Source organism: Mesobacillus maritimus (assembly GCF_019749255.1).
GTDB lineage: Bacteria > Bacillota > Bacilli > Bacillales > Cytobacillaceae > Mesobacillus_B > Mesobacillus_B maritimus_A.
Genome location: NZ_JACWFH010000013.1, coordinates 1 through 105479, shown reverse-complemented (window position 1 = coordinate 105479; position 105479 = coordinate 1). Strand labels below are relative to the sequence as shown.

Annotated in this window: 96 protein-coding genes; 94 read left to right on the top strand and 2 right to left on the bottom strand. The window is 40.6% G+C overall.

The window, feature by feature from the left end; translation table 11 throughout:
• Positions 1–619: 619 nt before the first annotated feature.
• The 37 genes from H0185_RS12820 to pyrE all read left to right on the top strand — a co-directional run bounded on the left by H0185_RS12820 (position 620) and on the right by pyrE (position 41052).
• Positions 620–2536, top strand: coding sequence for a stage V sporulation protein D (locus H0185_RS12820; RefSeq protein ID WP_221873895.1), 1917 nt, complete (start codon positions 620–622; stop codon positions 2534–2536).
• Positions 2537–2965: 429 nt separating this feature from the next.
• Positions 2966–4435, top strand: coding sequence for a UDP-N-acetylmuramoyl-L-alanyl-D-glutamate--2,6-diaminopimelate ligase (locus tag H0185_RS12815; RefSeq protein ID WP_221873894.1), 1470 nt, complete (start codon positions 2966–2968; stop codon positions 4433–4435).
• A gap of 151 nt (positions 4436–4586) precedes the next feature.
• A complete protein-coding gene (mraY, locus tag H0185_RS12810; protein WP_221873893.1) occupies positions 4587–5561 on the top strand; it encodes a phospho-N-acetylmuramoyl-pentapeptide-transferase in 975 nt (324 codons plus the stop codon).
• The gene (murD, locus tag H0185_RS12805) at positions 5562–6914 is read left to right on the top strand and encodes a UDP-N-acetylmuramoyl-L-alanine--D-glutamate ligase (protein ID WP_221873892.1); all 1353 of its coding nucleotides are present in this window, start codon (positions 5562–5564) and stop codon (positions 6912–6914) included. It begins immediately after the preceding gene.
• Positions 6915–7009: 95 nt separating this feature from the next.
• Positions 7010–8110 carry a stage V sporulation protein E gene (gene spoVE / locus H0185_RS12800; RefSeq protein WP_221873891.1) on the top strand — a complete coding sequence of 367 codons (1101 nt, stop codon included), beginning with the start codon at positions 7010–7012 and terminating at the stop codon, positions 8108–8110.
• A gap of 297 nt (positions 8111–8407) precedes the next feature.
• Entirely contained in the window at positions 8408–9499 is a 1092-nt protein-coding gene (gene murG / locus H0185_RS12795) for an undecaprenyldiphospho-muramoylpentapeptide beta-N-acetylglucosaminyltransferase (RefSeq protein ID WP_221873890.1), read from the top strand.
• A 61-nt stretch (positions 9500–9560) separates the two neighbouring features.
• Positions 9561–10469: a UDP-N-acetylmuramate dehydrogenase gene (murB, locus tag H0185_RS12790; RefSeq protein WP_221873889.1), complete on the top strand. Its 909-nt coding sequence runs from the start codon at positions 9561–9563 to the stop codon at positions 10467–10469.
• A gap of 196 nt (positions 10470–10665) precedes the next feature.
• Positions 10666–11457, top strand: a complete 792-nt coding sequence (locus tag H0185_RS12785) for a cell division protein FtsQ/DivIB (RefSeq protein WP_221873888.1) — start codon at positions 10666–10668, stop codon at positions 11455–11457.
• Positions 11435–12139, top strand: coding sequence for a DUF881 domain-containing protein (locus tag H0185_RS12780; protein ID WP_246629173.1), 705 nt, complete (start codon positions 11435–11437; stop codon positions 12137–12139). The genes H0185_RS12785 and H0185_RS12780 overlap by 23 nt, the downstream gene beginning before the upstream one ends.
• 44 nt (positions 12140–12183) lie before the next feature.
• Positions 12184–12897, top strand: coding sequence for a DUF881 domain-containing protein (locus H0185_RS12775; RefSeq protein ID WP_221873887.1), 714 nt, complete (start codon positions 12184–12186; stop codon positions 12895–12897).
• Between the two features lie 21 nt (positions 12898–12918).
• Positions 12919–13269, top strand: coding sequence for a small basic family protein (locus H0185_RS12770; RefSeq protein ID WP_221873886.1), 351 nt, complete (start codon positions 12919–12921; stop codon positions 13267–13269).
• Between the two features lie 109 nt (positions 13270–13378).
• A complete protein-coding gene (gene ftsA, locus H0185_RS12765; protein WP_221873885.1) occupies positions 13379–14662 on the top strand; it encodes a cell division protein FtsA in 1284 nt (427 codons plus the stop codon).
• 41 nt (positions 14663–14703) lie between these two features.
• Positions 14704–15846, top strand: a complete 1143-nt coding sequence (gene ftsZ, locus H0185_RS12760) for a cell division protein FtsZ (protein WP_221873884.1) — start codon at positions 14704–14706, stop codon at positions 15844–15846.
• A 436-nt stretch (positions 15847–16282) separates the two neighbouring features.
• Positions 16283–17218 carry a sigma-E processing peptidase SpoIIGA gene (gene spoIIGA, locus H0185_RS12755; protein ID WP_221873883.1) on the top strand — a complete coding sequence of 312 codons (936 nt, stop codon included), beginning with the start codon at positions 16283–16285 and terminating at the stop codon, positions 17216–17218.
• A gap of 44 nt (positions 17219–17262) precedes the next feature.
• Positions 17263–17982: an RNA polymerase sporulation sigma factor SigE gene (gene sigE, locus H0185_RS12750; protein ID WP_221873882.1), complete on the top strand. Its 720-nt coding sequence runs from the start codon at positions 17263–17265 to the stop codon at positions 17980–17982.
• 153 nt (positions 17983–18135) lie between these two features.
• A complete protein-coding gene (gene sigG / locus H0185_RS12745; RefSeq protein ID WP_221873881.1) occupies positions 18136–18915 on the top strand; it encodes an RNA polymerase sporulation sigma factor SigG in 780 nt (259 codons plus the stop codon).
• Between the two features lie 209 nt (positions 18916–19124).
• Positions 19125–19397 (top strand): YlmC/YmxH family sporulation protein, encoded by a 273-nt coding sequence (locus tag H0185_RS12740; protein WP_221873880.1) that lies wholly within the window; start codon positions 19125–19127, stop codon positions 19395–19397.
• Between the two features lie 101 nt (positions 19398–19498).
• The gene (gene pgeF, locus H0185_RS12735; RefSeq protein WP_221873879.1) at positions 19499–20326 is read left to right on the top strand and encodes a peptidoglycan editing factor PgeF; all 828 of its coding nucleotides are present in this window, start codon (positions 19499–19501) and stop codon (positions 20324–20326) included.
• The gene (locus tag H0185_RS12730; protein WP_221873878.1) at positions 20327–21010 is read left to right on the top strand and encodes a YggS family pyridoxal phosphate-dependent enzyme; all 684 of its coding nucleotides are present in this window, start codon (positions 20327–20329) and stop codon (positions 21008–21010) included.
• A 4-nt stretch (positions 21011–21014) separates the two neighbouring features.
• On the top strand, positions 21015–21473 hold the full coding sequence (locus H0185_RS12725) for a cell division protein SepF (protein WP_221873877.1): 459 nt from the start codon (positions 21015–21017) through the stop codon (positions 21471–21473).
• Positions 21474–21479: 6 nt separating this feature from the next.
• Positions 21480–21740: a YggT family protein gene (locus H0185_RS12720; RefSeq protein WP_221873876.1), complete on the top strand. Its 261-nt coding sequence runs from the start codon at positions 21480–21482 to the stop codon at positions 21738–21740.
• A gap of 167 nt (positions 21741–21907) precedes the next feature.
• Entirely contained in the window at positions 21908–22678 is a 771-nt protein-coding gene (locus tag H0185_RS12715) for a YlmH family RNA-binding protein (RefSeq protein WP_221873875.1), read from the top strand.
• An 89-nt stretch (positions 22679–22767) separates the two neighbouring features.
• A complete protein-coding gene (locus H0185_RS12710) occupies positions 22768–23289 on the top strand; it encodes a DivIVA domain-containing protein (protein ID WP_221873874.1) in 522 nt (173 codons plus the stop codon).
• Positions 23290–23635: 346 nt separating this feature from the next.
• A complete protein-coding gene (gene ileS / locus H0185_RS12705; RefSeq protein WP_221873873.1) occupies positions 23636–26404 on the top strand; it encodes an isoleucine--tRNA ligase in 2769 nt (922 codons plus the stop codon).
• A 960-nt stretch (positions 26405–27364) separates the two neighbouring features.
• Positions 27365–27649 (top strand): hypothetical protein, encoded by a 285-nt coding sequence (locus H0185_RS12700; RefSeq protein WP_221873872.1) that lies wholly within the window; start codon positions 27365–27367, stop codon positions 27647–27649.
• Positions 27650–27733: 84 nt separating this feature from the next.
• The gene (gene lspA / locus H0185_RS12695) at positions 27734–28222 is read left to right on the top strand and encodes a signal peptidase II (RefSeq protein ID WP_221873871.1); all 489 of its coding nucleotides are present in this window, start codon (positions 27734–27736) and stop codon (positions 28220–28222) included.
• Positions 28197–29108, top strand: a complete 912-nt coding sequence (locus H0185_RS12690) for an RluA family pseudouridine synthase (RefSeq protein WP_221873870.1) — start codon at positions 28197–28199, stop codon at positions 29106–29108. The genes lspA and H0185_RS12690 overlap by 26 nt, the downstream gene beginning before the upstream one ends.
• Positions 29109–29316: 208 nt before the next feature.
• Positions 29317–29859 carry a bifunctional pyr operon transcriptional regulator/uracil phosphoribosyltransferase PyrR gene (pyrR, locus tag H0185_RS12685; protein ID WP_221873869.1) on the top strand — a complete coding sequence of 181 codons (543 nt, stop codon included), beginning with the start codon at positions 29317–29319 and terminating at the stop codon, positions 29857–29859.
• Positions 29860–29984: 125 nt separating this feature from the next.
• Positions 29985–31271, top strand: coding sequence for a uracil-xanthine permease family protein (locus tag H0185_RS12680; RefSeq protein ID WP_221873868.1), 1287 nt, complete (start codon positions 29985–29987; stop codon positions 31269–31271).
• 275 nt (positions 31272–31546) lie between these two features.
• Positions 31547–32479 carry an aspartate carbamoyltransferase catalytic subunit gene (locus H0185_RS12675; protein WP_221873867.1) on the top strand — a complete coding sequence of 311 codons (933 nt, stop codon included), beginning with the start codon at positions 31547–31549 and terminating at the stop codon, positions 32477–32479.
• Positions 32442–33728 carry a dihydroorotase gene (locus H0185_RS12670; protein ID WP_221873866.1) on the top strand — a complete coding sequence of 429 codons (1287 nt, stop codon included), beginning with the start codon at positions 32442–32444 and terminating at the stop codon, positions 33726–33728. Before H0185_RS12675 ends, H0185_RS12670 begins: the two co-directional genes overlap by 38 nt.
• Entirely contained in the window at positions 33725–34822 is a 1098-nt protein-coding gene (locus H0185_RS12665) for a carbamoyl phosphate synthase small subunit (RefSeq protein WP_221873865.1), read from the top strand. Before H0185_RS12670 ends, H0185_RS12665 begins: the two co-directional genes overlap by 4 nt.
• Positions 34809–38021: a carbamoyl-phosphate synthase large subunit gene (carB, locus tag H0185_RS12660; RefSeq protein ID WP_221873864.1), complete on the top strand. Its 3213-nt coding sequence runs from the start codon at positions 34809–34811 to the stop codon at positions 38019–38021. Before H0185_RS12665 ends, carB begins: the two co-directional genes overlap by 14 nt.
• Positions 38018–38791: a dihydroorotate dehydrogenase electron transfer subunit gene (locus H0185_RS12655; RefSeq protein WP_221873863.1), complete on the top strand. Its 774-nt coding sequence runs from the start codon at positions 38018–38020 to the stop codon at positions 38789–38791. Before carB ends, H0185_RS12655 begins: the two co-directional genes overlap by 4 nt.
• On the top strand, positions 38788–39729 hold the full coding sequence (locus tag H0185_RS12650) for a dihydroorotate dehydrogenase (RefSeq protein ID WP_221873862.1): 942 nt from the start codon (positions 38788–38790) through the stop codon (positions 39727–39729). Before H0185_RS12655 ends, H0185_RS12650 begins: the two co-directional genes overlap by 4 nt.
• The gene (pyrF, locus tag H0185_RS12645; RefSeq protein WP_221873861.1) at positions 39701–40417 is read left to right on the top strand and encodes an orotidine-5'-phosphate decarboxylase; all 717 of its coding nucleotides are present in this window, start codon (positions 39701–39703) and stop codon (positions 40415–40417) included. Before H0185_RS12650 ends, pyrF begins: the two co-directional genes overlap by 29 nt.
• A complete protein-coding gene (gene pyrE, locus H0185_RS12640; RefSeq protein WP_221873860.1) occupies positions 40414–41052 on the top strand; it encodes an orotate phosphoribosyltransferase in 639 nt (212 codons plus the stop codon). Before pyrF ends, pyrE begins: the two co-directional genes overlap by 4 nt.
• Before the next feature lie 522 nt (positions 41053–41574).
• Here pyrE and H0185_RS12635 read toward each other — a convergent pair.
• Complete coding sequence (locus tag H0185_RS12635) at positions 41575–43284, bottom strand: Rqc2 family fibronectin-binding protein (RefSeq protein ID WP_221873859.1); 1710 nt, start codon at positions 43282–43284, stop codon at positions 41575–41577.
• Positions 43285–43410: 126 nt separating this feature from the next.
• On the opposite strand from H0185_RS12635, the gene H0185_RS12630 reads away from it, so the two are divergent.
• From H0185_RS12630 to spoVM, 17 genes are all read left to right on the top strand, one after another.
• Positions 43411–46104, top strand: a complete 2694-nt coding sequence (locus H0185_RS12630; protein WP_221873858.1) for a calcium-translocating P-type ATPase, SERCA-type — start codon at positions 43411–43413, stop codon at positions 46102–46104.
• Positions 46105–46218: 114 nt separating this feature from the next.
• Complete coding sequence (locus tag H0185_RS12625) at positions 46219–47094, top strand: YicC/YloC family endoribonuclease (protein ID WP_221873857.1); 876 nt, start codon at positions 46219–46221, stop codon at positions 47092–47094.
• 56 nt (positions 47095–47150) lie between these two features.
• Positions 47151–47414: an extracellular matrix/biofilm regulator RemA gene (gene remA, locus H0185_RS12620; RefSeq protein ID WP_221873856.1), complete on the top strand. Its 264-nt coding sequence runs from the start codon at positions 47151–47153 to the stop codon at positions 47412–47414.
• 10 nt (positions 47415–47424) lie between these two features.
• A complete protein-coding gene (gmk, locus tag H0185_RS12615; protein WP_221873855.1) occupies positions 47425–48039 on the top strand; it encodes a guanylate kinase in 615 nt (204 codons plus the stop codon).
• 1 nt (position 48040) lies between these two features.
• On the top strand, positions 48041–48265 hold the full coding sequence (gene rpoZ / locus H0185_RS12610; protein ID WP_221873854.1) for a DNA-directed RNA polymerase subunit omega: 225 nt from the start codon (positions 48041–48043) through the stop codon (positions 48263–48265).
• Between the two features lie 365 nt (positions 48266–48630).
• Complete coding sequence (gene coaBC / locus H0185_RS12605; RefSeq protein WP_221873853.1) at positions 48631–49842, top strand: bifunctional phosphopantothenoylcysteine decarboxylase/phosphopantothenate--cysteine ligase CoaBC; 1212 nt, start codon at positions 48631–48633, stop codon at positions 49840–49842.
• A complete protein-coding gene (priA, locus tag H0185_RS12600) occupies positions 49839–52253 on the top strand; it encodes a primosomal protein N' (protein ID WP_221873852.1) in 2415 nt (804 codons plus the stop codon). Before coaBC ends, priA begins: the two co-directional genes overlap by 4 nt.
• A gap of 245 nt (positions 52254–52498) precedes the next feature.
• The gene (def, locus tag H0185_RS12595; protein WP_221873851.1) at positions 52499–52984 is read left to right on the top strand and encodes a peptide deformylase; all 486 of its coding nucleotides are present in this window, start codon (positions 52499–52501) and stop codon (positions 52982–52984) included.
• Positions 52981–53937 (top strand): methionyl-tRNA formyltransferase, encoded by a 957-nt coding sequence (fmt, locus tag H0185_RS12590; protein ID WP_221873850.1) that lies wholly within the window; start codon positions 52981–52983, stop codon positions 53935–53937. The genes def and fmt overlap by 4 nt, the downstream gene beginning before the upstream one ends.
• Positions 53927–55276 carry a 16S rRNA (cytosine(967)-C(5))-methyltransferase RsmB gene (gene rsmB / locus H0185_RS12585; protein ID WP_221873849.1) on the top strand — a complete coding sequence of 450 codons (1350 nt, stop codon included), beginning with the start codon at positions 53927–53929 and terminating at the stop codon, positions 55274–55276. The genes fmt and rsmB overlap by 11 nt, the downstream gene beginning before the upstream one ends.
• Positions 55277–55278: 2 nt before the next feature.
• Complete coding sequence (rlmN, locus tag H0185_RS12580; protein ID WP_221873848.1) at positions 55279–56373, top strand: dual-specificity RNA methyltransferase RlmN; 1095 nt, start codon at positions 55279–55281, stop codon at positions 56371–56373.
• Positions 56374–56377: 4 nt separating this feature from the next.
• Complete coding sequence (locus tag H0185_RS12575) at positions 56378–57130, top strand: Stp1/IreP family PP2C-type Ser/Thr phosphatase (protein ID WP_221873847.1); 753 nt, start codon at positions 56378–56380, stop codon at positions 57128–57130.
• Positions 57131–57134: 4 nt separating this feature from the next.
• Positions 57135–59141 carry a Stk1 family PASTA domain-containing Ser/Thr kinase gene (pknB, locus tag H0185_RS12570; RefSeq protein WP_221873846.1) on the top strand — a complete coding sequence of 669 codons (2007 nt, stop codon included), beginning with the start codon at positions 57135–57137 and terminating at the stop codon, positions 59139–59141.
• Positions 59142–59354: 213 nt separating this feature from the next.
• Positions 59355–60236: a ribosome small subunit-dependent GTPase A gene (gene rsgA / locus H0185_RS12565; protein ID WP_221873845.1), complete on the top strand. Its 882-nt coding sequence runs from the start codon at positions 59355–59357 to the stop codon at positions 60234–60236.
• A gap of 2 nt (positions 60237–60238) precedes the next feature.
• Positions 60239–60883 (top strand): ribulose-phosphate 3-epimerase, encoded by a 645-nt coding sequence (gene rpe / locus H0185_RS12560; protein WP_221873844.1) that lies wholly within the window; start codon positions 60239–60241, stop codon positions 60881–60883.
• A gap of 93 nt (positions 60884–60976) precedes the next feature.
• Positions 60977–61627: a thiamine diphosphokinase gene (locus tag H0185_RS12555; RefSeq protein WP_221873900.1), complete on the top strand. Its 651-nt coding sequence runs from the start codon at positions 60977–60979 to the stop codon at positions 61625–61627.
• A gap of 101 nt (positions 61628–61728) precedes the next feature.
• Positions 61729–61809, top strand: coding sequence for a stage V sporulation protein SpoVM (gene spoVM, locus H0185_RS12550; RefSeq protein WP_221873899.1), 81 nt, complete (start codon positions 61729–61731; stop codon positions 61807–61809).
• 158 nt (positions 61810–61967) lie between these two features.
• On the opposite strand, the gene rpmB is transcribed toward spoVM, so the two are convergent.
• Positions 61968–62156 carry a 50S ribosomal protein L28 gene (gene rpmB, locus H0185_RS12545; RefSeq protein ID WP_121609299.1) on the bottom strand — a complete coding sequence of 63 codons (189 nt, stop codon included), beginning with the start codon at positions 62154–62156 and terminating at the stop codon, positions 61968–61970.
• Between the two features lie 302 nt (positions 62157–62458).
• Between rpmB and H0185_RS12540 the strand changes: the two genes are divergently transcribed.
• The 40 genes from H0185_RS12540 to H0185_RS12345 all read left to right on the top strand — a co-directional run bounded on the left by H0185_RS12540 (position 62459) and on the right by H0185_RS12345 (position 105264).
• Positions 62459–62821, top strand: a complete 363-nt coding sequence (locus tag H0185_RS12540; protein ID WP_221873843.1) for an Asp23/Gls24 family envelope stress response protein — start codon at positions 62459–62461, stop codon at positions 62819–62821.
• Positions 62822–62855: 34 nt separating this feature from the next.
• Complete coding sequence (locus H0185_RS12535) at positions 62856–64514, top strand: DAK2 domain-containing protein (protein WP_221873842.1); 1659 nt, start codon at positions 62856–62858, stop codon at positions 64512–64514.
• A gap of 152 nt (positions 64515–64666) precedes the next feature.
• Positions 64667–66715 carry an ATP-dependent DNA helicase RecG gene (gene recG, locus H0185_RS12530; RefSeq protein ID WP_221873898.1) on the top strand — a complete coding sequence of 683 codons (2049 nt, stop codon included), beginning with the start codon at positions 64667–64669 and terminating at the stop codon, positions 66713–66715.
• 421 nt (positions 66716–67136) lie between these two features.
• Positions 67137–67700, top strand: coding sequence for a transcription factor FapR (gene fapR, locus H0185_RS12525; RefSeq protein ID WP_221873841.1), 564 nt, complete (start codon positions 67137–67139; stop codon positions 67698–67700).
• 18 nt (positions 67701–67718) lie between these two features.
• On the top strand, positions 67719–68726 hold the full coding sequence (plsX, locus tag H0185_RS12520; protein WP_221873840.1) for a phosphate acyltransferase PlsX: 1008 nt from the start codon (positions 67719–67721) through the stop codon (positions 68724–68726).
• Positions 68727–68738: 12 nt separating this feature from the next.
• Positions 68739–69677, top strand: coding sequence for an ACP S-malonyltransferase (gene fabD, locus H0185_RS12515; RefSeq protein WP_221873839.1), 939 nt, complete (start codon positions 68739–68741; stop codon positions 69675–69677).
• A gap of 7 nt (positions 69678–69684) precedes the next feature.
• On the top strand, positions 69685–70428 hold the full coding sequence (gene fabG / locus H0185_RS12510) for a 3-oxoacyl-[acyl-carrier-protein] reductase (RefSeq protein WP_221873838.1): 744 nt from the start codon (positions 69685–69687) through the stop codon (positions 70426–70428).
• A 187-nt stretch (positions 70429–70615) separates the two neighbouring features.
• Complete coding sequence (gene acpP, locus H0185_RS12505) at positions 70616–70849, top strand: acyl carrier protein (RefSeq protein WP_221873837.1); 234 nt, start codon at positions 70616–70618, stop codon at positions 70847–70849.
• A gap of 180 nt (positions 70850–71029) precedes the next feature.
• The gene (gene rnc / locus H0185_RS12500) at positions 71030–71809 is read left to right on the top strand and encodes a ribonuclease III (RefSeq protein WP_221873836.1); all 780 of its coding nucleotides are present in this window, start codon (positions 71030–71032) and stop codon (positions 71807–71809) included.
• A 20-nt stretch (positions 71810–71829) separates the two neighbouring features.
• The gene (gene smc, locus H0185_RS12495; RefSeq protein WP_221873835.1) at positions 71830–75399 is read left to right on the top strand and encodes a chromosome segregation protein SMC; all 3570 of its coding nucleotides are present in this window, start codon (positions 71830–71832) and stop codon (positions 75397–75399) included.
• 11 nt (positions 75400–75410) lie between these two features.
• Entirely contained in the window at positions 75411–76403 is a 993-nt protein-coding gene (gene ftsY, locus H0185_RS12490; RefSeq protein WP_221873834.1) for a signal recognition particle-docking protein FtsY, read from the top strand.
• Between the two features lie 184 nt (positions 76404–76587).
• The gene (locus H0185_RS12485) at positions 76588–76917 is read left to right on the top strand and encodes a putative DNA-binding protein (RefSeq protein WP_221873833.1); all 330 of its coding nucleotides are present in this window, start codon (positions 76588–76590) and stop codon (positions 76915–76917) included.
• Between the two features lie 13 nt (positions 76918–76930).
• Positions 76931–78283, top strand: coding sequence for a signal recognition particle protein (ffh, locus tag H0185_RS12480; protein WP_221873832.1), 1353 nt, complete (start codon positions 76931–76933; stop codon positions 78281–78283).
• A gap of 224 nt (positions 78284–78507) precedes the next feature.
• Positions 78508–78780, top strand: a complete 273-nt coding sequence (gene rpsP, locus H0185_RS12475) for a 30S ribosomal protein S16 (protein WP_221873831.1) — start codon at positions 78508–78510, stop codon at positions 78778–78780.
• 2 nt (positions 78781–78782) lie between these two features.
• Positions 78783–79013 (top strand): KH domain-containing protein, encoded by a 231-nt coding sequence (locus H0185_RS12470; protein WP_221873830.1) that lies wholly within the window; start codon positions 78783–78785, stop codon positions 79011–79013.
• Positions 79014–79177: 164 nt separating this feature from the next.
• Positions 79178–79570 carry a YlqD family protein gene (locus tag H0185_RS12465; RefSeq protein ID WP_221873829.1) on the top strand — a complete coding sequence of 131 codons (393 nt, stop codon included), beginning with the start codon at positions 79178–79180 and terminating at the stop codon, positions 79568–79570.
• A gap of 6 nt (positions 79571–79576) precedes the next feature.
• Complete coding sequence (gene rimM / locus H0185_RS12460; RefSeq protein WP_221873897.1) at positions 79577–80095, top strand: ribosome maturation factor RimM; 519 nt, start codon at positions 79577–79579, stop codon at positions 80093–80095.
• Positions 80095–80835, top strand: a complete 741-nt coding sequence (trmD, locus tag H0185_RS12455) for a tRNA (guanosine(37)-N1)-methyltransferase TrmD (RefSeq protein ID WP_221873896.1) — start codon at positions 80095–80097, stop codon at positions 80833–80835. The genes rimM and trmD overlap by 1 nt, the downstream gene beginning before the upstream one ends.
• Positions 80836–80963: 128 nt before the next feature.
• Entirely contained in the window at positions 80964–81308 is a 345-nt protein-coding gene (rplS, locus tag H0185_RS12450; RefSeq protein ID WP_221873828.1) for a 50S ribosomal protein L19, read from the top strand.
• Positions 81309–81563: 255 nt separating this feature from the next.
• The gene (gene lepB, locus H0185_RS12445; protein WP_221873827.1) at positions 81564–82115 is read left to right on the top strand and encodes a signal peptidase I; all 552 of its coding nucleotides are present in this window, start codon (positions 81564–81566) and stop codon (positions 82113–82115) included.
• 82 nt (positions 82116–82197) lie between these two features.
• Positions 82198–83070, top strand: coding sequence for a ribosome biogenesis GTPase YlqF (ylqF, locus tag H0185_RS12440; protein WP_221873826.1), 873 nt, complete (start codon positions 82198–82200; stop codon positions 83068–83070).
• Positions 83071–83366: 296 nt separating this feature from the next.
• Positions 83367–84134: a ribonuclease HII gene (locus tag H0185_RS12435; RefSeq protein WP_221873825.1), complete on the top strand. Its 768-nt coding sequence runs from the start codon at positions 83367–83369 to the stop codon at positions 84132–84134.
• A gap of 284 nt (positions 84135–84418) precedes the next feature.
• Positions 84419–85579 carry an ADP-forming succinate--CoA ligase subunit beta gene (gene sucC, locus H0185_RS12430; protein ID WP_221873824.1) on the top strand — a complete coding sequence of 387 codons (1161 nt, stop codon included), beginning with the start codon at positions 84419–84421 and terminating at the stop codon, positions 85577–85579.
• Between the two features lie 22 nt (positions 85580–85601).
• A complete protein-coding gene (gene sucD, locus H0185_RS12425; RefSeq protein ID WP_221873823.1) occupies positions 85602–86504 on the top strand; it encodes a succinate--CoA ligase subunit alpha in 903 nt (300 codons plus the stop codon).
• A 115-nt stretch (positions 86505–86619) separates the two neighbouring features.
• Positions 86620–87468 carry a DNA-processing protein DprA gene (gene dprA / locus H0185_RS12420; protein ID WP_221873822.1) on the top strand — a complete coding sequence of 283 codons (849 nt, stop codon included), beginning with the start codon at positions 86620–86622 and terminating at the stop codon, positions 87466–87468.
• 336 nt (positions 87469–87804) lie between these two features.
• On the top strand, positions 87805–89880 hold the full coding sequence (gene topA, locus H0185_RS12415; RefSeq protein WP_221873821.1) for a type I DNA topoisomerase: 2076 nt from the start codon (positions 87805–87807) through the stop codon (positions 89878–89880).
• Positions 89881–90109: 229 nt separating this feature from the next.
• Complete coding sequence (trmFO, locus tag H0185_RS12410; protein WP_221873820.1) at positions 90110–91417, top strand: FADH(2)-oxidizing methylenetetrahydrofolate--tRNA-(uracil(54)-C(5))-methyltransferase TrmFO; 1308 nt, start codon at positions 90110–90112, stop codon at positions 91415–91417.
• Between the two features lie 63 nt (positions 91418–91480).
• Positions 91481–92383 carry a tyrosine recombinase XerC gene (xerC, locus tag H0185_RS12405; RefSeq protein ID WP_221873819.1) on the top strand — a complete coding sequence of 301 codons (903 nt, stop codon included), beginning with the start codon at positions 91481–91483 and terminating at the stop codon, positions 92381–92383.
• 23 nt (positions 92384–92406) lie between these two features.
• Positions 92407–92949: an ATP-dependent protease subunit HslV gene (hslV, locus tag H0185_RS12400; RefSeq protein ID WP_221873818.1), complete on the top strand. Its 543-nt coding sequence runs from the start codon at positions 92407–92409 to the stop codon at positions 92947–92949.
• Positions 92950–92966: 17 nt separating this feature from the next.
• Positions 92967–94376 carry an ATP-dependent protease ATPase subunit HslU gene (gene hslU, locus H0185_RS12395; RefSeq protein ID WP_221873817.1) on the top strand — a complete coding sequence of 470 codons (1410 nt, stop codon included), beginning with the start codon at positions 92967–92969 and terminating at the stop codon, positions 94374–94376.
• A gap of 115 nt (positions 94377–94491) precedes the next feature.
• Entirely contained in the window at positions 94492–95271 is a 780-nt protein-coding gene (gene codY, locus H0185_RS12390) for a GTP-sensing pleiotropic transcriptional regulator CodY (RefSeq protein WP_221873816.1), read from the top strand.
• A gap of 470 nt (positions 95272–95741) precedes the next feature.
• The gene (gene rpsB, locus H0185_RS12385) at positions 95742–96452 is read left to right on the top strand and encodes a 30S ribosomal protein S2 (protein ID WP_221873815.1); all 711 of its coding nucleotides are present in this window, start codon (positions 95742–95744) and stop codon (positions 96450–96452) included.
• Between the two features lie 161 nt (positions 96453–96613).
• Positions 96614–97498 carry a translation elongation factor Ts gene (tsf, locus tag H0185_RS12380; protein WP_221873814.1) on the top strand — a complete coding sequence of 295 codons (885 nt, stop codon included), beginning with the start codon at positions 96614–96616 and terminating at the stop codon, positions 97496–97498.
• A gap of 252 nt (positions 97499–97750) precedes the next feature.
• Positions 97751–98473 carry a UMP kinase gene (gene pyrH, locus H0185_RS12375; RefSeq protein WP_221873813.1) on the top strand — a complete coding sequence of 241 codons (723 nt, stop codon included), beginning with the start codon at positions 97751–97753 and terminating at the stop codon, positions 98471–98473.
• A gap of 2 nt (positions 98474–98475) precedes the next feature.
• Positions 98476–99033: a ribosome recycling factor gene (gene frr, locus H0185_RS12370; protein ID WP_221873812.1), complete on the top strand. Its 558-nt coding sequence runs from the start codon at positions 98476–98478 to the stop codon at positions 99031–99033.
• Between the two features lie 239 nt (positions 99034–99272).
• Positions 99273–100049, top strand: coding sequence for an undecaprenyl pyrophosphate synthase (uppS, locus tag H0185_RS12365; protein WP_221873811.1), 777 nt, complete (start codon positions 99273–99275; stop codon positions 100047–100049).
• A 16-nt stretch (positions 100050–100065) separates the two neighbouring features.
• A complete protein-coding gene (locus H0185_RS12360; protein WP_221873810.1) occupies positions 100066–100860 on the top strand; it encodes a phosphatidate cytidylyltransferase in 795 nt (264 codons plus the stop codon).
• Between the two features lie 101 nt (positions 100861–100961).
• Positions 100962–102104 (top strand): 1-deoxy-D-xylulose-5-phosphate reductoisomerase, encoded by a 1143-nt coding sequence (gene dxr / locus H0185_RS12355; protein ID WP_221873809.1) that lies wholly within the window; start codon positions 100962–100964, stop codon positions 102102–102104.
• Between the two features lie 18 nt (positions 102105–102122).
• Positions 102123–103397, top strand: a complete 1275-nt coding sequence (gene rseP / locus H0185_RS12350) for an RIP metalloprotease RseP (RefSeq protein ID WP_221873808.1) — start codon at positions 102123–102125, stop codon at positions 103395–103397.
• A gap of 163 nt (positions 103398–103560) precedes the next feature.
• A complete protein-coding gene (locus H0185_RS12345; RefSeq protein WP_221873807.1) occupies positions 103561–105264 on the top strand; it encodes a proline--tRNA ligase in 1704 nt (567 codons plus the stop codon).
• The last annotated feature ends 215 nt before the right edge of the window (positions 105265–105479 follow it).

Below are 105479 nucleotides of genomic sequence, written 5' to 3'. Positions count from 1 at the left end.
CTTATTTTGGGCACGCTGGAATCTCCACCGTTCCCTTTTGCATGATGCTCTCCTTATTTTGGGCACGCTGGAATCTCTAACAATCCTTTTTCCCATCCTCTCCTAATACCGGCACCTAATTCAATACTAAGACCTAGCATTGGGGTATGGGAATAGAGAGGTCAACTCAGTGCCCAAAGTAATGAAAAAGGTTGAAGTATGGAAATCGAAAGTGTGTCTCAGTGACGATAGTAATGAAAAAGGTTGGAGTAAGGGAAACGAGAAGGCGGCTCAGTGCCGATAGTAGTGATGAAATAGGAGTATGGTAACCGAGGAAAAGCCTTGATGCCCAACGTTGTGAATGTCTTTTAAGTCGGGAATCATGACGCCGCGGTGTTATATCAATGAGCTCCAGCTCAGCTTCTAACCCCTCTGCTCGTCATATGCCATTCCTGAATTGAAGGCAAAGAACGCCTTCTATTCAGGCTCGTCTCATGCCAGTCGGGTTTAATCAAGCCGCTTCCGCTTTAGTGGTTATATTGGTTTTTGTACAAGCATATATTTGAACAAGCAGTTTACCTAGGATGGTCGTGGCTTACGGGCTGTTTGTTAGGGGGTATTGAAGGAGGATGTTTGTTAAATGCGTGTATCTAATGTGACGGTTAGGAAGAGGCTAGCCTTTACTCTTGTTGTAGGGATTCTCGTTTTTTTCATTATTGATGTGAGGCTTGGATATGTACAGTTTTTTATGGGGGATTGGCTAACGGATAAAGCGAAAAGTTCTTGGAGTCGGAATATTCCTTTTGAGCCCAAGCGTGGAGAAATCGTTGACCGAAATGGTGTGGCTTTAGCAACGAATATTAGTGCACCGACGGTTTGGGTGGTACCAAGACAAATCGAAAATCCGGACGAGACAGCAAAAAAACTTGCGCCTGTATTAAACATTAAGACAGAAAAAGTTTATCAATACATCACCAAAGGTGAATCCATCGTAAGGATCAATGAGGCGAGAAAAATCTCTCATGAAAAAGCAAAAGAAGTCAGGGCCCTAAACTTGAAAGGAATCTATATTGGCGAGGATTCTAAGCGGCATTATCCGTTTGGTGACTATTTATCACACGTCCTTGGGTTTGCTGGCATTGACAATCAAGGCTTAATGGGACTTGAATTATATTATGACGAAGAACTAAAAGGCGAGCAAGGCTCTGTCCAATTTTACGCGAATGCAAAAGGACAGCGGATGGAAGATATGGCAGATGACTATGAACCGCCAAAAGATGGGCTTGACTTAAAACTAACAATTGATAGTAAGGTCCAAACGATTATCGAGCGTGAATTAGATATTGCCGAGGCAAAGTATAATCCTGATGGAATCGTTGCGATTGCGATGAATCCAAATAACGGTGAAATTCTTGGCATGTCGAGTAGACCTAATTTTGATCCAGCCAATTTTCAGACAGTTTCACCAGATGTATATAATCGGAACTTACCAATATGGAGTACGTATGAACCTGGTTCAACTTTCAAAATTATTACCTTGGCAGCGGCTTTAGAAGAAGGCAAAGTTGATTTGGATAAGGACAATTTTCATGACCCGGGGCATATTGAAGTAGCAGGAACGAGAATTCATTGTTGGAAATCTGGAGGACATGGAAGTCAAACCTTCCTAGAAGTGGTTCAGAACTCTTGTAACCCGGGCTTTGTTGAGCTCGGAGAGAGACTAGGGAAAGAAACGTTATTCAAATATGTTCATGGGTTTGGATTTGGAGAAAAGACGGGAATAGATCTTCAAGGAGAGTCGGCGGGAATTCTTTTTAATCTAGCTAGAGTAGGCCCGCTTGAGCAGGCAACCACTGCGTTTGGGCAGGGTGTTTCGGTTACACCAATTCAGCAGGTGGCTGCTGTTTCTGCAGCCGTGAATGGCGGGACACTGTATACTCCATATATTGCGAAGGAGCTTGTTAACCCAACGACAGGAGAAGTGGTTATGCAAAAGTCTCCAGAGGCAAAAAGAAAAGTCATTTCCGAGGAAACTTCTAAAGAAATTAGACGTGCTCTGGAGACCGTAGTAGCGCAAGGCTCCGGAAAAGGTGCTTTCGTTGAATCATATCGTGTTGGAGGAAAGACGGGTACAGCGCAAAAGGCACAAGGGGGAAGGTACTTAGAAAATAACTATATTGTCTCATTTATTGGGTTTGCTCCCGCGGATGATCCAGAGTTAGTTATTTATGTTGCGGTCGATAATCCAAAAGGTACTGTTCAATTTGGAGGTGTGGTTGCAGCTCCAATTGTAGGGAATATCATGGAAAGTAGTCTGCATGCCTTGGAGGTTGAACCAAGGAAAGAGCAGGTCGAAAAAGAACTTACCTGGCTAGACACCCCGATGATTGAAGTGCCAGACCTAGTGGGACAATCTAAAAAGGAAATTCGTGAGATGCTCGTAAATTTAAAAATTGATACTAGTGGTGAGGGAGATACAGTGGTCAAACAATCTCCGTCTGCAGGTGTAAAGGTGAAAGAAGGCTCCACGATAAGAATCTATCTAGGAGAGGAATAAGGTCTACCCAACAAAAACTAAACGAACTAAGAAAATAAAGGAATGGGCGGCGAATATCTTCATACTTCGCGGCCTATTTTTTATACAAGACTATTTTCGAAAAAATGTTATTAAAATCATCCAATCTTAAGCAGAACACCTAATGTTACTGCTCGTGAATACTTTTTTCTCATTTCTATACCTGATATTGTAAAGAAAGATAGACTTACTAGACCTATTTTCCTATAAAACAACCGAGGCTGAGGATCAAAGGTACTTATAATGAGATGATAGCTAAATTTAACCTAATCATGTAAAATAAAGTGATGCTTCCATCAGAGGTGAAAAGAGATACGTGTGGCCAAATTGCCACCTTATCCCCTTGAGTTATAAAAGGAAAAACTGATGTATGGAGAGAAAATTGCATGTTGTTTGAGAGGATTTGATAGTATGAAACTACATAAGCTACTGGATTCATTGGGTACATTCGGTAACTTTACTGAAGAAAACCCTGAAATTACTTCCGTTGAAAATGATAATAGGAAAGTAATACAAGGAAGCTTATTTATCTGTGTTAAAGGGTATACAGTCGATGGCCATGACTTTGCGAAGTCTGCAGTCGAAAACGGTGCAGTTGCCGTCCTTGCAGAAAGAAACTTAGACATAAATGTGCCTGTCATTGTTGTGAAAGATACATCAAGGGCAATGGCTATTCTTGCGGATGCTTTCTATGAACAACCGAGTCATAAGCTTCACATGATTGGGATAACGGGAACAAACGGTAAAACAACAACAAGTCATCTGGTAGAGAAGATTTTTGCTGATGCAGGACAAAAAACGGGTTTAATTGGAACTATGTATACAAAAGTTGGCGACCAAACCTTTGAGGTTAAAAATACAACACCTGAAAGTTTAACTTTGCAAAAAACACTTAAAAAGATGGTTGATGAAAAAGTAGAGACAACGGTAATGGAAGTGTCTTCGCATGCCCTTGTCCATGGGAGGGTTCATGGGACAGATTATGATGTTGCTGTGTTTACAAATCTAACCCAGGACCACCTTGATTACCATAAAACAATGGAAGAATATAAAAAGGCAAAGGGGCTCCTTTTTTCTCAATTAGGGAACAGCTTTAACCTCAAAAAGCCCAAATATGCCGTCCTTAATGCGGATGATCCAACTAGTGCTGAGTACGAGCGTAGTACGGCTGCAATTCCCTTCACTTATGGAATTGATAATAAGGCTGATCTACAAGCGAAAAATGTGCAAATGTCAGCAAGTGGAACTTCGTTTGACCTTGTTAGCCCATTTGGAGTTCACAAAGTGAACATCCAACTAATTGGAAAATTTAGTGTGTATAACGTTCTTGCAGCGATTGGTGCAGCGTTGGTTTCAGGGTTACCACTTGCTAGCATTATTTTATCGGTAGAAAAGGTAAAAGGTGTGTCAGGCCGATTTGAACCAGTAGATGCAGGTCAAGGCTTTTCGGTAATCGTAGATTATGCTCATACTCCAGACAGTCTTGAGAATGTATTAAACACAGTTCGCCAATTTGCTCAAAAACGCATTTTTGTTGTTGTTGGTTGTGGGGGTGACCGTGATCGTACTAAACGTCCTCTGATGGCGAAGATAGCTTGTGAACATGCGACTGATGCTATTTTTACTTCAGATAACCCACGAAGTGAAGACCCTGAACGAATCCTTGAAGATATGGAAGAAGGGGTCAAAGGGGAAAACTATACCAAAATTACAGACCGAGAAGAAGCGATTCGCTATGCTGTTGAGCAAGCTAAAGATGGGGATGTTATTTTAATTGCCGGAAAAGGGCATGAGACGTATCAGCAAATCGGCAAGGAAATTTTTGATTTTGATGATAGAGAAATTGCATTTAAAGCAATAAAGCAGAGAAAGGAACAATAGAATAAAGTGATGGACAATAAAATGATACAAAGCACGCTATATACAACTAATTTTGTGTTTCAAAAGAGGAACGGTATGAAGGAAACAGGCTCTTTGCCGTGTATGAAGAACAGGTCTGCTATCAGCAGCCCAGAAGAAAGGGGGGAATAAAATGCTGGAGCAGGTCATTTTATTTACCATTTTATTGAGCTTTTTAATAACGGTTATCCTTTCTCCAGTGTTTATTCCGTTCTTAAGAAGATTAAAATTTGGTCAGAGCATCCGTGAGGAAGGACCGAAGTCTCATCAAAAAAAGACTGGGACTCCAACTATGGGTGGATTAATGATTCTATTGTCTATCGTTGTAACAACGATTGTCATGACTCAGAAGTTTTCAAGTCTGACTGTAGAAACTTTTCTTTTGTTATTTGTAACACTTGGATTTGGTTTGTTAGGGTTTTTAGATGATTTTATTAAGGTTGTCATGAAGCGTAATCTTGGATTAACCTCCAAACAAAAATTACTTGGACAAATCGTGGTTTCGGTCATTTTTTATGTGATTTTTCAACAGAGTAATTTCTCAACGGTGATTTCGATTCCGCTCACAGATATATCGTTTGATCTTGGGTGGGGTTATGTATTACTTGTCATTTTTTGGATGGTTGGTTTTTCGAATGCAGTCAATCTTACAGATGGTCTAGATGGTCTTGTTTCAGGTACTGCCGCAATTGCTTTTGGTGCTTTTGCTGTCCTTGCGTGGAACCAGTCCCTATTTGAAGTATCAATCTTTTCTGTTGCCGTTGTGGGAGCGGTCTTAGGTTTTCTAGTTTTTAATGCTCACCCAGCCAAGGTATTCATGGGTGATACAGGTTCCTTGGCACTTGGAGGAGCGATTGCCACAATCGCGATATTAACAAAGTTAGAGTTTTTATTAATTATTATTGGTGGGGTATTCGTCGTCGAAACTCTCTCGGTTATTCTTCAGGTCATTTCTTTTAAAACGACAGGGAAGAGAATTTTCAGAATGAGTCCGCTCCATCACCATTATGAGCTTCTCGGTTGGTCCGAATGGCGTGTTGTTGTCACGTTTTGGACTGTAGGTCTCCTATTCGCCATTATTGGTATCTATATTGAGGTGTGGATATAAGTGAAACAGGTTCGTTTTTACAAACATAAGAAGATACTCGTTCTCGGACTAGCGAAAAGCGGTGTCAGTGCAGCTGCACTGTTGCATAAGCTGGGTGCATTTGTGACAGTTAACGATAGTAAACCTTTATCAGAAAATCCAGAGGCCCAAAGTCTGCTTGAGCAGGGGATAAAGGTTGTTTGCGGTGGCCACCCTGTTGAACTTATGGAAGATGGGTTTGAATTAGTCGTAAAGAACCCAGGTATCCCATATCAAAATCCCATGATTATGAAGGCAGTCGAGAAGCAAATCCCGATTATTACAGAAGTGGAACTTGCTTATCAAATTTCTGAAGCACCGTTTATCGGAATCACAGGGACAAATGGAAAGACAACAACCACTACATTGATATTTGAAATGTTAAAAGGAGGAGGAAGAAATCCACTAATTGCTGGGAATATCGGAACGGTAGCTTCCAGTGTTGCTCAGGAGGCAAGCAAAGACGATAATATTGTCATTGAATTATCCTCCTTTCAGCTAATGGGGATTTCTTCTTTCCGCCCTAAAATTGCAATTATTACGAATTTATATAGTGCCCATCTCGATTACCATGGCACACTCGAGGAATATCATCAAGCAAAGGCCAGAATTACTGAAAATCAGCAAGAAGATGATTACTTTATCTGCAATGCGGACCAAGAAGGAATTATGGAGATTGCACGCGGATCAAAGGCAAAAATTATCCCATTTTCTACAAAGAAACCTCTTGAAAATGGGGTCTTTGTGGAAGATAGGTGGATATTTTTCAATCAGGAAAAAATTATTTCTTTAGATGATATTGCCCTTCCAGGTGAGCATAATTTAGAAAATATTTTATCGGCTGTGGGGGCTGCTAGATTGGCAGGCGCCGATAAGGAAGCGATTATTCATGTTCTAAAAACATTTACTGGAGTGCGCCATCGTCTGCAATTCGTTGATGAGGTTTCAGGACGAAAATTTTATAATGATTCAAAAGCCACTAACATCTTAGCGACTCAAAAGGCACTTTCCGCTTTCAACGCACCAGTTATCTTGCTTGCTGGTGGGCTTGATAGAGGCAATAGCTTTGACGAGCTCATTCCATCCCTTGAAGGGGTTAAAGGAATCGTTACCTTTGGGCAAACAGCTCAAAAGATTGAGGACGCAGGAAAGCAGGCAGGGATAAAAACAATTATTCGCGTCGATAATGTTGAAAAAGCCGTTCCTGAAGCTTTCAACCTATCTGATGCTGGTGACGTCATTTTGCTTTCCCCTGCCTGTGCAAGTTGGGACCAATATAAAACTTTTGAGGTCAGGGGAGACATGTTCATCAAAGCCGTGCATAAGCTTAAGTAGGGCTTGTCTTTGATCTCACTCGATTACCCGCTTTGTGCTGGATAGATTGGCAAGCATCGTACAGGCCCGAATCTAATCAGCCGAGGTGTTTTAAGTTGCCAACGAAAAAAACAACCCCTGACTTTATTTTGCTAATTGTTACTTTTTCGCTACTCGCTGTAGGAATGACGATGGTCTACAGCGCTAGTGCAATTTGGGCAGAGTATAAATTTGACGATTCCTTTTTCTTTGCTAAGAGACAGATGTTATTTGCTGTTGTCGGCATCATTGCGATGTTCTTTATTATGAATGTTGATTATTGGACATGGAGAACATGGGCAAAAGTTATTCTCATTGTTTGCTTTGTCCTTTTAGTCCTCGTCTTAATTCCAGGCGTCGGAAATGTGCGGAATGGTTCTAGAAGTTGGATTGGAGTGGGCGCCTTTTCTGTCCAACCATCAGAGTTTATGAAATTGGCGATGATTGCGTTCCTTGCAAAGTTTTTATCTGAGAAACAAAAGCAAATAACGTCGTTCAAGGCAGGGTTAATGCCTTCCTTAGGTCTTGTGTTTACAGCTTTTGCACTTATTATGCTGCAACCTGATTTGGGTACAGGGACCGTAATGGTAGGGACTTGTGTCGTCATGATTTTTATCTCTGGTGCGAAGATCATGCATTTTGTTTACTTAGGTCTTGTGGGGGTCGCTGGCTTTGTCGGCTTAATAGCCTCTGCCCCTTATCGAATGGATCGGATTACCTCGTTTTTAGATCCTTGGAAAGACCCGCTAGGCACTGGTTTTCAAATGATCCAATCTCTTTATGCAATAGGTCCAGGTGGGCTGTTTGGCTTAGGGTTAGGTGAGAGTAGACAAAAATTCTTTTATCTACCTGAGCCGCAGACAGACTTTATATTTGCCATTATCGCAGAGGAGTTAGGTTTTATCGGAGGTTCCTTTGTCCTGCTTCTATTTTCTCTCCTGCTATGGAGAGGGGTAAGAATTGCCTTAGGTGCGCCTGATTTATACGGTAGTTTGCTCGCAACGGGAATTATTGCGATGATTGCTATCCAAGTGATGATCAATATTGGAGTGGTTACGGGCTTAATGCCAGTTACGGGGATTACGTTACCGTTTTTAAGTTACGGTGGTTCTTCTCTGACCTTGATGTTAATGGCGGTAGGTGTCCTCTTAAATGTAAGCAGATATTCGAGATATTAATCTAACCCTGTGATACAGGGTTCTTTTTGTTCATCAAGTATATTTACTTTGTGTGTTCATATTATTTTTATAATGTACATACGCTCTATATGGTGTTAATCTGTCGTAAAGAAATGCTTTACCACTAGGTAATGGGTACCCTAGGCGTATGTTACAATTCATTAACAATCATTTTAAAATCCATTTAGGAGTTTAGAATGTAGTAGAATAGGGTATAGCCTGAGAAGCTTTGCTATTCCTTTGCAAATTTTCTTGGCTTGTTTCCTGTATTTAATTGCTCTTCAATGAGGTGAGAAAATGAAAATAGTCGTAAGCGGTGGAGGAACCGGAGGTCATATTTATCCGGCACTAGCTTTAATAAGAGAGATAAAAAAGAAAGATCCGAACGCTGAATTTCTATATATAGGAACAGAAAAGGGCCTAGAAAGCACAATTGTACCGAGGGAAAATATTCCTTTTAAATCGATACATATTACAGGATTTAGACGGAAGCTGAGTTTTGAAAATATTAAAACGGTTCTCAGGTTCTTAAAAGGAGTTACGGATAGTAAAAGAATTCTAAAAGAATTTAATGCTGATGTTGTGATTGGCACGGGTGGGTATGTATGCGGCCCGGTTGTCTATGCAGCAGCTAAATTAGGCATTCCGACCATTATTCATGAACAAAATAGTATTCCAGGATTAACGAACAAGTTCTTAAGTAGATATGTTGATCGGATTGGAATCTGTTTTGAAGAAGCAAGACAGTATTTCCCAGCAGATAAGGTTGTAATGACTGGTAACCCTAGAGCATCTGAGGTGTTAGGTCAAGATGGGAAAAAGGGAAGGCAGTCTGTCGGATTGAAAGACAATCAACCTGCTGTTTTAATTTTTGGAGGCAGTAGAGGGGCAAAGCCTTTAAATGAAGCAGTCTTAAAAAGCCTGACAGAAATGGGAAGTAAACCGTATCAGGTTTTATATATTACTGGGGATGTTCATTATGAAGAAGTAAAGAAAGAAGTAGAGTTAATTGGGAATCCAGAAAATGTGATCATAAAGCCATTTATCCACAATATGCCTGAAGTGCTGGCGGGGATTGATTTAACTGTTGCACGTGCAGGAGCAACTACGCTTGCTGAGTTGACTTCACTAGGGATCCCAAGTATCCTCATTCCAAGTCCGTATGTTACCGATAATCATCAAGAAAAAAATGCGCTAGCTTTAAGCACACATCAGGCTGCCGAGCTATTACTTGAGAAGGACTTAACAGGACCTAAACTTATTGAGAAAATAGATGGAATTTTAACTAACAGAGAAAAATTAATAGAAATGAAATCTGCTTCGAAAAGATTAGGCATACAAGATGCTGCGAACAGGATGCACCAGCTGATTAAAGAACTTGTTAAGTAGCCCAGTGATAATTCTGTGCATAGGATAGATAAATGGATTTTGCTGAAAGGAAGATTTTTTAATGAAGGAATTGGCAAAACAACTTCAAGAGATGAAAATTGGCACCGTAAAAGAGAATGAGCCATTAGCTAGTCATACAACCATTAAGATTGGTGGACCAGCAGATTTATTTATTGAGCCTTCTACAATTGATAATCTGGAGAAAGCGATGAAAGTGATTCGTGAAGCTGGAGTTAAATGGACGGCAATTGGTCGCGGATCTAATTTACTTGTATCGGATAAGGGGATAGAAGGGGTTGTCATCAAGCTGGGAGCGGGTCTTGATCATGTTGAAGTAGTCGGAAATACGGTTACGGTTGGGGCAGGGGCTTCCGTAGTCGCTTTAGCGATGACTTTGAGTAGGAAGGGCCTTTCTGGTTTAGAATTTGCCAGTGGCATTCCAGGTTCTGTAGGTGGAGCCGTTTACATGAACGCTGGTGCCCATGGGTCGGATATTTCCAAAATCCTAGAAAAAGCCCATATCCTATTTGAAGATGGAACAATGGAATGGTTGAACGTAGAACAAATGACGTTTTCCTATAGAACATCTGTATTGCAAAAAGAAAGACCCGGTATTGTCTTAGAGGCAGTCTTCAATCTCCAAAACGGGGAGGTTGATACCATTAAGGGTGTTATCAAGAAAAACAAAGATTATCGTAAGGATACTCAGCCTTGGAGCTCTCCGTGTGCTGGGAGTATTTTTAGGAACCCCTTACCCAACTATGCTGGTCAGTTGGTGGAAAAAGCAGGTTTAAAAGGATATTCAATAGGGGGAGCACAAATATCTGAAATGCATGGAAATTTCATCGTGAACACCGGAAACGCAACAGCAGCTGATGTTTTAGCATTAATTGACTATGTCAAAAAACAGATATGGGATCTGTATGGTATAAGGATGGAAACAGAGGTTGAAATCATCGGTAAAATTTAAGCGAAAACCCTCTGTAATTGGTAAAAATGTGGTATAATAATTCATCAGATTATGTAGAGAAATTGTGGACTTGAGCGATTAACGGCATGAACTTCGTGCCGTTGTTTTCACTTACCCCTTGTACAAGCATACTGATTATAGTAATAGCTGCTAGAAACCAAAAGTTTAGATATGGCTGTAAAAGAGGTGATTGGGGATGGAGAATGGAAAAATAGTATCAATAGAGGACCGTATTCCAAAATTGAAACATCAAAGAAAGAAAAAAGCAAACAGGCGCTTAATATTGATGCTCTTTCTCTTTTTTACTTTAATTCTATGTATTATTTATTTCCAATCACCACTTAGTAAGGTCCATACTATTGTTATCAATGGCAACGAATCCGTTGCGATTGAGGAGGTACAGCAGAAGAGTGGGATTACCAAAGGAACAAATATATGGAAAATTAATCGAAAAGATACGGAAGCATTAATTGAAAAGCTACCTGAAATTGAGACAGCAAAAGTATCCGTCCAGTTTCCCAATACCGTTACGATCAATTTAAAAGAGTTTGAGAAGCTCGCCTATCTTTCACAAGGAAGGGATTTCATCCCGGTTCTAAGTAATGGAGAGATTCTGCAGAATGGATTAACACAAGAAATACCAGTAAATGCTCCTATTCTCGTCTCATTTAAAGAAGGGGAAGTATTGAATGAGATGATTTCTTCGTTGAAGCTTCTTCCAGAAGAGATTCTTAGCACGATTTCTGAAATCCATCACAATCCTTCTGATACCGATTCCTACCGTATTCTCCTTTACATGAATAACGGATTTGAAGTGAATGCTACATTGAGAAACTTTACTGAGAAAATGGTTCATTACCCATCCATAATAAGCCAGCTTGACCCGTCACAAAAAGGGGTTATAGATATCGAAGTTGGTTCTTATTTCAAAGCGTATAAAGCAGAGGAAGCTGAAGAAGTTGAACTTGAAGAAGAAAGTGAAGACTAAGCGTGTTGTCATATCCATTGTATGTCTTGTTTTAGGGTTTATGATTGCTTATTCTTATCGGGTTACCCAAGGTACGAAAAGTAAACAACAGTTTACGGATAGTCAATGGGAGCGGAATTTAAGTCTTCGTAACGAGTTGAATGAGCAAAAAGAAAAAAATCGAGAGTTACAAAAAGAATTGAACAATAAGCACGAAATGGTACGGGAATATGAGTCTCAATTGGCGGACGAAGCTCAGGTGTATTTTAACTTAGCGGAGGATGCTGAAAAATACCGAATGTTCCTCGGGAAAGTAAAGGTGAAAGGGGAAGGGGTCAAGGTCACCCTCTCCGATGGTGAGTACGATCCTAATGATCCTAACATCAATAACTATCTCGTACACGAACACCATGTGTTTAAAGTAATCACTGAGTTGTATATTTCTGGAGCCTCAGCGATTGCCATTAATGGACAGAGATTAACCCATAATTCATATATACTTTGTGATGGACCTGTCATTACAGTAGACGGTTATCAATATCCAGCTCCATTTGAAATTACGGCAATTGGTGAACCTGAGGTGCTTTCATCTGCGCTTAATATTACTGGTGGAATAAAAGATCAGCTTGTAAATGACCAAATTATTTTCTCCCTGCAGGAACAAAATGAAATTATTATCGATCCAATTGTTGGAAGAAAGTGATTTAGGTTTGCAATGAAGATATTTGTGTAAGTAAGAAGGTGAGTATGGTGGGCGCCCAAAAGAATTTGTATTTCTCTGTTACGGCTTCAATCATCGGGTTCATGGTTGCCATCCAGTTTCAGACAGTCAGTGAGCCTGTCAACCGAGATACACGAGATACTTGGGAACTTCGTAATGATTTAATGGGTGAAAAGGAACTCCAATCTGAGTTACTCCAAGAAATTCGAATGGTTGAGGACACGCTTACAAAATATGAAAGTGAACGGGAAATGAGCAAAGGGGAGCTTTTAAAAGAAACGTTAGAAGAGCTTAAAATCGAGGCAGGGATGTCCGATGTTTCGGGGCCAGGTATCATTCTTACACTTCAACCAGTTATGAATGAATTAGGTCATGAAGTTCCAATGAGCTATGTTTCACCAAGTTTACTTCAAAGACTAATAAATGAATTGAATATGTATGGAGCCCTTCATATTTCTATTGATGGACAACGGGTGATCAATACGACGGTTATTCGGGATATTGGGACTGTAACGAAAATTGATGGTCATTCACTAAATAATCTCCCTTTTAAAATTAAAGTGATTACGAAAGGCTCTGAGGAAGCTGAGAAGTTATTTAAAAGAATTGAAATATCTGATATTGTAGAGGATTTCTTTGTCGACAATTTGCAGATGATGATCAAGAAACCAGAAGAGGACATTGAAATTCCAGGTTATCAGGATACAATCAGAATTAGATACATGGAGCCTGTTGAATAGGTGTAGGGGAGACTGATAAAAATGTGGCTTCCGTTAATGGGACTTGTCATCGGAGTCATTATTGGTCTTTTGACCGATATAAGGATACCGCCAGAATATTCAAATTATCTTTCGATTGCAATTCTTGCAGCACTAGATACACTTTTTGGAGGAATTCGGGCACAATTGCAAAATATCTATGATGAAAAAGTTTTTGTGTCAGGTTTCTTTTTTAATATCTTACTGGCCGCAAGTTTAGCTTTTCTAGGTGTACATCTTGGTGTAGACTTGTACTTAGCAGCAGTTTTTGCATTTGGTGTAAGGCTGTTTCAAAATATCGCCGTAATTAGAAGGATTCTCTTGACAAAATGGACTTCAAATGGTGAAAAATAGAAAAAAAAATGATATTTTAAAAGGGAATCATTTAATTTTGACGAATAGGATAATGTAAATAAACAGGAAAATAACGCTGGTTGTTCGAATTTAAAGGAGGTGCCAGAGAATGAACAGCAATGATATATATGTCAGTCTTGACATCGGTACATCCAGTGTGAAGGTGATCATTGGAGAAATGACCAATGACTCTTTGAATATAATCGGTGTAGGCAATGTAAAATCAGAGGGCCTAAGAAAGGGTTCAATCGTTGATATAGATGAAACCGTTCATTCTATTAAACAAGCAGTAGAACAGGCTGAAAGAATGATAGGGATGGATATTCGCCAGGTAATTGTAGGCGTTACTGGCAACCATGTCACACTTCAGCCATGCCACGGTGTTGTGGCCGTTTCTAGTCCGAATAGAGAAATTGCAAATGAAGATGTAGCAAGAGTAATGGATGCTGCCCAAGTCGTTTCCATTCCTCCAGAGCGTGAAATCATTGATGTCATCCCAAGACAATTTATTGTTGATGGATTGGATGAAATTAGTGACCCACGTGGTATGATTGGCGTGAGACTTGAAATGGAAGGGACAATTATTACAGGTTCTAAAACCATTTTACATAATACCCTTCGCTGTGTAGAACGTGCTGGCCTCGAAGTGTTAGACATTGTACTCCAACCTTTGGCTGCAGGAGCGTTTGCCCTTTCAAAAGATGAGAAGAATATGGGTGTAGTTCTTATTGATATGGGTGGTGGTTCGACTACACTTGGATGGTTCGTAGAGGGACAACTTGCCGGTAGTGCTGTTATTCCAGTAGGTGGGGAACATGTTACAAAGGATTTATCAGTAGGTTTGAGAACCTCCACAGAAGATGCCGAAAAGATTAAGGTTAAACATGGACATGCATTTTATGACCATGCTTCTGAGGATGAAGTTTTTACGGTTGGAATCATAGGGAGTGACCAACAACAGCAGTTTAATCAGTTAGAGGTTGCAGATATCATTGAAGCTCGTCTTGAAGAAATATTTGAATTAGTTCAGAATGAACTAAGAAAAATGAATGTCCGTGATTTGCCGGGTGGATTCGTTCTTACAGGTGGAATGGCAAACATGCAGGGTGTTCTAGAGCTTGCCCAAGATATGTTTCAAAGCAGAGTAAGACTAGCTGTCCCAGATTACATCGGGGTGCGTGAACCACAGTTCACAACTGCTGTAGGTTTAATTAAATTCGCCTATAAAAATGCTAAGCTGCAAGGTAGACAAGTTGAAGCTACGATTGCTGAACAGGAATATAAGGAAAATCGAGTCCAAAAACAGCCGCATCCAAAACCAAAGCCGGAAAAAAAACCGGAAGAAAAAGGACCATCTAGAGTAAAGAAGTTTCTCGGCTACTTTTTTGAGTAAACTATGCTAACCGGAATCTCGACGATTTAGGAGGATTTGTCATGTTGGAGTTTGATACAAATTTAGATTCACTTGCAACGATAAAAGTTATCGGTGTTGGTGGCGGCGGAAATAATGCAGTTAATCGGATGATTGAACATGGCGTGCAAGGTGTTGAATTCATTGCAGTTAACACAGATGCACAGGCCTTAAATCTTTCAAAGGCTGAAATTAAGATGCAAATTGGTGGTAAATTAACCCGTGGACTAGGAGCAGGTGCAAATCCTGAAGTCGGGAAAAAAGCCGCAGAAGAAAGCAAAGAACAGATTGAAGAAGCACTAAAAGGTGCGGATATGGTATTCGTTACTGCGGGTATGGGGGGCGGTACAGGTACTGGTGCAGCTCCAGTTATCGCTCAAATTGCACGAGATCTAGGAGCTTTAACGGTTGGAGTGGTAACACGACCATTTACGTTCGAGGGACGGAAACGTGCAACTCAAGCGGCTGGTGGAATTGGCTCAATGAAGGAAGCAGTTGATACCTTAATTGTAATTCCAAACGATAGATTGCTCGAGATTGTAGATAAAAGTACCCCTATGCTAGAAGCATTCCGCGAGGCAGATAATGTATTGCGTCAAGGTGTTCAAGGTATTTCTGATTTAATTGCAGTTCCTGGTCTAATCAACCTTGACTTTGCCGATGTAAAAACAATTATGTCCAATAAAGGTTCTGCTCTAATGGGGATCGGTGTTGCAGCAGGAGAAAACCGTGCCGCTGAGGCTGCTAAAAAAGCAATTTCTTCTCCATTGCTTGAGACATCGATTGACGGAGCACAAGGTGTTCTAATGAACATTACAGGTGGTTCAAACCTTAGCTTGTATGAAGTTCAGGAAGCTGCTGATATTGTTGCTACTGCATCAGATCAGGAAGTAAATATGATTTTTGGTTCTGTCATTAATGATAACCTTAAAGACGAGATTGTCGTAACGGTTATCGCTACTGGTTTTAATGACATACCAGCACCACCTAAACCAACACGACCTGTCTTTGGTGGGCAAACAAAACCAAGCCCTAGCCCTGTTAAACGCGAACAGAAGAGGGAAGAACCTCAACAGGAGCAACAAAGATCCACTCCTGCTCAACAACAAGTGGAGGATACTTTGGATATTCCAACATTCCTTCGTAACCGAAACCGTAGAAGATAATCATTAAAGTTCAAAGCGATCTGCTCAGGCAACGCATGCAATGAGCCCTAGTAGAAGAGCTTGATCATACTATCTTTTCTTTTAGAAATGTCCCACAGCTTGTGGGGCATTTTTTTTTGCTTTATTTACCATCTTTCTTATGTTTACCATCATATAAAACTTTTTAAACCCGCTTTAGAAAGAGTTCTGACCCTCTCTATTTTTCTAAGATATTCTCATTGATAATGTGACAAAATCCGAATGGATAAGTGAAAATTTCTGAAGTTTTGTTTACAGAAAGTGACACACTTCAATAAGGGATGTACGTTATACTTTGTCGTAAGCATAAAGTAGATAGCGAGGCGATTGTGAAACGATAGAGTGATATATATATCTAAGTTGCTTTTTAGCTAAGTAGTTAGCCATGGAAAGTTCGGGTGTCCTAGGAGGGTAGAATTTGATTGTCTATCTCGATGTGATTTGGGCCTTAAATTTGTGTTTTGATGCCCTTCTCCTTTATTTAACTGCTCTCATATTGAAGCGAAGGGTGAATCTTTGGAGGGTTTTTCTTGGAGGCTTGACGGGATCATTATTAATATTACTTATGCTAACTCCGTTCGAGTATACCGGACATCCAGTTGTCAAACTTGTTTTTTCAATCTTGATGGTTCTAATTGTATTCGGTTTTAAAAAGCTTCGTTCGTTTCTAAAATGTCTAATGGCATTTTATATGATGACCTTTTTAATCGGTGGTGCCTTGATTGGGACCCATTATTTTATCCAGTTTGATTTTGATTTGTCTACTTCTGTCGCTCTAGCAAGCATTAAAGGGTTCGGGGACCCACTAAGTTGGTTATTTGTCCTTTTGGGTTTTCCACTAGCATGGCATTTTTCTAAATCCAATCTGGAAGGAATTGAGATGGCTAAAATTCAATATGATCAGATTGTTGATGTATTTATTGAGTTTCATGGAGTAAATATTCAGCTTAGAGGGCTAGTTGATAGTGGGAACCAATTATATGATCCCATTTCACGAAGACCTGTCATGATTATTTCAATTGATTCCTTACCTGATGAATTTCCAGAAGAGATTAAAAGAGTGGCTGAGAACCCAGATTTAATTTTAACAGGGGAAGTAACCATGCCGGTAGAGTTTGAAAGTAGGATGAAAATTATCCCTTACAAGGTTGTTGGCCAAGAACACCAGCTGATTATTGCACTTAAACCAGAGCTACTTAAGATTCAGAGTGAGAAAGAAACATTTATCGTGGAGAAAGCGCTCATTAGTTTCACGGCCCAAAAGCTATCCTCTGACGACAACTTTGATTGTATTGTTCACCCGAAAATGCTTACGGGAGCCGCAACTCAGGAAACTGGTGTAATGGTAAGTTAATATTACTATACTCAAAAAAACAAAAATTAGAAGGAGGACAATTCATGAAAAGTTTACGGCTGCGCTTATCCTATTACTGGTATAAGTTCTTACACAAATTAGGGCTAAAAACAGATGAAGTATATTATATCGGCGGTAGTGAAGCCCTGCCTCCTCCTTTGAACAAAGATGAAGAAGAGTTGTTATTAAAAAAATTGCCTAATGGAGATAAAGCGGCGAGGTCAATTCTGATTGAAAGAAATCTACGACTTGTAGTTTATATTGCCAGGAAATTTGAAAACACGGGCATTAATATTGAGGATTTGATTTCCATAGGAACGATTGGTCTTATTAAGGCTGTAAATACTTTCAACCCTGAGAAGAAGATTAAACTCGCTACATATGCTTCTCGTTGTATCGAGAATGAAATTCTAATGTACCTTCGGAGAAACAACAAAATCCGTTCAGAGGTTTCCTTCGACGAACCTTTGAATATTGACTGGGATGGGAATGAATTGTTGTTATCTGATGTTCTTGGAACGGATGATGATATTATCACGAAGGACTTAGAATCGAATGTGGATAAAAAGTTATTATTAAAAGCATTGGAGCAACTATCAGACCGAGAAAAACAAATCATGGAACTGCGTTTTGGGCTTGGAAGTGGTGAGGAAAAGACCCAAAAAGATGTTGCCGATATGTTAGGAATATCTCAGTCCTATATTTCTAGATTAGAAAAAAGAATAATTAAAAGGCTACGAAAGGAATTTAATAAAATGGTGTAAAAATTTTTATAGTGCTCTGAGTCCATGACTGTAAAGGTTTTCAGGAGATATTTTCCTTTTTAGGGAAAGTTAGTCCAATTGTCATGTGCATATTTTTCCTTCCTGCGGAGATACTGAATTTTGTACAGCAGCTCCTGTAAGGAGGGAAAAAGATTGACTCGAAACAAAGTAGAAATTTGCGGTGTGGATACTTCAAAGTTGCCAGTTTTGAAAAACGATGAAATGCGTAAACTTTTCAAACAGATGCAAAGTGGTGATTTAACAGCAAGGGAGAAGCTTGTAAATGGAAACCTACGGCTAGTGTTGAGTGTCATACAGCGCTTTAACAACCGTGGAGAATTTGTAGACGATCTATTCCAGGTGGGCTGTATTGGACTTATGAAATCAATAGATAATTTTGATTTAGGCCAAAATGTTAAGTTTTCAACGTATGCTGTTCCAATGATTATCGGGGAAATTAGGAGATATCTACGTGATAATAATCCAATTCGAGTATCACGCTCGCTCCGAGATATCGCCTATAAAGCACTACAGGTTAGAGAAAAGCTTATGAGTGAAAGGTTAAGAGAGCCTACAGCTGAGGAAATTTCCAAAGTACTAGATGTCCCACACGAGGAAATAGTCTTTGCTTTGGATGCAATTCAGGACCCTGTATCATTATTTGAGCCCATCTATAATGACGGTGGCGACCCAATTTATGTTATGGATCAGCTAAGCGATGAGCGGAACAAAGATATTAATTGGATCGAAGAAATTGCCCTTAAAGAAGGGATGCGCCGTTTGAATGAACGTGAAAAATTGATTTTGAGAAAACGATTCTTCCAAGGCAAAACCCAGATGGAAGTGGCTGAGGAGATTGGGATATCTCAGGCACAGGTTTCAAGGCTCGAGAAAGCCGCTATTAAACAAATGAATAAAAATATCCAAAACTAAATAACTGTTTTGGATATGAAACAAAGGCTGCCGTTTTAGGCGGCTTTTTATTTTGGTTTTATTAATCCTGACTATTGAACTTCGCCTCATTTACCATTGAAAAAAGAACAAAGTAACAAAGTCTCTACTTTAAAATGGAAAGGCTAGGCATGAATAGCCTCCTTGCCTTCATATATTTTAATAAGTGAGGGTAGTAGGGAGGAATAAGAATGTTAAAGGTTTCAGATTTTCAAATAAAAGATGTGGTCAATGTCTCTGATGGGAAACGGTTAGGAAATATAGATGATATTGATATCAACCTTGATACTGGGAAAATTGAATCGGTTATCATTGGGGGCGTAGGCAGGGTGATGGGTTTTTTTGGGAAAGATGAAGAGGTAGTGATCCCATGGCAGAACATATTAAAAATAGGTGAGGATGTTATTCTTGTACGATATAAGGGCTATGGTGAAATAAAAGACGTCAAAGAAGAGGCGGAATAACCGTATCGCTTCAAGCTAACGTGTCCTTATGCTAAACTATTAGTAAAACATCCATCAGAGGGGGAATTCCTCCTTGATGGTTGTTTATGGTGAGGGGAAAAATGGAACCATTTAAGATAAAAACACCAAAATATTTTGCCGTTGAGTCATGGATGAAGGAAAGTCCTGGATTGGTTGCTGGTTTTTCTACGAAAAGTGGTGGTGTTAGTCAAGGTGCCTTCTCAGGATTAAACTTTGGCTTTCATGTTGGTGATCATTCTTTGTCTGTCCTAAAAAACCGTGAGTTACTTTCACAGGATGTGGAATTTCCACTAGAATGTTGGATAGGCGCTGAACAGACTCATGAAGTTAGTGTGCAAACAGTAACAAAGGCGGACAAGGGAAAAGGTTCGGATCGGTATGAAACATCTTTTCCAAGAACAGACGGTCTTTTTACGGTTGAAAAAGGGATCATGCTAACACTCTGCTTTGCTGATTGCGTTCCGCTCTTTTTTATTGATAAGGATAAGGGCTTTATTGGGGTGGCACATGCTGGTTGGAAAGGGAGCGTTGGTGGAATCGCAAAAGAAATGGTGTCTGTTTTTGTCCAGAACGGCAGCCATCCATCGGCAATTTCTGTGATAATTGGTCCTTCTATATGCAAAAAATGTTATATTGTAGATGAGCGAGTTATCAAATTAGTAGAAAAAGTACTAGAAGGTGTCGAAAAAAAACCATATAATCAAATTAACACTGTTCAATACTCACTTGACCTAAAGGAACTTAATAAACAAATTCTTTTGAGAGCCGGTGTACAGCAAGCAAATATAACCCTAACTTCCTATTGTACTAGCTGTAATAGTGAATATTTCTATTCACATCGTGGAGACAAAGGCAATACGGGGCGGATGCTTGCTTTTATTGGATGGAAGGAGGAGCTTCATTCCTAAATGAAAGTCTTAGAAAATCTTAAACATATTCGCTCAAACATAGAAGAGGCATGTAAACAATCTGGTCGTAGCCCAGAAGAGGTAACCGTTATTGCTGTTACTAAATATGTTAGTGTAGAAAGAGCCCAAGAAGCAGTGGAAGCAGGTATTCTTCATCTAGGGGAGAATCGTGATGAAGGTCTCTTAAGTAAGTGGGATCATTTAGGAGACAAGCCTACCTGGCATTACATTGGGACCATGCAAACTCGTAAAGTAAAAAATGTCATTGATAAAATTACTTATCTTCACTCATTGGACAGGTTATCCTTGGCGAAAGAGGTCAATAAACGTTCAAATCAGAAGGTTAAATGTTTTGTACAGGTAAATGTTTCTGGTGAAGAATCGAAACATGGGATAGACCCTGAAGCAGTGCTTGATTTTATCAAGGACTTGGAGCAGTTTGAACATATTCAGGTAGAAGGCTTAATGACGATGGCTCCCTATACAAATGATGAGTCTCAGTTACGCCAGTGTTTTCGTCAATTGAAAGCACTTCAGCAGGAAGTTCAACAACTACACCTAGAATTTGCGCCATGCCGAGAACTTTCAATGGGGATGTCGAATGATTATCGGATTGCAGTTGAAGAAGGAGCTACTATGGTGAGGATTGGCTCAGCACTAGTTGGCGAGGAAGCGGAGGTGTAAGAGAATGAGTCTGAAGTCAAAATTTAAAACCTTTTTCTTGTTAGAAGATGAGGAGTATGACTATAAGGAAGAGGAAATGGTTGAGGAAAATTATGAACAACCAAAACAACAACATCAACAACAACATGTAAAGCAACCTGCACAGAAACAAAATGTTGTTAGTCTTCAAAGTGTACAAAAGTCCTCCAAAGTGATCTTAATGGAGCCAAGAGTTTATGCAGAGGCACAGGATATTGCCGACCATTTAAAAAACAGACGAGCCGTTGTTGTTAATCTTCAACGTATTGAATCAGATCAAGCAAGAAGGATTGTTGATTTTCTAAGTGGTACTGTTTATGCGATTGGTGGAGATATTCAAAAAATAGGATCGAACATAATATTGTGTACACCGGACAATGTGGAAGTATCAGGGAATATTTCGGAGCTTTTGCAGGAACGGGATATGCAAGAATCGAGGTGGTAGGGTTTAATGGATTTTCTACTTAGTATCATTCTTCAATTACTCCAGCTTTATCAATGGGCGTTAATTATTTATATCTTTATGTCATGGTTCCCAAATGCGCGTGAGTCGGCAATCGGACAATTTCTATCACGTATATGTGAACCATATTTAGAACCTTTTCGAAAGTTTATTCCGCCGCTTGGCATGATTGACATCTCGCCAATTGTTGCTTTCTTAGTGTTACGTTTTGCTTCAAATGGACTAATACAACTTTTTGGTTGGTTCTAATTCAAGGGTCTCTTGTAGACCCTTTTTGTTTTAATTTGGCTTGTTAATCTGGGCTGTGGATTCCTTCCCGGAGTAGCAGTCCGCGTGCTTTCTACTCTAATCAACGGCTTTTAGTATTAACAAGGTACTTTAACTAACAGATCCTTTAGTATAAAAGGAGTAATAGGATGAATATTTATCAACATTTCCGACCAGAAGAACGGGAATTCATTGACCAAGTGATTGGTTGGCGAGAATATGTGGAACAAACATACGCCCCAAAATTAACAGATTTTCTCGATCCTAGAGAACAACAGATTGTAAAGACAATTATCGGAGCAAGAGAGGTAAAATGCTCTTTTTTCGGGGGAGCAGAAACGACCGAGCGTCAGAGAGCATTGCTTTATCCAGATTATTTTGAAGCTAATCAAGGTGAGTTTCATATTAGCTTATTCGAGCTCGAATATGCGAAGAAATTTGTCACAATTGAACATCGCCAGGTATTAGGAAGTCTTATGGGATTAGGCCTAAAACGAGGGAAGTTCGGTGACATTTTGTTAAAAGACGATCAAGTGCAATTTTTTGCTGCTGCAGAGGTTTCTGATTACGTCCGTCTTCAACTTGATAGTGTAGGGAGGGCTGGTGTTTCCCTTAAAGAAGTACCGCTAGAGAATGCCATACAACCGGAAATGAATTGGCGTGAAGTCTCTACAACTGCTTCTTCATTACGCCTCGATACCCTTATGTCGGCAATATACAATATTTCTAGGCAAAAGTCTCAAATCTACATTCAACAGGGTGTAGTAAAAGTAAATTGGACGGCCATTGAAAACCCAGCGTTTGAATGTGGTGAAGGAGATGTCATATCTGTTCGTGGATTAGGGCGGACGAAGATTGTAACAATTGAAGGAAAAACAAAAAAAGATAAATGGCGGGTTATTGCCGGCAGACAAAAATAAGGATATAGTAGAAATTAGCAGGAATTTTTGGTATCCTGTCGAATTATCCTCTATACATACTAGTTTTATACAAAATAGGAGGTGGCGTCATGCCTTTAACGCCGTTAGATATACACAATAAAGAGTTTAGCAAAGGTTTCCGAGGATATGATGAAGATGAAGTCAATGAATTCCTCGATCAAGTGATAAAAGATTATGAAATGATTATTCGTGAGAAAAAAGAGCTTGAGGAAAAGCTAAACGATATGAATTCACGTCTGGGCCACTTTACGACAATTGAGGAAACATTGAACAAGTCGATTGTCATCGCCCAAGAAGCCGGCGAAGAAGTTAAACGAAATGCCCAAAAAGAAGCGAAATTGATTATTAAGGAAGCTGAAAAGAATGCGGACCGAATCATTAATGAATCGCTATCTAAGGCACGTAAGATTGCCCTCGAAATTGAAGAATTGAAAAAGCAATCTAAAGTCTTTAGGAACCGTTTTAAAATGTTAATTGAGGCACAGCTAGATATGCTTAATAACGATGATTGGGATCATCTGCTTGAATACGAGCTTGATTCGACAGAATTAAAGTCCGCAGTTAAGGAAGAAGAAGATTCACTAGCTTGACGCTCCCGGATTAGTTCTATATAATTTCTTAAAAGTACATTTCATGATCGAAACAATGACAGGGACAGTACGAGTTCTTCATTACTCAATAATCAGCGAATCAGGGATGGTGGAAGCCTGATATGAGGGAGGATTCGGAAAATCACCCGATAGTTCCAAGCTGAACGTTCTTAAGTGGGCTATTAAGTGCAGGCGAATCATTCACGTTAAGAATGCTTAAGTGGACAGTTCTGTATATCAGTCTGTCTAGTAGGGTGGTACCGCGGGAAAACCTTCTCGTCCCTTTTTAGGGATGAGAAGGTTTTTTGTCATTGTCGGAATATGGAAAATAGTAGGAGGAAGAAAGATGGATTTTAAAGATACACTGTTGATGCCGAAGACTGAGTTTCCAATGCGTGGGAACTTACCGAAGCGTGAGCCAGATTTACAAGCAAAATGGGAAGAAATGAACATTTATGAAAAGGTACAGAAACGGACAGAAGGACGCCCGCATTTTATCTTGCATGATGGACCTCCATACGCAAATGGAGATATTCACATCGGTCATGCCTTAAATAAAATTTTAAAGGACATGATTGTACGCTATAAGTCCATGAGTGGCTTCTCATCTCCATATGTACCTGGCTGGGATACTCACGGACTCCCGATTGAACAGGCGCTTACAAACAAAGGGGTAAAAAGAAAAGAAATGACGGTTGCCGAGTTCCGTAAGCTTTGTGAAAAATATGCTTATGAACAGATTGACAGTCAACGTACCCAATTCAAGAGACTTGGAGTCCGTGGTGATTGGGAAAATCCATATATTACGTTAAAGCCTGCCTATGAAGCACAGCAAATCAAGGTGTTTGGCGAAATGGCGAAAAAAGGCTATATCTACAAAGGTTTGAAGCCAGTATACTGGTCTCCATCTAGTGAATCAGCATTAGCTGAAGCGGAAATTGAATATCAAGATAAAAAGTCACCTTCCATTTATGTAGGCTTCAAGGTTAAACAAGGAAATAATGTCGTGGCTGAGGATGTTGAGATTGTTATCTGGACAACAACTCCATGGACCATCCCTGCGAACCTAGGAATTTCCGTTCACCCTGATTTAACCTATGTTGTTGTAGCGGTTGGCGAAAAGAAATATTTAGTTGCGGAAGCTTTATTAGAAACCGTTACTCAAGAAATTGGTTGGGAAAACCCTTCTGTTGTTCAAAAGGTTCAAGGAAAAGACCTCGAGAAAGTTGTCGCAGAGCATCCGCTTTACGGTAGAGATTCTCTTGTTATGCTTGGGGAACATGTTACAACAGATGCGGGTACTGGTTGCGTACACACAGCTCCTGGCCATGGGGAAGATGACTTCTTGGTTGGGCAAAAATATGGTCTCGATGTATTAAGCCCAGTGGATGATAAAGGTTGCATGACTGCAGAGGCTGAAGGGTTTGAAGGTTTATTTTATGATCAAGCCAACAAGCCAATCACAGAAAAGCTTCAAGAAGCTGGTAAATTACTCAAGCTTTCTTTCATGACTCACTCTTATCCACATGACTGGAGAACGAAAAAACCGGTTATTTTCAGAGCGACAGCGCAATGGTTTGCGTCAATTAAAGATTTCCGTGGAGATCTTCTGCAGGCAATTAATGATACAAAATTTGTTCCGGCTTGGGGCGAAACAAGACTTTATAACATGGTTCGTGACCGTGGTGATTGGTGTATCTCTAGACAGCGAGCTTGGGGTGTGCCAATTCCAGTGTTTTATGCGGAAAACGGTGAGCCAATCATCACCGATGAAACAATCAATCATATTTCTGACCTATTTAGAGAACAAGGTTCAAATATTTGGTTTGAGAAGGAAGCAAAAGATTTATTGCCTGAAGGATTTACTCATCCAGGAAGCCCGAATGGTGAATTTACGAAAGAAACAGATATCATGGATGTATGGTTTGACTCTGGGTCTTCTCATCAAGCGGTCCTACTTGAGCGCGATGATCTAGATCGCCCAGCAGACCTTTATCTCGAAGGTTCTGACCAATATCGTGGTTGGTTTAACTCCTCTTTATCAACAGGAGTAGCAGTAACTGGAAAAGCACCTTATAAAGGCATTTTGAGCCATGGATTCGTTCTTGATGGGGACGGAAGAAAAATGAGTAAATCACTAGGGAACGTTGTTGTTCCTGCGAAGGTAATGAATCAGCTTGGTGCTGATATTCTTCGTCTTTGGGTTGCTTCTGTTGATTATCAAGCCGATGTCCGCGTATCAGACCCAATCTTAAAACAGGTTGCGGAAGTTTACCGGAAGATTCGTAATACGTTTAGATTCCTACTCGGAAATCTTGCTGATTTCAACCCAGAAACTGATGCAGTAGCTTATGAAGATTTGCGAGAAGTGGATCAGTTTATGCTTGTAAAATTAAATAAGCTAATTAAGCATACTCATCAATCATATGAAAGATATGAATTTGCTGGTGTATATCACGCTGTAAACAATTTCTGTACACTTGATTTAAGTTCGTTCTACCTTGATTTTGCAAAGGATATTCTATATATTGAATCAGCAAATCATCCAGACCGTCGTGCAATTCAGACTGTACTTCATGAAAGTCTCTTGACTCTTGTGAAACTTGTTGCGCCAATTCTTCCACATACAGCAGATGAAGTTTGGTCATTTATCCCAGCTGTTTCAGAAGAAAGTGTTCAATTAACCGATTTACCTGAAGCAAAAGATATCCACAATGCCGATCAGTTGGAAACAAAGTGGAATGCTTTCTTAAAACTTCGCGATGAAGTTCTTAAAGCCCTAGAGGAAGCAAGAAATGAAAAGGTAATTGGTAAATCATTAACAGCTAAAGTGACACTATATGTGAATAGCAAGACACAAGACCTTCTCAATTCGATTGAAGAAGACCTAGCACAGCTCTTCATTGTCTCTGATTTTGAAGTTGCGGGAACTTACGATCAGGCACCAGAAAGTGCCATTAAGCTTGAGCAAGCAGCAATCGTAGTTACAAAAGCTGAAGGTGAAACTTGTGAACGCTGCTGGGTTGTCACACCAGATGTTGGCAAAGTTGAAGAATTCCCTACTGTTTGTCCAAGATGTGCCAGTGTTGTAAAAGAACATAATGGAAATAGCTAAAAAAAAGGAAGTGTCCCGAATAGGGACACTTTTTTTGTTGTTTGCCAAAACAGCAAATGGAATCATCCAACCGTCACATAGAAGGGTCCAATGTGCCCAAACAGCAAATGAAATCATCGAACCGGTCACATAGAAGAGTTCAAAGTGCCCAAACAGTAAATGAAATCATCGAACCAGTCACTTAGAAGGCTTCAACGTGCCCAAATAGTAAATGAAATCATCGAACCGGTCACATAGAAGAGTTCAAAGTGCCCAAACAGTAAAGGGAATCTTTGAAACGGTCACATAGAAAGGTTTAATGTGCCCAAACAGCAAATGAAATCATTGAACCGGTCACTTAGAAGAGTCCAATGTGACTAAACAACAAATGAAATCATCGAACCGGTCACATAGAAGAGCTCAACGTGCCCAAACAGCAAATGAAATCATCCAACCGGTCACATAGAAGAGTTCAAAGTGCCCAAACAGCAAATGAAATCATCGAACCGGTCACTTAGAAGGCTTCAATGTGCCCAAACAGTAAAGAAAATCCTTGAACCGGTCACATAGAAGGGTCCAATGTGCCCAAACAGCAAATGAAATCATCGAACCGGTCACATAGAAGGGTTCAAAGTGCCCAAACAGTAAAGGGAATCTTTGAACCGGTCACATAGAAGGGTTTAATGTGCCCAAACAGCAAATAAAATCATTGAGACGGTCAATTTGGATCTTTCAATTCCTTTATGGGAAAAATCTTCTATCACAGATACCCCAATTGTGCTTACTATATTAATAAAAAGAGTATTAAAACGTCGGAAAAAAGAGGCTACACCGGAATTATTATATTAATACGGGATATTGTTAGTTTTTAAAATTTTCCTTCTCCGACAATTCTTGTTCTGCTTGTCAAAAGTTTATCCGAGTCATTGGAATAGAACGGGTAATAATAGCTTGTAAACAGGAACGGAGGCAGTGATATATATGAAGCGATATCATTTTATCTATGAAGAGCTCCGTCGCACGAAGGAGGAACTGCTGAATCGTTTACAAAACGCTGATAAAAACAGCCAAATCCTTCTCTATATTAAAGCGGAGCTTGATGATGTAGAACGAGCGTTAGCGAAGATGGAAGCTGGAGATTTTGGACGATGTGAAATGTCTGGGGAGTTACTCCCTGATGGACTAATTGGAATGGTTCCGACGGCAAGGACTGAAGAAGATATTAAAATGATGGAGGCTTACCTCCGAAAACCGCTCTATTCATAGTATCAAGAAAAGTATCACTGTAGTTTTTACGCGCGTTGTGCTAAAATGCAAAAGTAATCCATTTTTAAGTTGGAGGTTACTTTTGTGTTTTATTACATAATCGCTTTATTGATCATATTATTGGACCAGCTGACAAAGTGGATGGTTGTGCATTATATGAAGCTGGGTGAAAGTATCCAAGTAATCGAAAATTTTCTGTACATTACATCTCATCGCAATCGTGGTGCTGCTTGGGGAATTTTACAAGGACAGATGTGGTTTTTCTATATCATTACTGTCGTTGTTATGATAGGCCTTGTCTATTACCTTGAAAGAGAAGCCAAGCACAACAAATTATTTGGAATTTCGATAGCCCTTATGCTGGGTGGGGCAATGGGAAACTTTATCGACCGTGTCTTCCGAAAAGAAGTGGTTGATTTTGTGAATACGTATATTTTCACATATGATTTCCCGATTTTCAATGTCGCTGACTCTGCTCTGGTAATCGGCGTTGGATTGGTCATGCTTCATATGCTAAGGGAAGAGAGAGAGGCGAAAAAGAACCAAGATGGAAAAACTAGAAATAATCATTGAGGAAAGTTTGGTAGGGGACCGGATAGATAAAGCTGTGTCGACAAAGAACGCAGAATGGTCTCGCAGTCAGGTTCAGCAATGGATAAAGGATGGCTTAGTGCTCGTAAACGGCAAGCCTGTAAAACCAAATTATAAATGTAGTTTAAACGATGTTATTGGAATCGAGATTCCTGAACCCGAAGAACTGAATGTAATCCCAGAAGAAATGGATCTCGATATTTATTATGAAGATGCAGATGTTTTAGTGGTGAATAAACCTAAGGGTATGGTTGTTCATCCTGCGCCGGGACATCTTACGGGTACACTTGTAAATGGCTTAATGGCTCATTGCAAGGATTTATCGGGTATAAACGGTGTGTTAAGACCTGGAATTGTCCATCGGATTGATATGGATACATCAGGGCTATTAATGGTTGCAAAAAACGATTTGGCACACGAAAGCCTTGTGAATCAACTTGTTGCAAAAACAGTAACGCGTAAGTATCGTGCCATTGTTCATGGCGTTATCCCGCATGATTATGGCACCATTGAGGCACCTTTAGGAAGAGACCAAAAAGATAGGCAGAGCATGGCCGTTGTTGATAATGGGAAGCATGCGGTTACTCATTTTAATGTTCTTGAACGGTTTAAAGATTTTACATTTATTGAATGTAAGCTTGAGACTGGGAGAACTCATCAAATTCGTGTCCATATGAAATATATTGGATACCCACTTGTTGGCGATCCGAAATATGGACCAAGGAAGACGCTTGATCTTGGTGGACAGGCTCTTCATGCTGGAATCTTAGGATTTGAGCATCCCCGAACTGGACAATACCTGGAATTTGAAGCTCCGTTACCGGAATACTTTGAGAAGCTGCTTGATGATTTGAGAAATAATCGTTGACAATTAGTAGAGCTTCTAATAAGATTAGCTTAGTTGAATAAGACCTTTAAAGACAGTCCCGTGAGGCTGAGAAGGAACGGATCGTAAGCTGGGTAGAACCCGCTTGCACATTTAATGCATTCGTCTATCCTCTCACCTTAGGTGAGAGGATTTTTTGTTTTAGAACGTTATAAAAATTCTAACAAAAGGTTGAAAGGGGCGTAGTGATTTGTCACAAAAAGCAGTAGTTCTGGATGAACAAGCAATTCGCAGAGCCTTAACAAGAATTGCGCATGAAATTATTGAGAGAAATAAAGGAATTGAAGGCTGTATATTAGTAGGAATTCGCACTAGAGGAATTTATCTAGCAAATCGCTTGGCTGAGCGAATTCAACAAATAGAAGGCAAGAAAATTGCAGTAGGGGAGTTAGACATCACCCTTTATCGTGATGATTTGACGACGAAAACTGCTAATCAAGAACCTCTAGTAAAGGGGTCCGATATCCCATATGTAATAACGAATCAAAAAGTTATTTTGGTCGATGACGTTCTTTATACAGGGAGAACGGTTAGGGCAGCACTAGATGCACTAGTAGACATTGGTAGACCTTCCTCGGTGCAGTTAGCAGTGTTAGTAGACCGTGGACATCGCGAATTGCCAGTTAGGGCAGATTATGTAGGGAAAAACATCCCAACTTCAAGCTCAGAAAAGATTGTTGTTGAGTTAACAGAGGTCGATCAAAATGACAGAGTCAGTATTCATGAAAAGTGATACCTTTTAAGAAAGTCCAGAGAGGCTTGTAAGGGGATATAGTAAAATAACCATTTTACAATTTCCTTAACCCTCTTTGTGTATCCAAAGAGGGTCTTTTACTACACTAAGGAGATGTGAAACCAATGACGAGACCAGTTTTAGATATTCAGGATAAACCAACGATCCCACAATGGATCACCTTAAGCTTTCAGCATATGTTTGCTATGTTTGGGGCTACGATACTAGTACCAAAATTGGTCGGATTAAGTCCTGCGATTGCGCTATTAACAAGCGGGATTGCCACGATCATTTTTCTCCTAATTACCCAATTTAAGGTACCAGCCTATCTCGGATCATCCTTTGCCTTTATCGCACCGATTATCATTGCATCAAATGGGGGAGAAAATCCTGGAAATGCAATGATTGGGGCAATTGCAGTAGGAATCACGTATGCAATCGTTTCGTTAATCATTTGGAAAGCAGGTTATAAATGGTTAATGAGACTTTTACCACCAATCGTTGTTGCACCAGTCATCATGGTTATTGGTTTAGGCCTAGCTGGAACAGCTGTTGACATGGCCATGAATGTAAACGGGGAATATAACTTCTTACATTTTTCCGCAGCGCTTGTTACCTTATTCGCAGCCATTATCTTTACCGTATATTTTAAAAACATTTTAAGTGCCATGCCTGTTCTTTTAGGACTAATTGTAGGATATCTTTACTCGAGTTTGGTCGGAATTGTCGATTTTACTGCTGTAAAAGATGCAAAATGGTTTGCTATGCCAGAGTTCTTATTTCCAGGCATCCATTATGAGTTTAATGTTACCTCAACGATTTTGCTAGCTATGGTGCCAATTGTGTTTGTAACGATATCTGAACATATTGGTCACCAATTAGTACTAGGAAGAATTGTAAATCGAAATTATATCAAAGACCCTGGGCTTCACCGTTCGATTTTAGCAGATGGGTTAGGGACCTTTATTAGCGCATTTATTGGTGGACCACCAAAGACAACATACGGTGAAAATATTGGTGTTCTAGCGATTACCCGGGTTTATTCAGTATATGTCATCTTAGGTGCAGCTGTGATCGCGATTCTCTTCTCCTTTATGGGTAAGGCGATGGCGCTGATTCAAACCATCCCAACAGCTGTCCTTGGAGGAATTTCCATTCTTTTATTTGGGATTATTGCCTCTAGTGGGTTACGGATGCTGGTTGAGCAAAACATCGATTTTGGGAACAACCGAAACTTGGTGATTTCATCTGTTATCTTAGTTATTGGAATTGGTGGGGCCGCGCTAAAAGTAACCGAAGCGTTTGCGATTGAAGGAATGGCACTTGCAGCCATTATCGGCGTCATTTTAAATCTTGTGTTACCGGGAAGAGAAAAAGTTACCGACGAGAGTCTTGAAAAAAATATAGGATAAAAAATATATCACCTTTTAATGAAGTCCAGAGAGATTTGCAAGGGTGGGAAATGAGGTTAGCTCTATTCAATTGTAGAAGAGTGCGTCTTTTACATGGCTAACAAACCTTAAAACACCCTGACCTTGTTCAGGGTGTTTTTTTATAAGGCTATGGTAAAGGTGCATTGTTGATTGGAGTGGGAGGGACGAAGGCTCCTGCGGGCGTGCCGAGAGCGGAACTTAGTCACAAGCAATAAGGAATGAGATCAGTTTTTTAATCAAAGGGGGATTTACATATGAACCATTTGTTAACGACGACAGCCTTAACCATTGAGGAAATCAGTAACATCCTAGAGGATGCACAGAAATTTGCTGAAGGCGAGTTATGGCAACCAAAGAAACAAACATTTGTAGCCAATTTATTCTTTGAGCCGAGTACTCGTACAAAGTCCAGTTTTTATATGGCTGAAAGAAAGCTAGGCTTAGATGTGATACCCTTTGAAACCGGCACTTCAAGTGTTCAGAAGGGCGAAACCCTTTATGATACTGTGCGAACATTAGAGGCGATTGGGCTTGATGCCGTGGTCATTCGACATCATGAGAACCACTATTTTGATGAATTAGTGGGGAAAATCAAGATTCCAATTCTTAATGCAGGAGATGGATGCGGACATCACCCAACCCAATCGCTTCTAGATTTATTTACGATAAAAACAGAGTTCGGACACTTTCGTGGACTAAAAGTTGCTATCATCGGCGATCTTCGCCATAGCCGGGTAGCAAGATCAAATGCTGATGTTTTACAAAGATTTGGAGCGGAAGTAGTATTTTCTGGACCAGAAGAATGGTTTGATGAGGATTTACTGAAATATGGGCGTTATCAGCCTGTTGATGAGGCAATGGAAACAGCAGATGTTGTGATGTTATTACGCATCCAACATGAGCGTCACGAAGACGGTGGAAGCAATTTTTCTGGTCATTACCACCAATCCTATGGCTTAACGCTTAACCGAGAAAGAAAAATGAAACCTAGAAGTATCATCATGCATCCTGCTCCAGTCAATCGGGGAGTTGAGATTGCCGATAGTTTAGTAGAGTGTGAGCGGTCTCGCATCTTTCAACAAATGAAAAACGGTGTGTATGTTCGGATGGCAGTATTAAAAAGATCAATCATTCAAGGGGGAGTCGAAAATGTCAATCATCATCAAAAATGGTCAGTTGCTAACTAGTGAAGGGGAACTAATGAAAGCTGAGCTTTATATAGAGGATGGAATCATAAAAGAGATTCATGACGAAATTACAAGACCTGCAGATGAAATCATTGATGCAAACGGAAAAGTCATTGCACCAGGCTTTGTAGACCTTCATGTACACCTTCGTGAACCAGGTGGCGAAAAGAAGGAAACAATTGCTACAGGAACACAGGCAGCAGCAAGAGGTGGGTTCACAACCGTTGCCGCAATGCCAAATACTAGACCTGTACCTGATTCAAAAGAACAGCTTGAAAAAATTCAGGAGAGAATCAAAGAAACGGCGGAAGTAAGAGTTTTACCTTATGCTTCCATTACAGTTAGAGAATTAGGGCAGGAGTTAACCGATTTTGAAGGGTTGAAAGAGGCAGGAGCTTTTGCTTTCACCGATGATGGTGTAGGAATCCAAGAAGCTGGAATGATGCTTAAAGCGATGAAAAAAGCAGCAGCATTAGATATGGCCATCGTGGCACATTGTGAAGATAACACTTTAATTAATCAAGGTTCTCTCCATGAAGGAAAGAAATCAGCGGAATTAGGGATGAATGGTATTCCTTCCGCATGCGAAGCCGTACATATTGCTCGGGACGTACTACTTGCTGAAGCAGCAGATTGTCATTACCATGTTTGCCATATCAGTACAAAAGAATCGGTTCGCACGGTTCGAGATGCGAAACGTCATGGCATTCGAGTAACAGCAGAGGTTACGCCGCATCATCTATTACTTAATGAAGAACATATTACAGGAAATGACGCTAATTTTAAAATGAACCCTCCATTACGAAGCAAGCAAGATCATTTAGCCTTAATTGAAGGCCTATTAGATGGAACAATCGATTTCATCGCAACTGACCATGCCCCTCACACAAGTGAGGAAAAGGCGGAAGGGATTGAGTTAGCTCCATTTGGGATTGTCGGTCTTGAGACAGCTTTTCCACTTTTATATACAGAAATGGTTGAAAAAGGCATTTTGACGCTAAAACAATTAATTGATTTCTTAACGGTTAAACCAGCTGAAGCGTTTGGATTATCGTATGGAAGACTAGCTGTTGGTGGAGTTGCCGACATCGTTCTACTAGACCTTCTTCACGAAGAAAAGATTGACCCGACTACATTTTTATCAAAAGGAAAAAACACACCATTTGCAGGATGGAATTGTAAGGGATGGCCAGTCTTGACGATTGCATCAGGAAAAATTGTGTGGAGTAAAGAGGGGGTAACAGCATGAAGAGACAGTTAGTTCTTGAAGATGGCACAGTATTTAACGGGGAAGGCTTTGGAAGTGAAAAACAGGTAACGGGAGAAGTGGTATTTAACACCGGAATGACAGGTTATCAAGAAATCCTTTCCGACCCTTCTTATTGTGGGCAGATTGTAACGCTTACCTATCCTCTAGTTGGGAACTATGGAATCAACAGAGATGACTTTGAATCAATTAATCCAGCTTTTGCTGCTTTTGTTGTAAAAGAAGTAGCAGACTTTCCTTCAAACTGGAGAAGTGAATTAAGTCTTGACGAATATATGAAAATGAAGAATATCCCTGGCATTGCAGGGGTCGATACGAGAAAGTTAACCAAAATCATTCGTCAACATGGTACCTTAAGAGGCGCCATCTGCAGCGGAGATGAAAATCCATTGGAAATCATTGAAAAATTACGGGCAACTAAGCTACGTAATGACCAAGTAAAGCAAGTTTCAACCAAGAGTGCCTTTCCGTGCCCTGGGAGAGGTTATCGAATTGTTTTGGTTGACTTTGGCATGAAGCATGGGATTCTCCGGGAATTGAATGACCGTGGCTGTGATGTGGTCGTTGTTCCTTATCATACAACTGCAGAGGAAATTTTGGCTTTGAGTCCAGATGGAATCATGCTTTCAAACGGACCTGGAGATCCAAAGGATGTTCCGGAAGCAATTGAAATGGTCGAGCGAGTACTCGGAAAAGTCCCAATGTTTGGGATTTGCCTAGGGCACCAACTATTTGCTTTAGCTTGTGGAGCAGATACAGAAAAAATGAAGTTTGGACACCGCGGTTCAAACCACCCGGTAAAAGATTTAAAGACAGGGAAAGTTGCCTTAACTTCACAAAACCACGGGTATACAGTTAAAGAAAGCTCGATTGTTGGAACGGAATTAGAAATCACACATATCGCCTTAAATGATGGAACCATTGAAGGACTTAAACATAGATCAGCAAGTGCGTTTACTGTTCAATACCATCCAGAGGCTTCACCGGGTCCAGAAGATGCAAATGAATTATTTGATGAGTTTCTAAGTTTAGTAGAATCAGCGAAACAGGAGGATACAAAATATGCCAAAGCGTAAAGACGTCAAAAGTATTTTAGTCATCGGGTCTGGCCCAATTGTCATTGGTCAGGCAGCAGAATTTGATTATGCAGGAACGCAAGCTTGTATCGCCCTTAGAGAAGAAGGCTACAAAGTGATTCTAGTAAACTCAAACCCAGCAACGATTATGACAGACACGGAAGTTGCCGATGTTGTGTATATCGAACCCATTACACTGGAATTTGTTAGTCGCATTATTCGCAAAGAGCGTCCAGATGCCCTTTTGCCAACGCTTGGGGGTCAAACTGGGTTGAATATGGCAGTAGAACTAGCGAAGTCAGGGATCTTGGAAGAATGCGAAGTTGAAATCCTAGGTACGAAACTTGAAGCGATTGAGCAAGCTGAGGATCGCGAACTATTCCGTAACCTGATGAATGAATTAGGACAGCCAGTCCCAGAGAGTGAAATTATTCATAATCTTGAAGAGGCCCATCAATTTGTAGAACAAGTAGGCTATCCAGTAATTGTACGCCCAGCGTATACGCTTGGTGGTACAGGAGGCGGAATCTGTAGCAATGAGGAAGAACTTATTGAAATCGTAACAAGTGGGTTGAAATACAGTCCGGTTACTCAATGCTTGCTCGAAAAGAGTATTGCTGGATTTAAAGAAATCGAATATGAAGTTATGCGTGATGCAAATGACAATGCGATTGTCGTATGTAATATGGAAAACTTTGACCCGGTTGGGATTCATACAGGGGACTCGATTGTTGTCGCGCCAAGTCAGACGCTAAGCGACCGCGAATATCAACTACTACGTAATGCATCTTTAAAAATCATTCGTGCACTTAAGATTGAAGGCGGCTGTAATGTGCAGCTAGCACTCGATCCAGATAGCTATAACTATTACGTAATTGAAGTAAACCCGAGAGTAAGTCGTTCCTCAGCGCTTGCTTCAAAGGCAACTGGATATCCGATTGCGAAGTTAGCAGCAAAAATTGCAGTGGGGCTAACACTTGATGAAATGATTAACCCTGTGACTGGAAGTTCTTATGCTTGCTTTGAACCGGCGCTTGATTATATCGTGACAAAAATTCCCCGCTGGCCGTTTGACAAGTTTGAATCTGCGAACCGAAAGCTTGGCACGCAAATGAAAGCAACAGGGGAAGTAATGGCAATTGGGCGGACATTTGAAGAATCGCTATTAAAAGCAATCCGCTCTCTCGAGGCAGGAATCTACCACTTTGAGTTAAAGGATCATGAGGATTTTGACGATGCATTAATTGAAAAAAGAATCCGTAAAGCTGGTGACGAGCGCTTGTTTTACATCAGTGAAGCCCTTCGTCGTGGCATAACGATTGAAACAATTCATGTATGGAGCAAGATTGATTTCTGGTTCCTTCATAAATTAAATAAATTGATCCAATTTGAAGAGAGGTTGAAGCAGCAACCATTTGAGGCTGAAATTGGAAGAAAAGCGAAACAATTAGGTTTCTCTGATAAGGCTCTTGCTTCTATATGGAGTTCTGATGAAAAAACGGTATACCAGTGGAGAAAAGGTGCAGGGATCATCCCAGTGTTTAAAATGGTTGATACGTGTGCGGCAGAGTTTGAATCACAAACCCCTTATTTTTATAGCACGTATGAAGAGGAAAATGAGTCGGTTAAAACAGAGCGTGAAAGTGTAGTTGTTCTTGGGTCAGGACCAATTCGAATTGGTCAAGGAGTAGAGTTTGACTACGCAACGGTCCATTGTGTAAAAGCAATCAAAGAAGCGGGTTATGAAGCCATCATTATCAATAATAATCCAGAGACCGTTTCAACGGATTTCAGTATTTCTGACAAGCTATACTTTGAACCATTGACTGTAGAGGACGTCATGAACATTGTCGACCTCGAACAGCCAAAGGGAGTTGTTGTTCAGTTTGGCGGACAAACTGCGATTAATCTTGCAGAGGGTCTATCAGACTTAGGGGTACAAATTTTAGGGACATCACTAGAAGCAGTAGATCGTGCCGAAAACCGTGATAAGTTTGAGCAGGCAATGCTTGAGCTAGCTATCCCGCAACCGAAGGGGAAAACGGCGATGTCTGTAGAGCAGGCAGTCTCGATTGCGACAGAGATTGGTTATCCAGTTCTTGTACGTCCATCCTATGTGTTAGGTGGTCGTGCTATGGAAATTGTTTATAAGGAAGAAGAGCTTCTTCACTATATGGAAAATGCCGTAAAAGTGAACCCTGAACATCCTGTTCTCGTGGACCGCTATTTAACTGGTAAAGAAATTGAAGTTGATGCAATTTGTGATGGAGAAACAGTGGTCATTCCAGGAATCATGGAGCATATCGAGCGCGCGGGCGTTCACTCTGGGGACTCCATCGCGGTGTACCCACCACAAAGTTTAACAACTGAAATAAAAACTAAGTTAATTGAATACACCAAAAGGTTAGCAAAAGGATTGAATATTGTCGGGCTCCTGAACATTCAGTTTGTGGTATCAAAAGGGGAAGTATTTGTTCTTGAAGTAAATCCGCGTTCAAGCAGAACGGTTCCTTTCTTGAGCAAGATTACCCATGTACCAATGGCCAGCATTGCCACCAAAGTCATCTTAGGTCAAACGCTAAAGCAACAAGGATATGAAACAGGTCTTGTCCCTGAACAAGAAGGAGTCTATGTTAAGGTACCTGTGTTTTCGTTCGAAAAACTAAGAAGAGTGGATATTACCTTAGGACCTGAAATGAAATCTACAGGAGAAGTAATGGGAAAAGACATCACCCTCGAAAAGGCTCTTTATAAGGGGATGATTGCGGCTGGCATGAAGTTTAAAGAATATGGCACAGTGCTTTTAACCATTGCGGATAAAGATAAGGAAGAAGCGTTATCTTTGGCGAAACGCTTTGCAGATATCGGCTATCAGCTAGTCGCGACAAGCGGTACAGCTGGATACCTAGAATCAGCCGGGGTTAAAGTGAAAACTGTAGGGAAAATTGGTGCAGAAGGACCCAATCTGATTGACCAAATTCGCGGAGGAAAAGCACAACTTGTTATCAATACGTTAACGAGAGGGAAGCAGCCTGAACGAGACGGCTTCAAAATTCGCCGTGAATCCGTTGAAAATGGTGTACCATGCTTAACCTCGCTAGATACGGCTGAGGCGATTTTAAGAGTGTTAGAATCAATGACCTTCTCAGCAGGAGCTATGATCCATCCAACATCCCGTCATGAAGGTGTTTTAGTATGAAAAAGGAACTCTGCCAAGTAGTCAGCAATCAATCTATTGCTGACTCCATCTATGAACTTACCTTATCAGGTTCCATGGTTGAGGAAATGAAGCCAGGTCAATTCGTGCATGTAAAGGTCTCAAGTGGACTTGATCCAATGCTTAGAAGACCAATCTCAATCGCGTCTATTCATAAAGAAAAGAGTGAATTCACGATTATTTATCGTAAGCAGGGGAGGGGAACCTCCCTTCTTGCTGAAAAAAAACCGGGGGAGTTCGTTGATATTTTAGGACCGCTAGGAAACGGTTTTCCCGTTGAAGAGGCAAGTGTTGGCAGCACCGCGATTCTAGTTGGCGGAGGGATTGGAGTTCCGCCGCTTTATGAATTAGCGAAACAGCTTGTGAAAAAAGGGATAAAGGTCATTACTATACTTGGGTTTCAAAATGAAAGTGCTGTTTTCTATGAGTCTAAGTTTGCTGAATTCAGTGAGACCTATATTGCAACAGTGGACGGCTCGTATGGAACAAAAGGGTTTGTAACAGATGTTCTAAGTACCAAGAATATTGGTGGGGATATCCTCTATTCTTGTGGGCCAACACCGATGCTAAGAGCCATAGAGGCGTCTTCTTATGCCCCAAAAGTATACCTTTCATTAGAAGAGCGAATGGGCTGCGGAATTGGTGCATGTTTCGCTTGTGTGTGTCATGTGAAGGATGATCCAGATGGTCATGCCTATAAAAAAGTTTGCAGCGACGGACCTGTCTTCCGTGCTGGGGAGGTGGCAATTTGAGGTCATTATCAATCGAGCTACCTGGTTTATCATTGAAAAATCCAATAATGCCTGCCTCAGGTTGCTTTGGATTTGGGAAAGAATATAGTCAATTATTCGATTTAAATATTTTAGGTTCGATTATGGTCAAAGCAACCACACCAGAACCTCGTTTTGGAAATCCAACACCACGAGTAGCAGAGACACCAGGTGGAATGCTTAATGCAATTGGCTTGCAGAATCCTGGTCTTGAAAAGGTTGTTACAGAAGAACTTCCATGGTTAGAAAAATTTAACTTACCAATTATTGCTAATGTTGCCGGCTCGACGGAGGAAGATTATGTTCGGGTTGCAGAAAGAATTTCAAAAGCACCGAATGTGCATGCACTTGAATTAAATATTTCTTGTCCAAATGTGAAAACAGGTGGAATTGCGTTTGGTACTGATCCTGAAATGGCAAAGGACTTAACGAAAAAGGTTAAAGCTGTTTCAGATGTACCGGTGTATGTAAAGCTTTCCCCGAATGTGACGGATATTGTGAAAATTGCCAAGGCTGTGGAAGCTGGCGGCGCTGATGGGTTGACCATGATCAATACGCTAGTAGGGATGAGAATTGACCTTCATTCTGCACAACCGATTCTTTCTAACCGCACTGGTGGGCTATCCGGAGCAGCTATAAAACCGGTCGCGCTGCGGATGATATATGAAGTAAGCCAACAGGTGGACATACCGATTATCGGGATGGGCGGCATTCAATCAGCGGAGGATGTCATTGAGTTCTTTTATGCAGGAGCAAGTGCAGTCGCGGTTGGAACTCAGAACTTTGTAGATCCTTTTGTTTGTCCGACCATCATTCAGGAGCTTCCAGCGCTTTTAGAAAAACTAGGGTATGACCATATTTCAGATTGTATAGGAAGGAGCTGGAAGAAGAATGAACAACCCGCTTATCATCGCGCTTGATTTTTCAGAAAAACAGCAGGTCGTTGATTTCTTAAAGCCTTTTAAAGATGAAAAATTATTTTTAAAAGTGGGAATGGAATTATTTTACGCCGAGGGTCCTGCCATTGTGCAATTTATTAAAGAAGCTGGTCATGAAATTTTCCTAGATTTGAAGCTTCATGATATTCCGAATACTGTAAAAGGCGGAATGAAAAGTTTAGCTAGGCTTGGCGTGGATATGGTGAATGTCCATGCTGCAGGTGGTCGTGAAATGATGGAGTCAGCTCTTGAGGGACTTGATTGTGGGATTAAAGCCGGTGTGAAGCGACCGTATTGTATCGCAGTCACGCAGCTTACTAGCACTTCAGAAAACCAAATGCAATGTGAGCAATTAATACCCGTTTCACTTCAGGAATCTGTTCTGCACTATGCGGAGCTTACGAAACAGGCGGGGCTAGATGGAGTTGTTTGCTCTGCTCAGGAAGCGGGATTGATTCGTTCACATTTTGGAAAAGGGTTTTTAACCGTTAGTCCTGGGATTCGTCCAGGGGGAAATGGCATCGGTGACCAAAAACGCGTGGCAACTCCACAATTTGCGAGGGAGCAGGGAGTTTCTGCAATCGTCGTAGGCCGACCAATTACTCAAGCCGAACACCCTTTAGAAAGCTATTTATCAATTAAACAAGAATGGGAAGGTGTTTTATTATGAAAAAAGAGATTGCTAGCAGCCTATTAGAAATTGGAGCTGTAACATTAAAACCAAATGATCCGTTTACCTGGTCATCCGGTCTGCAATCCCCAATTTATTGTGATAACCGCCTTACCCTTTCCTACCCAGAGGTACGCGGGAAAATTGCTGAAGGGTTGCAGGGACTAATTGAGAATCACTTCCCTGATGCTGAAGTTGTTGCAGGGACGGCTACGGCTGGGATTCCACATGCAGCATGGGTGAGTGACCGAATGAAATTACCTATGAGCTATGTACGTTCCAAGGCAAAAGGACATGGAAAAGGAAATCAAATTGAAGGAAAAGTGACACCAGGTCAAAAAGTCGTTGTGGTAGAGGATTTGATCTCTACTGGAGGTAGTGTTATTAATGCCGTAGAAGCTCTCCGTGAAAGTGGTTGTGAGGTTCTTGGAGCCGTGGCTATTTTCACCTATGAGCTAGAAAAAGGGAAAGAATTGCTTCATGAAGCTGGAGTGGAAGTTCTCTCATTAACAAACTTTACAACCCTAGCCGAAGTAGCGCGTGAACGAGATGAAATTTCTGCAGAAGATTTAGCGAACCTCGCAGCATGGCGTAAGAACCCAGCAGAGTGGGGATTAGTGGAAGAGAAGAAGTAATTATTCAAGGACAGGAGACCATCAAGAAGGCGAGTATTGTCCTCAAGGACATTATTAGCATGAAGTAGGAAAGATTTGTTTATGACAAGGGTTCTCAAAGACATTTATAGCATGAAGCAGGAAAGATTTGTCTTTGAAAAGCGTTCTCAAGGACATTTTTAGCATAAAGCAGGCAATTTTTGTCTTTGACAAGCGTTCTCAAGGACATTTCAAGCATGAAACAGGAAAGATTTGTTCATGACAAGGGTTCTCAAAGACATTATTAGCATGAAGTAGGAAAGATTTGTCCATGACAAGGGTTCTCAAAGACATTATTAGCATGAAGCAGGCAATTTTTGTCCGTGACAAGCGTTCTCAAGGACATTTTTAGCATAAAGCAGGCAATTTTTGTCCGTGATTATACAATAAGGTTGCCATACTCTAAAGTCACCAACTAGAAAATAAAAAGACTTGGTTCTAAAAAGTAAGAACCAAGTCCTTTTTGTGCCAAAATGTGCTTTGAACCCCAAAAATTCTACCGTATTATTTCTTCAATGCCAGCACAAGATCTTCATCTGGCGTTACATAAACGGTTTGTTGTTGCTCATAAATAACAAATCCAGGTTTAGCACCCGAAGGTTTTTTTACATGCCGTACCTTAGTGAAATCAACCGGCACAGAGCTAGAGCTACGTGCTTTACTATAATAAGCAGCAATGGTTGCGGCTTCAAGAATGGTTTTTTCGGCAGGCTCCTTGCTACGAATCACGACATGTGATCCTGGAATGTCTTTTGTATGCAACCAGATATCATCACGAGCTGCAGCCTTGTTTGTTAAATAGTCATTTTGCTTGTTGTTTTTTCCAACAAGAATTTCGGTTCCATCTGAAGAAGTATAACGTTCAAGGACTATTTTCATTACTTGATTTTTCTTATTTCCACGCTTTTGTCTTTGCCTAATATATCCGCCCTCAACCAATTCATCTCTAATTTCTTGGATGTCTTTAGGGGATGCGGCTTCTACTTGTTGCTGTAAGCCTTCAAAATAAGCTACTTCTTCTCGGGCATGATGAATTTGTTTTTCAACAATTTTTAAGGCGTTTTTGGCTTTTTGATAACGAGTGAAATATTTTTGGGCATTTTCTGAAGGCGTTTTTCTTGGGTCGAGTGGAATGGTTATGTTAGAACCGTCCTCTGAATAATAATTTAACACACTAACTTCCTTCATTCCTTTTTCGGTAGCGTAAAGGTTAGCAGTTAGTAACTCTCCAAACAACTGGTACTGATCCGCATTTTTTGCCTCCACTAATGTACGCTCAAGCTTTTTAATTTTTTTCTCGTTTTTTTCTTTTTCGTTTGTAATAAAACGCTCCAAGTCATTGGATTGTTGTTTTACGCGGTCTCGTTCTGCTTTTCCAAAATAGTACCGGTCAAGTAACTCTCCAGTTGAATCAAAAACTCGGGATTCTTCACTTAAATGCTTGAGAGGGAATAAGTAAAAAGATTCCCTGCCTTTAAATGTAGTAATCGCAGGCTGATAGTGATGCTTTTTTACATCACTCATTAATTCTAAGAAGGCCTTCGGGAGGGTTGTCCGATTGGCAAGCCCTGCGTGAAATAAGATTTCCTTAGCCATTAGCGGAGAAATTCCGGCGTAATGCTGTACAAGCTGTTTGTCTAAAAGCCCGGCATTAAAATCAATCGTTCGTAAAATTTCTTGCTCATCTACCTCAAATGGATTTCTTTTATCCTGAGCAGGAGGCATGATGTACTCTTGTCCAGGTTGGATGGCCCGGTGCGTGTTCATAGCAAAGGAAACATGCTTAATGCTGTCTAGAATCATATTCCTACCTTTATCAACAAGGACGATATTGCTATGTCGACCCATAATTTCCACGATGAGTTGTTTATAAGAAAGGTCCCCAATTTCATTTCGGCCTTTTACTTCAAACACAATCATTCTATCGAGCCCTACTTGATGAATATCCTCAATAATATAGCCTTCTAGATGTTTTCTTAGCAACATGCAAAACATTGGTGGCTCACTTGGATTATCATATTGGTCGTTTGTCAACTGTACTCTCGCATAGCTAGGATGAGCGGAAAGGAGGACTTTGTGATTGACTCCACCTGCTCGAATGACCATGATAATTTCATTTTTGAATGGTTGGTGTATTTTATTTACACGTCCACCTTTTAACAGGGTGGACAGTTCGTTCGTCACGGCTCTGGTAAATAATCCGTCAAATGACATTGGCAAAACATCCTTTTCATTTTCTTCTCTATCATAATAGCATTTTTTTGGACAGGGCTGAATAAGCTTTCACTATAGATTACGACAGATATGAACAGTCGCTGAAAGGGGAAGTGAGTTGGCCCGATGAAGTTCCATGAAATGAATAAGAAAGAAATTGCAGAAGTCCTAAACACTGATTTTACAGAAGGGCTTGCAGAAAAGGAAGTAAGCAATAGGCAAAAGCAGCACGGGCTTAATGCATTAGAGGAAGGCGAAAAACCGTCCGCATTACTTCTGTTCTTTAATCAATTTAAAGATTTTATGGTTTTAGTTTTACTTGGAGCCACTTTGATTTCTGGTCTTCTTGGAGAAATGGTCGATGCGATTGCCATTATTGCAATCGTGGTTATCAATGCGTTCCTTGGCTTCTTCCAGGAGCGGAAAGCAGAAAAATCACTTGATGCGCTCAAGGAGCTATCTGCTCCACAAGTGATGGTGTTAAGAAATGGAAGTTGGGTAAAAGTACTCTCTAAAGAGGTTGTCCCAGGGGATATCATAAAATTCTCCTCGGGTGACCGAATTGGGGCCGATGTAAGGTTGATTGAAGCAAATAGTTTGGAGATTGAGGAATCTGCCTTAACTGGTGAATCAGTCCCGGTGTCAAAATATACTGATACCCTAACGATTCCAAACCCTGGTATTGGGGATATGGAAAACATGGCCTTTATGGGAACACTCGTTACTAGAGGAAATGGTGTCGGTGTAGTTGTCGGCACAGGGATGAAAACAGCCATGGGTCAAATTGCTGGTTTGCTTCAATCAGCAGAAACGATGGAAACGCCACTTCAACGTAGACTTGAACAGTTAGGAAAGATTCTGATTACGGTTGCTTTGTTCCTCACCGTTCTTGTTGTGGGTGTGGGGGTCTTACAGGGGCATGATTTATATACAATGTTCCTCGCTGGGGTATCGCTTGCAGTCGCAGCTATTCCAGAAGGGCTACCAGCCATCGTAACCGTTGCTTTATCTCTAGGTGTACAAAGAATGATTAAGCAAAAAGCAATTGTCCGTAAGCTACCGGCTGTCGAAACATTAGGGTGTGCTTCTGTTATATGTTCAGACAAAACAGGGACGTTAACACAAAATAAAATGACCGTTACCCATGCTTGGAGTGGCGGAAAAACGTGGACGATTGATGGTGTTGGGTATAATCCTCGAGGGGAATTTTACTCCGATGAAAGAACCGTCAACCCTAACTCAGTTAAACCACTTCAACAGCTCCTGACATTTGGAATGCTTTGTAATCACGCGGAGCTTATTGAGAAAGAAAAAGAATATGTCATAGATGGGGATCCTACAGAAGGTGCTCTTTTGGTTGCAGCGATGAAAGCAGGCTTAACACGTTCGGGATTACTGAAGAATCAATTTGAAATTGTGAATGAATTTCCATTTGACTCTCAACGTAAAATGATGAGCATGGTTGTAAAAGATAGAAACGGCCGTCAGTTTGTTGTAACGAAGGGTGCACCAGATGTATTGATTGGGTTAAGTCGCTCTATCCTATGGGATGACAGGCAGCAACATTTAACCAGGGATCTGACGGAGAAGGTACAGGGTGCGATTGACGGTCTAGCCGAAAAGGCTTTAAGGACCATTGCTATTGCCTTTAAACCATTACCTGCTAATACAGTGGTGCTAAGCGAGAAGGAAGCAGAACGAGATTTAACCTTCATTGGTCTACAAGGAATGATTGATCCACCTAGACCTGAAGTGAAGACTGCCGTTAAGGAATGCCGCGATGCAGGAATAAAAACGGTGATGATCACAGGCGACCATCTTATAACAGCTAAAGCAATTGCAACTGAGCTTGGCATTCTTACAAAAGGGAGCCGTGTGATGGATGGAGCTACATTATCGAGCTTATCCGTGGAAGAACTAGAAGAGGTTGTTGAGGAAGTATCGGTATTTGCACGTGTATCACCTGAGCACAAATTGAAGATTGTTAAAGCCTTACAAAATAAAGGACATGTTGTGGCGATGACAGGGGATGGCGTAAACGATGCGCCAGCGATTAAGGCGGCGGACATTGGTGTAGCCATGGGAATTACCGGAACCGATGTTGCCAAAGAAGCTTCCTCACTTGTTTTACTTGACGATAACTTTGCGACGATTAAGGCTGCGATTAAAGAAGGTAGAAATATCTATGAGAATATTAGAAAGTTCATCCGTTATCTTCTTGCTTCGAACGTCGGTGAAATTCTCGTCATGTTGTTTGCGATGCTTCTTGCATTGCCTTTGCCACTCGTTCCGATTCAAATTCTTTGGGTGAACCTTGTGACAGACGGTTTACCAGCCATGGCCCTCGGATTAGATCAACCAGAGGATGATGTTATGAAACGAGGACCTCGTCATCCGAAAGAAGGAGTGTTTGCAAGAGGGTTAGGATGGAAAGTCATTTCTCGCGGCTTCCTAATTGGTTTGGCTACTCTGATTGCATTTATGACAATCTATTACCGAAACCCAGATGATTTGGCCTATGCACAAACCATTGCCTTTGCAACACTTGTTTTAGCACAGTTAATTCACGTATTTGATTGCCGAAGTGAAAAGTCAATCTTTGCTCGTAATCCATTTGGGAATAAATATCTTGTTTGGGCAGTTATTTCGTCCTTGGTTCTTGTGCTCGGGGTCATCTACTACCCGCCACTTCAGCCAATTTTCCATACAGTCTCGATTATCCCAATGGATTGGTTGCTGATTATCGGAATGGCATCTTTACCGACTTTTTTACTAGCTGGTTCATTTTTAGCAAGTAAAACAAAGAAGAATATGATATAATCCGTAAGGTAATAGAGATACCCTCTATTGCCTTTCTTTTTTGCCTAGAAGGGTTATACATAAAAGAAAACTGATTTAAGATGAAACGACTCTAAGAGAATGGATGTGTTCTGGATGGTCGTAAGCATGACCGGCTTTGGTCGAGGTACGGTGGAAACAGAGCAGCTTGGAGTGACAGTAGAGATTAAAAGTGTCAACCATCGCTTTTGTGAGTTCCATATTCGGATGCCAAACCAACTTTTAAAGATTGAAGCCAACTTAAAAAAGAGCCTCGCCACCCATATTAAGAGAGGAAGAGTTGAGGTCTATGTAACGCTTGATGGCCAAGCAGCTATCAACCGAGGTGTAAAGATAGACTGGGAGCTCCTCGATCAATATTTCCGCTACATAACTGAAGTTAAAGATAAATACGGTCTTTCGGGTGAGGTAACGCTGGGTGAATTGGTAAATAGACCTGAGCTTATCCAAATTGAAGAGAAAAATACAGAAAACGAATTTCTTGAAAGCCTGGTATTAAAAGCACTATCATTAGCTATTGACGAACTTGTGCAAATGCGAATTCGTGAAGGGAAAGCTCTTGAATTGGATGTGAAAGGAAATATTGAACGTCTTCAAGCACGATCCCATAAAGTTAGGCAATTTGCCCCTATTGTGGTTGAGCAATTCCGCGATAGGCTTACGAAGAAAATGGACGAATTCGTAGGTGGTCAATTAGAGGAAACTCGTATTTTGACTGAAGTAGCCATTTTTGCTGACAAGGCAGATATAAATGAAGAATTGACGAGGCTAGAAAGTCATATCAAACAATTCCTTACCATTCTTCAACTTACAGAACCGATTGGCAGAAAGCTAGACTTTTTAGTTCAAGAAATGAACCGAGAAATTAATACAATTGGCTCAAAGGCGAATGATTCAAAGATAGCCATGGAGGTCGTCGAAATGAAGAGTTTGCTTGAAAAGGTAAAAGAACAGGTTCAAAATATCGAATAGAGTTTAGGAAGCTATGTACAGGGGCAAAATACAAAAATGATGAGTGGGGGAACATCATGGGAATTAAGCTTATTAATATTGGATTTGGCAATATTGTATCGGCTAATAGAATTATTTCGATTGTAAGTCCAGAATCCGCGCCAATTAAACGAATTATACAAGATGCCCGAGATAGAGGCTCGTTGATTGATGCTACCTATGGACGGCGCACACGTGCCGTGATTGTAATGGATAGTGATCATGTTATTCTTTCCGCAGTACAGCCAGAGACAGTGGCTGCACGCTTAAATGACCGTGATGATATAACGGATGAAGGGTAGGATTTTATAAATGCAAGAAAAAGGATTATTGATCGTTCTTTCAGGTCCATCTGGTGTTGGAAAAGGAACGGTTCGAAAAGAAATCTTTTCCCAACCAGATACCGCCTTTGAATATTCGGTTTCAGCAACAACGAGGAAACCAAGAGAAGGGGAATTGGATGGAGTCGATTATTTCTTTAAAACTAGAGAAGCATTTGAGGAAATGATTGAAAACGATCAGTTGCTTGAATATGCAGAATATGTAGGCAACTATTATGGCACTCCTGTTGATTATGTAAGGAAGACACTCGATGAAGGCAAGGATGTTTTTCTAGAGATTGAAGTTCAAGGTGCTGGTCAAGTTCGGAGAAAGTTTCCGGAGGGTTTGTTTATTTTCCTAGCGCCACCGAGCCTTTCCGAATTAGAGAATCGAATTGTCACGAGAGGAACTGAAACAGAGGACCTCATTAAAGGTCGAATGAAAGCTGCTCGTGAAGAATTGGAAATGATGGAATTATATGATTATGTGGTCGAAAATGATAAAGTAGAATTAGCTTGTGAGCGAGTTAAATCCATTGTTGTTGCCGAGCACTGTCGTAGAGAACGAGTTCAGTATCGTTATAAAAAAATGTTGGAGGTCGATTGATTTGCTTTATCCATCCATTGATTCATTGTTAACAAAGATTGATTCAAAATATTCATTAGTATCCGTTGCAGCAAAGCGTGCGAGAAACATGCAAATTCAACAAAACACACTGCTTGATAAATATGTTTCTCATAAGTATGTCGGCAAAGCGCTTGAAGAGATTCACGCTGAAAAGCTTCATTTCAAAACAACAGCTGGTCAGGAAGACACATATGCAGCCAAATAACAACCTACTCTAGGTTGTTATTTTTATTTTATTGGCTGTGTTTAAGCACAATGTTGTTTTCTTAGTTGATTGGAGCGGAAGGCACGAAGACTCTTGTGGAAGTACGGAGCAGTGGAGTCCTCGCAGGTGCTTATGCGCCGAGGAGGCTCCCCATCACGCCCGCGAACCGCTCGTGCCTGGTGCGTAAATCAACAGCCGCCTTTGGCTGCAGACAAACAAGAATAGCTAAAGGGTCTTTGGCGGAAATTAACAATTCAAGTCTATTTTATAGTTTTCGAGAAATACCTAGTTTTTATTGATGAAAAAATAAACAGATTCAATCATAATGTAACTAGAAGTCAAGTTAGCCATTGGGGGTACTATGAATGCTGAATGGGAAAAAAATCTTGCTATGTGTGACCGGGGGAATTGCTGTCTACAAGGCAGTTGCGCTTACAAGCAAATTGACCCAAGCCGGTGCAGAAGTAAAAGTCATTTTAAGTGAATCTGCTGCAAAGTTTGTCACGCCTCTAACCTTTCAAGCGATGTCTCGTAATGAGGTGTTTACAGATACCTTTGATGAAAAAAATCCAAAGGTGATCGCCCATATCGATTTAGCTGACTGGGCCGATTTCATTCTAGTTGCCCCGGCAACAGCAAATACAATTGGGAAACTTGCAAATGGGATCGCTGATAATATGATCACTACGATCCTCCTTGCGGCAACCTGTCCTGTTTGGATCGCTCCTGCAATGAATGTACATATGTATGACCACCCTGCAGTCATAAAAAATATGAAGGTACTAGTAAATTTTGGCTATCAGTTTATAGAGCCTGGAGAGGGGTATCTGGCCTGTGGTTATGTAGGGAAAGGTAGGCTAGAAGAACCTGAAACCATTGTTGAATTGCTAAGTGAAAAACTCAAGCCTGTTCAAACACTATTAGCTGGGAAAACAATTGTTATCACAGCAGGTCCAACCAGAGAAAAAATAGATCCTGTTCGGTTTTTAACAAATCACTCAACAGGAAAGATGGGATATGCAATTGCAGCCGAAGCAAAGAGGTTAGGCGCAAATGTTTATTTGGTAAGTGGACCAGTCACGCTATCCCCTCCAGCAGGTGTGGAAACGATTAACGTAGAAAGTGCGGAAGATATGTATCAGGCCGTTTTTGAAAAATTTGATGATGCTGATGTCGTGATTAAAACAGCAGCGGTCGCAGATTATCGTCCTAAAACAACGTATGATAACAAGATGAAGAAACAAGATGGTGGGCAAAGCCTTGAGCTTGAACGAACCAAGGATATCTTATTTGAACTTGGACAAAAGAAACAGCAGCAACTATTAATCGGATTTGCAGCTGAGACAGATCAAGTAGAAGAATATGCTCGTAAAAAATTAATCAAGAAAAATGCCGATATGATTGTGGCCAACAATGTCAAACAAGAAGGTGCAGGTTTTGGGACGGATACCAATATTGTCACGATCTTCAAAAAGGATGGGAGTCAGGTGAACCTCCCATTAATGACGAAAACAGAGGTAGCCACCCATTTGTTGACAGAGGTTGCGAAACAACTTAAGAAGGACGAGTTGAAATGAGAATTGCCAGTGTCATTGTAGATGTACCGGCAAAACAGACAGACAAAACATTTGATTATCTTGTACCTGAACATCTTGAAAATGTAATTGTTCCAGGAGTTCGAGTGAATGTTCCATTTGGCCCACGTAATATACAGGGGTTTGTCACGGGCCTTAAAACAGAATCGGATTTTAAAAAGTTAAAACAAATTGTGGAACCACTAGACTTAACGCCAGTGTTGAATAAAGAGTTGCTTACTCTTGGTGACTGGTTAACTGAGCATACGTTGTGTTACAAAATTTCTGCTTTTCAAGTGATGCTTCCAGCCGCTTTGAAAGCCAAATATGAAAAAAAAGTTATTTTGGCTGCCCATGTAAAGTGGGAGTTGCTTCAAGAGGAAACGAAAGCTTTGTTTATGGGCGGAAAGGAAGCAACCTGGCAAGAGGTCGTAGACAGAGGGCTTGTTTCAATGTTAAAGCAGGAAGCGGAACGTGGATATGTAGAGGTTATTTATCAAGTAAAGGATCGAGTTCGGAAAAAAAAGGTAAAACATATCCAGTCCCTTTTGGGTCGGCCGCAGCTTACAGTTGAAATAGAGAACCTATCCTTACAAGCAAAAGGGCAGAAGCAGGTATTAGCGTTTTTTCTCGACCACACTGGACCGGTTGAACTAAAAACCTTATTAGGAGATACAGGTGTCTCACAGGCATCTGTGAAAGCATTGGTGAAAAAGGGGATCCTGAGTGAGGAATTTATGGAGGTTTACCGTGACCCATATGCTGAAAGGGAGTTTAAACGTCAGGGACCTCTACCTCTTACTGTTGCACAAGAAAAGGCGATTATGCCAATCCTCTCATCAATTGAAGAAGAACGTCATGAAGTGTTCTTATTATACGGCGTTACTGGAAGTGGGAAGACAGAAATCTATCTCCAGTCGATTCAAAGTGTTCTTGAAAAAGGGGAAGAAGCAATCGTTCTTGTTCCTGAAATTGCGTTAACTCCCCAAATGGTCAAGCGGTTTAAAGAACGATTCGGGGATTTAGTCGCAGTCATGCACAGTGGGTTATCTGCAGGTGAAAAATATGATGAATGGAGAAAAATTCAGCGGCGTGAGGTCAAGGTCGTTGTTGGCGCACGTTCGGCGATTTTTGCTCCTTTTGAAAATCTGGGAATTATCATCATTGACGAAGAACATGAAACAAGTTATAAGCAGGAGGAGAACCCTCGATACCATGCGCGAGATGTGGCGATTAAGCGAGCAGCGACTCACCGGTGCCCTGTAGTACTGGGAAGTGCTACCCCTTCTCTTGAGTCCTTTGCCCGGGCACAAAAAGGAGTCTACACCTTGCTTAACTTGCCGAGTCGAATGAATGAACAACCGTTACCTTCAGTTGAAATTATTGATATGAGAGAAGAACTGCGTGAAGGCAATAGGTCAATGTTTTCGCGTGTGCTTTTTGAAAAACTGCAAGATCGGATTGAAAAAGGCGAGCAAACCGTGCTTTTTCTAAATAAAAGAGGACATTCCTCATTTGTAATGTGTAGGGATTGCGGGTTTGTTGTGAACTGTCCAAATTGTGATATTACCCTTACCTACCATCGCTTCCAGGAGCTTATGAAATGTCATTATTGTGGTCATGAAGAACGGGTACCAACGATTTGTCCAGAATGCAATAGCGAACATATACGCTATTTCGGGACAGGTACGCAAAAAGTCGAGGAAGAACTGACGAAGCTACTACCCGAGGCCAGGGTTATCAGAATGGATGTAGATACAACTGGACGTAAGGGGTCGCACGAAAAGTTATTAAATGCTTTTCAAGAAGGAGAAGCAGACATTTTACTAGGTACGCAAATGATTGCCAAGGGGTTAGATTTTCCGAATATTACTCTAGTTGGGGTTTTGAGTGCGGATACGATGCTTCATTTACCAGATTTGCGTTCTTCAGAAAAAACGTTTCAGCTATTAACGCAAGTAAGTGGACGAGCCGGACGTCATGAGCTTCCAGGTGAAGTGGTAATTCAAACATATACCCCTGAACATTATAGTATTGAACTGGCAGGTACTCAGGATTATGATCGTTTTTACAACCAGGAGATGATGGCAAGGAAAATCCATAAGTATCCACCCTTCTATTACCTTACGCTTATTACGGTTAGCCATGAAGAGCTAATGAAGGCTGTTTCCGTAACGGAAAAAATCACCCGTTTTGTCACCTCCAGGCTTTCTCAGGAGGCTGTTGTCCTTGGACCCGTAGCTTCCCCTATCCCTAGGATCAAAAATAGATATCGGTATCAATGTTTGATAAAATACAAAAAGGAACCAGAGCTGAAAACCGCTTTAAAAGCCATTCTTGATCATTACCAGCAGGAAACCACTACTGGAAGTCTACAAATTTCAATGGATTTAAATCCGTACATTTTAATGTGATTCGTTAAACACCCAATAGCTGATTTTAACGAAAGAATAGCTAGTTAATAGTCTTTAAATACGTTCGTAGGCTCTTTGTTATCAATTTAGTTTTATATGAGTTAGGTTGCTTAAAATCAATTGGCGATTAGCTCCTAAAGCAAAAAAGTTTAAGAAAAGCGCCTAATGTTATAGTATGGAACTTATTTATTTTGTGGAAACATGGAAAGAGAAGCACCAAGTAATTGAATATTGGAGGAACAAAATTGGCGATTCGAAAGATAGTAATGCATCCAGCTGAGATATTAGAACAGGAATGCAAACCTGTAACACTTTTTGACAAAAAGTTAGCGAAACTCCTGGATGATATGTATGAGACCATGATTGAGTTTGATGGAGTAGGACTTGCTGCTCCGCAAATTAATATAGATAAACAAATTGCGATTGTTGATGTGGATGATCACCATGGGACAATTGAATTGATTAATCCAGAAATTATAGAAAGTACTGGAAATCAAATAGGACCAGAAGGCTGTCTTAGCTTTCCGGGGCTTTTTGGTGAAGTGACCAGAGCCTTTAAAATTAAAGTACGGGCCCAAAATCGAAAAGGGAAATACTATGAGATGGAAGCTGAGGACTTTTTAGCGAGAGCCATTCAACATGAAATTGATCATCTCCATGGCATTTTGTTCACTTCTAAAGTAAGCAAATACTTAGATGAAAAAGAATTAGAGGAGTTGAACGAAGAATGACCAAAATCGTCTTTATGGGTACCCCTGATTTTTCAGTCCCGGTCCTGCAGCAGCTTATCCACGATGGCTATGAAGTCATAGCTGTAGTCACCCAACCAGATCGCCCAGTTGGTCGGAAGAAAGTGTTGACTCCTCCGCCAGTGAAGGTGGAGGCAGTAAAACAAGGAATTCCTGTCTTTCAGCCAGAGAAAATTCGCCAGAAAGATGAATTGGAAAAAATTCTATCTTTAAAACCAGACCTTGTTGTCACAGCGGCTTTTGGGCAAATCTTGCCAAAAGAGCTTTTAGAGGCTCCCCAGTTTGGGTGTATTAACGTCCATGCTTCCCTACTACCTGAACTCCGTGGTGGAGCGCCGATCCATTATGCGATTATCAACGGGTATGAGAAAACAGGGATTACAATCATGTACATGGCTGAGAAACTAGATGCCGGCGATATTTTAACACAGGTAGAAGTTCAAATTGAGGAAAATGATAATGTTGGGACCCTTCATGATAAATTAAGTAAAGCAGGAGCAAAGCTGTTGTCAGAGAGTGTTCCAAAGCTTTTAAATGGAGAACTAACTCCGATAAAACAGAACGATGAGGAAGCGACTTTTGCTTGGAATATCAAACGCGAGCAGGAGAAAATTGATTGGAGCAAAACAGGTACAGAGATTTATAACCATGTACGTGGGATGAATCCTTGGCCGGTTGCGTACAGTACTCTTAACGGATCTGTTTTAAAAATCTGGAAAACAGAAAAACTAAAAGTATCTGTTGGCGCTGAACCTGGAACAATTCTTTCGATAGAGGATGACGGGTTTGTGGTCGCAAGTGGTGACCAAACAGGCATTAAAGTTACAGAGCTTCAACCTGCCGGGAAAAAACGGATGGATGCAGGACAATTTCTCCGTGGAGCCGGATCTCAGATTGAAGCTGGTATGAAGTTAGGAGAGAATCATGGCCAGTAAAAAAAATGTCCGGGAGGTTGCACTTTATCTCCTGGAAAGTATTGAAAAAAATCAAGCCTATAGCAATCTTTTGCTCAATGATGCAATTGAAAAAAATAAAATAGATAAGAAAGATATTGGGCTACTAACAGAAATCGTGTACGGAACACTACAACGGAAGCTAACCCTCGATTTTTTCTTAAAACCATTTATTAAAAACAGCCGCAAACTAGAAGGTTGGGTTTTACAGTTACTACGGTTGACCTTGTATCAAATGGTGTATTTAGATCGAATTCCGGAAAGGGCAGCTATTTATGAAGCCGTTGAAATTGCTAAGCGACGAGGTCATAAAGGAATTGCCGGTGTAGTAAACGGCGTTTTAAGGAGTGTTCAAAGGGATGGACTTCCTTCATTGGACAGCATTGAAGACCCTAGCGCGCGGCTAGCGATTGAAACAAGTCACCCTGAATGGCTTGTCAAAAGATGGGTCAGTCAGTTAGGCTTGGAAAAGACAAGAGAGATGTGTGAACTTAATCTAACGGCACCTTTGCAAACAGCAAGGGTGAATGTGACGAGAATTTCAGTGGAAGAGTGTCTAACGTTATTAGAGGAAGAAGGGTTTGCTGTTGAACCAAGTCCAATCATTCCTGAAGCGATAAAATGCCTTCGTGGCAATTTAGCCTCTTCAACACCGTTCAAGTATGGGATGTTAACGATTCAGGATGAAAGTTCAATGCTTGCAGCCTATGCTCTCGGGGCAGAAAAAGAGGAGAGCATTCTGGATGCCTGTGCAGCACCAGGTGGAAAGTCTACTCATATAGCTGAAAAACTAGACAACTCCGGGAGAGTTATTTCTCTTGATTTACATGAGCATAAAGTGAAGTTAATTAAAGATAATGCAGCTCGTCTTGGTCTTGAAAACATTGAGGCAAAAAGCTTAGACAGCCGAACCGTTCAAGAGCATTTTGAAGCAGAGTCGTTTGACCGTATATTACTTGACGCTCCTTGTTCAGGATTAGGTGTTATGCGCCGAAAGCCAGATATGAAATATACAAAAAAGGAAGAGGATCTAACGAGACTTCAAGGAATTCAACTAGCTTTACTTGAAGCTGTCGCTCCGTTGGTAAAAAAAGGGGGCACCCTAGTTTATAGTACATGCACCATTGACCGTGAGGAAAATCAAGAAACAGTAAAATTATTTTTACAAAAACAAGCTGATTATATAGGCAATCCTGCGTTTTCAGAAAGAATGCCTGAAGCCGTTCGTCCTTTGATCAATGACTTTGAACTGCAAATCCTTCCACAGGATTTCGGTTCTGATGGCTTTTATATCGCTTGTTTAAAAAGGAAGGTGGACTAAAAATGGAACAACCAGCAACTAGAAAAAGAAAAACAACAGCATATGAACCCGAAAAGCCTTCCATTTATTCTCTTAGGCTTGAAGAGCTAAAGGAATGGCTCGTGTCTAAAGGAGACAAGGCCTTTCGAGCAGAACAAATATACGATTGGCTTTATAAAAAAAGAGTAGGGTCATTCGAGGATATGACAAATCTTTCTAAATCACTCCGAGACCAACTAGAGGATAGCTTTGTTTTAACGACCCTAAATACGATTATTCAAAAAACATCCTCAGATGGAACAATTAAATTTTTATTTGAGCTTCAGGATGGCAAATCAATCGAAACCGTTCTAATGAGGCACGAATACGGAAATTCGGTCTGTGTCACGACACAGGTAGGTTGCCGAATTGGATGTACGTTTTGTGCATCCACACTTGGAGGGTTAAAAAGAAATTTAGAGGCTGGAGAAATTGTTGCTCAAGTAGTGAAGGTCCAGCAGGTTTTAGATGAAACCGATGAGCGAGTGAGCTCTGTGGTTATCATGGGAATTGGGGAGCCGTTTGACAATTATGACTCTATGCTTTCTTTCTTAAAAATTATTAATCATGAGAAGGCGCTAAACATTGGGGCACGACATATTACTGTGTCTACTAGCGGCATTATCCCTAAAATTTATCAATTTGCTGATGAGGATATGCAAATTAATTTTGCCATCTCTCTTCACGCTCCTAATTCCGAGTTACGTAGCCGTCTAATGCCCATCAACCGTGCATATAAGCTACCCGATCTCATGGAGGCTGTTCGCTACTATATTGAAAAGACAGGCAGAAGGATTTCTTTTGAATATGGCTTGTTTGGAAATGTTAACGATCAGGTTGAACATGCAGAGGAATTGGCAAATTTGGTCAAAGGAATTAAGTGTCATATCAATTTAATTCCTGTCAATTATGTACCAGAACGTGATTATGTGAGAACACCAAAAGCACAAATTTTTAAATTTGAGAAAGCCTTAAAAGACCGTGGAGTAAATGTGACCATTCGTCGTGAACAAGGACATGATATTGAAGCCGCGTGTGGCCAGTTACGTGCGAAGGAGCGGCAGGAAGAGACGAGGTGAGAGGATGAACGCTGTTTTCAAAACAGATAAGGGAAAGGTTCGGCTCCATAATGAAGATAATGGTGGAATTTTTACAAACAAAGAAGGTCAGTTCCTTGCCGTCGTAGCCGATGGCATGGGCGGCCATCGCGCCGGAGATGTCGCAAGTGAAATGACCATTCATTTCTTAGAAACTGAATGGGCTAATACCGATAAAATAGAGACAGCCGAAGAGGCAGAAGATTGGTTAAGAAGCAAAATAGTCGAAGTGAATCAGGTAATCTTTGAACACTCAAAGAAAAATAGCGAATGTGAAGGCATGGGGACAACCGTGGTTGCAGCAATTTGCACGAACCTGTTTGCAACCCTTGCCAATATTGGGGATAGTAGGGGATATATCTTAAATGAGGCTGGATTTCAGCAATTGACTGAAGATCATTCACTTGTCAATGAATTAGTAAGAACAGGGCAAATTTCAAGAGAAGATGCTGAACATCACCCGCGTAAAAATGTATTATTAAGAGCCCTTGGCACTGAGGAAACGGTGGCCATGGATACGAAGACAATCATTTTTGAGGAAGGAGATTTTCTTTTCCTTTGTTCGGATGGTCTTTCAAATAAGGTAACAGAGGAAGAAATTAAGGGAAATCTTACTCAGAGTGGGACCTTAGATGAGAAGGCGTCAAATTTGGTGACACTTGCCAATCAAAATGGCGGAGAGGACAATATCACTCTCGCAATTGTAGAATACTCCGATGTCGTCGTAGAAGGCAGGTGAGCACATGATGATTGGTAAAAGAATTAGCGGTGGCCGATACAAAATCCTCAGCACAATTGGTGGCGGGGGCATGGCAAATGTGTATCTTGCTCATGATATGATTCTTGATCGAGATGTTGCTGTTAAAATGTTAAGGCTAGACTTTGCTAATGACGATGAGTTTATCCGGAGATTTCATCGGGAGGCCCAATCGGCCACAAGTCTTGCTCATCCAAATATCGTCAGTATTTATGATGTCGGAGAAGATGACAATTTATACTATATTGTTATGGAGTATGTTGAAGGGCAGACATTGAAACAATACATACAGCAAAAGGCTCCAGTTCCAGTGGAAAAAACCTTGGATATTATGAAGCAATTAACTTCGGCCATATCTCATGCCCATCAAAACCATATCATCCATCGGGATATTAAACCACATAATATTTTAATGGATGATCTAGGGAACGTGAAAATTACCGATTTTGGAATTGCAATGGCTCTTAGTGCGACTAGTATTACCCAAACCAATTCTGTGCTAGGTTCAGTCCATTATTTATCACCTGAACAGGCGCGCGGTGGAATGGCCAATAAAAAATCAGATATATATTCACTAGGAATTGTAATGTTTGAGTTATTAACCGGAAGGCTCCCATTTTCAGGTGAGTCGGCAGTTTCTATTGCCCTCAAGCATTTGCAATCTGAAACCCCTTCATTAAAAAGGTGGAACCCAACTATTCCACAAAGTGTCGAAAACATCGTCTTAAAAGCAACGGCAAAGGATCCGTTCCATCGATACAATGATGTTTATGATATGGAAGAGGACTTAAGGTCAGCTCTTGATGATGATCGACTAAACGAAAGCAAATTTGTAATCCCAGAGGACGATGAAGCAACGAAGGCGATTCCAGTCATAACGAATGAACGTCCATATCGGAATCTTGATAAAACAATGGTCCATGGGGAAGAAAAGGAAGAAGAGTTAGATCAGGACGAAGAAGAAAGTGCTAGTAAAAAGCAGAAGAAAAAGAAGAAGAAAAAGCCAAAGAAAAAGAGTAAAAAGAAATGGCCCATTCTTTTAACCACATTGTTTGTGCTTCTTGTTATAGCAGGCTATTTATTTGTAACGAAGGGACCTGAATGGTTTGGACCTAAAGAAATAGCGGTTCCAGATGTTGAAGGCATGGAGATAGACGATGCCTTATCTGACCTTTTGGCTTCAGGGTTTGTCATTGGGGAAAAGAAGGAAATCAGTGATGAAGAGATTGAAGAAGGCTTAATCATTCGAACAAGTCCTCAGGCTGGGAAAATTGTTGTAGAAGGTACAGAAATTGATTTGTATATCAGTCTTGGAAAGGAAAAAATTGAGCTTTCCGATTATCAAGGCAGGATGTATGAGGATACTGTTCGCAGACTAGAAAATGAAAACTTTAATTTTAAAGATATTATCAAGATTGAAAAATACGATGATAGTGAGCCTGGTACCATTATTGAACAATACCCAGGAGAAGGTGAATCAGTCGTTCCTAGTGAGACGGTTGTTGAGTTTACCGTTAGTAAGGGGCCAGAATTAATTACCTTGATTGATTTAAGCGGTTATACCGCTAAAAGTTTTGAAGACTACGCCAAAAACAATAACCTAGAGTATGAAATAGTTGAGGAATTCAACGAAAGTGTCGATAAGGGCTTGGTATATTCACAAGAACCTAAGGCCGGCGCACAATTGAAAGAAGGAAACAAAGTTAAAGTGATCATTTCTAAAGGGAAGGAAGAACTCCCACCTAAAGAGGTCACAGAAGAAATTGGGATTGTCTATGATGAAAGTTTAAATGGAGAACCACAGTTGGTTCAAATCTTTATTGAAGATATGGAGCATAGCATAAACGTGCCGGCAGACGAGTTTGAAATTACTCAAACCACAACTAGAAAGCTAACCTTTAGGATTGCGCCGGGTGAAAAAGCAGCATTTCGCGTAATCGGTAATGGGAATGTAATCCTTGAAGATGAAGTTCTTTATCCAGAAAATGAATAAAGTGTTTTTGTAAAGATTGTTGCTAAAATTAAGAAGTCGATATTACAGATTGATGTTTTAAATATGGTTGCAAGCTCTTTTCTCAAAATTAAGTTTCCTTTATTGATCAGAATTGAGATTAAATCATGGTCTTTAATCTGCAACAGCAACAATATTTGTGAGAAAAGAGCCTAGAGGGAAAAATGTTTTTTATTGATGATAAGGAGTGATGCTATGCCGCAGGGCAAAATTATCAAGGCGTTAAGCGGTTTCTATTATGTTCTCGGAGAAGAGGGAACTGTACAATGCAGAGGCAGGGGGGTATTTCGTAAGAATAAAGTTACTCCTCTAGTCGGTGATGAAGTCGTCTATCAAGCAGAAAATAAAACCGATGGTTATATCATGGAAGTAAAGGATCGGAAAAATGAACTAGTCCGGCCACCTATTGCCAATGTAGACCAAGCAATTCTTGTTTTCTCTGCTGTTGAACCAGAGTTTAGTACTGCACTTCTCGATCGGTTTTTGGTCCTTGTTGAATATAATCAAATTCGTCCATTGATTTGTATAACCAAAGTGGATCTCCTTGATGATGGACTCACCAAGCTTGAACGGTATGCAGAGGACTATCGAAACGCTGGGTATGAAGTAATCTTTACCTCTTCTGAAACGGAAGAAGGTCTTAAGGAACTTTCTCCCTATATTGAGGGGAAAATATCCGTCTTTGCAGGGCAGTCTGGGGTAGGGAAATCCTCCCTTTTAAATGCGTTAAGACCAGAATTGGCACTGAAAACAAGTGGCATCTCTCATCATCTTGGTCGTGGGAAGCATACGACGAGGCATGTGGAATTAATCAAAATCGGAAACCATGGATTAGTTGCAGACACTCCTGGGTTTAGTTCGCTAGAGTTTACGGAAATTGAACCTGCAGAGCTAAATTATTGTTTTCCAGACTTTGCAAGATTAAGTGAAGATTGTAAATTTCGTGAATGTCTGCATATTAGTGAACCTAAGTGTGCGGTGAAAGCGGCTGTGGAAGAAGGGAAACTTCCTGAATATCGCTATCAACACTACAAGGACTTTTTGCAGGAAATTAAAGATAGAAAGCCGAGGTATTAGGTATGGTTAAAATAGCGCCTTCGATATTATCAGCTGATTTTTCTAAGTTGGGTAAGGAGATAACCGATGTGGAGCAAGGGGGAGCGGATCTTATCCATATTGATGTGATGGATGGACATTTTGTTCCCAATATTACCATTGGACCACTAGTTGTTGAGGCAATTCGTCCGATCACGGACCTTCCGTTGGATGTTCATCTAATGATTGAAAACCCCGATCAGTATCTTGATGCCTTTGCGAAGGCGGGTGCTGATTATATTACTGTCCATGTAGAGGCGTGTAGGCATTTGCATAGGACTATCCACCATATTAAAGAACTTGGAGTAAAAGCAGGGGTCGTGCTCAACCCAGCTACACCAGTGGAGTCGATTCTACCAATCATTGATGATGTCGACATGGTGCTATTAATGACTGTTAATCCAGGCTTTGGCGGACAAAAGTTTATTCATTCTGTTTTGCCAAAAATTAGGCAGGTAAAAGAGTTGGCCCTTTCACGCAATCTCGATCTTGATATTGAGGTAGATGGGGGAGTTAATGAAGAAACGGCAAAACTTTGCACCGAAGCTGGTGCTAGTGTTCTTGTCGCAGGGTCTGCGGTTTACAATCAGAAAGATAGAGGCAAGGCGATTGCAGCATTAAAAAGGTAAGTAAAAATGGGGACTGACTTCTTTGTTCAGTTCCTTTTTTGTGTTGGTGAAAGCAAACTAGAAACACATTATTAAGCCATGAATGAGGTGTTAATTTTGATTATAAATATATTAGGTGGTGGCCCTGTAGAGGCTCTTCCTGACCTTCAGCGCTTCGGTGGGAAGGATTGTGTATGGGTAGGAGTCGACAGAGGGGTATTCACGCTCCTAACTTTAGGAATTACTCCCGATTATGCCTTTGGTGATTTCGATTCTGTCTCACGGGAGGAATGGGCATTAATTGAAGATAAGGTGGCAAATTTACGCAAATACAAGCCGGAGAAAGATGAAACAGATATGGAGCTTGCCCTAAATTGGGCGCTAACTAAAGAGGCGACTAAAATCCAGATGTTTGGTGCTACTGGAGGTAGACTGGATCATTTTTTAGGGAACGTCCAAATGTTGTTAAAAGCAGAGCTTCAACATTTACCCACCCATATCGAAATCATTGACCGTCAAAATCAGCTTTATGTTAAAGGTCCGGGGCGTCATCAGCTTGAGAGACTACCTGAAAAAAAATTTATTTCTTTTATTCCGGTTACCCCCGAGGTGACAGGTCTGACGCTGGAAGGTTTTAAATACTCACTGAGCAATAGGCATATTTCCCTTGGTTCCACACTATGTATTAGTAATGAACTCCTAAGTAGTTCTGGTACTTTTTCTATTACAGAAGGCATATTAATGGTGGTAAGAAGTAGTGATTGATTGAAATGTCTTCTGCGTTAAGCAATTATTTCTCTTTCCTGAATATAATGTAAAGTCGAAAATTCTTCAGCTTGGTTTTAAGGACAGTGAGGAGGGACAGTATGAAATTCTATACTATTAAACTGCCAAGGGTTTTAGGTGGTCTTGTCAAGGCAATGTTAGGAGCTTTTAAAAAGGGATAAATAGACAAAAAAGGAATCATAAAAAATGGAGCACCCACAAAACGGGTGCTTTATTTATTATTTTTATGACGAAAACTAAAAAAGCACCCCTATAAAGGATGCTTTTTTAATAAAAACTTCATCACTTTGCTTTAGGCATACGATGAAGTTTTTCATAATTAAACGCGCTCTACTTTACCTGATCTTAAAGCTCTTGCAGATACCCAAACACGCTTAGGCTTTCCATCAACAAGAATGCGAACTTTTTGTAGGTTAGCACCCCAAGTACGCTTGTTAGCGTTCATAGCGTGAGAACGAGCGTTACCTGAACGAGTTCCTTTACCAGTTACAACACATTTACGTGGCATGTTTATTTCCCTCCTTACTTACGTAAGCTAATACTATTTCGATGCAAAAATGCATTTTTTCGTCAGAACAGCTGAATAAATTTGTGGTACCGTGTTTCTGACAGTCAAACATACTTTAATAATTTATCACACAAATATTTGGATTGCAATACTATTGATGAAAGGATATCAAGAAAAAAACCTTGACATAACCTTATAAATCTTGCTCTATAATAAGGGTGGGATGGAATGACTTTCAAAATCATTGCGGTTATAGTAAAATAGCTATAGTCTATTAGCAATATTCCAAAGGGGGAACGACCATGTCCATAGAGTTACAAACAAAGTTCGGACAAATCGATATATCAAATGATGTTATCGCTACAATTGCAGGTGGTGCCGCTGTTGACTGCTACGGGATTGTTGGAATGGCTTCTAAGCATCAATTGAAAGATGGAATAGCTGAAATGCTACGCAGAGAGAACTTTTCGCGTGGGATAGTCGTTCGTCAGGAAGACGAAGAAGTACATATTGATATGTATATTATTGTAAGTTATGGAACGAAAATTTCTGAAGTTGCCCATCAAGTTCAATCAAAAGTAAAATATACGCTTAACCAAACGGTTGGACTTGCGGTTGACTCGGTTAATATTTACGTTCAGGGAGTTCGAGTAACGAACCCGTAAGTTCGTGAACGACCTTAGTGAGGAGGAAAGATTTGTGTCAATTAAAGTTCTAGAAGGAAAACGCTTCGCAGAAATGGTCATTCAAGGAGCCAATCACCTATCAGCCAATGCTAAAATGGTGGATGCGTTAAATGTTTTCCCTGTTCCTGATGGCGATACCGGTACAAACATGAATTTATCGATGACGTCCGGTGCCAAGGAAGTTAAAAATAATGTCCAGGAACATATCGGTAAGGTAGGTTCCTCTCTTTCAAGAGGCCTTCTAATGGGGGCAAGAGGAAATTCAGGGGTTATTTTATCCCAGTTATTCCGTGGTTTTTCGAAAGCAATTGAACAAAAGAAGTCAATAACTGCCAAGGAATTTGCTCAGGCTCTTGATGCTGGTGTAACGACTGCTTATAAAGCCGTAATGAAACCTGTTGAGGGAACAATCCTAACAGTGGCAAAAGATGCGGCTAAAAAAGGAGTTCAAGTAGCCAAGAATCAAGATGATATTGTCATCTTGATGGAGGAAGTCTTGAAAGAGGCGCGTGCATCATTAAATCGCACACCTGATTTACTTCCAGTTTTAAAAGAAGTAGGGGTTGTTGATAGTGGTGGACAGGGACTTGTCATTGTTTATGAAGGATTCCTTGCTGTTCTTAAAGGCGAAGCACTTCCAGAGGGACCATCTGCTATCGAAACAATGGATGATATGGTGAATGCAGAACATCATAAAAGTGTCCAAGGACATATCAATACAGAAGATATTGAATTTGGCTACTGCACTGAATTCATGGTTAAGCTTGAAGGGAAACGACCATTTTCTGAGGATGATTTCCGTCAGGACTTAAGTGAATATGGAGATTCACTCCTCGTTATTTCTGATGATCAAGTAGCAAAAATCCATGTGCATACTGAGCGTCCTGGTGAAGTATTAACCTATGGACAGTCGTATGGAAGTCTTATCTCCATGAAAATTGAGAATATGCGTCAACAGCATTCTGATATTGTTGGAGAGCCTGCACAGACTCCTGCACCTGTATCCAAAGAGAAGAAAGAGTATGGGATTGTAACTGTCTCAATGGGAGCGGGTATTGGGAACTTATTCAAGAGCATCGGAGCAAGTGTTGTGATTGAAGGCGGCCAAACGATGAATCCAAGTACTGAGGATATTGTTAAAGCTGTTAAGGACACAAATGCGAAGAAAGTCATTATCTTGCCAAATAATAAAAATATTATTATGGCAGCTGAACAAGCTGCTGAATTGGCTGAAGAAGAGGTTCTAGTGATCCCTTCTAAAACAGTTCCGCAGGGGATGACTGCGCTCCTAGCATTTAATCCATCAGCAGATTTAGTAAATAACCAAGATGTAATGACAGATGCCATGCAACACGTAAAAACAGGGCAACTAACCTATGCTGTTCGTGATACAAGTATTGATGGTCTTGAGATTGAAAAAGGCGATTTCATGGGCATAGCTGAAGGGAAAATTATCTTAAAGGATAAAGATAAAGTGAGAGCAGCAACAGCATTATTGGAGAATATACTTGATGAGGATTCAGAAATCCTTACCATCCTCAAAGGGGAAGACGCAACTCAAGAAGATCTTGATAGCCTAGTTGAATTCCTAGAAAAGCAATTTGAGGATGTTGAAGTTGAGCTTCATGATGGTGGGCAGCCACTTTATCCATTTATCTTTGCAATCGAATAAATTCAAAATAGAAGGGGAACCCCCTTCTATTTCTTGTTTTAAGGGATAAGCTAATGAGCTATCCCTCTAAAAATGGAGAAACGGCAAGGAGGGCTGTGGCATACCGACCGCAAAGGACTGCACTTAGAAAAGTCGGTTGTCGCAAGAGTATCGTGAGTGATTTAGGAAACCAATCTGTAACATCTGTCAAGGGCATTGGCGCAGAGATGGGTGCTTTACTAGCGGAAATGAATATCCGAAGTATTAAAGATTTGCTAGAATATTTCCCTTACCGCTATGAAGACTACCGACTACGCGATTTAGCAGAGGTAAAACATGAAGAAAAGGTTACCGTAGAAGGAGTGGTTCATGGGGAGCCTTCCCTTATGTATCATGGACGAAAAAAATCACGCCTTACCGTGCGGTTGCTCGTGGATCGTTACTTAATTAAGGTGGTGTTTTTTAATCAGCCTTATTTGAAGCAAAAATTCAAAGTAAATGAAACGGTAACAGTAACGGGGAAATGGGACCAGCACCGCCAAACGATTACAGCAAATGAAATGACAGTAGGCGGCTATCAAAAAGAGAAAGAGTTTGAACCTGTCTACACGGTGAAGGGAAAAGTAACGGTAAAAGTCATCCGAAGACTCATACACAATGCATTTGTTCAATATGGCCATGAAATTGAAGAAAACCTTCCAGAGGAGTTCATCCATCGGTATAAACTGATGGATAGAGGCGAGGCCATGAAGATGATGCATTTTCCTTTAGGCGCTGAGGATGTGAAGCAAGCTAGAAGAAGGTTTGTTTACGAGGAATTCCTCCTATTTCAGTTGAAAATGCAGGCCTTAAGGAAGTTTGAACGTGAACAATCCCTAGGAATCACCTTAAACTATCAACTACCCAAAGTAAAAACGTTTATTGAACATCTCCCTTTTCCATTAACAAACGCGCAAAAAAGAGTAGTCAATGAGATTTTAGCAGATATGAAAACACCATATCGAATGAATCGTTTGCTTCAGGGAGATGTTGGCTCAGGGAAAACAGTAGTTGCGGGCATTGCGATGTATGCAGCAATCACAGCAGGATACCAAGGAGCTCTGATGGTTCCGACTGAGATTCTTGCAGAACAACATGTTGAGTCATTGACAGCTCTGCTTAGTCCTATAGGAGTTCAATGTCGACTGTTAACGAGCTCAGTCAAAGGAAAGCGCCGCCGAGAGATTTTGGCAGAAGTAAGCGAAGGCACGGTAGATATTCTTATCGGTACACATGCTTTGATACAGGATGAGGTAAGTTTTCAAAAGCTTGGGCTTGTCATAACAGATGAACAACATCGCTTTGGCGTGGAACAACGAAGGGTTCTTCGAGAAAAGGGCGAAAATCCGGATGTATTATTTATGACTGCGACGCCGATACCAAGAACACTTGCGATTACTGTTTTTGGTGAAATGGATGTGTCGGTTATAGACGAAATGCCAGCAGGTCGGAAAACAATTGAAACGTATTGGGCTAAACACGACATGCTTGATCGTGTTCTTGGTTTTATGGATAAAGAGTTGGCACAGGGAAGACAAGCATATGTAATTTGCCCATTGATTGAGGAGTCCGACAAAATAGATGTGCAAAATGCAATCGATGTTCATCATACCTTAAGTGTCTATTTTGGGAGCAGGTATAAGGTCGGTTTAATGCATGGAAGACTAAGTTCCGCTGAAAAGGATGCGGTTATGCAAGAATTTACTGCGAACGAGGCACAAGTGCTGGTGTCGACAACGGTGGTTGAAGTTGGTGTGAATGTTCCTAATGCTACCTTTATGTTGATCTATGACGCAGAGCGTTTTGGACTATCCCAACTCCATCAGCTTCGTGGGCGCGTGGGCAGAGGCAGCGAGCAAAGTTACTGCATATTGCTCGCAGATCCTAAAAATGAAGTTGGTAAGGAACGAATGAAAATTATGACCGAAACAAATGACGGCTTTGCTTTAAGCGAAAAAGACCTAGAGCTTCGGGGTCCAGGAGATTTCTTTGGCAAGAAGCAAAGTGGAATGCCGGAGTTTAAGGTGGCGGATATGGTTCATGACTATCGGGCTCTTGAGACTGCGAGAAATGATGCTGCTATCTTAGTCCAGTCTGATGCCTTTTGGCAGTCAGATAAATACATTAGCTTAAGAGAGTCCCTGAAAGACAGTGGTGTCTTATCTGGAGAAAAACTTGACTGATATAGAAATGAACCCGGCAGCGAGAGCGAAATAAGAGGAAAGTTTGCTTCATAAGGCGGGTGAAGCTGGAATCGATTAGGGGAGAGAAAGAACCCCGTTTCATGAGGCAGATGAAGTCGGAATCGTGTAGGAATAAGAGAGAAACCGGCTTCATAAGGTGGATGAAGCCGGAATCCAGTAGGAAAAAAGAGAGAAACCCGCTTCATAAGGTGGATGAAGCTGGAATCGAGCAGGAAAAGAGAGTGGAACCAGCTTCATAAGCATGCGCGTCAGGTATGAATGGAAAGACCACCTTCTTACCTGACGCGTCTTATGCTTGTCGTCCCTGAACATGCCCTTCCACATTTCTACTTGCAATTTGTGCTTCTTTTATTTATATTACTATTAGGACCTAGTCATAATACTGCGGATGTGATGATTGATGAGACGAAATAAACGGGAACGGCAGCAACTACTTGTTGAGACAATTGAGGAGAATCCGTTCATTACCGATGAAGAACTGGCTGAACGCTTTTCGGTCAGTATTCAAACCATTAGGCTCGACAGACTAGAACTATCGATTCCTGAGTTACGAGAAAGAATAAAGCATGTTGCGGAAAAGCGTTTTGAAGATGAAGTTCGCTCATTGCCTCTTGAAGAGGTTATTGGTGAAATAATCGATATAGAATTGGATCGAAATGCGATTTCTATTTTAGATATAAAACAAGAGCATGTATTCGTAAGAAACAAGATTGCTCGTGGGCACCATCTATTTGCGCAGGCGAATTCCCTTGCGGTCGCTGTCATTAATGATGAGTTAGCTTTAACTGCAAAAGCGAATATTCAGTTCACCCGTTCAGTGATGGAAGGGGAAAGGGTTATTGCTAAAGCAAGGGTACTAAATATTGATGAACAAACAGGTAGAACCTTGGTTGAGGTAAAGAGTTACGTGAATAACGAACTTGTTTTTAACGGGGAATTTAAAATGTACCGTTCGCAAAAATAATACTAAAGGATGAAACATATGAGACTAGCAATTGATGCAATGGGTGGCGACAATGCACCGAAACAAATCGTCCTTGGAGCTATGAAGGCTGTAGAAGCCTATAAAGATATACATATTGTTCTTGTTGGTGATGAAAGCAAAATTCGCGAACATCTCACTAGCGAGGAGAGAATCGAAATTATCCATACGGAAGAAGTTATTCTTGGTACAGATGAGCCAGTTCGGGCGGTCCGCCGTAAGAAGGATGCTTCGATGGTATTAGCAGCAAAGCAAGTTACAGACGGGAAAGCAGATGCTTGCCTTTCTGCCGGGAATACGGGTGCTTTAATGGCTGCGGGACTGTTCATCGTCGGCCGGATTGAAGGGATTGAACGTCCTGCCCTTGCCCCAACTCTACCAACAATTGGAGGCGAAGGCTTTCTCTTATTGGATGTAGGAGCGAATGCGGATGCCAAACCAGAACATTTATTGCAATACGCACTCATGGGCTCTATATATAGTGAAAAAGCAAGAGGATTAAAGAGTCCTCGGGTTGGCTTGTTGAATATCGGAACTGAAGAGAAAAAGGGAAATGAACTTACTAAAAACACTTTTTCACTTTTAAAGAATGCCGATATTAATTTTATAGGGAATGTCGAGGCACGGGATTTGCTCGACGGAGCCGCTGATGTAGTGGTGACCGATGGCTTTACAGGGAACATGGTGTTGAAAACCATTGAAGGTACGGCGATGTCCGTTTTTAAAATGCTAAAGCAAACGCTGATGTCGAGTGTAAAAACAAAGCTTGCAGCAGCCGTACTTAAGCCCGATTTAGCGACAATTAAAGGGAAAATGGATTATACCGAGTACGGTGGTGCAGGTTTGTTTGGACTTAAGGCTCCTGTTATTAAGGCGCATGGTTCATCAGATGCCAATGCCATCTACAATTCAATTCGCCAAGCGAGAGAAATGGTGGCTAATGATGTCGCTGGCACAATCAAAAAAGCAATTGAACAGCATGATTCACAAACCCAGAAAAAAGACTAGAGGGGGATGAATATGGGGAAGATTGCATTTCTATTTCCGGGACAAGGTTCACAACAAGTTGGAATGGGAAGAGAACTAGCAGAAGTTAGTGATCAGGTTAAGGGGTATTTTGATAAAGCAGATCAAGTATTAGAAGAGAGCTTAAGTGCAACGATATTTGAGGGCCCGCAAGATAAATTGACTTTAACGGTTAATGCACAGCCTGCTCTGCTTACAACCAGCATCGCGATTCTCGATTATTTTAAGAAATCAGGAATTGAAGCTGATTTTGTTGCTGGTCATAGTTTAGGAGAGTATTCGGCGCTTGTTGCAGCTGGGGCACTCCAATTTGAAGATGGGGTGTACGCAGTCCGTAAGCGTGGCGAGTTGATGGAAAAGGCAGTACCAAATGGAGAAGGCACTATGGCTGCTGTGCTAGGTTTGGATCGGGACTCCTTAACGGCTGTTTGTGAAGATGTAACAGCGGCTGGAAATTCAGTTCAGTTGGCAAATTTAAATTGTCCAGGTCAAATTGTCATCTCTGGCTCCAGAAAAGGAGTGGAAGAGGCGTCCATTAAGGCGAAGGAAGCAGGTGCAAAGCGCGTTCTTCCATTGAATGTTAGTGGACCTTTCCATTCGGCGCTGATGAAACCAGCAGCAGTTGAGTTTAAGGACATTCTAAACAGTATTCAAATCAATTCTGCCCAAATCCCAGTCATTGCGAATGTAACAGCGGAGCCGATGCAAGAGGCTGAGGAAATCAAAGAAAAGTTAATTGAGCAGCTTTATTCACCGGTTTTATGGGAAGATACAGTTGGCAAAATGATTGAACTAGGGGTCGATACTTTTATTGAAATCGGTCCAGGTAAGGTTTTAGCTGGATTAGTCAGAAAAGTTGATCGTTCTGTTAAAACTCTTGCTGTTTATGATGTAGAAAGCTGTGAGGCAGCAATTTCCGCCTTGAAGGAGTGAAAGTAGCATGAAATTAGAAGGAAAAGTAGCACTTGTTACGGGGGCATCTCGTGGCATCGGCAGAGAAATTGCTCTGGAATTGGCGAGAGAAGGTGCAAATGTCGCCATTAATTATTCTGGAAGTGAGGCAAAAGCCCTTGAGGTTGCAGCAGAAATTCGTACAATGGGCAGAGAGGCAATCACCATTCAGGCTGATGTTTCTAGTTCGGAATCTGTTGATTCCATGGTTAAACAAACGATTGAAGCTTTTGGTAAACTAGATATTCTTGTGAATAACGCTGGGATTACCAAAGATAACTTATTGATGAGGATGAAGGAAGCGGATTGGGACGATGTGATTAACATTAACCTAAAAGGTGTATTCCTTTGTACCAAGGCGGTAACGAGGCAGATGATGAAACAGCGCAGTGGTCGAATCATTAATATTTCTTCGATTGTTGGTGTGAGTGGAAATGCTGGGCAAGCTAATTATGTTGCGGCAAAATCTGGTGTCATTGGGTTGACAAAGACCACGGCCAAAGAACTTGCGACAAGAGGCATTACAGTGAATGCTGTCGCACCAGGATTTATTACCACTGACATGACGGACAAACTTAATGATGAAACAAAGAATGAAATGTTAAAGCAAATTCCGTTGGCTCGTTTAGGAGAACCAACTGATATTGCGAAAACAGTATTATTCCTTGCTTCTGATGATAGTCGCTATATGACAGGGCAAACCCTCCATGTAGACGGCGGCATGGTGATGTAAAGGGGAGTATGGGTTAAAACTGCGATCGTGACTTTTCGTACGTTGGAACGGAAGGCACGCCCGCGAACTGCTCGTGCCTGGAGTGGGAAATCAACAGCTACCTATAAACAGAGTAGTTTTTTGAAACGATATACCCTTTATTTATCATATGCTATCATCTATAATGACTTGAGGGGAGGTGACAAGCATGGCAGAAGTTTTAGAACGCGTAACAAAGATTATTGTGGATCGTTTAGGTGTAGATGAAGCGCAAGTTTCACTAGAAGCATCTTTTAAAGACGACCTTGGTGCTGATTCTCTTGATGTTGTTGAACTAGTAATGGAGCTTGAAGACGAGTTCGACATGGAAATCTCTGATGATGATGCTGAGAAAATCGCTACAGTTGGTGACGCTGTAAATTACATAAATAGCAAAAAGTAAACTGTTGGATTTGCTCTAAAGCTCCGTTTATTAACGGGGCTTTCTTCTGTATATTAGACACCCTTTATTCGGCTTCTATGTTTATTTTTCAGGAAAAATTCAAGGTTTTTTTGCCTTTAATGGGTTCTTTTTTGTAAACTAGAACTAGTGTGTAAATTTTGAGCAAGGTGGAATTTGAAAATGCGCCATACCGGTAGAGAAAAGGATAAAAAATATTTTCGGGTTAAGGATCAAAAATTTAAAGAATTTCAAGCAAGAATTGGAATTCAGTTCCAAAACGAAAAGCTTTTAAAGCAAGCGTTCACCCATTCATCTTATGTGAATGAGCATCGCAGAAAGCCCTATGAGGATAACGAAAGGCTAGAGTTTCTTGGAGACGCAGTTCTCGAATTGACTGTTTCACAGTTTTTGTATAAAAAATATCCAATGATGAGCGAGGGAGAGTTAACCAAGCTAAGAGCGGCTGTCGTTTGTGAACCTTCTCTAGTGGAATTCGCCAATCAGCTCAATTTTGGTGAAGTGGTTCTTCTTGGAAAAGGGGAGGAAATGACCGGTGGACGTACACGGCCGGCACTTTTAGCTGATGTATTCGAAGCTTTCATTGGGGCTTTGTATCTTGACAAGGAAATTGAAACAGTCACTACTTTTTTAGAGAAAGTGGTATTTCCGAAAATTGATGCAGGTGCTTTTTCTCATGTGATGGATTTTAAAAGTCAGCTCCAGGAACTCGTTCAGCGGGATGCTGCAGGAACAATTGAGTACAAGATTTTATCGGAAACAGGTCCAGCGCATAATCGTGAGTTTGAATCTCTAGTGTCTCTTAACGGGGAAGATCTCGGAACAGGCAAAGGCCGATCCAAAAAAGAAGCAGAACAGCACGCAGCCCAAATGGCTCTTGGAAAACTAAAAGCACATATGGAAGCGATCTCGAAGCAAAATGACATCATGAGTAAAGAATAACCGAAAGGGAGAGCTAGGTAGTGTTTCTAAAACGTTTAGATGTGGTGGGCTTCAAGTCCTTTGCAGAGCGAATTGGTGTTGAATTCGTTCCCGGAGTGACTGCCGTTGTAGGTCCAAACGGTAGTGGGAAAAGCAATATAACAGACGCCATTCGTTGGGTACTGGGAGAACAATCAGCAAAATCACTGCGTGGTGCAAAGATGGAGGATATTATTTTTGCTGGCAGTGATACAAGAAAGGCCTTAAACTTCGCTGAAGTTACACTCACCCTAGACAATGAAGACCAGTCTTTACCAATTGACTATAGTGAGGTCAGTGTCACAAGACGGGTTTACCGCTCAGGTGAAAGTGAATTTTTAATCAATAAACAAAATTGTAGGCTTAAGGATATTGTTGATTTATTTATGGATTCAGGTCTTGGGAGAGAAGCATTTTCCATTATTTCTCAAGGGAAGGTCGAGGAGATACTGAACAGCAAGCCGGAAGATCGGAGAACCATCTTCGAGGAAGCTGCAGGTGTCTTAAAATACAAAACAAGAAAGAAAAAAGCGGAAGCGAAGCTATTTGAAACACAGGAAAACCTGAACCGTGTTGCAGACATTCTCTATGAATTAGAGGGGCAGGTTGAACCATTAAAAATCCAAGCTTCATTGGCACGAGATTTTCTTGAGAAAAAAGAAGAATTGGAAAAAATTGAAGTGGCTTTAACCGCATTTGAAGTTGAAGAACTTCATGGAAGATGGGAAAAACTCACAAACGAGTTAGAGCTCCACAAGGAAAGTGAAATTAAAATGTCAGCAACCCTTCAAAAGAAGGAAGCTGACATCGAAATGCTACGAGATGAATTAACCGCTTTGGATGAATCAATCAGTAGCTTACAAAATGTCCTGCTCCATGCAAGTGAAGAGTTAGAAAAGTTGGAAGGCCGTAAGGAAGTTTTGAAGGAACGGAAAAAGAATGCGGCCCAAAACCAAGGTCAACTCAAAAAAACAATCTCGGAACTCACGGAAAAGATTGCACTGCTCCAAGAAACAAGGTTGACACAAGAACAAGCTGTGGCTCATTTAAGCGATGAGGCAGCGGAACTTCAAAGCGGATTAAATGAACGTCAGCAGCAGCTAAAGCTATACAATGAGGACATCGAGGGCAAAATTGAATCGTTAAAAAGCGATTATATTGAAATGTTAAACCAACAGGCTAGCGCAAAAAATGAGCTGAACTATATCGGTCAGCAACTTTCTCAGCAAGAAGCAAGAAGTACGAAGGTGCATGGAGAAAATGACCGTTTTCTCCAACTGCGATTAGAAATCAATCAAAAAAAGGCTTCAACACAGGAACAACTGGAAAATATTAAACAAACCCTTGAAACTGAGGTCCAGCAATATTTACAAGCACAGCATAAGCTAGAAGCTCTAAAAAATAATGTTGAGAAGCAAGAAAAAACACTCTACCAGGCCTACCAATATGTGCAACAAGCAAAGTCCAAAAAAGAAATGCTTGAGGACATGGAAGAGGAGTATACCGGGTTCTTTCAGGGAGTGAAAGAAGTCTTAAAAGCTCGGGGTACTAAGTTACAGGGAATTGAAGGTGCTGTTGCCGAACTTATTAAGGTACCTAAAGCCTATGAGATGGCAATGGAGACTGCCTTGGGGGCTGCGATGCAGCATATTGTTGTGTCTAATGAAGAAAATGGACGAGCAGCGATTCATTACTTGAAAAAAAACTCCTATGGGCGCGCTACCTTCTTGCCACTTAGTGTCATTAAAGGAAAAAACATAGGTACCCAATTATTAAAGTCGATAGAAGGACATAGTTCGTATGTCGGAACAGCAGTTAGCTTACTAGATTTTGATGAAAAATATAAAGAAATCATTTTTAATCTTCTAGGTAATGTGGTTATTGCCAAGGATTTAAAGGGTGCAAATGAATTAGCACGAAGTCTTCAATATCGAAGCAGAATTGTCACACTTGATGGAGACGTAGTAAACCCCGGAGGATCAATGTCTGGAGGGGCAGCCAAAAAGAATGCATCCTCTCTTCTGAGTCGTAAAGGAGAATTAGAGGAGTTAAAGGGAAAGCTTGTCGAAATGGAAGAGAAAACTAGACAGCTTGAGTCCCGTTTCAAATCAATGAAGGCAGAGCTCTTGTCAGAAACAGAAATTCTTGAGGAACTACGGAAGCGAGGAGAAAAGCTTCGTCTAAATGAACAATCTGTAAAAGGAGAGCTTCGTGAAATTGAGATTGAAGAAAGAAATATTAATGACCGACTTGCCGTTTATGATTCAGAGCAAACTCAATTTGAGGAAGAACGAGTAAGACTCACCAACAGGGAAGCCGAGCTATTAAAGCAAAATGACCAACTCAAAGTGGATTTAGAGAAGTTAGACCTAGAGATTGCGAATTTAACGAATAGAAAAAATATGAATCTGACATCTAGGGAAACGCTTGTTACAGAGATAGGTGAATTAAAGGTCGCATTTGCTGCTAAAAGGGAACAGCTACAATTTGCGAAGGAAAGACTAGAAAGTACTGTGAAGGACATTCACGATCAATCCAGTCGCTTAGTTGCTGCAGAAGAGGATTTGGCTCTTCTTTCCTCGGAGATGAATAATAGCTCCTCAGGTGAAAATCAGCTAGAAGAAGCCTCGCAGAAAAAGCTTGAAGATAAAAATGCCACTCTGGAGCTTATTTCTTCACGACGCGAGGAACGTTTGAAAAGACAAGCACAACTTGAGGATCTTGAGCTTGAAACAAAGGAATTAAAACGTCAGCATAAAGGTATAAATGAGGTAGTAAAAGATGAAGAGATTAAGCTTAATCGATTGGATGTCGAATTAGATACACGATTAGCTCATCTTCGTGAGGAATATCTTTTATCCTTTGAAGCTGCAAAAGGACAGTATCCTTTACAGATTCCTGCTGAGGAAGCACGTAGAAAGGTAAAATTAATCAAGTTAGCAATTGAGGAACTTGGAACTGTGAACCTTGGCGCGATTGATGAGTACGATCGGATTTCAGAGCGCTATGAGTTTTTGAATGAACAGCGAAGTGACCTACAGGAAGCCAAGGATACATTGTTCCAGGTAATTGATGAAATGGATATAGAGATGAAGAAGCGCTTTGAAGAGACCTTTGTTGCAATTCGTTCCCATTTCGAGCCAACGTTCCAAGCCCTTTTTGGCGGTGGACGCGCAGATATTAGACTTACACACCCAGACGATTTGTTAGCTACAGGTGTAGACATTGTTGCCCAACCACCAGGGAAAAAATTGCAAAATCTTGGATTGCTATCAGGAGGAGAACGTTCCCTAACAGCCATAGCCTTGCTGTTCTCTATCCTTAAGGTTCGTCCAGTTCCATTCTGTATTCTGGATGAGGTCGAGGCGGCTTTGGATGAAGCAAATGTCTTTCGTTTTAGTCAGTATCTAAAACAATATAGCTCTGAGACTCAATTCATTGTCATTACGCACCGTAAAGGCACGATGGAAGAGGCGGATGTTCTCTACGGAGTGACGATGCAGGAATCAGGAGTATCTAAGCTTGTTTCTGTGAAACTTGAGGAAACAAATAATCTGGTTAAATTGCAATAGGAGGAAAAACGGTGAGCTTTTTTAAAAAATTAAAAGAAAAAATTACAAAGCAGACCGAAACCGTTAGTGAAAAATTTAAAGATGGTTTGACGAAAACAAGAGATAATTTCTCGGGTAAGGTCAACGATTTAGTTGCACGCTATCGCAAGGTGGACGAGGATTTTTTTGAGGAGCTTGAAGAAATTCTTATCGGTGCTGATGTTGGCTTTGAAACAGTTATGGAATTGATTGACGAATTAAAATTAGAAGTTAAGCGCAAAAACATCAAAGATCCAGCTGAGGTCCAATCCGTCATTTCGGAGAAGTTGGTCGAGATTTATGAGAAGGCTGGAAAAGAAGAACAAAGTGGGTTAAATATCCAATCTGATGGTCTTACTGTCATCCTATTTGTCGGCGTCAATGGAGTAGGAAAAACAACGACGATTGGAAAGCTTGCTCATAAATTTAAAACAGAGGGAAAAAGTGTGTTGCTCGCAGCTGGAGATACGTTCCGAGCTGGTGCAATTGATCAGTTAGAGGTTTGGGGCGAGAGAGTCGGTGTCGATGTTATCAAGCAAGGAGAAGGCTCAGACCCAGCTGCTGTCATGTATGATGCAGTAAAGGCGGCAAAATCTCGAGGAGTCGATATTTTATTATGCGACACAGCTGGGAGATTGCAAAACAAAGTAAACTTGATGAAAGAGCTGGAAAAGGTAAAACGCGTCATAGAACGTGAAATTCCGGGAGCTCCGCATGAAGTATTGCTTGTACTTGATGCTACAACAGGACAAAACGCACTTATCCAGACAAAAACCTTTAAAGAAGCAACAGATGTTAGCGGCATTGTTCTAACAAAACTAGACGGAACAGCAAAAGGTGGTATCGTCCTAGCTATCCGAAATGAACTAAATGTCCCGGTGAAATTTGTCGGGCTTGGAGAAAAAATGGATGATCTTCAAGAGTTTGATTCAGAGAAATATGTTTACGGACTATTTGCAGACTTAGTAGAAAAAGAAGAAATCTAATAAAGGGTATTCTTAATCAGAAATGATTATTTATAGACCGTTAAACGAAACGGAACTCAACATCCCTATATAAAAGAAGGTCATTGTTTGCTTTCATGGCCTTCTCATATTGACATGAAGAGTCTTACTGTGTACACTATTCCTATGTAAAGGCTTTTCACTTAACACCTTGGGGGGATTGAAAATGCTTGAAAAAACAACCCGAATGAATTATCTTTACGACTTTTATCAAGCCTTATTAACTCCCAAACAGCAAAGCTATATGTCCCTCTACTATCTAGATGATTACTCTCTTGGTGAAATTGCAGAGGAATATAATGTCAGCCGCCAGGCGGTCTATGACAATATTAAAAGAACGGAAGCAATGCTTGAAGAGTATGAAGAAAAGTTACTGCTCTTTGAAAAATTTCAGGAGCGGAAAGTTTTGATTACAAGAATGAAAGAATGCTTGAATGAAAAACCAGAACTTCAAACTCTTTCTGATTATGTTGCAGCGATTGAGAAATTAGATTAGGAGGCGGCACAAAATGGCATTTGAAGGATTAGCCGACCGACTGCAAAATACGATGCAAAAAATCCGTGGAAAAGGCAAGGTTTCCGAAGCGGATGTCAAAGAAATGATGCGTGAGGTCCGTCTTGCTTTACTTGAGGCAGACGTTAACTTTAAGGTAGTAAAGGACTTTATCAAAAAGGTAAGTGAACGTTCAGTTGGTCAGGAGGTCATGAAAAGCCTAACTCCAGGTCAACAAGTCATTAAGGTCGTTAAAGAAGAATTAACAGAATTAATGGGTGGAGAAGAAAGTAAAATAGCGGTTGCGAATCGTCCGCCAACAGTCATTATGATGGTAGGTCTTCAAGGTGCTGGTAAAACAACCACGACTGGGAAGCTTGCCAACCTTTTACGCAAAAAGTATAATCGCAAACCAATGCTTGTAGCCGCTGATGTTTATCGTCCTGCGGCGATTAAACAGCTTGAGACACTTGGCAAGCAATTGGATATGCCTGTTTTCTCACTTGGTGATCAAGTGAGTCCAGTTGAAATTGCCCGTCAGGCGATTGAAAAGGCAAAGGAAGACCATAATGATTATGTCATTATTGATACGGCAGGTCGTTTGCATATTGATGAAAAGCTGATGGACGAGCTTAAAGAAATCAAAGAATTGTCTAACCCTAATGAGATTTTCCTTGTAGTTGATGCAATGACTGGTCAAGACGCTGTGAACGTCGCTCAAAGCTTTAATGAGCTTCTTGGTTTAACTGGAGTTGTTCTTACCAAGCTTGATGGCGATACTCGTGGTGGGGCAGCCTTATCAATTCGGGCAGTCTCAAAAACACCAATTAAGTTTGTTGGTCTCGGAGAAAAACTAGATGCGCTTGAAACCTTTCACCCAGAACGTATGGCATCCCGAATTCTTGGAATGGGCGATGTCTTAACGTTGATTGAAAAGGCTCAAGCAAATGTTGATGAAGAAAAAGCTAAAGAACTAGAGAAAAAAATGCGTACAGCATCCTTCACATTGGATGATTTTCTTGAGCAGCTAGGACAGGTCCGCAATATGGGCCCACTAGATGAATTGCTAAAAATGATGCCTGGGGCTAATAAGATTAAGGGCTTGGACAATCTACAGGTCGATGAGAAGCAAATCTCGCATGTAGAGGCGATCATTCAATCGATGACGAAGGAAGAAAAAGAGCATCCAGAAATCATTAATGCTAGCAGACGTAAACGGATTGCCAAAGGGAGTGGGCGAACTGTTCCAGAGGTAAACCGGTTGCTGAAGCAATTTGAAGATATGAAAAAAATGATGAAGCAAATGACTGGAATGCAACAAAAAGGGAAGAAAAAGGGTGGTTTTAAGCTCCCTTTTAAGCCGTTCTAATCTGCCAATTTTTGGTGTCTAGCTTCATCGCCTAGCCCCTCGGGTCATAAGCCAATCCGTCAAAAAGGTTAAAGAACAACCTTCTCGCCGGCTCGTCTTATGCCTGTCGGGGCTGTACAAGGCGATTCCGCTTTTCAATCTGTAAAGAAAAAAACCTTTACAACTAAAAAACAATTTGTTATCATTCTATCTTGTGTGAAACTATTCGGAGGTGCTTATTTAAAATGGCAGTAAAAATTCGTTTAAAGCGTATGGGAGCAAAAAAATCTCCTTTCTATCGTATTGTTGTAGCAGATTCTCGTTCACCACGTGATGGACGTTTCATTGAAACAGTTGGAACTTATAATCCAGTTGCTCAGCCAGCTATCGTTGATATCAACGAAGAGCTTGTACTTAAATGGCTACAAGATGGAGCAAAACCATCTGACACAGTTCGTAACTTGTTCTCAAACCAAGGCATCATGGAAAAATTCCATAATGCTAAATTAAGCAAGTAATTATGAAAGACTTAATTGAAACAATCGTAAAGCCTCTAGTTGATTTTCCTGAAGACGTTCTTGTGAACGTGGAGGAAGAAGAAAATCGTATCACCTATAAGCTATCCGTTAATAAAACGGATATGGGAAAAGTGATTGGAAAACAGGGGCGAGTTGCTAAGGCCATTCGAACGGTCGTCTATGCAGCAGGATCATCACAACAAAAGAAGATCTTTTTAGAGATTGTTGAATAAGTAAGTAGGAGGGGCTTGATTAAAGGATCATAAGAGATCTTTTGGTCGGCCTCTTCTTTTTGATATACATACTTCTCAGTCATGCTAATTTCTCTTTAACACCTTAATTCATATATAATGAAAATAAATTATTAAATAGATAAAGGCGGAGAGGGTGGAGCGCTGTGAAGCTTATCCAGACGGTTGTCGTTAAACAGGTTTTAACTGAGACAGGTAAGGACAAACTCCTTACTAACTATGAAACAAAGAAATTCCAGTTGCAAAAAGAAAGCGACCAGTTGAAATTCGAAATGAAAAAACAGGAAAAAATGAAAAAGTTCCCCCCAGAGTTGCTAAAAAAGCAATTTGAAAAAGAAATTATGGTCCGTAATGAAAAAATAAAACTCCTTGATTTTCATATCGAGCAATTACATATTCTACCGATAGGAAGCGAATTAAAAGAATCAGAGCACGAGGCCCTTGTCGACGTGAATGTTGGGGACAGTTGGGATGATTTTATTGTTGAAAAGACGATTGTGGTGAAAGACGGAATCGTGGTTGAAATACGCGAGAGGTGATGGATGATGGAAAAATGGTTTAATGTCGGAAAAATTGTTAATACACATGGAATACGTGGGGAAGTAAGGGTGATTTCACGGACGGATTTTCCCGAAGAAAGATATAAAGTAGGAAATCATCTTTTTCTCTTTAAGCCTGGTTCAAAAGAACCGTTAGAGTTGGTTGTGAAGAGTCATCGAACTCATAAAAATTTTGATTTACTTACTTTTGAAGGTTACGACAATGTTAATCAAGTGGAAGTCTTAAGGGGTGCAATTCTTAAGGTGCCAGCAAGTCAAAGAGGGGACCTGCAAGAAGGAGAATATTATTTCCAAGATATTATTGGATGCCTCGTTGCCACGATTCATGGAGAGGAAATTGGCAAGGTTGTTGAAATTCTTACGCCAGGCGCCAATGATGTTTGGGTCGTAAAAGGTGGGAAAGGAAAGGAAATTTTAATTCCTTATATTGAAGATGTAGTTAAAAAAGTAGACATTAAGGATAAAATTATTTTAATTGAGCCAATGGAAGGTCTCTTGTCATGATGAAAATTGATGTTCTCTCTATCTTTCCAGAAATGTTTACCGGAGTTCTCGGGCACTCTATTTTGAATAAAGCAGCTGAAAAAGAGGCTGTCAGGTATCAGGTTGTTAATTTCCGTGATTATGCGGATAATCGACATCAGACAGTGGACGACTATCCTTACGGAGGTGGAGCCGGTATGGTATTAAAGCCACAGCCCATCTTCGATGCTGTCGAGGACTTGATTCAAAAGGCAGAGGCTAAACAACCTAGAGTGGTCTTGATGTGCCCTCAAGGCGAACGGTATACACAGAAGAAGGCGGAGGAGCTCTCAAAGGAAGAGCATCTTATTTTTATTTGCGGTCATTATGAAGGGTATGATGAGCGGATACGTGAGCACGTAATCACCGATGAGATATCGATTGGAGACTATGTACTGACCGGAGGGGAGCTAGGTGCGATGGTTGTCATTGATAGCGTTGTCCGCCTTCTCCCTGGCGTGCTAGGAAGTGAGGAATCTCATATCCAGGACTCGTTTAGTACAGGCTTATTAGAGCACCCCCACTATACTAGGCCAGCAGACTTTCGTGGTATGAAGGTGCCTGATGTTCTCACTTCTGGGAATCATCGCTTAATTGAGCAATGGAGAAAAAAAGAATCCTTGCGAAGAACACATCTACGACGTCCCGATTTGCTAGAGGATATAGAACTTCCATCTGAAATGCAAAAATTACTAGATGAAATTAAAAATCAATCTGAATAAACCATTGCAGTGGGCGATTCAATATGTTATGATATCTCTTGTGACTTGAGCGAAAGAGCAAGTCTTTATAACGATGTTCCGCTGTACCAAGAGTTGTATAAGAGCATCTGTGGGAGGAGTTGAAAACGATGCAAAATCTAATTGCAGAAATTACAAAAGAACAACTTCGTTCTGATCTACCTTCATTCCGTCCTGGTGACACTGTACGTGTACACGTTAAGGTTGTTGAGGGAACTCGTGAGCGTATTCAGATTTTTGAAGGTGTTGTAATTAAGCGTCGTGGTGGTGGAATCAGCGAAACTTTTACAGTTCGTAAGATTTCTTACGGTGTAGGCGTTGAGCGTACATTCCCTGTACACACACCAAAAATTGCGAAGCTAGAAGTAATCCGTCGCGGTAAAGTACGCCGTGCGAAACTTTACTACCTACGTGAACTACGTGGTAAAAAAGCTCGTATTAAAGAGATTCGATAAGAACATTAGTAAGATTCAAAAAAGAGCTTGTCTGACAAGCTCTTTTTTCATAGATATAAATGGATAGTAACCTTTACGAAAGAATACTACTAATGATAAGAAAACCTGGATTGCATCTGAAATCAACATTTTCATTTGACTTTTATTAATAATATATGAAATAAATGTTAAAAAAACACTCCCATCGTGTTTAAAGTGAAAGACTTATGTAAAATAGAATATATGTAAACTGATTCTGAGAATGGTGGGGAAAGAATGGCAAAGAATAAGAATGAATTATGGGAATGGATTAAAGCACTTATAATCGCAGTACTACTTGCGGCATTGATCAGGTACTTCTTATTTGCTCCAATCGTAGTAGATGGGTTATCGATGATGCCAACCCTTCATGATCAGGATAGAATGATTGTAAATAAGTTTAGCTATAAAATTGGCGAACCTGATCGGTTTGATATCGTAGTGTTCCACGCGCCAGAAAATAAGGATTACATAAAAAGAGTAATTGGTCTGCCTGGTGATACAATCGAATACCGAAATGATACACTCTATGTGAATGGAAAAGCCTATGAAGAGCCATACTTGGAAGAGTATAAAAATCAAGTAATTGATGGTCCACTCACCGATCCATTTACACTTGAAGAGAAGATAGGTAGAGAAACAGTACCAGAGGGCCATATTTTCGTAATGGGTGATAATCGTCGCTTCAGTAAAGACAGTCGTCATATCGGTGCTGTCCCAATTGAAGAGGTACTTGGAAAAACGAACTTCATTTATTGGCCAGTGGAAGACATACGGTTTATTCAGTAAAAAATTTTGAAAACGCCTTGTTCATCCCCTGCTTGCAGGGCGTCAACAAGGCGTTTAATTTGTGTTTAGGAGGTTTTTTAAGATGACAATACAATGGTTTCCTGGCCATATGGCAAAAGCGCGCAGACAGGTCACGGAGAAACTCAAGCTTGTCGATATTATCTTTGAATTAGTAGATGCTAGAATTCCTCATTCTTCTCGGAACCCGATGATTGATGAAATCATTCAGCACAAACCAAGAATTGTTCTATTAAATAAAGCGGATATGGCGGATAAAGAGATTACTGCCGAATGGGTTCGCTATTTTAAAAATCAGGGTGTCACGGCACTGGCGATTAATTCTCAAGCAGGGACAGGGTTGAAGCAAATTGTAACTGAGGCGAAAAAGCTACTGAATGATAAAATTGAGCGCTTAAAAGCAAAAGGTGTTAAACCAAGAGCGATTCGTGCCATGATTGTTGGAATCCCTAATGCTGGGAAATCAACACTTATTAATCGGCTGCATGGTAAAAATATTGCCAAGACAGGGAATATGCCAGGTGTGACAAAGGCTCAGCAATGGATAAAAGTTGGAAATGAGCTTGAGTTACTAGATACCCCAGGAATTCTTTGGCCAAAATTTGAAGATCAAGAAGTAGGATTAAAATTGGCTGTAACCGGAGCAATTAAGGATGCTATTTTAAACTTGGATGATGTTGCTGTCTATGCCTTGCGTTATCTCGGAACCCGATATCCTGACAGAGTAAGGGAAAGATTCCATTTGGAAGAAATACCAGAGGATATCACCGAAATGTTTGATAAAATCGGTCTAGCTAGAGGATTCAAACAAGGCAAAGAAATTGACTATGATAAAGTAGCAGAAACCGTAATTAGAGAAATAAGGGGAGAGAAACTAGGACCCCTATCCTTCGAACGACCAAGTGATCTCGAAAAGATTGAAGGCTCTGATAGTTAAAGTTATTAATTTTATTTAAGAATCGCTGTAATACTTACCGTTAATTGTAGCGGAAGGCACGAAGACTCCTCGAAAATGAACTACACATTTCCTCGTGCGTGGGCAAATTCAAGGATGTAATTCAGTGTCCTGTGGGAGTGCAAAGCCAAGGGAGTCCCCGCAGGAGCGAAACGACGAAGGGCTAGGCGCTGGAGCTGCCTAGGCTCCCGGATTGCCCGCGGAAAGCGAGTGCCTGGAGCGGAAGTCAACAGCCTGCTTTAAAAGGACTAAACAATTTAAGAAAGCGAACGATTCCTATGAAAAAATTGACAATCCAAGAAATAGAACAGCAGTTACTGGTAGAGGGTGAAGATAAGAAGCAACTTGTTCAAACTCTAAGACAAGATGAAAGAAAAGGAGTCCAACGAATACTCGATAAATGGGAGCGACTTCGGGAGAAAGAGCAATTACTACATAAGAAGTTTCTAGAGATGACTTCTTTCGAAGGGGCTCTAAGACATCAGGGCTTTCAATTTATTGCTGGAATAGATGAGGCAGGTCGTGGCCCTTTAGCTGGACCTGTAGTAGCCGCCGCTGTTATCCTTCCGGAAGACTTCTACTTACCAGGAATTGATGACTCAAAAAAGCTAACAGAGCAAAAAAGAGAAGATTATTTTGAGCGTATTAAACTTGAAGCTATCTCGTTTGGTGTCGGGATTATTGGTGCTGCTGAAATTGACACAATAAATATTTTGGAAGCTGCCAAGAAGGCAATGCTAGAGGCGGTCACTCAGCTTGCTCCTAACCCTGATTACTTGCTAATAGATGCGGTGAAACTTGAAACACCTTATCCTAGTGAATCTCTTATAAAGGGGGATGCACGAAGTATTACCATAGCGGCAGCTTCTATTATTGCAAAGGTGACAAGAGACCGAATGATGAAAGAAATAAGCAGGGAGTACCCTGAATATGGATTTTCCTCTAATATGGGGTACGGGACTGCAGAACATCTTGAAGCGATTAAACGCTATGGAGTAACCCCGTACCATCGTAAGAGCTTTGCTCCAGTTAAAGACTATATTTGATATTTTGCTATAACAAATAAAGAGCATTCTGCTTGTACGGATACGTTGAAAAAGCACAGCTTGGTCGATGATTGCCCCAGCTGTGCTTTTATTTGTCAACAGTTTTTGTAATTTTTAAAAAGGCAAAATATTTCAATCATAATGGTAGACAAGTAATATATCATTATATACAATGAAAGCGTTGGTTATAATTTGAAACAAATGTACTGTAAAAAAATCTTTGCAATTTTGTGTAAATTATTTTGTTTACGCTTACTTGTAGAGGTTGATAGGAGGATGGGAAAATGAATATCCATGAGTATCAAGGGAAAGAGGTCCTCAGACAATATGGGGTATCGGTACCTAATGGGAAAGTCGCTTTTACAGTAGAAGAAGCTGTCGAAGCTGCGAAAGAACTAGGAACCCAAGTTTGTGTTGTAAAAGCTCAGATTCATGCTGGCGGCCGCGGAAAAGCGGGCGGAGTTAAAGTCGCTAAAAATCTAGATGAAGTCCGTACATATGCGAGTGAAATTTTAGGAAAAACTCTAGTCACTCACCAAACAGGACCAGAAGGCAAAGAAGTAAAACGCCTATTGATTGAAGAAGGCTGTGACATTAAAAAAGAATACTATGTTGGTCTTGTTCTTGATCGTGCAACTTCACGCGTTGTCTTAATGGCTTCAGAAGAAGGCGGAACTGAAATTGAAGAAGTAGCTGAGGCAACTCCTGAAAAAATCTTCAAAGAGCAAATTGACCCAGTTGTTGGACTAACTGCATTCCAAGCACGTCGAATTGCTTTTAATATCAATATCCCTAAAGAGCTTGTGAATCAAGCTGTTAAATTTATGATGGGATTATATAATGCCTATGTCGAGAAGGACTGCTCAATTGCAGAAATTAACCCACTAGTAGTAACTGGTGATGGAAAAGTTATGGCGCTTGATGCAAAATTAAACTTTGACTCAAACGCATTATACCGTCATAAAGATATTCTTGAGTTCCGTGACCTTGATGAGGAAGATCAAAAGGAAATTGAAGCTTCAAAATATGATTTAAGCTATATCTCATTAGATGGTAATATCGGTTGTATGGTTAATGGAGCTGGACTAGCAATGTCTACTATGGACATCGTTAAGCATTACGGCGGCGACCCGGCTAACTTCCTTGATGTTGGGGGCGGTGCAACAGCTGAAAAGGTTACTGAAGCATTTAAAATCATTCTATCCGATCAAAACGTTAAGGGTATTTTTGTCAATATCTTTGGTGGAATCATGAAATGTGACGTTATCGCTGAGGGTGTTGTAGAGGCTGCGAAACAAGTTGGTCTTCAAGTTCCTCTTGTTGTTCGTCTAGAAGGAACAAATGTTGATCTTGGTAAAAAGATTCTAAATGAATCTGGATTGAATCTTGTTGCAGCAGAATCAATGGCTGACGGCGCACAAAAAATTGTTTCACTAGTTAAGTAGGATAGAAAGGAGAATCGTTGTCATGAGTGTATTCATTAATAAAGATACAAAAGTCATTGTCCAAGGGATTACCGGTTCAACGGCCCTTTTTCATACAAAACAAATGCTAGAATATGGTACTAAAATCGTTGGTGGTACGACTCCAGGAAAAGGCGGCCAAGAGGTCGAAGGCGTACCTGTTTTCAATACTGTTCAGGAGGCTGTTGCAGCAACAGGTGCAACTGCTTCTGTAATCTATGTACCAGCTCCATTTGCCGCAGATGCAATCATGGAAGCAGTAGATGCAGAGCTTGATCTTGCAATCTGTATTACTGAGCATATTCCTGTGCTTGACATGGTAAAAGTTAAACGTTATATGGAGGGCAAAAAGACACGCCTAGTAGGTCCAAACTGCCCAGGTGTCATTACAGCTGATGAGTGTAAAATTGGAATTATGCCTGGTTACATTCATACAAAAGGACACGTAGGTGTTGTTTCCCGCTCAGGAACTTTAACTTATGAAGCCGTTCATCAATTAACACAAGCTGGACTTGGCCAAACAACTGCGGTTGGAATTGGTGGAGATCCTGTAAATGGAACGAACTTTATTGATGTGCTTAAGGCGTTCAATGAAGATCCAGATACTTATGCTGTTATCATGATTGGTGAAATTGGTGGAACAGCTGAAGAAGAAGCAGCTGAATGGGTTAAAGCAAATATGACTAAGCCTGTTGTAGGCTTCATTGGTGGAGTAACTGCACCTCCAGGAAAGCGCATGGGTCATGCTGGTGCGATCATTTCCGGCGGAAAAGGGACAGCTGATGAGAAAATCCGTGTAATGAACGAGTGCGGCATTAAAGTTGCTGAGACTCCATCTGTCATGGGTGAAACATTAATCGAAGTGCTTAAAGAAAAAGGTCTATATGAAGCGTGCAAAACGCACTAAGAATCATGAATGAAACAGTCCCTCAATTAGAGGGGCTGTTTGGCATTTTATTAAACAATAAAAGGTTAGTTGAAATGCCTGTGCTTACTAAATCTTCCAAAACAGGAGGCCCCCGATGGATGAATTCAAAAAAAGATTGATTCATTTAGTTCACTGTAAACCAAGCTGGAAAACAATCTATCAACTATTAAAAGATGACCCGACATTATCCTCTCTTTATTCTTCTCTTAATGCTCCATCCAGTCGTTTTAAACATGAACAATTTCTCCCTTTGCTAGATAAAATTCCAATTGATGATCTTATTGAATATTATGTTCGAAATGATATCCACTTAATTAGTGTAGTTGATGAAGACTATCCATTGCTTTTAAAAAATATTTATCAAGCACCCTGGCTGTTGTTCGCCAAAGGAGATAAAACTCTATTGAATCAACCATTTCCGTTAGCGGTTGTTGGTAGTCGGGAGGCTACAGCTTATGGGAAAAGTGCAATTGAATTTTTATTTCCTGATTTAATAAAACATCAAGCTGTCATCATTAGTGGGTTAGCCAGAGGGATAGATGCCCTCGCTCATCAAACGTCGATAAAATTAGGGGGAAGGACTATTGGGGTCATCGCGGGAGGCTTTCAGCATATATATCCAAAAGAAAACCTTGGACTTGCTTCTCAAATGATGGCAGAACAACTATTATTATCGGAATATCCGCCAAATACTAGACCAGAAAAATGGCATTTCCCATTAAGAAATAGGATTATTGGTGGTTTGGCAAAAGGGACATTGGTGATTGAAGCGAAGAAAAGGAGTGGTTCGTTTATCACCGCAGACTTTGCATTGAGTGAGGGAAGGGACGTTTTTGCAATACCAGGGAATATTCTGAATCCAGCCTATACGGGTACGAATGAGTTGATTCAGCTCGGAGCAAAACTAATAAAAGAACCAAAAGATATAATAGAAGAAATTTAATTTTCTACCCAAAAACAAGGCTAAAATAAGGAATAAAAGGATAAAATTTCAAGTGAAATTACAGGTGAAATAGAAAAATTACTACAAAATGGTTGAAATTATTCAAAATCTGTTATACATTTTGCATCAGTACTATTTGAAAAAGGAAATAAATATTAACCAGTATATGCTGGTGCTGGATATAGAAAAGCGGTAAGTGCATCGTCTAACTCCATTAGAACAATAAAAGGGCTAGATAAAAATAATAAAACGCTTACTTTACCCAGGTATTGACAATGGGGAACCGCATATTAAATAATAGTGGTAATTTTATTCCCTCTAAGGAGGACTAACTGAATGTCGGAGTATTTAGTCATCGTTGAGTCACCCGCGAAAGCGAAGACGATTGAACGATATCTTGGAAAAAAATATAAAGTAAAAGCTTCCATGGGGCATGTAATAGACTTGCCCAAGAGTCAAACCGCAATTGACGTAGAACACGGTTATGAGCCGAAATACATCACAATTCGAGGAAAAGGTCCAATTTTAAAAGAATTAAAATCTGCTGCAAAAAAAGCAAAGAAAATATACCTCGCGGCTGACCCTGATCGCGAAGGGGAAGCAATTGCTTGGCATTTGGCTCGTAGTCTTAATGTGGATGTAGATTCAGACTGCAGGGTTGTATTTAATGAAATCACCAAAGATGCGATTAAAGATTCATTTAAACATCCACGACCAATTAATAAGGACCTTGTTGATGCGCAGCAAGCAAGGCGTGTTTTAGATCGGCTTGTTGGCTATAACATCAGCCCGTTGCTTTGGAAAAAGGTCAAAAAGGGTCTTAGTGCAGGAAGAGTACAGTCTGTTGCATTAAGGCTGATCATTAATCGGGAGAAAGAAATCCAAGACTTTGAGCCAGAAGAATACTGGACAATTGGCGCGGAATTTCTAAAAGGAAAGAGCAAGTTTGAAGGAACATTCTATGGAGTTAATTCAAAGAAAACTGAATTAAAATCCAATGAGGATGTTCAAAAAATTCTTCAACAGTTAAAAGGAAATCATTTTAAGGTCGAAACGGTTACCAAGAAAGAACGAAAACGCAATCCAGCACCCCCGTTTATTACTTCATCCCTCCAGCAGGAGGCAGCGCGAAAGTTGAATTTTAGAGCAAGAAAAACGATGATGCTTGCGCAGCAATTATATGAAGGGGTGGATATTGGAAAAGAAGGTACCGTCGGTTTAATTACTTATATGAGAACTGACTCTACGCGAATCTCTGAGGTTGCCCAAGATGAAGCAAGTGGCTATATTACGAATGAATATGGCAAGGAATTTTTAAAGAGTGGGGTCAAAAAGGAAAAGAAACAAGCCAATGCGCAAGATGCCCACGAAGCCATACGACCAACGAGTGTTTTAAGGGCACCTGCGGAACTAAAGCAATATTTATCTAGGGACCAGTTAAGATTGTACAAATTGATTTGGGATCGCTTTGTTGCAAGCCAAATGGCGCCGGCAGTAATGGATACAATGAGTGTCGATTTGGTTAATTCAGGGGTAATTTTCCGAGCAACTGGTTCCAAAGTGAAATTTCCTGGTTTCATGAAAGTATATGTAGAAGGCTCTGATGATGAAGTAGATGAAAAAGACAAGCTTCTTCCTAACTTAATAGAAGGGGATGAGGTGGTACAAAAGGACATCGAACCGAAGCAGCATTTCACTCAGCCTCCTCCTAGGTATACAGAAGCTAGGCTAGTCAGAACGTTAGAAGAACTCGGAATAGGGAGACCTTCGACTTATGCGCCAACGCTTGATACAATTCAGAAACGAGGGTATGTTAGCCTCGACAATAAACGGTTTGTACCAACCGAATTAGGGGAAATTGTTGATCAATTGATTATTGAGTTTTTCCCGGATATTGTGAATGTTGAGTTCACTGCAAAAATGGAACAAGACCTGGATAATATTGAAGAAGGCAGTGTGAACTGGGTAAATATTATCGATGAATTTTACAAGGAATTTGAAAAAGACCTTGAAAAAGCGGAAAAAGAAATGCAGGAAATTGAAATTAAAGATGAGCCTGCAGGGGAAGATTGTGAACAGTGCGGAAACGCGATGGTTTTCAAGATGGGACGCTATGGTAAATTCATGGCTTGCAGTAATTTCCCTGACTGTCGGAATACAAAGGCTATTGTAAAAGAAATCGGAGTAAAATGTCCTAATTGTAAGGAAGGAAATATCATTGAGCGTAAGAGCAAGAAGCGCCGAATTTTTTATGGATGTGATCGTTATCCTGAATGCGAATTTCTTTCTTGGGACAAACCAATTGCCAGAAGTTGTCCGAAATGTGAAAGCCTCTTGGTTGAGAAAAAACTCAAAAAAGGTGTTCAGGTTTCTTGTACTCAATGTGATTATAAAGAAGAACCACAACAATAGAGTGAGCATTTGCTCGCTCTTTTTGTTGTTGTGCTATTAGAAGAGCTTGAAAAAAATATAGTAATTTGAAACAACTTCTTTGATACAAGCTTCACTTTATGGTAGAATCATTTTTTGTCAATTTGAAACTTTTTTCTTTTAAAATCGTATCCTTAAGTGCAAAATGGACAATTAAGGGCAAAATATAAAAAGATAAGCGTATAGATAAAGTAAGCAGTGGAGGATCAAAATGACAGGAAAAGTAGTAAATGTTGTAGGAGCAGGTCTTGCCGGCAGCGAAGCAGCCTGGCAATTAGCAAAAAGAGGAATTAATGTCCGACTCTATGAGATGAGGCCAGTTAAACTGACCCCAGCTCACCACACAGATAAATTTGCTGAGTTGGTGTGTAGCAACTCGTTGCGCGCCAATTCACTGACGAATGCTGTGGGCGTTTTAAAAGAAGAAATGAGAATATTGGATTCTGTCATAATCGGTAGTGCTGATGCCAGTTCTGTGCCAGCGGGAGGTGCACTTGCTGTTGATCGTCATGATTTTGCAGCTAGAGTAACCGAGCAAGTGAAAAATCACCCGAATGTAACAGTAATCAATGAAGAGGTAGTAGGAATACCTGAAGGACCAACGATTATTGCAACGGGGCCGTTAACGAGTGAAGCACTGTCACAGGGGTTGAAGCAATTAACTGGAGAAGAGTATCTGTACTTTTATGATGCAGCCGCACCAATCATTGAAAAAGAAAGCATCAATATGGATAAGGTCTATCTAAAATCCCGCTATGACAAGGGGGAAGCGGCCTATCTCAATTGTCCAATGACAGAAGAGGAATTCAATCGTTTTTACGAAGCGTTAATTGAAGCCGAAACAGTACCATTAAAGGAATTTGAAAAAGAGGTTTTTTTTGAAGGGTGTATGCCAATCGAAGTAATGGCCAACCGTGGTAGAAAGACAATGTTATTCGGACCAATGAAGCCGGTAGGACTTGAAAATCCAAAAACAGGGAAACGACCATATGCTGTTGTCCAGCTTCGTCAAGACGATGCGGCAGGGACGCTTTATAATATTGTTGGATTTCAAACTCATTTAAAATGGGGCCCTCAAAAAGAAGTGATCAAATTAATTCCCGGGCTAGAGAATGCAGAAATCGTTCGCTACGGAGTTATGCACCGAAATACATTTATTAACTCACCTAAGGTACTTAAGGCGACCTATCAATTTAAAAATAGAGAAGACTTATTCTTTGCAGGACAAATGACTGGTGTCGAGGGATATGTAGAGTCTGCTGCTAGTGGCTTAATTGCAGGTATAAATGCAGCGAAAATCGTTTTGGGAGAGTCACCAGTGAAATTCCCGGCTGAGACAGCGATGGGAAGTATGGCGCATTATATTACAACCACGAATCCGAAAAACTTCCAACCAATGAACGCAAATTTTGGTTTGCTGCCTAATCTATCAGGGAAAATAAAGAATAAGCAGGAAAGAAATGAGGCGCTCGCTAATCGAGCATTGGAAACAATTCAGAAATTTGTGAAAAATTTGTAAACTATATTGCAATAGACTGCTAAGTTATGATACCATTTAGTAGCCTCTGTGGGGTGATTGCAAGTGACGGAAAATGTGAACATTTCTTTAAAGTTGTTTATTGAATATTTACAAATTGAAAAAAATTGTTCACAATACACTGTTGAACACTATCATCACGATGTGACCGATTTTTTTGACTTTATGAAAGAAGAAGCCATTTTGAATATAAAAGATGTACAATATTCAGATGTGCGAATCTATCTGACAAAACTTTACGAGAAACAACTATCAAGAAAAACAGTAGCACGAAGAATTTCTTGTCTTCGTAGTTTTTATAAGTTTTTACTTCGAGAGAAACTCGTAGATGAAAATCCTATGGCCCTTGTTTCTATTCCCAAAGCGGAAAAACGTTTGCCTGATTTCTTTTATGAACAAGAGTTAAATGTATTCTTTGAAGCTTGTGAGACTGATACCGCTCTAGGAAAGAGAAACAAAGCGTTATTAGAACTTCTTTATGGTACAGGGATTCGCGTTAGTGAATGCTGTAAGATTCGTCTAACAGATCTTGATTTTTATCTTTCAACTGTTTTAGTCCATGGTAAGGGCCAAAAACAAAGGTATGTCCCGTTTGGGAGCTTTGCTCATGATGAACTCGAAAGCTACATACAAACAGCACGTAGTGAATTGTTAAAAGGTAAAGAGGATCATGGTTTTCTTTTTGTTAATTACAGGGGTGGACCGTTGACCGATAGGGGAGTTCGTGAAATCTTAAACAAAATGTTTGAAAAATCTGCTCTACATGGGAAAATACATCCCCATAAGCTGAGACATACTTTCGCGACACATATGTTAAACAATGGAGCTGATTTACGGACGGTTCAGGAATTACTAGGTCATGCATTTCTTTCGTCAACCCAGGTGTATACCCATGTTACCAATGAACATTTAAGACGAACCTATATGTCTAGCCACCCAAGGGCATAAAGTCTTGATGAGGAGGAAAAGGGATGTCTCAATTTCATGCGACAACGATTTTTGCGGTTCAACATAAGGGGAAATGTGCCATGTCCGGGGACGGTCAGGTCACATTTGGCAATGCAGTTGTGATGAAACACACGGCTCGTAAGGTACGAAAGTTGTTTAATGGGAAAGTAGTAGCTGGTTTTGCTGGCTCTGTAGCAGATGCCTTTACATTATTTGAGATGTTCGAGGCGAAGCTTGAAGAGTATAATGGGAGTTTGCAACGCGCGGCCGTTGAGTTAGCAAAACAATGGCGCGGCGATAAAATGTTAAGGCAACTTGAAGCAATGTTAATTGTCATGAATGAGGATCATATTTTGCTTATTTCAGGGACAGGTGAAGTCATTGAACCTGATGACGGAATTTTAGCAATTGGCTCAGGTGGGAATTATGCTTTGGCAGCAGGACGGTCTTTAAAACAGTATGCTGGTGAACATTTGTCAGCACAGGAAATTGCAAAGGCAGCCCTCGAAATTGCTGCTGATATTTGTGTGTATACCAATACCAACATTATTGTAGAAGAATTGTAGGGAAGGAGTGTGTATGCATGAATAATTCAAACAATTTGACGCCTAGACAAATCGTTGAACGACTTGATCAATACATTATCGGTCAAAAAGATGCGAAAAAAGCAGTTGCAGTTGCACTTAGAAATCGGTATCGGAGAAGCCTATTGGATGAAAGTATCCGAGATGAAATAAGCCCTAAAAACATCTTAATGATGGGTCCGACAGGGGTAGGGAAGACGGAAATTGCTAGAAGAATTGCCAAGATGGTCCGCGCGCCGTTTGTAAAGGTGGAAGCAACCAAATTTACGGAAGTCGGCTATGTAGGACGAGATGTGGAGTCAATGGTACGTGACCTAGTAGAGACATCAGTTCGGATTGTAAAAGAAGAAAAAATGCTAAGTGTGAAAGAGCGTGCTGAGCAAAATGCAAACCGCCGACTAGTTGAGTTGTTGGTTCCAGCTGCTAAGAAGAATACGTCTTATAAAAACCCACTAGAAATGTTATTTGGTGGAGGGAATCAACAGGCCGAACAAGATTCCACTGCCTCGACCGAAGAGATGAATCTTAAGGAAAGACGTAGAGCGATACAGACTAAGTTAGAGGCTGGAGAATTGGAGAACGAGGTCATTTCTGTTGAAGTAGAAGAACAGGCCCCTTCTATGTTTGACATGCTTCAAGGCTCTGGTATGGAACAAATGGGTGTGAACATGCAGGATGCATTAAGCAACCTCATGCCCAAAAAACGAAAAAAACGGAAGCTTCCTGTTAAAGAAGCGAGGAAAGTATTAACAAATGAAGAAGCACAAAAGTTAATTGATATGGATGAAGTTACACTAGAAGCAACGGTTCGAGCAGAACAATCAGGCATTATTTTTATTGATGAGATTGATAAGATCGCTAGTAAAAGTTCTGGCGGTGGTTCGGCTGATGTTTCACGTGAAGGAGTGCAAAGAGATATTTTGCCAATTGTTGAAGGTTCAACTGTTGTAACGAAGTATGGACCGGTCAAAACCGATCATGTACTATTTGTTGCCGCAGGTGCTTTTCACATTGCGAAACCGTCGGATTTGATTCCTGAACTTCAAGGTCGCTTTCCAATCCGTGTAGAATTAACAAAACTAACAGTAGATGATTTTTATCGCATTCTAGTTGAGCCAGATAATGCGCTTATCAAACAATATAAAGCATTATTGGAAACTGAAGGTATACAAATTGAATTTTCTGACGAAGCTATTCGTAAAGTAGCTGAAGTTGCTTATGAAGTGAACCAAAACACGGACAATATTGGGGCGAGACGTCTTCATACAATTTTAGAGAAATTGCTAGAAGACTTAAGCTTTGAAGCGCCAGATATCTCAATGGGAGATATCTTAATCACACCACAATATGTGGAAGAAAAACTAGGTGCAATATCTAGAAACAAGGATTTGAGCAGATTTATTTTATAAACCGTTTTATCTGGCGATGGTTAAAGTAAACAATAACAAGCATTGGCCGGTAAAATAAGGCAGAATACATGTAAAACATCATATAGGTTGTTATGCAAAATAGGAGGAAGAACTAATGGACTTACTATCAAAAACAAGAAAAATCAATGCACTACTTCAAAAGGCAGCGGGTAAACCAGTAAACTTTAAGGAAATGTCTGAGACATTGTCCGATGTCATCGAGGCAAACATATTTGTTGTTAGCCGTCGTGGTAAGTTACTAGGGTTTGCTGTAAATCAACAAATCGAAAACGACCGGATTAAAAAAATGCTTGAAGATCGTCAGTTCCCAGAGGAATACACAAATGGTTTATTTAATATTAAAGAAACATCTCCAAATCTAGATGTGGAAAGCCAGTATACGATTTTCCCAGTTGAAAACAAAGATTTGTTTAAGAGTGGATTAACAACGATTGTTCCAATTATTGGTGGCGGTGAGCGTCTTGGTACATTGCTTCTAGGTCGTGTAACAGCACCTTTTGAAGATGATGATCTTATCCTAGCTGAGTATGGGGCTACTGTTGTTGGAATGGAGATTCTCCGTGAAAAGGCAGAAGAAATTGAAGAAGAAGCTCGTAGCAAGGCTGTTGTTCAAATGGCGATCAGCTCTCTTTCTTACAGTGAATTAGAAGCAATTGAGCATATCTTTGAAGAACTAAACGGAAAAGAAGGCTTACTTGTTGCCTCTAAAATTGCTGACCGTGTAGGAATTACTCGTTCTGTTATCGTAAACGCTCTTCGTAAACTAGAAAGCGCAGGAGTAATTGAATCTCGTTCTTTAGGAATGAAAGGGACGTATATTAAAGTATTAAATGACAAATTCTTGTTTGAACTTGAGAAACTAAAATCAAATTAAAACCAAGAAAAGTCAAATGTAAAATCCTGTTCACGCCCTGAACGGGATTTTTGTTTTATAATCTGAGTTTAAAGTGAATAGTGAAATTATAACTTTTAAACGGTGTTGATTGGAGCGGAAGGCACGAAGACTCCTTCGGGAGTGCAAGGCTAAGGGAGACCCCGCAGGAGCGAAGCGACGAGGAGATAGAAAAGCGGAAGCGTCTCGAGGGGCTAGGCGGTGGAGCTGGCCGGGCTCCCGGACTGCCCGCGAACCTCTCGTGCCTGGAGCGGAAATCAACAGCCTATTTAAAACAGGTAAATTTCTAGTAAAAACTTCAAGTTAGACTTGATTGTCATATTCACATATGCTATATTATTAAACGGTGTTAATACACACGGTCATGGATTTATGCGGATGGTGCTGTTACTAACAGTTTTCGCTAAAGACGATATGACCGGAGGAAAACAAACCATTAGGAGGAAACAAACATGTCAGTAATTTCTATGAAGCAATTGCTTGAAGCTGGTGTACACTTTGGTCACCAGACTCGCCGTTGGAACCCTAAGATGAAAAAATATATTTTCACTGAGCGTAACGGCATCTACATTATCGATCTTCAAAAAACAGTTAAAAAGGTTGAGGAAGCTTATAACTGGGTAAAGGAACTTGCTGCTGAAGGCGGAACAGTTCTTTTCGTAGGTACAAAGAAGCAAGCTCAAGATTCTGTTAAAGAAGAAGCAGAACGTTCTGGAATGTACTATGTAAACCAACGTTGGTTAGGTGGTACATTAACAAACTTCGAAACAATCCAAAAGCGTATTAGACGCCTTAAAGATATTGAGAGAATGGCTGAAGATGGAACATTTGATGTCCTTCCTAAAAAAGAAGTTGTTCAACTTAATAAAGAATTAGAGCGTTTAGAGAAATTCTTGGGTGGAATTAAAGATATGAAGGGCCTTCCTGATGCTCTTTTCATCATCGACCCTCGTAAAGAGCGCATTGCTGTTGCTGAAGCACGTAAATTGAACATCCCTATCGTAGGTATCGTTGATACAAACTGTGATCCGGATGAAATCGATGTTGTGATTCCTGCAAACGATGATGCAATCCGTGCTGTGAAACTTTTAACAGGAAAAATGGCTGATGCGATCCTTGAAGCAAAGCAAGGGGAAGAAACAGCTGAACCTGTAGAAGCGTAAGTTTAAGTCTTGGGGAAAGGTGATATAGGGATACCCTTTATCACCTTTTTTTAAAGTGAAAATGTCTACGAGGTCTTTCGCTTATAAGTTTAAATCTCAATTAATAGTGAGAAAATATGGAATAGGTACATATCACACTAACCTTAAGGAGGAAAATCATTATGGCAATTACTGCACAAATGGTTAAAGAATTGCGTGAAAAAACAGGCGCTGGAATGATGGACTGTAAAAAAGCACTTCAAGAAGTAGACGGGGATATGGAAAAAGCAGTTGACTTCCTTCGTGAAAAAGGCATTGCAAAAGCAGCTAAAAAGGGTGACCGTATTGCTGCTGAAGGTCTAGCAAGTGTCGTTGTTGAAGGAAATGAAGCTGTTATTCTTGAAGTAAACTCTGAAACAGACTTCGTTGCGAAAAACGAAGGCTTCCAAACTCTAGTAAAAGAGCTTGGCGCGCACATCTTGAAAAACAAGCCTGCAAATCTAGAAGAGGCTCTTACACAATCAATGGAAAATGGTTCAACAGTTGATGCATATGTGAATGCTTCTATTGCTAAAATTGGTGAAAAGCTTTCCCTTCGTCGTTTTGCAGTTTTAACTAAAACAGATGCTGACGCATTCGGTGCTTACTTACACATGGGTGGCCGCATTGCTGTTCTAACTGTTCTAGAAGGAACAACTGATGAAGCAGCTGCTAAGGATGTTTCTATGCATGTTGCAGCTTTAAATCCTAAATATGTTTCTCGTGACGAGGTTTCACAAGAAGAGGTTGAGCGTGAGCGCCAAGTACTTACTCAACAAGCTCTTAACGAAGGAAAACCTGAGAATATCGTAGCGAAAATGGTTGAAGGACGCCTTGGAAAATATTTCGAAGATGTTTGCCTTCTTGACCAAACATTCGTTAAGAACCCAGATCAAAAAGTACGCCAGTTTGTTGAATCAAAAGGCGGTACAGTACGTGAATTTGTTCGCTTCGAAGTAGGAGAAGGAATCGAGAAGCGTGAAGATAATTTCGCAGAAGAAGTTATGAGCCAAGTTAATAAAAAATAATCTTAACCAAGTCTAATTTTTCTGGTCAGGGAACACTATGTGTTCCCTGTTTTTGGAGAGAGGGATTGGTTGATCTTCTAATTAAGTGCTTTGGACAGGCGCTTTCACATTTCAACTGTCTAGTTGTAGCGCCCAGCCCCTAGGGTCATAAGTCAATTCAAATAAGAAGGTGAAAAATACCTTCTTATTGGGCTCGTCTAGACTCACGGGGCTAAACAAGGCGCTTCACATTTCAATTTTACGGAGGTTTCTATGGGCAACCCAAAATACAAACGCGTGGTTTTAAAGTTAAGTGGGGAAGCACTAGCAGGTGAAAATGGTTTTGGCATTAATCCTTCAGTGATTAAAAACGTTGCCGGACAGGTAAAAGAACTTGCAGAATTAGGTGTAGAGGTCGCTGTTGTTGTAGGTGGAGGCAATATCTGGCGTGGAAAAATCGGTGAGGAAATGGGAATGGATCGTGCAACTGCAGACTATATGGGGATGCTTGCAACGGTTATGAATTCACTAGCTCTTCAAGATAGTCTTGAACAAGAAGGTATTGAAACCAGAGTACAGACATCCATCGAAATGCGTCAAGTTGCGGAACCATATATTCGCCGCCGTGCCATTCGACATCTAGAAAAGACTCGAGTCGTTATTTTTGCAGCCGGTACTGGAAATCCATACTTTTCAACTGATACAACTGCGGCATTAAGAGCTGCAGAGATCGAAGCAGAAGTCATTTTAATGGCAAAGAACAATGTGGACGGAGTGTATTCTGCCGACCCACGTTTGGATCCAAATGCCGTTAAATATGATGAGCTATCATACCTTGACGTTATCAAAGAAGGTTTAGCGGTTATGGATTCTACTGCTTCATCTTTATGCATGGACAACAACATTCCTTTAATTGTTTTCTCAATAATGGAGGAAGGGAATATCAAGAGAGCTGTAATGGGTGAAAAAATTGGAACTATTGTTAGGGGGAAATAATCATGCCAAAACAAGTCGTTGATAAAGCCAAAGAAAAAATGACCAAAGCGATTCAAGCTTATACACGTGAGCTGGCTTCAATCCGTGCTGGGCGAGCAAATGCTTCTCTTTTAGACAGAATTACGGTTGATTATTATGGTGCGCCAACTCCTGTAAATCAGTTAGCTGGAATTTCTGTTCCAGAAGCTAGACTTCTAGTGATTCAACCTTATGATAAGTCTATTCTTGGAGAGATTGAAAAAGCAATCATGAAATCTGACTTAGGAATCAACCCAACAAACGATGGCTCCATTATCCGTTTAGCGATTCCTCAGTTAACAGAAGAGCGCCGTAAGGAATTGGCTAAGCAAGTACGTAAGGAGTCAGAAGAGGCGAAAATTGCCATTCGAAACATCCGTCGTGATGCCAACGATGATCTAAAGAAGCTTGAAAAGAATGGAGAGATCACTGAAGATGCTCTTCGTGGATATTCTGATGATATTCAAAAGGTAACGGATGAATTTATCAGCAAAGTGGACCAAGTAACAAAGGATAAGGAAAAAGAACTACTAGAAGTTTAATCTTAGGATTTGCTATGGTAAACTAAATATTTAAAAGACCCTCTTTTACAGGGGGTTTTTTCATAGATATGGTCGTACAGAATCAAAAATAAAACATTCTGTTTTAGAATAAGCTTACATACTCTTTTTATAGAGATATCTTTTTTCATTTTTGGTATGATAGGAACATATGCTAAAAACCAGCTAGAAGACTATTTCTTTTTGGGTGAGAGTATTATCCTATTTAGGGGAGCTGTCTTATGTTAAATAAACTAAATCCCTGGAAGTCCCAGAATCAACCTTCCAGTCTCCGTGATCGAAAAATACAAATACAATCTCAGGAGGTTCCCTCACATATCGCCATTATAATGGACGGCAATGGGCGATGGGCAAAGAAACGTTCTTTACCGAGGGTAGCAGGGCATCATGAAGGGATGAAAGTGGTCCGTAAAATTACTCGTCTTGCAAATGAACTTGGTGTGAAAACCTTGACTCTTTATGCCTTTTCGACGGAAAATTGGAAACGACCAAAAATGGAAGTAGACTTTCTGATGAAACTTCCGGAAGAATTCCTTGGCTCCTTTTTACCTGAATTGGTTGAAGAAAATGTTCGGGTAACCATGATGGGAAATACCGATCAACTGCCAGCTCACACGCTAAAGGCTGTCAAGAAAGCAATGGTTGATACGAAAGAGAATACTGGTCTGGTGTTAAATTTTGCTTTAAATTATGGGAGCCGTGTGGAGATTCTCCAAGCTGTTAAGCAGGTCTTAAATGATTGTGAAAATGGTAAACTGGATAAGGAAAACCTTAACGAAGAAGTTTTCTCCTCCTATTTAATGACTTCCGATTTAGAAGACCCTGACTTGCTCATTCGAACAAGCGGTGAAATCAGGCTAAGTAACTTTATGCTTTGGCAACTTGCTTATACTGAGTTCTTTTTTACAGATGTTTTATGGCCAGATTTCAGTGAAGAACATTTTATTGAGGCTGTTGAGGTGTTTCAAAGTCGTCAACGTCGGTTTGGCGGAGTTTAATAAAGGTGTGGATTAGATGAAGCAGAGAATCATAACAGGAGTCGTAGCAGCAGCTATCTTCCTTCCAATCGTGTTAATTGGAGGGGTGCCATTTGTGCTAATGGTTTATCTACTTGCTTCAATTGGGTTGTACGAGGCATTGAAGATGCAGAACATCAAGCTTGCATCAATACCAGGAATCATTTCGCTTATCTTGCTTTGGATTTTTCTGATCCCTAGTGAGCATATTGGCATACTTAGTAATATGAATTATACGAAAATTGAGCTTACACTATTGGCTGTCTTGTTATTTTTAACGTATACAGTTATTACAAAAAATCGGTTTAGTTTTGAAGAGGTTGCTTTTTCTGTATTGGCAACTCTATATGTAGGAATTGGTTTTTACTATTTCATTGAGACCAGGGGAGCGGACAACGGTTTAACGTTTGTTGTTTATTCCTTGTTTATTATTTGGGCTACGGATTCTGGTGCCTATTTTATCGGTCGATCGTTAGGCAAGAAAAAGCTATGGCCTGAGATTAGTCCGAACAAAACGATTGAGGGTTCAATTGGAGGCATTTTTTGCGCAATCGTGGTTGCAGTACTATTCGCGTTGTTTACAAATATCGGCATCCCAATGGTGCTGTTAATTATTGCAACGATTGTCCTGTCCATTTTTGGTCAGGTTGGCGATTTAGTTGAGTCTGCATTAAAACGTCACTATAATGTGAAAGATTCCGGGACAATCCTTCCGGGTCACGGAGGTATATTGGACAGGTTTGACAGCCTCCTATTTGTTTTACCGCTCTTACACTTTATGAATTTGTTATAATCGTCGGAGCTAGATTCATACTTGAGTCAAAAACAATAGTGAATTTGTAGGGAACAGGGGTTTTCTTAGAGGTCCTGTTAGGTGAATTAGGAGTGGGTGTTGTGAAGAAAATAAGTTTATTGGGTGCGACGGGATCCATTGGGATTCAGACGTTGGACATTATTAGAGGCCACCAGGAAGCCTTTCAATTAGTCGCCATTTCTGCGGGACGAAATATAGATGTTGTGCGTAAAATTATCTTAGAGTTCAAACCTGAGTTTGTTTCGGTTCAAGAGAAGGTAGATTGTGAAACCCTACAAACGGAGTTTCCTGGTTTAACAATAGGATTTGGACCTAGTGGAATTGAAGAAGCCGCTGTCTATAATAAGGCTGATATTTTAGTGAACGCTGTCTTAGGAAGTGTAGGGTTATCGCCGACACTCAAGGCAATTCAAGCTGGAAAAACCATTGCCATTGCGAATAAAGAGACACTGGTAACAGCTGGTCACCTTGTAATGGAAGCGGCCAGGAAGCATAACGTATCAATTCTTCCTGTTGATAGTGAACATTCTGCGATCTTTCAAGCTCTACAGGGAGAACAGGCAAAAAATATTGAACAACTTATTTTGACTGCATCAGGAGGAAGCTTCCGGGATCGGAAACGGGAAGAGTTGAAAAACGTCACCGTCCGTGAGGCCTTAAATCATCCTAACTGGTCAATGGGAGCCAAGATCACAATTGACTCGGCTACCATGATGAATAAAGGGCTAGAGGTCATAGAGGCGCACTGGTTGTTTTCACTTCCATATGAAAAGATTTCTGTTGTTCTCCACAAAGAGAGCATCATACATTCAATGGTTGAGTTCCACGACACTAGCATCATTGCGCAACTAGGAACCCCTGATATGAGAGTGCCAATTCAATACGCGCTCACATACCCTGATCGACTGCCTCATCCTACAGGGAATAGACTAAGTCTTGCACAAATCGGAAAGTTGCATTTTCGTGAAATGGATTTTGATCGTTTCCGGTGCCTGAAGTTTGCCTACGATGCAGGTAGGGCTGGAGGAACAATGCCTACAGTATTAAATGCCGCAAACGAAGCAGCTGTGGCAGCGTTTCTAGAGGGAAAGATTACCTTCTTACAAATTGAAGATTTAATTGAACGTGAATTAACGAAGCACAAAATTATTACGAACCCAGATTTAGAAACAATACAGGAAATAGATGAACAAACAAGAAAGTCGGTATTATCACTCATTTAAAAAAAGGTGGTCATTCAGTTGAGTACAGTTATTGCCTTTATTGTTATTTTCGGGGCTCTTGTTTTTTTTCATGAACTGGGTCACCTGATTTTTGCAAAACGGGCTGGAATTTTATGCCGAGAGTTTGCGATTGGTTTTGGTCCGAAAATATTTTCCCATAAGAGAAACGAAACAGTCTATACGATCCGTCTTTTACCGATAGGTGGATTTGTTAGAATGGCCGGCGAAGATCCCGAAATGGTCGAAATCAAACCCGGTCACCGAATTGGTTTATTATTCGGGGAAGATAAAAAAGTTAATAGAGTTATACTTAATAATAAGGATAAATATCCTGATGCTCTTGTGATTGAAGTTGAACAGGCCGATGTAGAACATCAGCTATTTATAAAAGGCTATGAAGATGGGAACGAAGAAGAACTAAAAACTTTTTCAATTAGTCGGAGTGCAGTGTTTATCGAAAACGGAGCAGAAACGCAAATTGCTCCACATGATAGACAATTTGCTTCAAAGACAATTGGCCAAAGAACCATGGCTATTTTTGCCGGACCAATGATGAATTTTATCCTAGCGATTGTTGTTTTTATGATTATCGCTTTGTTCCAAGGAATGCCTTCCGACAAACCTGTTTTAGGTGAATTAGCTGCTGACGGTTCAGCTCTTGAGTCAGGGTTAAAACAAGGAGATGTCGTTCAAAGCATTGAAGGAGCAGAAATTTCAAGTTGGTCAGATGTAGTGGAAATCATTCAGAAAAATCCAGAAAACGAATTAGAGTTCCTTATTGAGCGGAATGGGGAGACTCTTGAAATTCCCGTTACACCTGATAAAAGAGAGGTAGAGCTCGAAGGTGGGAAGAACGAAACCATAGGGATTATTGGTGTGTATGCTCCAATTGAGAAGGACACGATAAAAGCCATTGGATATGGATTTGAAGAAACCTACACTTGGACAAAAGAAATTATTTTTGCAGTTGGAAAACTGGTTACTGGTCAGTTTTCAATTGATGCTCTTGCAGGACCGGTCGGGATTTACGAATCAACAAGTATTGTCGCTCAATCTGGCATATGGTATTTGATGAGATGGGCAGCAGTATTGAGTATCAATTTAGGAATCATGAACTTACTGCCAATTCCAGCCTTAGATGGTGGTAGATTGATGTTCTTTGCCGTCGAAGCGGTTAGAGGAAAGCCGATTGACCCGCAAAAGGAAGGGATGGTTCATTTCATCGGCTTCGCTTTATTAATGCTCTTAATGCTTGTCGTAACATGGAATGATATCCAAAGATTCTTTTTATAAGAATACCTCCATGGAGAGAAAACTCTTGTCATGGAAAGAAAAATTTATTTTACAGCACATATGATAACCGGCTTTAGCGCCCAGTGACTAGCTATAGTTGCTCCAATGGGCGCTTCCGCTGTTCTTTTTTGCCATTTCGATTTAGATGAGGTGTGAATACAAAATGAAACAAAGTATGACTTTAATTCCAACACTAAGAGAAGTACCAGCTGATGCCGAAATAAAGAGTCATCAATTGCTTTTAAGAGCAGGGTATATTCGTCAAAATGCAAGTGGTGTGTACTCTTACTTACCACTTGCTCGAAAAGTTCTTCAAAAGGTAGAACAGATTATTCGTGAAGAAATGGATCAATCAGGTTCGGTCGAGCTTTTAATGCCTGCACTGCAGCAGTCCGAATTATGGCAGGAGTCTGGTCGTTGGTATACATATGGACCAGAATTAATGCGTATGAGAGATCGCCATGACCGTGAGTTTGCTTTAGGGGCAACTCATGAAGAAGTAATCACGAGTCTAATCCGCGATGAAGTTAAATCCTATAAGCGTTTGCCTTTATCTTTGTATCAGATTCAAACAAAATTCCGAGATGAAAAACGTCCTCGCTTTGGGCTTTTACGTGGTCGTGAATTTATTATGAAAGATGCTTATTCTTTTCACTCTTCTCATGAAAGTTTGGATCAAACCTACCAACGTGTATTCCAGGCTTATAGCAATATTTTCTCTCGTTGTGGCCTAGATTACCGCGCTGTAATCGCTGATTCTGGAGCGATGGGTGGAAAAGATACCCATGAATTCATGGTGCTTTCTGATGTCGGAGAAGATACAATTGCTTATTCTGATACTTCCAGCTACGCAGCAAATATCGAAATGGCTCCAGTTGTAATGGAATATGAGAAAAAAGCTGAAGAGGCAAAAGAAATTGAAAAAGTACGAACCGAAAATAAGAAAAGTATTGAAGAGGTTGCTAACTTCCTTGAGGTTGATGCAAAGGATTGCATTAAATCTATGCTGTTCAAAGTTGATGACCGTTATGTTCTAACGCTTGTGCGTGGAGATCATGAAGTGAATGATATTAAATTAAAGAATCTGTTGGGAGCAGCGACTGCTGAGCTTGCAGATGCAGAAGAGACAAAATCTGTGCTTGGATGTGCTGTTGGATCGCTTGGACCTGTACAAGCCAAGGATGTTGAAATTGTTGCCGATCACGCTGTTGCAGCGATTGTGAATGGTGTATGTGGCGCAAATGAAGAAAATTATCATTACATGAATGTAAACCCTGAGCGCGACTTTGAAGTGAGTCAATTTGCTGACCTTCGTTTTATCCTAGAAGGAGACCCATCTCCAGATGGTGAAGGGAAAATCTTGTTTGCAAAAGGAATTGAAGTTGGTCATGTCTTTAAACTAGGAACTCGCTACAGTGAAGCGATGGGAGCGACATATCTTGATGAAAACGGCAGAACCCAACCAATGATTATGGGTTGCTATGGTATTGGTGTATCACGTACAATGGCTTCAGTGGTTGAACAATTTAACGATGATAAAGGACTTGTTTGGCCAACAGCACTGGCTCCATTCGATTTGCATCTCATTGCTGTAAACATGAAAGATGCATCACAGGCGGAATTAGCGGAAGAGTTGTATGCTAAGCTTAAGGCTGCTCGCTTTGATGTATTATTCGATGACCGTCAGGAACGACCAGGGGTGAAATTCGCTGATTCTGATTTAATTGGAATGCCAATTCGCATTACAGTTGGAAAGAAAGCCTCAGAGGGAATTGTGGAACTGAAGGTTCGTAAAACTGGCGACATGCACGAAGTACATGTGGACGAGCTGCAAACCAAGATTGAAGAAATTATGAAGTCACTATAATCATTATAAGAAGAATCTCCTTTTTCAGGGGGTTCTTTTTTGTTTTTATCTAGTATTCATTGCCCAGGAAAAGATGGAGGAAGGGGTCTAATTGCTCGAAGCTGAAAGCGAAGGGAGTGAACGGAAAGATAGAGGGCTTTTAATTAACCCTGGCTGATAGAAAAGGGGGTGAACGGAAAAATAGTGTTGATAGGTGCCCTAAGTGGAGCGAATCC

Bases quoted from the DNA above. Each gene is read 5' to 3' on its own strand.
- topA (WP_221873821.1), top strand. From the start codon at position 87,805: ATGTCGGAGTATTTAGTCATCGTTGAGTCACCCGCGAAAGCGAAGACG.
- rlmN (WP_221873848.1), top strand. From the start codon at position 55,279: ATGGAACAACCAGCAACTAGAAAAAGAAAAACAACAGCATATGAACCC.
- H0185_RS12680 (WP_221873868.1), top strand. From the start codon at position 29,985: ATGACGAGACCAGTTTTAGATATTCAGGATAAACCAACGATCCCACAA.
- H0185_RS12730 (WP_221873878.1), top strand. From the start codon at position 20,327: ATGAAAGTCTTAGAAAATCTTAAACATATTCGCTCAAACATAGAAGAG.
- H0185_RS12345 (WP_221873807.1), top strand. From the start codon at position 103,561: ATGAAACAAAGTATGACTTTAATTCCAACACTAAGAGAAGTACCAGCT.
- H0185_RS12670 (WP_221873866.1), top strand. From the start codon at position 32,442: ATGTCAATCATCATCAAAAATGGTCAGTTGCTAACTAGTGAAGGGGAA.
- gmk (WP_221873855.1), top strand. From the start codon at position 47,425: ATGCAAGAAAAAGGATTATTGATCGTTCTTTCAGGTCCATCTGGTGTT.
- murG (WP_221873890.1), top strand. From the start codon at position 8,408: ATGAAAATAGTCGTAAGCGGTGGAGGAACCGGAGGTCATATTTATCCG.
- mraY (WP_221873893.1), top strand. From the start codon at position 4,587: ATGCTGGAGCAGGTCATTTTATTTACCATTTTATTGAGCTTTTTAATA.
- H0185_RS12815 (WP_221873894.1), top strand. From the start codon at position 2,966: ATGAAACTACATAAGCTACTGGATTCATTGGGTACATTCGGTAACTTT.
- H0185_RS12470 (WP_221873830.1), top strand. From the start codon at position 78,783: ATGAAAGACTTAATTGAAACAATCGTAAAGCCTCTAGTTGATTTTCCT.
- H0185_RS12360 (WP_221873810.1), top strand. From the start codon at position 100,066: ATGAAGCAGAGAATCATAACAGGAGTCGTAGCAGCAGCTATCTTCCTT.
- ftsA (WP_221873885.1), top strand. From the start codon at position 13,379: ATGAACAGCAATGATATATATGTCAGTCTTGACATCGGTACATCCAGT.
- acpP (WP_221873837.1), top strand. From the start codon at position 70,616: ATGGCAGAAGTTTTAGAACGCGTAACAAAGATTATTGTGGATCGTTTA.
- H0185_RS12710 (WP_221873874.1), top strand. From the start codon at position 22,768: ATGCCTTTAACGCCGTTAGATATACACAATAAAGAGTTTAGCAAAGGT.
- H0185_RS12715 (WP_221873875.1), top strand. From the start codon at position 21,908: ATGAATATTTATCAACATTTCCGACCAGAAGAACGGGAATTCATTGAC.
- H0185_RS12770 (WP_221873886.1), top strand. From the start codon at position 12,919: ATGTGGCTTCCGTTAATGGGACTTGTCATCGGAGTCATTATTGGTCTT.
- H0185_RS12575 (WP_221873847.1), top strand. From the start codon at position 56,378: ATGAACGCTGTTTTCAAAACAGATAAGGGAAAGGTTCGGCTCCATAAT.
- pyrF (WP_221873861.1), top strand. From the start codon at position 39,701: ATGAACAACCCGCTTATCATCGCGCTTGATTTTTCAGAAAAACAGCAG.
- pyrE (WP_221873860.1), top strand. From the start codon at position 40,414: ATGAAAAAAGAGATTGCTAGCAGCCTATTAGAAATTGGAGCTGTAACA.
- H0185_RS12775 (WP_221873887.1), top strand. From the start codon at position 12,184: ATGGTGGGCGCCCAAAAGAATTTGTATTTCTCTGTTACGGCTTCAATC.
- uppS (WP_221873811.1), top strand. From the start codon at position 99,273: ATGTTAAATAAACTAAATCCCTGGAAGTCCCAGAATCAACCTTCCAGT.
- H0185_RS12625 (WP_221873857.1), top strand. From the start codon at position 46,219: ATGGTCGTAAGCATGACCGGCTTTGGTCGAGGTACGGTGGAAACAGAG.
- rpsP (WP_221873831.1), top strand. From the start codon at position 78,508: ATGGCAGTAAAAATTCGTTTAAAGCGTATGGGAGCAAAAAAATCTCCT.
- H0185_RS12720 (WP_221873876.1), top strand. From the start codon at position 21,480: ATGGATTTTCTACTTAGTATCATTCTTCAATTACTCCAGCTTTATCAA.
- pgeF (WP_221873879.1), top strand. From the start codon at position 19,499: ATGGAACCATTTAAGATAAAAACACCAAAATATTTTGCCGTTGAGTCA.
- ftsZ (WP_221873884.1), top strand. From the start codon at position 14,704: ATGTTGGAGTTTGATACAAATTTAGATTCACTTGCAACGATAAAAGTT.
- fapR (WP_221873841.1), top strand. From the start codon at position 67,137: ATGAGACGAAATAAACGGGAACGGCAGCAACTACTTGTTGAGACAATT.
- H0185_RS12435 (WP_221873825.1), top strand. From the start codon at position 83,367: ATGAAAAAATTGACAATCCAAGAAATAGAACAGCAGTTACTGGTAGAG.
- H0185_RS12740 (WP_221873880.1), top strand. From the start codon at position 19,125: ATGTTAAAGGTTTCAGATTTTCAAATAAAAGATGTGGTCAATGTCTCT.
- H0185_RS12485 (WP_221873833.1), top strand. From the start codon at position 76,588: ATGCTTGAAAAAACAACCCGAATGAATTATCTTTACGACTTTTATCAA.
- rnc (WP_221873836.1), top strand. From the start codon at position 71,030: ATGCGCCATACCGGTAGAGAAAAGGATAAAAAATATTTTCGGGTTAAG.
- rimM (WP_221873897.1), top strand. From the start codon at position 79,577: ATGGAAAAATGGTTTAATGTCGGAAAAATTGTTAATACACATGGAATA.
- coaBC (WP_221873853.1), top strand. From the start codon at position 48,631: ATGCTGAATGGGAAAAAAATCTTGCTATGTGTGACCGGGGGAATTGCT.
- H0185_RS12630 (WP_221873858.1), top strand. From the start codon at position 43,411: ATGAAGTTCCATGAAATGAATAAGAAAGAAATTGCAGAAGTCCTAAAC.
- H0185_RS12655 (WP_221873863.1), top strand. From the start codon at position 38,018: ATGAAAAAGGAACTCTGCCAAGTAGTCAGCAATCAATCTATTGCTGAC.
- remA (WP_221873856.1), top strand. From the start codon at position 47,151: ATGGGAATTAAGCTTATTAATATTGGATTTGGCAATATTGTATCGGCT.
- H0185_RS12675 (WP_221873867.1), top strand. From the start codon at position 31,547: ATGAACCATTTGTTAACGACGACAGCCTTAACCATTGAGGAAATCAGT.
- rsmB (WP_221873849.1), top strand. From the start codon at position 53,927: ATGGCCAGTAAAAAAAATGTCCGGGAGGTTGCACTTTATCTCCTGGAA.
- fabD (WP_221873839.1), top strand. From the start codon at position 68,739: ATGGGGAAGATTGCATTTCTATTTCCGGGACAAGGTTCACAACAAGTT.
- H0185_RS12700 (WP_221873872.1), top strand. From the start codon at position 27,365: ATGAAGCGATATCATTTTATCTATGAAGAGCTCCGTCGCACGAAGGAG.
- H0185_RS12540 (WP_221873843.1), top strand. From the start codon at position 62,459: ATGTCCATAGAGTTACAAACAAAGTTCGGACAAATCGATATATCAAAT.
- H0185_RS12785 (WP_221873888.1), top strand. From the start codon at position 10,666: ATGGAGAATGGAAAAATAGTATCAATAGAGGACCGTATTCCAAAATTG.
- lepB (WP_221873827.1), top strand. From the start codon at position 81,564: ATGGCAAAGAATAAGAATGAATTATGGGAATGGATTAAAGCACTTATA.
- murB (WP_221873889.1), top strand. From the start codon at position 9,561: ATGAAGGAATTGGCAAAACAACTTCAAGAGATGAAAATTGGCACCGTA.
- ylqF (WP_221873826.1), top strand. From the start codon at position 82,198: ATGACAATACAATGGTTTCCTGGCCATATGGCAAAAGCGCGCAGACAG.
- sucC (WP_221873824.1), top strand. From the start codon at position 84,419: ATGAATATCCATGAGTATCAAGGGAAAGAGGTCCTCAGACAATATGGG.
- H0185_RS12635 (WP_221873859.1), bottom strand. From the start codon at position 43,284: ATGTCATTTGACGGATTATTTACCAGAGCCGTGACGAACGAACTGTCC.
- fmt (WP_221873850.1), top strand. From the start codon at position 52,981: ATGACCAAAATCGTCTTTATGGGTACCCCTGATTTTTCAGTCCCGGTC.
- sucD (WP_221873823.1), top strand. From the start codon at position 85,602: ATGAGTGTATTCATTAATAAAGATACAAAAGTCATTGTCCAAGGGATT.
- rpmB (WP_121609299.1), bottom strand. From the start codon at position 62,156: ATGCCACGTAAATGTGTTGTAACTGGTAAAGGAACTCGTTCAGGTAAC.
- ffh (WP_221873832.1), top strand. From the start codon at position 76,931: ATGGCATTTGAAGGATTAGCCGACCGACTGCAAAATACGATGCAAAAA.
- trmFO (WP_221873820.1), top strand. From the start codon at position 90,110: ATGACAGGAAAAGTAGTAAATGTTGTAGGAGCAGGTCTTGCCGGCAGC.
- pknB (WP_221873846.1), top strand. From the start codon at position 57,135: ATGATGATTGGTAAAAGAATTAGCGGTGGCCGATACAAAATCCTCAGC.
- rsgA (WP_221873845.1), top strand. From the start codon at position 59,355: ATGCCGCAGGGCAAAATTATCAAGGCGTTAAGCGGTTTCTATTATGTT.
- trmD (WP_221873896.1), top strand. From the start codon at position 80,095: ATGAAAATTGATGTTCTCTCTATCTTTCCAGAAATGTTTACCGGAGTT.
- priA (WP_221873852.1), top strand. From the start codon at position 49,839: ATGAGAATTGCCAGTGTCATTGTAGATGTACCGGCAAAACAGACAGAC.
- H0185_RS12725 (WP_221873877.1), top strand. From the start codon at position 21,015: ATGAGTCTGAAGTCAAAATTTAAAACCTTTTTCTTGTTAGAAGATGAG.
- spoVM (WP_221873899.1), top strand. From the start codon at position 61,729: ATGAAATTCTATACTATTAAACTGCCAAGGGTTTTAGGTGGTCTTGTC.
- fabG (WP_221873838.1), top strand. From the start codon at position 69,685: ATGAAATTAGAAGGAAAAGTAGCACTTGTTACGGGGGCATCTCGTGGC.
- pyrH (WP_221873813.1), top strand. From the start codon at position 97,751: ATGGGCAACCCAAAATACAAACGCGTGGTTTTAAAGTTAAGTGGGGAA.
- rpsB (WP_221873815.1), top strand. From the start codon at position 95,742: ATGTCAGTAATTTCTATGAAGCAATTGCTTGAAGCTGGTGTACACTTT.
- frr (WP_221873812.1), top strand. From the start codon at position 98,476: ATGCCAAAACAAGTCGTTGATAAAGCCAAAGAAAAAATGACCAAAGCG.
- codY (WP_221873816.1), top strand. From the start codon at position 94,492: ATGGACTTACTATCAAAAACAAGAAAAATCAATGCACTACTTCAAAAG.
- rpe (WP_221873844.1), top strand. From the start codon at position 60,239: ATGGTTAAAATAGCGCCTTCGATATTATCAGCTGATTTTTCTAAGTTG.
- rplS (WP_221873828.1), top strand. From the start codon at position 80,964: ATGCAAAATCTAATTGCAGAAATTACAAAAGAACAACTTCGTTCTGAT.
- ileS (WP_221873873.1), top strand. From the start codon at position 23,636: ATGGATTTTAAAGATACACTGTTGATGCCGAAGACTGAGTTTCCAATG.
- H0185_RS12665 (WP_221873865.1), top strand. From the start codon at position 33,725: ATGAAGAGACAGTTAGTTCTTGAAGATGGCACAGTATTTAACGGGGAA.
- H0185_RS12690 (WP_221873870.1), top strand. From the start codon at position 28,197: ATGGAAAAACTAGAAATAATCATTGAGGAAAGTTTGGTAGGGGACCGG.
- dprA (WP_221873822.1), top strand. From the start codon at position 86,620: ATGGATGAATTCAAAAAAAGATTGATTCATTTAGTTCACTGTAAACCA.
- sigE (WP_221873882.1), top strand. From the start codon at position 17,263: ATGAAAAGTTTACGGCTGCGCTTATCCTATTACTGGTATAAGTTCTTA.
- hslV (WP_221873818.1), top strand. From the start codon at position 92,407: ATGTCTCAATTTCATGCGACAACGATTTTTGCGGTTCAACATAAGGGG.
- hslU (WP_221873817.1), top strand. From the start codon at position 92,967: ATGAATAATTCAAACAATTTGACGCCTAGACAAATCGTTGAACGACTT.
- carB (WP_221873864.1), top strand. From the start codon at position 34,809: ATGCCAAAGCGTAAAGACGTCAAAAGTATTTTAGTCATCGGGTCTGGC.
- tsf (WP_221873814.1), top strand. From the start codon at position 96,614: ATGGCAATTACTGCACAAATGGTTAAAGAATTGCGTGAAAAAACAGGC.
- plsX (WP_221873840.1), top strand. From the start codon at position 67,719: ATGAGACTAGCAATTGATGCAATGGGTGGCGACAATGCACCGAAACAA.
- H0185_RS12820 (WP_221873895.1), top strand. From the start codon at position 620: ATGCGTGTATCTAATGTGACGGTTAGGAAGAGGCTAGCCTTTACTCTT.